The sequence below is a fragment of the Planktotalea sp. genome (assembly GCF_050633725.1).
Lineage (GTDB): Bacteria > Pseudomonadota > Alphaproteobacteria > Rhodobacterales > Rhodobacteraceae > Planktotalea.
In genome coordinates this window covers 16,057-128,991 of record NZ_JBOEHB010000019.1, presented here as the reverse complement: position 1 = coordinate 128,991, position 112,935 = coordinate 16,057, and the positions used below count along the sequence as shown (strand labels likewise).

Here is a 112,935-nt window from a genome sequence, read left to right as displayed (position 1 = left end):
TGAGGTCGCCGTGTCTCAGGAAGCGCTGGCATCCATGATCAACCTGTCACGCCAACGAACCAACATTCTGCTAAAGGAAATGGAACGCGAAGGGCTGGTGCGGCTGGAGTATGGCCGTATCGGTGTGCGCGACGTAGATGCCATGCAGGCGCTGCTCGACAATCCAACCTAGCCGACTTAGGCGGCGCGAGTTCCTGAACGCACTGTCACTTCGGTGACAGTCAAGTCTTTCCCCTTTGCGCAATGCTCGCGTCAAATGACGAGGGAGGATGCCGCTAATGGCCATTACCGACTATGCGATTCCAGCGAGTGCGCTGCATGACGCGTATCGCGCACAAGGGGTGAATGCGGTGACAACCGTGCCTGATTTTGTGCAATTCGCATTGCATGATGCAATGAAATCTGACGAAGACGTGCGCTACATCGAATGCAGCGCGGAGAACCAAGCGCTGACGACGGCGATGGGCCTTTATGTTGGCGGCATGTCACCGATGGTGATGATGCAGAACCAAGGCCTGCTCAATTGTCTCAACACGTTGCGCTCAGTTGGCTTGGACGCAGGTATCCCGCTTGTTCTGTCCGTCGGAGCTTTCGGGCGCGAGTTTGCCAATCTTGGCCAGCCCATCACTGAAAGCCGCCGCGCCTGCGTCAACCTTGTCGAGCCGGTCATGGCCGCGATGGGCATCCCGTTCTTCCACCTCGAAACAACGCAAGATTTGCCGAAAGTTGCCGAAGCCTTTGCCACAGCAAAACAACAACAGCGCGCGGCTGTGGTCCACATCGGCCACTACCCGAGCTGGACTTAAGAGGAGACAGGATATGAGCATTCAAGTTATCGAAGCCTGCTTCATCGTTTCCAAGATGCGCGGCCCTGACACGATTATTGTACACACCATGTCGGCCATGCCAATGATCTCGGCAATTACCCCCAGCCCGCTCAACATTACGAGTGTCCCGCTGATGGGCGGCGCTTCGGGCATCGGGCTTGGCCTCGCTATCGCGCAGCCAGACCGCAAGGTTGTGGTACTCGATGGCGATGCGAGCCTGTTGATGGAAATGGGTGGCATGGCGCAGATCGGCGATCAGGCCCCTGCAAATCTCATCCACATCGTATTCAACAACAACACGCAATTTGGCGGCGTGGCCAATCTGGATCGCCCTGGCGGTTCTGGTTTTGATTTCTGCGCGGTTGCCAAGGCCTCAGGCTATTCGACCGCGAGCAAGTTCTCCACAGTGCCCGAACTGGTTGAAGGCGGACCGGCCCTCATCGGCTCACCCGGACCACATTTCGTGGAACTCGAGATCGCCAAGCCGCCGAAGTTTACCCGCGAAAGCCCCCAGCTTGAGTTCCCAGACATGCAATTTGAGCGCATGGGCGCCGAAGCCAGAGCGATGATGGACGCTCTCGGTGTCAGCAAATGAGCCTTTCGTTCGATTACATCGTTGTCGGAGCTGGCTCGGCGGGATGTGTTCTGGCCAACCGCCTCAGCGAGAACGGTAAATACACTGTCGCGCTGATCGAGGCTGGCGGCAATGACAAGCATTTCTGGGTCAACATGCCGCTCGGTGTCGGTCAGCTTTTGCAAAACCCACGATTTGCATGGGACTATTGGACCAACCCTGAAAGCTCGCTCAAGGGGCAGCAAGTCTATTGGCCCCGTGGCCGTGTGCTGGGCGGATCGTCCTCGATCAATGGCATGATCTTTGTGCGCGGTGAGCCAAAGCGCTATGATGAATGGCGCGATGCGGGCAATGACGGTTGGGGCTACGACGACTTACTGCCCTATTTCAAAAAGCTTGAAGATGCCCCCGAAGGCACAGGCGAAAAGCGGGGCAAAGGCGGGCCTGTGACCTGCTCTTTCGGCACCTATCGCGACCCTGTTTCGCACAGCTTTATCGAGGCGGCGCAGGGTGTCGGTATCCCTTATAACGATGATTACAACGGCGAACGGGCAGATGGTGTTGGCTGGCTGCAGTTCTCAATCCGCAAGGGTCAACGCTGCTCAACTGCCAAGGCCTATCTGCATCCCGTAATGGGACGCCCCAACCTAACTGTGATGACTGGCTCGCCCTGCGAACGCGTGACCTTTGAAGGCAAGCGCGCCACTGGTGTCGTCGTTGGCGGCGATGGTGGGCAACGAACGCTGACTGCCAAACGCGAAGTGATCTTGTCGGCGGGGCCAATTATCAGCCCGAAGATACTGGAACTTTCAGGCGTTGGGTCTCCCGAAGTCCTGAAACAGCATGGCATCGATGTTCTGCACGCACTGCCCGGAGTAGGCGAGAACCTTCTCGATCATTTGCACACACGTTTTAACTACAAGATCAACAAAGCTGTCACCGTCAACGACCTCATGTCGAGCAAACTGCGCGGCGCGTTTGGGTTGCTGAAATACCTTGTGACCCGCAAGGGCCTGATGGCGATCCCATCGGTCACGGCGCATGCGATGACCAAAAGCCACGAAGCTGCGCCCTATGCCGATCTCAAGCTGCAAATTGCGATGTATAGCGCAAAGGATCGCTATCTTGATGATAGCAATGGCCCGCCTACTGATCCCTTCTCGGGTATCGGTCTGGGGCAATTCCATATTTACCCAGAAAGCAGAGGGTCTGTTCACATCAAATCGGCCAACGTAGCCGAGCATCCAGACATGAACGCTAACTATTTCTCAGCTCAGGGTGATGCGGAAACCGCTCTGGCAGGCATGCGCAAGCTGCGCGAAATTGCCAAACATCCTGCTATGGCCAATCATATCATCGAAGAAACCGAGCCGGGTCTAAACTTCGATAGCGACGCTGAAATTATCGAATTCATGAAGGCCACTGGCCAGACTTCATGGCATCCGATCAGCACTTGCCGCATGGGTAACGGGTCGATGGATGTGGTTGACGCACGGCTAAAGGTTCACGGGCTTGAAGGGCTGCGGGTGGTCGATAGCTCGATCATGCCGACCATGCCTGCAACAAATACGAATGTTCCCACGATCGCCATTGGCGAAAAAGGCGCGGATATGATCCTCGCCGACGCGGGATAAGGGAGGACAAAATGGAAAAAACTTGGCTCAAGAAATACGGCGACATCCCACACGAGATCGACGCAAGCGAAACCGGAACGGTCATCGATCTGCTGAAGGAAACGGTCGCAACCTATGGTGACAAACCCGCGTTCCACGCGCTGCACACGAACCTGAGTTTTAACGAGGTTGATCGTCTCAGCACGGCTTTCGCCGCATGGCTGCAAAACAGCCTTGGCATCAAAAAAGGCGATCGCATTGCGCTGATGATGCCGAACCTTCTGGCCTTTCCAGTGGTGAGTTTCGGGATCATCCGCGCAGGAGCCGTTCAGGTGAACGTCAACCCGCTCTACACCGCGCATGAATTGCAACATCAACTCAATGATAGCGGCGCTGAGACGATCGTTCTGTTTTCTATGGCCACGCCGACCTTGGCTGAGATCATCAAAGACACGCCAGTTAAAAACGTGATCACCCTTGGGCTTGATGATTTGTGCGGCTTGCAACAACCCAGCCCCCCCGTGCACGAAGACCTGCGCGCCACATCTGTGCCTTTGCCGCGCGTGCTGGCCGAAGGGTTGCAGATGGAGTTCAAAGAGCCTCAGATCACTCATGACGATCTCATCTTCCTGCAATACACAGGCGGAACCACGGGGCTGTCCAAAGGTGCAATGCTGACCCACGGCAATATGACCGCCAATATTGAGCAGTTCACACTTTGGCTCGGCGACAAGATGGAACCAGGCAATGAGACGGTCGTCACAGCGCTGCCGCTTTATCACATCATGGGCCTGATGGTGAATTTCCTGAGCTACTTCAAAGCAGGTGCGTTCAACGTCTTCATTCCCAACCCACGAGATATGCCGGCCTTTGTTGCTGAATGGTCCAAATGGCAGGTCTCGGCCTTTGTCGGGGTGAATACGCTCTACGTCGGTTTGATGATGACACCGGGCTTTGAGAAATGCGATTTCAGCGCGCTTCGCCTAGCCATGGGCGGCGGCGCTCCAGTGCAAAAGGCGGTCTCGGATCGTTGGAAAGCGCTGACTGGCCTTCACATCACCGAAGGGTACGGCCTGTCCGAAACAGCGCCTGTTTTGACCGCCAACTTGATGAGCGAAACAGATGCTACGGCCACAATTGGCCTGCCGTTGCCATCAACCGACATTTCTCTGCGCGATGACGAAGGGAATGAAGTTGCACCCGGTGAAGCCGGCGAATTGGTGGCGAAAGGTCCGCAAGTCATGAGCGGCTATTGGAACCATGCCAACGAGGACACTTTCACCGAAGATGGCTACTTCCGAACTGGCGACATCGCCACTTATGCAGAGGATGGTTACTTCCGCATTGTGGATCGCAAGAAGGACATGATCCTTGTGTCGGGCTTCAATGTTTATCCAAACGAAATCGAAGATGCCTTGGCGCATTTGGACGGTTTGGTTGAAAGCGCCTGCATCGGTGTGCCGGATGAGAAGACAGGTGAAGCAGTCAAAGTCTTTTGCGTGCGCAAAGACGCGAGCGTCACAGAAGAGGACGTCATTGCCTTCTGCCGCACTGAATTGACCGCATACAAAGTGCCCAAACAGGTGGTGTTCATGGAGGAACTACCGAAATCAACCGTGGGTAAGATCCTGCGCCGAGAATTGCGCGACGTGTAAGTCATTGCGAGCGGCAGATTGTAACGTGGGTGACAGACTCGCGAGGCTGCCGCTCCCTAGCATCAAAGGCAGAAATACAGCCCGAACTGGGCATCTGGGAGGAAAAATGAAATACTTTACAAAACTGACGGGCGTAGCCCTTTCAGCAGCGCTGACGTTCGGCGTTGCGGCTGAAGCAAAAGAATTGCGCCTCGGAACGATCACACCTGACAAAACCATCTGGGCCAAGCAAGCCCGCGGCTTTGTTGCGAAGGTTGAGGAACTTTCAGGCGGTGAGCTAACCGTGTCCTACTTCGGCAATGCTGAATTGGGCACAATGGCCGACACGATGAAAATGACCCTCACAGGGCGTTTGGACATGTGGCTTGGCGCGGTTCCAGCGCTTGGTGCCGTTGCCCCAGAAATGTCCCTGCTCTCGCTCCCATATCTGTTCGACTCCCCCACGCAAGCAGGCTGCGCTGTGGCGAAGATCATGGAGCCTACACGCGCCGCGATTGGTAAGAAGTTCCACCTTCTCGGCTTCTCTGCCGTTGGCACACAAAGTATCGGTGCAAAGGAAGAATTCCGCACACCGTCCGATCTGGCCAATATCAAAATGCGGACGGCGCCATTGAAAACCACCATGACATTTTTCGGCTCGGTCGGCGCAAACCCTGTGCCTTTGGCAGCCGCTGAATCGACTGCTGCGCTGGGAACTGGCCTTGTGGACGCGGTTGATTTCGCACCAACATTCTATGTTGCGACTGGTGTAAACAAAACGGCACCTTACTTCATTCCGACACGCCACACTTACAACCTTGGCGGTCTAGCTGTCTCAACCAAAACATGGGCCAGCCTGACCGAAGGCGAGCAGAAGATTCTCTCTGATGCTTGGGCTGCGGCAATGCCGCTGGCAGAGGTCGTTGCACAAGTAGATGGTTTCGAGGCCAAGATGCTAGGCGCGCACAAAAAGAGTGGCGGTACAGTTGTCGATCTGAGCGATGAAGAAATCGCTTTGTGGAAAGCGGCTGGCCTTGCGAGCTGGGACAAGATCTTGCCAGAGATGCGGGGCGATGCTTCGGGCTATCTGGCGACGCTCCAGAGCGCCAAAGAAGGCTGCGCGCCCTAAACGGGCCATACCCAATTGCGGCCCTGCGATAGTGCTGGGCCGTTTTTGACTGTTCTGGGGAGAACGCTGCTATGAAATCTCTGGCCAAATCTCTGATCGACTGGATTCTTCGGATCGAAAAGTGGATCGCCGTGACAGCCTTCGCGCTCATGCTGGGCGCGCTTGCAGCGGACGTCATCGGGCGTGAATTTTTCGGACATGGCATCTTTGGGGCCGTTAAATTTGCCGTCTACGTCTTGATCTATTGCGCGATGGCAGGATTTGGCATTGCGACAGCGACAGGCAGTCACCTACGCCCTAGGTTTCTCGATAATGCAGTCCCCGAGGCCTTTACTTCAGCAGCATTGCGCTTGGGTCAATTTTTCTCAGCAGCTATTTTATTAGTCCTCGCCTCTGCTGGCCTAACATTCGTTGGCTTCGGCATGATGCTGCAAGAGCGCGACGTGACCCTTGATGTGCTGATTTGGCCAGTCCAACTGGCCATTCCAATTGGCTTCGCGCTCTCAGCGCTGCGTCATATCGTTTACGGAATTTGGCTTGATCTTATGCCAGCAACAGCAGCGGTGGCAGAATAATGGGATATCTTTTGATCGCAGCCGCTCTTGTTTTGCTCGCATTGCGCGTGAACCTTATACTCATTTTGATGTTCGTTGCAGGTTATGCCCATTTGGTCTGGGGCGCTGGGCAACTTGACTACTTTATCCAAGACGTCTGGTCCGCAATGGACCGCGAACTGGTCGTTGCGGTGCCCCTGTTCATTCTTGTCGGCTCTGTGATGAGCCGCGGCTCGATCGCAAAGCGTCTAGTCGATGTTATGATCGCGATTACACGTCCTATTCCCGGTGGTCTTGCCGTGGCAACGATACTGAGCTGCGCTGTGTTCTCGGCCATTTCAGGCTCGTCCATTGTGACCATGTTAGCGGTCGGCTCGGTTCTTCATCCTGCGCTTGTGGCAAACGGGTATTCCTCGCGCTTTGCGATCGGGGCGCTTATGGCTGGCGGTACGCTTGGGATCATCATCCCACCGTCAATCCCTATGATCATCTATGGTATCATCACAGAAACCTCGATTAGCGCTCTGTTCCTTGCGGGTATTGGTCCGGGCCTTTTGTTGACGCTCGTTTTCTCCAGCTATGCGATCGTGATGAATCACCACATCCCGCGCCAACGTTTTTCAATCGCCGAACTCGCCAACGCCATTTACAAAGGCATACCCGCGCTGATGATGCCAATCATCCTGCTTGGTGGGATCTATTCGGGCTATTTTTCACCGACAGAGGCGGCCGCAGTAGCGCTTGTGTATGCCATTACAATTGAAACTCTGTTCTTTCGTGAGCTCAAATTTAGCCAGTATTTCGACATGACAATCGATGCCGCAAAACTGGTGGGCGCTCTTTTTCCGCTTATCGCCATTGCGGTAAGTATGAACCTTTTAATTACCGAGCAGCGCATCCCTCATGAAGTCATTGGCTTCCTCACCGAGCGGATCGATAGTCAGACTGGCTTTATTCTACTGACAAACGTGATCTTGTTGATCATGGGTTGTTTCATGGATACCGCGTCCGCGATCACCATTGCTTCGCCGCTACTTAAACCCATCGCTGAAGCTTATGGCATCGGTTCAACGCACCTTGGGATCATCGTTATCCTCAATCTGGAGATCGGCATACTGACGCCGCCTTTGGGGCTTAACCTGATCGTTGCGATGACTGCGTTCAAAGAGAGCTTTGGCAATGTCTGCCGCGCAGCGCTACCTTGGGTCGCTCTAATGATCCTTTGCTTGTTGCTGGTGTCCTTCCAGCCGTGGATTGCGATGTACTTGGTCGGCGGCTGACAGCGCAGCGGTTTTAGGTTGGTTTAAAAGTAACCGTCGCTTCGCTCGTCTTGCATCCAAGCGCTCGTTTTGGGTGCACCTAAAGATGCGGCCCAAATGTGCTGGACCACTTCAACCACCCTGTCCCCTTATCAAACCGCTCGACAGAGTTTCGCTGGACGCTCCTGAGTGGTGCTTGAAGAAGCAATGGCTGGTACGACTTCGCAATCCAACCCGTTGGCCATCAATGTCTCTAACTCGCGTGAACCGCGCGCAAAACTTGCAGGATCGCCTTCAACAAGGTGTACAACACGCCGACCTCGGTTGACTTCGGCAACGAGTATGCCGGCCAACTTGTTTTCTGCAAACGCATGTGGACCGTCTGCTGCGTTCACCGAAACCCGCTCTGCGTCACGACGCGCGAGATCCAGAATGCCAGCGTCAACCTTGGCGTCAAAATAGATGACATCTGCTTCCTGAAGCCTTTGAATTCCACGCAAAGTCATCAAGTCGATAGCACCGGGTCCAGTGCCGACAAGGCTAACAGATCCAGCGAGTTGCGCGCCAAAGCTCTTATTGTCGATAGCGCTTTTGATCATTTCCGCAGCGGCGCGCTCTGCCCCACGTGCATGTTTCGCACGAACAGGCCCTGCAAAAACCCAGCGCCACAAATCGCGGCGCTCGCGCGGAGCAAGATGCATCGCAGCGCGCGCGCGCAATCGCCCTGCAAGAGCGGCCAGATCACCCAAACGTGGTTCAAGCATTTCTTCTATGCGTGTCTTGATCTGACGGGCTAGCACCGGCGCCGTGCCTTCGGTCCCGATTGCGACGACAACAGGCGAGCGATCAACAATGGACGGCGTTAGCGCATCGCACAAATGGGGCTGATCCACGACGTTCACAATCGCGCCTGCCGATTTGGCCAGAACCTGAAGGCTCGCATCTGCGGCGCGGCTGCCCGTTGCGATGAAGACCAGCGCGGTGTTTGCGAAATCAGGCGCTGTGATCGGGGAGCTGTGCCATTCAATTTTCCCTTGCGCGTGAAGGTCGGCAAGCTCTGGATCAAGCACGGGTGCGAGCATACGAATGGTCGCCTCCGTTTTCAGGATCAGGCGACATTTTTGAGCGGCCTGTTCGCCGCCACCTGCGATAACAACGCGGCGGCCCTGCATTTGCAGAAACATCGGGAAGGCTTTCATCCTGCTCTCCTAGAAATTGGGTTGCGTTGGTTCCAAGCCTCTGTTGCTAAATGCAAAGCTTGCTGGTGCGTTGTGGCCGTACCAAGGGTCCAGAAGGCCAATGCTGCGGTTCCGATGACTGTCGCCTCTGCGAATTCATCGCGTGCAGCGCCGGACCATAGCGCAGCTAAATCAACGTTCATTTCAGGTTCATGCAAGCGGCGTGTCGCGTTGATGAGAGCTGGCGCCTTCTCATCAAGCTCCACGCCATCTCGAAGCCCGAATACTGAGATGTCTTTTGTCGGGTTTCGCTCAAACTCCCCGCCACCACCTTTGATGACAGTTAGGTTTTGATCGCCAAGCAAGGCAGCCGCGCGCGACTGCAATCCACGGTAAGACGGATGAAAAACGCCTTGAACCGTTGCGCGCGCGCCGGACGGGTTCCACATGCGCAGAACCGTATTGATGCAACTGCGAAGGCCAAACGTATCGCGTAGCTGAAGCAGATTAAACGCAGCAGAATTGAGCGTTTCGAGCGGATGATACGTCACGCCATCGCCCTCCAAACTCAAAGTGCTTAACGCGGCCCGCACATCTGCCATCCCGCTTTGATGTGAATTCCATCCGTGCAAGCAAACGTTATAGCCCGCTTGTGCCACCAGTTTCGCGGACAACAAAAAGAGCGGCGCGCCGCGTGTGCGCCCCGCGGAATAACAGGGCCAATCCAGATCAGCCTTAGGCACAGGTTTAGTCGTATCGCGCAAGGCTTGTGTGAAACCCGCAATTTCCGTGTCTGTCTCGCCGCGCAGGCGCAGCACCATCAAGAGCGCGCCGACAGCTTCGGGCGCAGCCTCACCTGACAAGATGAGGGACATCGCTTGTGACGCTTCTTCTTGCGTCAGGGGGCGGGCGCGCCCTTTGCCCTGAGCAACGATACGAACGAAGGTGGCCAGCGTCATTCGGCAGCCATCGGCAATGGAGCAAATTTGAGAAGGTTTTCAAGCTCCGGCTTGCAGGAACCGCAATTTGTACCAGCGCATGTGATCTCACCAAGCGCATCGACGCTATTCGCGCCTGCATCAATCGCCGCGCGTAGGGTGTTCACTCCGACGCTGTGACAGGCGCAGACAATTGCGCCTGGGTCGGGTTGATCCGCGCCGCCGCGACCCGCCAGCGCTTTGAGAGCAGGCGTTGTCGTGCCAACCAATGAAACCAGATGACTGCGCGCCAAAGACAGCGGTTCAGGGCCTGCAAAGAACAGCCCGATCAACTGGTCCCTATCATGGAACGCAACACGCGTTTGCCCGCTGCTGGCGTCATGCATGGTAGAGGCTGTATTTGGCGAAAGCGACAAGAGATGCGCCGCCGTTGCCTCCCAATCGCGTGGCTCAGATTGACCTGCAAACTCGCCCTGCCAGCCCGTCAAAGTGCGCGCAACAGCGGCATATTCACAGTCCGGGTACATCTGATGAAGCGACACGCCATAGCCAAACCAAGCGGCCTCATATTTCTGCGCGCTCACTTGGTTTCGCTTTGAAGCGGGCTGGCCTGAAAACGGATCGACCACAGGCTTTGCGAGCGTGTTGATCCAACCTGCACCGCTTTGTTGGCGGGTCCAATGCATGGGCGCAAAAATTTGGCGCTTTGCTGTGCGCTCGGTCACCAGCGCGCGCAGAATGGAGGTGCCAAAGCTGCTGGAGAGTTCGAGCAAATCGCCCGTGATGACCGCAAGCTGCGTCGCATCGCTCGGATGAATTTCTGCGTAAGGCTCAGCCAAATGCGCACCAAGACGCGGAGCCTTGCCGCTGCGAGACATCGTGTGCCACTGATCGCGGTTGCGCCCGGTGTTGAGGGAAAATTCGTCGCGCTGCATTGGCTTTGGCGCAACAATGGGGAGCATTTTGGCTTTGCCATCTGGGTGATAGAACTGCCCATCCGCGAAGAACCGTTTGCCGTTTTGGGGCCACTGCGTGGGCAGCAAGCCCGCGTAGTCGGCATCGGCAAAAATACTCAGGTCCAGATCGCGCTCAATATCCTGTGTTGCATTTGAAAGCGCCACGTATTCTGCGAAAACCTCTGCGGGAGAATTGAAATCAAAGGCCGCGCCCCAGCCCATGCGCCCCGCGACTTGGCACATGATTTGCCAATCAAGACGTGCTTTGCCCGGCGCTGGTAGAAAGGCACGTTGACGCGAGATGCGGCGCTCTGAGTTGGTGACAGTGCCATCCTTTTCACCCCACCCCGTCGCGGGCAAAAGAACATGTGCAAGATCACCCGTATCGGTGCGCGCGTTGATGTCAGAGACGGCCACAAACGGCACGTTCTGGATCGCTTTCGCGACACCGTCTGCATCTGGCAGGCTAACCGCGGGATTGGTGGAAATCACCCAAAGCGCCTTGATCTGCCCATCAGCGCAAGCCTGAAACAGATCGACCGCCTTTAGTCCTGCTTTGGGGGCAATGGTCGGGCTTTGCCAAAACTCTTGCACGCGCGCGCGGTGCTCTGGGTCTTCGATATTAAGATGATTGGCGAGCATATTGGCCATGCCGCCCACCTCTCTGCCGCCCATCGCATTGGGTTGGCCCGTCACGGAAAATGGACCGCACCCCGGTTTGCCAATGCGGCCCGTCGCAAGGTGGCAGTTGATGATCGCATTAACCTTGTCGGTCCCGCAGCTCGACTGGTTTACGCCTTGCGAGTAAACGGTGACGACCTTCTCTGTCCCCGCCCAAAGCTTGTAGAACTGCTCTAGCTCGCTTCGCGAAAGGCCGCTTTCCAAAGGATCGCCCAAACGCGCTTGCGTAACAGCTGCGCGCCGCCCTTTAACATGCGCATCAAGATATGCGCGATCAAGCGCGTCAGTATCGGCTAAATGCGCCAAGAGACCATTGAACAGCGCAGTATCGCCATCGGGCAGAATGCGAAGGTGCGTGTCCGCAAGCGCAGACGTTGCTGTTTTGCGAGGATCAACGTTGATGATCCGCAACTCTGGCCGCGCTTCTTTTGCTGCCGCAATGCGTTGGTGCAAGACAGGGTGGCACCACGCGAGGTTGGAGCCGACGAGCACGATTAGATCGGCTTCTTCGAGGTCCTCATAAGTGCCAGGAACGGTGTCTGTTCCGAATGCACGTTTGTGCCCCGCGACAGAGGAGGCCATGCAAAGCCTTGAATTCGTGTCGATATTTGCGGTGCCGAAATAGCCCTTCACCAGTTTATTGGCGACGTAGTAATCCTCGGTGAGCATTTGTCCCGAGGCATAGATCGCGACGCTATCAGGGCCATGCTCGCGAATGGCTTCCGAAAACTTGGAGGCCATCAAATCGAGCGCCTCGTCCCATTCGGCATCGCGCCCTTCGATTTGCGGGCTTAAGAGCCGTCCATCCAAGCCAATCGTTTCACCAAGTGCAGAGCCTTTTGAACACAAGCGCCCAAAGTTAGCCGGGTGCTCAGGATCGCCCTTGATTGTGCCATCTGCACCCGCAAGAATGCCGCATCCGACACCGCAATACGGGCAAACAGTGCGGGTCAGGCTCATGCGACGGCCCTTTGCATTAGAAACTCAGCGTCGAGCAAGATGCGCCCCGCTTCGACTTTGGCAGGATAGGTCGCGACTTGGCCCTCATCCGCGCCCTGCGCTTTACCTGTTTCGAGCGAAATGACCCAGTTGTGCAGCGGGCAAGTGACTGCTTTGCCATGCACGATCCCTTCGGCCAATGGTCCCTGTTTATGCGGGCAAGCATTGTCCAGCGCATAGACCTCATCCGCGCCAGTGCGGAATACAGCGACGCAGCCGTGCACGGTTTTCACCAGACGTGCGCCGCGCTGTGGAACGGCATCAAGCGCCGCGATATCAATCCAGTTTGTTGATCGGGTGCTCATTCTGCGGCCTCCAAAGTTAGGTTGGCAAGGGGCTGATAAGTATCGGCTTTTTCAACGTGCTGCGCCCATGGGTCTTTGCGATAGATGGTTTGCGACAGATCGAAACGCGCCACGAGTGCTGCGCGCACCTCAAGGTCGGCCATCTGCTCTTGGATCCATCCAAGGCCAACTTTGCCCATCCATTTGTAGATACGATCAAGGTATTTGGCGTTCTCGCGGTAGGACTGCGTGACTGCTTTTACGACATCCATGACCTCCTCTTCGCTCGCCACTTGGCAAAGCAATTCAGTTTCGCGAACGTCCATCCCAGCCGCGCCGCCGATGCTGATCTGATAGCCGCTATCGACGCAGATGATGCCGATGTCTTTGCACGTCGCTTCGGCGCAATTGCGCGGGCAACCAGATACACCGAGCTTCAATTTATGCGGGGTCCAAGACCCCCAAAGCGCCTTTTCCAGCTTGATGCCGAGGCCAGTGCTGTCTTGCGTACCAAAGCGGCAATGATCGGTGCCAACGCAGGTTTTCACGGTGCGCAGGCCCTTGGAATAAGCGTGACCTGAAACCATGCCAGCCTTGTTCAGATCGTCCCAGATCGCAGGCAAGTCTTCGCCCTTAACACCCAGCAAATCGATACGCTGACCACCTGTGACTTTCACTGTTGGCACCGCGAATTTATCCGCAGCGTCCGCGATTGCGCGCAGCTCGTCAGGCGTGGTGATGCCGCCCCACATACGCGGAACAACGCTGAACGTGCCGTCCTTTTGAATGTTGGCGTGTTTGCGTTCGTTGATGAAACGCGATTGCGGATCGTCTTGGTACTCAAGTGGCCAATCAGCAAGCAGATAGAAGTTCAACGCAGGGCGACACACATGGCACCCGCAGGAGGTCTTCCAACCGCATTCCTGCCAAACCGCAGCCATTGATTTCAGCTCTTGGCTCTTGATCATGCGCCGCACATCTTCGTGGGTCATATCCGTGCAACCGCAAACCGTCGCCGCCGCTGGAATTACAAAATCGTCCCCTAGCGTGACCGCGAGAACCTGCTCGACCAAACCTGTGCATGTGCCGCAAGACCCAGAGGCTTTTGTCGTCGCGCGAATGCCGGCTAAGTCGGTTGAACCGGCTGCAATTGCGTCCTCGATTTCTCCTTTGCAAATGCCGTTACAGCCACAGATTTCCGCATCACGCGGCAACGCTGCAACGGCTGAGAGCGGGTCCGAGGGGGCACCCCCTTGATACGCCGGACCGAAGATCAGCGTTTCGCGCATATCGGCGATATCAGTCTTGTCGCGAATAAGGCCAAAGAACCAATTGCTATCGGCTGTGTCACCATACATGACCGCGCCAACAATGGTGTTGTTTTCCAGAACCAAGCGGCGATAGACGCCGCGCGCAGGATCGCGGAACACGATATCCTCGCGCCCTTCACCCTCGGCAAAGTCACCTGCGCTGAAGAGATCGCAGCCCGTGACTTTCAACTTGGTGGATAGCTCCTTTTGGACAAATGTCGCCTCTTCCCCGAGCAGGGTTTTCGCGACGACTTTCGCTTGATCATAAAGCGGCGCAACGAGGCCAAAGATCGCGCCGTCATGCTCGACGCATTCGCCAACGGCCAAAATGCTTTCATCGGATGTTTGCATCTGGTCATCCACATGGATGCCTTTGCCAACAGCCAAACCAGAGTCTTGTGCAAGCTGGATATTCGGTCGAATGCCGACCGCCATGACAAGCAAGTCACAAGGCAGCTCAGTGCCATCATCAAGCAAGAGCGCTTTTACCTTGCCGTTCTCGCCCAGAATTTCCTTGGAGTTGGCAGAGCATTTTACTGTGATGCCTTTATCAATCAGAGCCTTGCGCAGCAAATAGCCCGCAGCTTCGTCCAACTGACGTTCCATCAAATGGCCCATAATGTGAATGACCGTGACGTCTACACCGCGCGCAGCCATGCCAGCGGCGGCCTCGAGACCGAGCAAGCCACCACCGATAACAACCGCTTTGTTATCTGCGCCAAGGCTCATCATGCGCTCTGTGTCTTCAAGATCGCGGTAGGCGATGACGCCCTCAAGATCGTGACCCGGAAGTGGGATGATGAACGGATTAGAGCCGGTTCCAAAGAGCAGCTTGTCATAAGAAAGCACATCGCCGTTTTCGGCTATGACCGTCTTAGCCGCGCGGTCCACGCTGACAATCTTTTCGCCAAAACGGCAGGTTACGCCATTCTCTTCATACCAATCAGAGGTATGAATCACGATGTCCTCGTAGGTCTTGTCGCCAGACAAAACAGGGGACAGCATGATGCGGTCATAGTTGCCACGTGGCTCTGCGTTAAAAAGTGTGACGTCGAAATCGCCGCCTGCTTTTTTGAGTTGCTCGAGCGCGCGGCCAGAAGCCATGCCAGCGCCGATGATGATCAGTTTCTGGGTCATTATTTTGCTGCCACTGCTGTTTTGGTTGCTGGTTTCGGTTTAGGCTTTGCGCCGTGCTCATATTCCTCAAGGAAATCGAGAACCTCGGCGCGGTATTTGTAGTAATCAGGGTGCTCAAGCAGCGCCTTGCGTGTGCGAGGGCGCGGCAGTTTCACATCGGTGATTTTGCCAATTGTCGCTTGAGGGCCGTTGGTCATCATCACGACGCGATCCGCGAGCAAAATGGCTTCGTCCACATCATGCGTTACGCAGACAGCGGTCACTTTGGTACGGGACCAAACTTCCATCAGAACCTCTTGCAGCTCCCAACGGGTGAGGCTGTCGAGCATGCCGAAAGGCTCATCCAGGAGCAGCAATTTCGGGGACAAAGCAAAGGCGCGCGCGATGCCGACGCGTTGCTTCATACCGTTGGACATGCTGGAGGCTTGCTTGTCCATGCTGTCCGCAAGGCCAACACGTTCGAGGTAATATTCGATCACATCCTGACGCTCAGCCTGGCTGGCTTTGGGATAGACCTTATCCACGCCAATCGCGACGTTTTCTTTGGCCGAAAGCCATGGGAACAGGTTGGGCGATTGGAACACAACTGCGCGTTCAGGATCAGCGCCCTCAACGTTCCAACCATCAAGGCGGATCGCGCCTTTTGAAATCGGGTTAAGGCCGGCAGCCATGGTCAATACAGTGGACTTACCACAGCCAGAGTGGCCGATAAGGCTGATGAATTCGCCCTTGTTCACCTTCAGATCGAAATCTTCAACCACCGTCAAAGGCCCCTTTGGGGTCGGGTAGATTTTGTGGAGCTGCGAGAAAGTGAGATAGCGTTCTTCGATGCCGCCCTCTTGGGCCTTGGCAACTGCGGCTGGCACGGAATGGATCGGCGTCACACTTGGTAGATTGCGTGTTTCTTCAACCTTTGCCGCGATGCCAACGTCCATCAGATAGTTCGTCACCTTGACCCGTAGCGCCTTGAAGCCCGCATCATCATTCATTGCCGCACGGTCGCGAGGGCGCGGAATATTAACTGTGATCGGTTCAGCCAGCGTGCCATCGGGGTTCAAAGGAATGATGCGATCCGCGAGCAGGATCGCTTCGTCCACATCATTGGTGATAAGAATGCAGGTCTTCTTGTCGGTTTCCCAAATATCCAGAATTTCGTCTGCAAGATTGGCCCGCGTTAACGCATCCAGCGCGCTCAGCGGCTCATCAAGCAAGAGCATCTCAGGGTTCATTGCTAGCGCGCGCGCAACCGACACCCTTTGACGCATTCCGCCAGAGAGTTCCGCGGGGCGACGCGTTGTGGCGTGGGATAGACCCACCATACCAACGTAGTGATCGATCTTTTCCTGACGCTCCGCCTTCGACAACTTGGGGAACACTGCATCAATCGCAAGGCCAACATTTCCGCCGACCGTAAGCCAAGGCATGAGCGAGTAGCTTTGAAAGACCAAACCGCGCTCTGGACCCGGCCCAGTGATGGGCGCGCCTTTGAACGTGACGCTGCCAGTATCGGGCATTTCAAGACCGGCGATCAGGTTCATTAGCGTGGATTTCCCTGTGCCGGAAAATCCTAGGATCGCGACGAACTCACCCTCTTTGACGTCCAGATCAATGTTCTTGAGAACATCATTGCGGTTGGTGCCCTGACCGAAGCCTTTAGAGACGTTTTCGAACTTTAGAATGCTCATGATGACCTACCGATTGTCTGTGAAGGTGAACATGGATTGCAGCGCAAACATCACACGATCGAGCAGGAAGCCGATGATGCCGATGGTGAAGACCGCGACCATGATTTTGGCGAGCGATTGTGACGATCCGTTCTGGAATTCATCCCATACGAATTTGCCAAGACCCGGGTTCTGCGCGAGCATTTCAGCGGCGATCAAAACCATCCAGCCCACACCAAGGGAAAGGCGAAGACCTGTGAAAATGAGCGGCAAAGCGGAGGGTAGAACCAGTTTGGTGATCTTGGAATAGGTGTTCATTTTCAGAACCTTGGAAACACTCACAAGGTCTTTGTCGATGGAGGACACACCCAGCGCTGTGTTGATAAGCGTCGGCCAGAGAGAGCAGAGCGTTACAGTGATTGCAGACACGAGGAATGACTTGGAGAACATGCCGTCGTTGGTCACATAGACCGCGGAAACGATCATCGTCACGATAGGCAACCACGCGAGCGGGCTAACAGGTTTGAACACCTGGATCAGCGGGTTGATCGCGGCATTCGCGGTCGGGGAAAGACCCGCCATAATGCCGAGCGGAATGGCGATGAGCGACCCGATCAGAAAGCCAAAAAAGACGGTGGTGATCGAGGTCCAGATTTGCTGGTAATAGGTCGGCTTGCCCGTGTAGGTGCGCTCTTTGACCTTGTCTTCTTTGCCCTCTGCGATCAGCTTTGCGTTACGCTCATCCTGGCGCACATAGAAGGCCGCTTCCTTTTCGCGCTCGCGCACGGCGTCGGCGTTTAGGTTGACGGCCTGTTCCCAAACCTGCGCAGGGCCGGGAATCGCGCCGAGCGATGTTTGGACCTTGGGTGCCAAGGTGCCCCAAGCCACAAGGAACACCAGAATGGCCAGCACCGGAACGCCAAGCAGGCGCCAGATTTCAGACATTTGCGCGCGAGGATTATCCCCTGCTGCGGCTTTCAGAATGGGCGTTATCCAGCCAAGCCCAAGGGCTTGAAACCAACCATCGGCCTTATTGATCCGAGTGAATAAGCGGGCGCGGCGTGCCTCGGCGTTCATTGTTTCTGGGTCGATAGCGGTCATTGGGAGTAGCCTATGATCTGGAGAAAAGGAGTGTTACCCGCCCCGCATCACTTGCGGGGCGAGAGAGTTAAGCGTTAGCCTTGAACTTCGGAGCCGACGATTTTTTGCTGACCTTTGAGGCCGATTGGCAGGCTCTCAAGGTAGGCGTTTGGCATGCGGCCATCGTAGGGAATACCGTCGATGATATCTTCCGCAGGCGTTGGCGCTTTGAAGCCATCAGAGTCCCATGGGAAGTCGGCCTCATTCGCCAATTCCTCATCCACCAGCATACGTGCGGCGTTCAGGTAAATATCTGGGCGGTAAACAGATTTCGCGGTTTCGATGAACCATTCGTCTGTCTTTGGCTCGGCAATCTGGCCCCAGCGGCGCATTTGGCTCAGATACCAGATCGCGTCAGAATAGAACGGATATGTCGCGTTGTAGCGGAAGAAGACGTTGAAGTCTGGGACTTCGCGCACGTCACCTTTTTCGTACTCGAATGTGCCTGTCATGGAGTTGGCAATCACATCCGCATCCGCACCGACATATTCAGAGCGCGCCAGAATTTCGACGGCTGCTTCGCGGTTTGCGTTGTCGTTTTCATCCAGCCAGATCGCCGCGCGAATGAGCGCTTTGGTCAATGCGATGGTCGTGTTTGGGTTCTCTTCTGCAAACTCTGCGGAGATGCCGAAGACTTTCTCTGGGTTGTTTTTCCACAGCTCATAGTCTGTGACGACAGGAACACCGATGCCTTTGAAAACGGCCTGTTGGTTCCATGGCTCGCCGACGCAATAGCCAAAGATTGTGCCCGCTTCCATTGTGGAGGGCATTTGCGGCGGAGGTGTCACAGACAAGAAGATGTCCGCGCCGATCTGGCCTGTCACATCTTCAGGGGAATAATAGCCCGGCTCAAGACCGCCAGCGGCAAGCCAGTAGCGCAATTCGTAGTTATGCGTGGAGACAGGGAAAACCATGCCCATGTTGAATGGAACGCCTTGGTCTTTGTAGTCTTCAACCACAGGCTTGAGCGCTTCGGCGCTGATCGGGTGCTGTGGGCGACCGTCATCCATCAATGGAACATGCGGTTTCATCTGCTCCCAGATGTCGTTGGACACTGTGATGCCGTTGCCGTTCAAATCCATGGAAAATGGCGTGATGATATGCGCTTCAGTGCCGTAACCGATGGTTGCTGCAAGCGGCTGGCCCGCAAGCATATGCGCGCCATCAAGCTGACCGTCGATCACGCCATCAAGCAGAACCTTCCAGTTTGCCTGCGCTTCCAGCGTTACAAACAGACCTTCATCTTCGAAGTAGCCGTTTTCATAAGCAACGGCCAAAGGGGCCATATCTGTCAGTTTAATAAAGCCGAATGTTAGCTCGTCTTTCTCGAGATCAAGCGTCTCAGCCATAAGAGGGCTAGCGCAAAGTGCAGTGGCTGTTAGCAGCCAATTTACTGTTTTCATTTTTGTCGTCCCTGTGGAAACGCAAAAAGCCGCACGACTGAGACATGCGGGAGGAGGTGCATGCACAATCGAGCGGCTTTGCTCTTAAATACTTTGGCTGGCGTCGTTGCTAGCCGAACAGGCATCATTGCCTTGTGATTGATTTTTGCCCGAGAGCATGCCGACCTCCATCGAAAAGCGTGCAGATGCAGCATTTTTTCTGCATTGCGGCGTGATCGCTCATTTTTTAGGCAAGAATTCAGACCCAGTGTCGAAAATTTGGCCGTCGTAATATCGATCTGGCCCGCGAAACATCTCACCTTTGTTCAATGGAATCACTGTCGGAGTGGGCAAGGCCCCTTCGGGTTATTCCAAGTCCCTTGGCAATTCGACTCCGATAGGGGCCAACGCGTCCCGATAGATATCAGCGCGAAAGCATGAGCGGGCAACCTTCTGCGCATAACTTGGATCAAGACCATGCCAACTTGCGAGCTTATCGCCAATGAGAGCCGCTTGGCTGCGCCACGGGAAATTGGTTGCTCTTTGATGGAACTCTAGAAACCCTTCGCTGCGGATCGGTGCCTTTTCACTTGAGGCAACAATGCAATTGTTAAGAGCAGGCTCAATCGCGTGATCAGGCAAGTCCAAATGCTGGTTGCGCGCCAGTATCTCAACGGCAAGAAGCGTGTTTTCCGCCTGCCCCAACCAATTCGCAGCTCGGTAGATCGCGCGAACAAGAGATCGACAGGTGTCAGGGTTCGCTTCGGCCCAATCATGACGAACGCCAAGCACCTTTTCAGGTGCGCATTCCCAAATTCGCGCGCCGGGCAAGACCAATGTCGCCCCGCTCTGTTGAACAGCAACTGTTCCCCAAGGCTCGCCAACACAAAACATGTCGAGAAACCCATCCCGAACTGCAGCGGCCATTTTGGGCGGTGGCACTGTGATGATTTCGACTTGAGAAGGATCGAAGTTTGCGGATTGGAACAGCCACATCTCTAACAGAATTCGGTGCATCGAAAATGGAAATGGAATTCCAATACGCAACGGCCCAGACGCCGCCGCGCTTAATGCTTTAGACGTTTCGTGCGGCGCGTTGAAAGTGTTGACCCAACCGTTGCCTTCGAGTTTTTGGCCAAGCTCGTTGGAAACGCCTATGACTGTCCCGTTGATTGATAGAACCATCAAGGCATCGATGTTTGCCGGCATTCCACCCAAACCCAAAGACATAGCGACCGGCATCGGCGAGAGCATATGCGCCAAATCGATGTGCCCCAAAGCGAGCTTATCGCGAAGTGCCGACCACGAAGGTTGTTTGACCAAGGTGAGATCGAGCCCCTCTTGAGCGGCAAAGGTTAGCTCCTTTGCAATGATCAAGGGCGCACAATCGACAAGCGGCAGAAATCCACATTTGATAGATCGCATCGTCATTGCAACAGCTCTGCCGCGGTGACCAAGGCGTTTGCGACGTCTATCACCTTGCGCCCCTGATCCATCGCCGTTTTACGTAAAAGCGTGTAAGCCTCTTCTTCAGATAAGCCGCGCGCTCGGATCAACAGGCCTTTGGCTCGGTCAATCGTTTTGCGATCCGCAAGCGCTTGCTTGGCCGCATCCAGTTCTAATTGCATCTTTGTGACCATCTCGAAACGCGCGATCGCCGTTTCAAGCACAGGTTTGATACGATCCTTTCGTAGACCGTTGACCACATAGGCACTAAGACCTGCAGAAATCGCAGTTTGCGTCATAGCTTCATCGGATTGATCCACGAACATCGCGACGGGACGATTGTGAGCATTTGATACAAGGCTAAAGTGTTCGAGCGTATCGCGATCAGGGTTTTCAAGATCGATGAGAATAATGTCTGGGTCTTGAAGCGTTAAGATGTGTTGCAACGCAGAAGCCGAGGCAATGACGGTGACATTTTTCCAACCGCCTTCGTGTAGCGCATCAATGATTTCGCTCGCTTTCGCTTCATCGAGTTCAACGACAAGTATGTTCAGATCACTTTGCACGGTTGCTGGGTTTACATACCTAAACCGAAGAGAACATGTTCGCAGAGCAACGATCATATCGCTCAGCGCAAAGTGCTAAAAAATGTGCACACTGAGTAGATTGCGCCTAAATTTTTAGCACAACATCGATCGCAGAGGCCAATCAGCCGTATAAGCGTTAAATTGGCGCAGCAGCCAATGATCCTTAACCCAAGATCGTTGACTGGGACGCAGGCTGTTTTCGAACGAGCGCGAACATCGCAACAAGCCCCAAAAGCGCAAAAGGCAAGCAGGCAGAGTAGATCCACGTCGCGATTTCGGCAGCTTCCGCTGAGCCTTCTATTGAGGCAAACCCAACAGCATTTGCAACGATCCCCACATACGCCGCGCCCAAAGCATATCCCAACCTTTGCACAGTAGGTATCGCACCCGAAATGCGCTGTATTTCGTCTGAATCTGCGAGCGACGTGGTGCGCCGAAGTATGAAAGTCCACGCCAAGCCAAACCCTGCGCCATCCATTGCTGCGAACACGGCAATTAGCCAAACTGGTCCATTGGGAACAGCATAGAGGAACCCTACAATGCTGATCACCACCATCGTAATGCCAGCGGCAATCATCTGCCGGTCAAGTCGCTCGGGCGATCCGCTGACAAGCACCGCAGCAATCGTCCAACCGATGGAGGAGCAGGCAACGATATAGCCCGCAGTCAGAGCAGAAACACCGTGAATTGCAGTTGTCAAAAGTGGGCCGAAAGCCGTCAAAGCGATTGTTGCGATAGACAGCGACAAAATCATCAACAGCGAGGCCCCTGTTGGAGTTCTGAGACTGAACGGAAGCTTTGGCAGCAATCTGTCCATCTCAGCGCGGCCGTCTAGCCGTAGGAACACCGCGAGGCACAGAATGCCAGCCCCTACCAATAACGAGGTTTGCAATGGTTTCACCTCAATGCCGCCCGAGGACACCAACAGTACGGCCAAGCATAACAGGGCAAGCCGTCTAAGGGGGAACTTGCCTGTCACAGCTGTTTGCACCGATGCTTGATCAGGCCGCAAGGCGATCCATAGAGACAATCCAAACGCCTGAAACGCGAAGAAACCAAAACCCCATCGCCATGTCGCATACTCGACAAAGAAGCCGCCGATCAGGGGTCCAAGAAAAGCGGAGATGCCCCAGAATGTTGACACCGCAGCCAAAGCGCGTGCCGTGTAGCGGCGCGGAAAAATAACCCCCACTGCCACAAAGGCCATGGCAACAAGCCCGCCTCCCCCCAGCCCTTGCAACGCGCGGCCAACAAGGATCACTGCCATCGACGGGCTGACTGCGCTCAGCAGACAGCCAAGTCCAAACAATGCAGCAGCAAAGCTCATCGGCGCGCGCAGCCCATGTCGCATCGTAAGCAATGCGCTTGCTGCACCTGCCACAACCGACGCGATTTCATAAAGGGAAACAGACCATCCGACCAGCGCGGCCCCGCCGACATCTGACACGATAGACGGGAGCATTGTCGCTACGATAAGCGAGTCTGCGGCGTGTAGCCAAACAGCCAAACAAACCAAGGCAAGGGAGGGCGCAAACGCACTTGTTAGGAACTCTCTCCATGAAACAAAGCCGTCGGAGTCAGTGTTACGAGCCGGTCCTGTCATCTCTACCTCTATTGTTTTGACACAATCTCTGCTACGACCTCAACATTAGTTTAGGTCAAGGGAAAAAGCAGTGACCGATCATTTTCTTTCAATCGGAGACGTTGCGCGCCGCAGTGGTTTGCCAGTCTCGACACTGCACTTCTACGAACGCAAAGGGCTCATTGCGTCGGAGCGAAACGCAGCCAATCACAGGGTTTATCGACGGGAAATCTTGCGGCGCGTTTCGGTAATCAAGGTCGCCCAACGCGCTGGTATCCCGCTTGCGAAAATCGCCGACGCGCTTTCAAGTCTGCCACTAATGGCCGCGCCAGACATCGACGCATGGGCGGAGATTTCCGAGATTTGGCACGATGATCTCACCCATAGGATCAATCTTCTCACGGCTTTGAGGGACAAGATGGGCAAGTGCATTGGCTGTGGATGTTTGAGCGTTAAAACCTGTCCGCTCTACAATGAAAACGATCATTTGGCAGAAGAGGGACCGGGGGCGAGGCTCTTATAAGCGTTCAAAGCCACTTTCGATTGGTTTCCTTGAGCCAACGGGCATTTTGCACTAGCGTTTTCGTCAGATCACCAAAGGAATTCACGCGATGCTTGGCACCGAAAAGCTTAGTTCTGAAACCGTCATTGAAAGCGTAAACGCACAACTTTTCAATGTCCCCTTGGCCGAGATTTTAAGCGACGCCAAACATGGTGATCATACGCATTTCGAATTGATAACAGTGACCATCCGCCTTTCTGACGGCTTTGAAGGCACTGGCTATACCTACACAGGCGGGAAAGGCGGGCGCTCTATCCTTGCGATGATCGAGCATGATCTAGCGCCTTTCCTCATAGGGCGCGATGGTAACGACGTCGAAGCGACATATGAAGCCATGCAATGGCACGTCCACTACGTTGCGCGCGGGGGCATCGCTTCGTTTGCGATTTCCGCCGTCGATATTGCGCTCTGGGATATACGCGGCAAACGCTTGAACCAGCCACTTTGGAAAATGGCTGGCGGCGCATCCGATAGGTGCCGCGCATATTGTGGGGGGATAGATCTGAATTTTTCACTACCAAAGCTCATCAAACAAACCGAAGGGTATCTCGCGCGGGGGTTTGACGGGGTAAAAATTAAGATTGGGCAGCCTGAATTGACGGATGATGTTGCGCGCATCAAAGCAATCCGCGACGTAATCGGACCAGATATCGCCTTTATGGTTGATGCGAACTATTCGATGAGCGTTCCGCAAGCGATTGACGCGGCGCGCGCGTTTGAACCGTTTGATCTTTTGTGGTTCGAAGAGCCAACGATCCCCGACAATTACAAAGGCTATGGCGAGATCGCGCGGGCGACAGGTATGCCTTTGGCGATGGGCGAGAACCTTCATACTTTGCACGAATTTGAATACGCCTGCGATGATGCAGAGCTTTCCTACATTCAACCCGACGCGTCCAATTGTGGCGGCATTACCGGTTGGCTTCAGGTCGCCGAACTTAGCCGCAAACACAACCTACCGGCCTGTAGTCACGGCATGCAGGAATTACATGTGAGCCTTGTTTCCGCGCAATCCAACGCTGGTTTGATCGAAGTACACAGTTTTCCGATAGACGAATACACGACCCGCCCTCTTGTCGTGAAAGATGCGCTGGCCATAGCGCCAAACGATGCGGGAATTGGTGTCACATTTGATTGGGAAAAACTACGCGCGGCGCATGCCTCAATGAACTAGGCTCAGTTAGGGCATAGATTTCAAAGGCCGGCGAGAGCGACGTTAAGATCTCTCTCGACTCCAAATGATTAGCCCAGCGCCCATGATGACGAGAGCACCGAGTAACGTACCACCATCAGGAACCGTTCCGAAAAACAGATACCCTAGAATGGCAACGTAGATCAGGAACGAATATGTAAACGGCATGAGTTGGTTCGCCGTGCCAAAACGGTGCGCGGTAGTCAGCAATTGATGCCCAGCCCAGCCAAAGACGCCTAAGCTAACAAGCACACCCCCCGCAAAAAGCGAAGCCATGGGCACCCATGCCCAGATCGCAAATGGCAACAGCACGCTTGTGCCGACGAGGCCCATGTAAAACTGCATCGTATCAACCGCAACAATCCCAGAAAGCTTGCGTGTCATGATGGAATAAAACGCAAGAGCGGTGGCATTGTAGACGATCAATAGCATGCTCGGATGAAACACTTCGCCGAAGGGGCGCACGACGATCAAAACACCGACAAAACCCAAGATGATTGCGCCCCAGCGCCATGGGCCTACTTTTTCCTTCAAAACATAGATCGATAGAAAACAAACGATCACAGGGCTAGAGAACATGATTGCGGAGACGACCGTCAGCGGTAAAAACCGAAGCGCATAGAAATTAAGCAATGTCGCGGAAACCAAAAGCAAAGCACGACTGATAACCTGCCAAGCATGGTCGGTTTTAAAACGATCTGCGGAAAACCCGTCTTTTGCAATCACACCAATCGAGATAACAAAATGGCTCGCGTAGCGCATGAAGGCGAGCTGAAAAGCCGACACTCCTGCCACCGCCAACCACTTTGCACCGGTATCAACGATCGCAAAGATGAACCACGCGGCCAGCATCAAAAGGATACCAACGCGCGGTTGATCAATGTTGGATTGGGCAGAAACAGCCAACGTCTAGGCTTTGAAGCGATTGGCGAAAAAATCTACCATTTGGCTGACCATATCGTCGGCTTGCCCATTGTCGCGCGCCTCGGTCAGTGCGGTAAGCGCACCCGAAACCATAATGCTATCGACATTTGCTTCTTCGGCCATGCGGGCATAGTAGCCAACATCCTTGGCTGCGTTCTTGATTGCAAACTCTAGCTGGTTTGGATCGTTGTCCACGCCATATGCTTTGACAAATCCCATCATGCCAGAGTTCAAAGGCCCCGCTGACATAACATCATAAAGCTGGCCGCGCTCAACGCCTGCGACATCAGCCATGGCGAACGCTTCAGCCATTGCATTTGCCATTGTCATGCCAAAGAAATTGTTGATCAGCTTAATTGTATGACCAGAACCGACAGCGCCAAGATGAAAGACGTTTTCACCTAGATCCTTTAGCACTGGCTCTACTTTGTTGAAGGCACCTTTGTCGCCTGATGCCATGATGTTGAGCAGCCCATCTTTCGCATGTGCGGGCGTTCGACCAAGAGGCGCATCAAGGAACTGACCTCCTGCCGCGGCCACTTCCTGTGCCAAGGCGCGGCTACTTGCTGGTAAGGATGTGCCAAAGTCGATGACGGTTGCACCGCTCTGCAAACCAGCAATCACGCCTTCTGCGCCGCGCATGCGTGCTTCTACATGATCTGAGGTTCCCATGCACAGCATGACGATATCGCTGACTTGCGCTACTTCCTTGGCAGAGCTGGCCTCTTGTGCGCCGCGCGCAATGGCGCGATCCAGATAGGTTCTGTCCGTATTCCCGAGCACAGTCAGATCATAGCCCTGATCTTGCAAACGCCCAACCATTGCACCGCCCATTAGGCCAAGGCCAATAAATCCAATTTTAGGTTTGTTCATCTTCGTCCCTCCATAGGACCATTTGAAGTAACTTGTGTGTAAATGCGATCATCCGCAAAGGCTTGGCTGAGCGTCCGATTGCATAAGTTGTCTTTCGATATTCTCTGCCGCCGCGAGTGTGCGCGCACCGTCAGCAACATCAATGAGCGGGCTCGCCCCGTTCATTACATCGATGAAGTGATCAAGTTGCGCTTCTAATGGTGGTTTCTGGTTCTTTTGCGGCTCGAAAGCAACGCGCTGCGCAGGCTCGCTCCACTCGCTCCCCTGCCATAGTGTCAGCGACGGAAAACTGATAGCGCCCTTGGTGCCTGTGATCCACATCATGTCTTGACCGGTGACGCCAATATTTGGGTTCTCGCCTGTGCCGGCCTCAAAGCCCCAAGGGCTAGGCGCGGTATCCGCAAAGCTGATGGTTCCAGTTGCGCCATTTTCGAAACCAATCGCGATAGCGCCGCTTTCGATGCGATCACCGCCACGAATTGAGCGCCCCCGCAAAGCGACCGAGCTAGAAATCTCACCAATTGCAAAGCGAAGCAGATCAATGTCATGCACCAGATTGATCATCACGGGGCTACCGCCAGCTGTGCGCCAATTCCCTTCAAAATATGTGTCTGGCTTGCGCATCGCCCACATCAGAGAAACGTTGATAACATCGCCGATCAAGCCTTGCTCCAACTCACGTTTTAACTGTTGAACAGGCGCGTGATAGCGGCGGTGGTGCCCGACAAGAGAGCGAACAGTGCTTTGCACTAACGCCGCCTCCAATGCTTGTGCATCGGGCATTGTTCCAGCGACAGGCTTTTCGATAAGCATGTGCCACCCGCGCGCCGCCGCCTTGATCCCTTGTTGCGCATGAAGATGTGTCGGCGTCGCGACAATCACGCCATCAACGGGCACATCTACCTCATCCATCGCTGCAAAGCGGCGCAGCTCGGGGGCAATGTTCATGTCGGGGTCCACCAATCCAGCAAGTGTGCAGCCATCATGTGCCTCCACCGCGCGCACATGGCGAATGCCGATTAAGCCACCCCCGAGAACGAGTATGCGCTTCACATCACTGCTCCGATTTGCCAAGGCACGAACTCATAGTCACCAAGACCCAGCGCTTCTGATTTTGTCTGCTCACCTGATGCGACGCGCAGGAACATTTCGTATATTTCTTGGCCCTTTTCTTCAACGCTGACGCCTTTGGAAAGGATTTCGCCTGCGTCCACATCCATGTCTTCATCCATCCGCAACGCCATTTCGGAGTTGGTTGCAACTTTCACTGTCGGTGCAGGTTTAGAACCAAAAGCCGATCCCCGCCCTGTTGTAAAGCAGACCAAATTGCAGCCCCCTGCAATCTGGCCAGTGACAGATGCGGGGTCATACCCGGGGCTATCCATAAAGGTGAAACCGCGCGCGGTGACCGGTTCTGCGTATTTGAACACGCCGTTCAACGGCGTCGTGCCACCTTTCGCAGCTGCGCCGAGTGACTTCTCGAGAATGGTTGTAAGGCCCCCCTTCTTATTGCCAGGGCTTGGGTTGTTATCCATAGAGCCTTTGTTGCGATCGGTGTAATCTTCCCACCATTTGATCAACTTGATGAGCTTATCCCCAGTGGCCCGGTCAATTGCACGCCGTGTTAGCAGATGCTCTGCGCCATAGATTTCAGGCGTTTCAGCGAGAACACCCGTCGCGCCTTGGGCCGCTAGCAAATCACACGCATATCCCAATGCTGGGTTCGCAGTAACACCTGACCATGCATCAGAGCCGCCGCATTGCAGCGCAACCATTAACTCGGAGGCGGGACATTCCGTTCGCTGGGATTGGTTTGCAATTGGCAACATCGCTTTGATCTTGGCGATGCCAAGTTCAACTGTGCGGCGCAAACCAGCGACATTTTGGATATTCATCGTTTGAAACGTCGGGCTTTGCTTCAGACCGTAGGCGTCAAGGAGCCAGTCAATTTGGTTCATTTCACAACCAAGGCCCACCATCAAAACGCCCCCATGATTGGGGTGCTTTGCATATCCCCACATGACGCGCTGAAGTGCTTCGAACCCATCCCCGCTATCCGCCATGCCACACCCCGTCCCATGCACAAATGCGCAAACTCCATCGACATTGGGAAACTCGACCAACACCTCAGGTGTAAAGTGATCCGCGATCATCCGCGCGGCGGTCGCGGAACAATTTACCGACGTCACAATGGCGATATAATTGCGCGTCCCAACGCGGCCATTCGCGCGTTTGTACCCAAAAAAGGTATCTACTGACTTTGACGGCGCTACTGGGCGAAGATCGGTTGAGAACTCGTATTCGAACTCAGTATTGCGAAACTCCACATTATGCGTGTGGACGTGATCCCCAGCCTCAATGTCGCAAGATGCATAGCCTATCAGCTGGGCATATTTGCGGACCGGCGCGCCCTTTTCCATCGCCTGCGTTGCAACCTTATGACCCGATGGAATTGTCGCGCGTGTTTTTATGCCCTCGACGGGAATGCCCACTGCCAACGTGCGCGTTGCCGTCACGATTGTATCTGTGCGATCCAATCTAACGAAGTCCATTAGTCTGTTCCTTTCCGCAGGATCCTTCTTTGCAGGCGACCTTGGGCGTCAACATCGCGCGAAACCGCTACAGCAACAGAGTAATTATGCTTGGCCAGATCGTCAGCACGGACAGCGCAAGCACTTGAATGCCGATGAAGGGCAGGAAGCCTTTGAAGATATCAGTAAGGCTAATGTGCGGCGGAGCCACTGACTTCAGGTAAAAGGCCGCTGGTCCAAACGGGGGTGAAAGAAAACTGACCTGCATGTTCATACAGAACACCACTCCGAACCAGATTGCTACATGCTGAGGTTCTAGCTGGCCGATGAAACCGATTTCTTCGATAGGAAGACGCAACACAATCGGCAAGAAGACTGGAATAATCAACAGAACGATTCCAACCCAATCCATGAACGCTCCCATGAACAACAGGATCAGCATCATCATTAAAATCACGGCCATCGTCGGAAGGTCTTTGCCGACAATTAGGTCAGCCACATACTGCGGGCCACCTGCGATTGTGTAGGCCCCCGCAAGAGCCGCGGCTCCTATGGTCACCCAAATAATCGTACCTGTTGATTTCAGCGTGCGCATCAAACTGTCCCAAACCAACTCGAACGATCCTTCGCCGCGCAATATTGCAATGATGAGAACCGCAAAGGCCCCCATGCCAGCGGCTTCTGTAATGCCCGTGATGCCACCGTAAATTGAGCCCAAGACAACACCAATTACGACCATTGGGGCAACAAGGCCCTTGCCCATATCCCAGCCGATCTTCGAGCGCTCTTTGCCAAACACAAAAAAGATTAAGAGCAAGGAAACCACGGTAATTCCTCCAAGCCATGGCAAATGCGCCATCGTGCCTAGTCGCGCAACATCCCCTCCACTTTCAATCGCTGCGGCATTTGAACCTGACAGCTCAAAGAACGCTGCGCGAATGAACAGCACCGCGGAAAAGCCCCCAACAACAATACTCATGAACGCCCCGAAAAGCTTGCGCTTTTCAGAAGGTTCGGGATCATTTGGATCAGGCTCTGGCAGCGGCGCATCTTCGGGGCGCAACTGCGTGCGCACAATGATGTAAAGAATAATCATTGACGCAAGCATGAAACCGGGGATGAACGCAGCGGTAAACAGCGCCTTGATCGATGTTTCCGTAATCAGCCCATAGATAATCAAAACGATTGACGGCGGGATCATCGTACCCAGCGAGCCGGACGCACAAATCACACCAATCGCGAGGTTCTGATTATAACCGAGCCGCAGCATCTGCGGCAGGGCAATCAGGCCAAGCAGAACGACTTCGCCGCCAATAATGCCGGACATAGCCGCCATGATGACCGCCATGATCGACGTAACGATCGCAATTCCGCCGCGTGTGCGCGACAGCCAGACATTAAGCGAGGAATACATATCCTTCGCAATGCCTGAGCGCTCAAGCAGCGACGCCATAAAGATGAACAGCGGCACTGATATGAGCACGTAATCGGTTAACAGCCCGTATATTTTCTGAGCTAAGATATAGAGCGCCCCGGTCCCCGACCTCCCCGTGAGCATACCGTCGCCAAATGTCATCGGATTTAGCAACAGCGCTGGTTCGAATTTCATCACAAGAACCAATACTGCGAGCGCGGCTGAGGCCAAACCAAGTGGCATGCCGATAGCAAGTAAGGCGATCAGCGCAAGCATCAACACCAGTGAAATTGTTCCAATGTCCATTAGTCTTGCCCCACTGCTTTTTTCAGCATTTCGATTTCTTCTTCATCCGGCTCATCCGTGTGAATAATCGGTTCTTTGTTCCAATCCGCGATCAGGTTCAGCACCGCTTGAACTGCGACCAAGGTGATCACGATCAACACCATCGGTTGCAGGGTCGCTGGAATAGGCGGATTAAAGGCGGAGCCATAAAGCTCCCATTTGTAGAGCTTGTTAACGAAGACCTGCTTGTAGCTGCCAAAAACCAGAAAGAAGGCAAACAGCACGATCAACAAAGTTGAAATCGTATCGAACACCTTTTGAAGCCACCGCGGCACCGCATCATACAATAGAAAAATTCTTATGTGGCTACGCTGCTGCATTGCGTAAAAGCCAGAGGTCAGAAAGACGAAGCTGGCGAACCAAAGCGTCATCTCGTTGGCCCATTCCGTTGGTTTTTCGATGACGTATCGCAGGAACACTTCGTAGAGCATCACAACCGTCATAATCGCGATCATCATCATTGTGGCGCGACCAACAAAAAGAGCGGCGCGGTCAATGCCGCTAGCGCCTACGTACTCAATACCCGCCGCTCGCACTGTGCGCGCGCCAATCACTGCCAAGATCGGGGCCAGAAGAAGCGCCAAGAGATCGACAATATCGATGTGGCCTCCAAATACCCCACCCAAATTTGGCGTGATGTCCGCTTTTAAGTAGATCGCAGTAACCTGCGCTTTTAGAGATTCAGATGTGTAAGGAACCCAGTCGAGCATAAACGCGGGCAAGTGCCAGACCAGCCAACTCATCACCCCGACAAAAGCCAGAGGGATAAGCCACTCGATTAGTCCGCCTGTTCGTTGCTGCATCACGGTCCCTTTCGTCGCTAAGCGTCGATTGTATAGTGTTTGATGAATTCCAGATCTGGTTCGACACCGATCCCTGCTCCTGTTGGAACCGCAACGCGCCCAGCGTTGGCTTTGACTTGCCCTTGGATATCCAAGGGCTCGGCCAATAGGTTATCGCGGAACTTGTTGTCTGTAGTGTCAAATTCCAGCATCGGTTCCCATGGGTGCAGCCCCCCCGGCAAAGGTGGCATAGCCGCGAGCAATTGTAGGTTCGTCGCAACTGCGATTGCGCTGCCCCACACATGATTGATCACAGGGGTAAAATGGGCATGGCACAGCGCGAGCACTCTTAGGTATTCCGAAACGCCGCCAAGCGCGCAGACTTCTGGCTGCGCTATGTCTAAGCCTCGGTTTTCAAGGATGCTGCGCCAACCCCAACGGTTAAATTCCGCTTCGCCGCCTGAAATATTCACCCTCAGGCCAGCACGCAGTTCTTTATATCCATCCAGATCCTCGGGCGCGATTGGCTCTTCGAACCAATACGCGTCCAGCTCTTCCAAAGCGCGTCCAACATAGAATGCATCAGACGTAGTATAGGCATGATTGGCATCGACCATGAACTTGAAGTCTTCGCCCACGCCGCGGCGCACAGCCTCGCACAGCTTCACGTCCGGCTTTGGACCAAAGCCTGTCTTCATCTTGGTCGCGACGAAACCCATCGCTTTGATTGCCTGCGCTTCATCTTCAAATCGCGCCGCTAGTGCGTCAATCGGTTCATCGCGCAGCATCATGCCGTAGCCGTAACACGGCACGCTATCGCGATGCGCTCCGCCGATCAGTTTATGAAGCGGCAAGCCCGCAACTTTGCCTGCGATATCCCAAAGCGCGATATCCACGCCGGACAGGGACTGCATTGGCATTCCCTTCTGCCCATGATCTCGCAAAAGGTTGTAAACCTTATGCCAAATCACGTCCCGATCTATCGGGTCCATGCCCAACACCAAAGGCTGGATGACCTTCTCTACAATTCCTTTGTTGGCAATCGCCACATTGCCGGGACCAAAGCACTCCCCCCACCCCGTGATGCCTTCGTCCGTGCGCACCTCGACCAAATGGGCGGAACGCTTGTCATAGTATTGCTGCGAATATCCCAAAACCTCGGGCATATCATATTGCAATACATGAGACTTGATGCGTGTGATTTTCATTGCGAACCGAGGATAAGAGGTGAAAACGGCAAGGCCATTGGAAACAGCCTTGCCGCGCCGAACTAAGTCAACAAGAGACGATGATTATTTCATCGCGCCCATGTTCTTCAGGAACGAAATGTGGCTCTCCAAAAGCGCCTTTGCTTCTGGTGTCGTCGCAAATTCATTCCAGCCGATCTGAACAGCATCACGGTATGCCTGAAGGTCCTCGGGAGCCCACTCATACAGGTTGATGCCTTTCGCGCGCAGATCTTTAGCGGTTTGCGCGTTTTGAACTTCGTTGATCGTTGCGTTGTGAAGCGCAAGGCTGTCCATCGCAACTTCCATAATTTTGCGGTGATGCGCTGGCATCGCATCCCACACGTCCTTGCGGCACGCGAGGTGGTCAGCTGGCATCGAGTGGAAACCGGGGAAGTTTGTGTGCTCTGCAATGTCGTATAGACCGAGACCAACGTTGTTCGTCAGGTTCGCCGCGTCAGCGCCGTCGATGATACCTGTCTCAAGCGCGGTGAAGATTTCGTTGAAATCCATCACAATCGGAGACGCACCAAGTGCCGCGAAAACTTTTGTCGCAAGGCCGGGGGGGGAGCGGAATTTCCAGTCTTTGAAATCTGCCGCAGTGCGGATCGGCTTTGTAGAAGCAAGGGACTCAGGGCCCGGAATCCACCAACCGACAAATTCCATGTCATACCCGTTATAAAGGCCGTTCAAAGCATCGCGGCCGTCACCATGCAAAAGCCAAGCCATTTGCTGATATGGGTTCTGATAGCCACCAAGCAGATCGCCCGCGAATTGGAACGCTGGGTTCTTACCCGTTTGATAGGCACCGCCAGTCATATCGCAATCCAAGATACCTGTAGCAGCAGCGTCAAACGTCTCAACGGACTTAACAACAGACGAAGAATAGAACATCTCAACCTGAATTTCGCCATTTGACATCGTTTGAATGTCGTCGATGTATTTCGCTGCCATTTTACCAGAAAGTGTTTCAGGCGAGAAATGTGTTTGAATGCGCAACTTGGTTGTTGCGTGACCATCTGCAACTGCTGAAGTTGCCGCCATTGCAGCGACAACAGCAACCGAGGCGGCTGTTTTCAATAAATTCATGGTGTCCTCCCAGACGTTGAGCGTTCGTTAGCGGCAAGCTCGCAAGCTTCCCAAATGTATGACGCAGAAGAATGTTAGGGCGGCGAATCTCTTTCAGCAAGAAAAAAGTGAAATTCATGGTTATTTTGAGATTTTTCTATAATTTTGAGATTTTAATGATATCTAAGACCCTAGCGAATTTCGATGAAACCGCGTAAGGCACGCCGCATGACCAATGACACAGACATTTTTGCTCAATTACAGCGTCGGCTTATTTCAAATGGATTTGAGCATGGCGCAAAACTACGCGCGGAAGTTTTGCGCAAAGAATTTGCCTGCTCAGCGAGCACAGTGCGTGAAGCACTATTTCGACTTTCAACGCTTGGCCTTGTCGATTTTCAAGAACAACGCGGTTTCCGCGTACCGGTGATGTCGCCCGAAAAGTTGATCGAGTTGACCCACTTGAGAATCCTGCTTGAGAGCGAAGGAACAGTTCTTTCCATCCGAAAAGGCGGCGTTGCATGGGAAGCCCGGCTTGCTGCGGCACATTACAAGCTTAGCCATATCGAAAAACGCATTCATGGGGCTGACGATCTGACCGATTTGGTCGACATCTGGTTTAGCGCTGAAAAAGAGTTTCATGAAACTCTTATCTCGGCGTGTGGTTCAGCTACGCTCAAGCAGATACATGGCCAAATTTACGCTCAGTTTCGCCAACAGTTGATGAAAGTGGATCGCAAGTTCGACTTCATCTCAGAGAACATTCAGCACCACGCAGATATTCTTGATGCGGCCCTTGCTGGCGACGAAGCGCTCACGCACACTCGCATACACGATCACTTGGCTCGCCACCTCACAGGCACAACCTTAGACGCATATTTAGCGGTCTAGATCATCTTCGATATAGGCTTTGATTATCTCGTCGAAACTGTTCTCGGACGTGAAGCCCAGAGCGATTGCCCTTTGCGGATCGAAATTACGCGGCCAGCTGGCGACCATGGACTCAATCGCGTCATCTGGCTGATGCTTAATCAAATCAACGGCCCCCTGCCCTGCCGCACGGCGTAGCGCCTCAATTTGCTCCGCCACGGTGCAACTATACCCTGGCAAGTTCAATGCACGTCGCCCTTCTAGCCGCGCCAAATCCATCGTTGCCGCATGCGTTAGAAAGCCAGCGGCAGAACGCGGACTGGCGTGCCAGTGGCGCACCGTGTCCTGAACCGGCAATATCGCTTCATGACCATTTAGAGGCTCGCGAATGATGCCCGAAAAAAACGAAGATGCCGCCGCGTTGGCTTTGCCGGGCCGCACACAGATCGTCGGCAAACGTAGCGAAATACCATCGACAAAGCCCTTTCGGCTGTAATCTGACAGCATCAGCTCGCAAGCTGCTTTTTGCGCGCCGTAGCTGGTTAGCGGCGCAGAAAGAAATTCATCACCGATCTTGTCGGGGTATGGCCCGCCAAAGACCGCGATGGAGGACGTGAACACAACCCGAGGGCAATATCGCCCATTGGTGGCGTCATGTTGATCTTTTAACGCATTCAGCAGATGCCACATCGACATCATATTCACATCCCAGCCCAGCTCGAACTCTTGCTCTGCCTGACCAGAAACAATCGACGCCAGTTGAAAAACAATATCGGGCTGAGCCGCAGCAAGTTTTTGTGAAATCGCGGGGTCGGCGATGTTTCCCTTGATTGCGGGTAAGCCCAGATCGCCGACAGGAAATGCGCGATCGAACAACGTAATGTCCGCTTCTTCAAACGTCTGTTCGCGGACGATTTTCTGAGCCAATTTTTGGCCAATCATACCGCCGCCGCCTAAGATGAGTATCTTTTTCATAGCAATAACCCTCAGGTTCTGAGTTTCAGTTCGGGCTCGTAAAGAACCGCAGCGAGCAACCGCTGTTTGGGTGGCTTTGGCACTTCGACTTGAGCTGTTTTTTTCGAAGCAAATCTACCTAGCGTGATCATCGTCCCAGACCTTTCTTGCGCCCAGCATAAATCGGGGAATGGTCAAACCAAAAACTCTGCCATACGCTAACGGTCAAGCATAAAACCACTTGGCCGCGTGGTTTGAAAGGGACAAAACTTAGCGTTTCAACCCACTCTGAACGGAGTGAAAAACGAATGGAAGAAAGATTTTATCGCCATGGGACAAAGACTTAAGGGAAAGCGCGCGCTTATCACTGCCGCTGCACAAGGGATCGGTAGAGCCAGCGCAATTGCCATGGCAAACGAAGGCGCAAAGGTGTTTGCGACCGATGTAAACATGGATGCGCTATCCACGATTCGGAGCGAGAATCTCGAAAATATCGAAATTTTCGAACTCAACGCTCTAGACAAAAAGAGCGTAGATGAAGGCGTTTCCCGCGCCGATCCTGACATCCTTTTTAACTGCGCCGGCTTTGTTCACAGCGGCAATGTTTTGGACGCGGATGAGGAAGAATTCGAATTCGCAATGAACCTCAATGTCCGCTCGATGATGCGCACGATCAAAGCTGCGCTGCCCGGAATGCTAAAGCGCGGATCAGGTTCGATCATCAACATGTCCTCTGCCGCTGGATCTATCATCGGCGCACCTAATCGCTTCATCTATGGAACAAGCAAAGCGGCCGTTGTTGGGCTTACGAAATCTGTGGCGAGCGACTTCGTTTCGCAAGGCATTCGATGCAATTGTATCTGCCCCGGCACCGTAGAAAGCCCTAGCTGGCATGATCGCGTTACTGCGCTTGGGCAAGAGCTGGGCAGCCGCGATGAAGCGCTCGCACAGTTCGTCGCCCGCCAACCCATGGGCAGGGTAGCAACGGCAGAAGAGATCGCTGCTTTGGTCGTCTATCTTGCCAGCGATGAAAGCGCATTCACCACAGGGCATCCGCATGTCATCGACGGCGGATGGTCAGGCCAATAACTCACACCTTTTCAATTATCTAAGACAGGACCCCTCATGAAACTTCTACGTTATGGCGCCGTTGGCGCCGAAAAACCTGGACTTCTTCACTCAGACGATACGCTCCGCGATCTTTCGGCGCATATTGATGACATCACAGGCGATACAATCGATGATGCAACGCTTGCCAAATTGCGCACAGTTGATCCCGCCAGCCTTCCAATTGTGGACGGCGAACAGCGCATCGGGGCCTGCGTCGGCAATATCGGCAAATTCCTATGCATCGGCTTGAATTACTCCGATCACGCAGCCGAAACTGGTGCGGAAATCCCCAAGCATCCGATTTTGTTCTTTAAAGCGAACTCTGCAATCGTCGGCCCAAATGACGACGTTGTTATGCCACGCGGCTCAACGCAGACCGATTGGGAAGTAGAGCTCGGCGTCGTTATCGGCAAAGAAGCAAAATATGTCAGCAAAGAGAATGCGCTTGATCATGTAGCGGGATATTGCATTGTGAATGACGTCTCCGAGCGGCATTTTCAGGCCAATTTGACGGGTCAATGGACCAAGGGGAAATCCTGCGACACCTTTGGCCCAACTGGCCCTTGGCTGGTCACGCGCGATGAAATTGAAGACCCGCAAAATCTCGACATGAGCTGTGATGTGAACGGCAAGCGCATGCAGACAGGAAACACTGCGACAATGATCTTTACGGTCGCAGAAATCATTGAGCACTTGAGCCAGCTTTTCACTCTGCATCCCGGCGATGTGATCACCACTGGCACGCCTCCGGGTGTTGGGCTGGGGATCAAGCCTGAACCGATCTTCCTCAAAAAAGGCGACGTGATGGAATTGAGCATTCAAGGTCTTGGACATCAACGCCAGAAAGTAGATCAAGATGCCTGATTTATTGCAGATTGGCGGCATCACCGACACGATGAAAGAGCGTTTGGAAGCCGCCTTTACGATTCACCAATTGGATGAGTTCGAGCCAGAAAAGATCACTCATGTGATTACCAACGGTCATGACGGGGTGTCGCCAGAATTGATGGCATCCCTCACCAACTTGGAAGTGATTAGCGGTTATGGCGTTGGCTATGATGCTGTTGACGCCGAAGAGGCCGCGCGGCGCGGAATTTATGTAACCCACACACCAAACGTGTTGAACGAAGAGGTCGCGACAACTGCGGTTTTACTCTTGCTCGCATGCTATCGCGAGTTGCTGCGTGACGATGCCTATGTGCGTACAGGTGAGTGGAAAACAAAGGGAAATGCGCCGCTCACGCGATCGGCGGACAACCAAACCGTTGGAATTCTGGGCCTTGGGCGCATTGGTCAGGCTATCGCTGATAAGCTGGCCCCTTGGAATGCCAAAATTCTCTATCATTCCCGCAACAAAAAGGACGTATCCTATACATACTATGATGATCTTACAGAAATGGCCCGCGATAGTGATGTGCTAATCTGCATCACACCGGGCGGTGCATCGACAAACAAGATCGTCAACAAAGATGTCTTGCACGCGCTAGGTCCCAACGGAACCCTCATCAACGTAAGCCGTGGTTCAGTTGTCGACGAAGCCGCGCTGATAGAGGCTTTGCAAAGCGGGGCGCTGGGTTGGGCAGGACTTGATGTGTTTGAAGCTGAGCCCGCAGTACCGCAAGCGCTGCGCGATCTTCCGAACACTGTTTTGCTCCCACATGTGGGCAGCGCGACGGTTGAAACGCGCGCAGCAATGGGCGCTTTGACGGTTGATAATCTGCTCAAGCATATCAAGGATGGCTCTGTGATGAGTGCCGTTCCAGAATGCGCCCACCTCTAGAGGGTTTTCGGCTAACGCATGATTGAATTTCTCGTCGCCGTCCTCTTTTTGCTGATCACACCTGGACCAGGCGTTTTAACGACCGCGGGGATTGGCGCGGCATACGGATTTCGTGCCGGGCTCGGGTTTATCTGGGGCCTGATGCTCGGTGGTTTCATCAATATGATGATCATCATCTCGGGCCTAGCTGCGCTCGTGCTGGCAATCCCGTCTTTGCGCGCGGTGTTGTTGATCGCATCGCTCTGCTATTTGCTCTATCTCGCGTGGCGCATCGCAAGCGCTGGAGCAAAGATCGGCTTTGCTCCGGCCAACACACCACTCGGGTTCAAAAATGGCTTGATGTTGCAGTTCATCAATCCCAAAGCTTACGTTGTTGGAACCACCTTGTTTTCCGGTTTTGTCTTTTTGCCAGACAATCCCGTTTTGGAAATTGTGCTAAAGCTCGTCTTTTTCAATCTCATCTGGATGCCTGTCCATCTCGTCTGGCTCGCGTTTGGTGCAAAAATCGGAAGCTTGAACCTATCGCATCGCCGCCAACGCGCGATAAATGTCGCTATGGCGTTCGCTTTGATTGTGGTCGTATGCATCGCGCTTTGGACGTCTCTTTAAAGCGATGCAGTAATGCCCCCATCGACATAGAGCGTATGCCCGTTGACAAAACTCGCGCCCTTTGACGACAAGAATATCGCAGCTCCAACCAGCTCTTCTACATTGCCCCAACGCCCCGCCGGTGTGCGTTTGGCAAGCCATGCACTAAACTCGTCATCCGCGACCAAAGCCGCATTAAGCGGCGTGTCGAAATAACCAGGAGCAATCGCGTTGCAGTTCAATCCATACTGCGCCCAGTCGGTTGCCATTCCCTTGGTCAAATTCGCCACTGCGCCTTTGGTCGCCGTATAAGGCGCGATGCCAGGGCGTGCGAGCGACGTTTGAACCGAGGCGATATTGATGATTTTGCCCGTGCCGCGCGCGATCATATGCCGAGCAACGGCTTGGCCAACGTGAAATACCGAGGCAACATTCGTCTGCAGCAAACGCTCAAAGGCGTCTGCTGGAAAATTCTCCAACTCGGTTCGATGCTGCATGCCGGCATTGTTGATCAATATATCAATGCGACCGTGCTCTGTTTCAAATTCATCAACCGCCGCCCGAACACCGTTGTGATCCGTGGCATCAAAGGCAAGCTGATACACTTTCGCGCCTTCGCTCTCTAGCGTCCTTGCCGCACTCGCGAGTTTGCCTTCGTCTCGACCATTAAGCACGATTTCAGCCCCAACGCCCGCGAGGCCCCGTGCAAGCGCAAACCCGATTCCCTGACTGGAACCCGTGATCAGCGCACGCTGCCCCGTTAGATCAAACATGTTGAGCGACATTGAAAATATCCTTTGGTTATTGGCGGTAAGTAAACGTAACTTGAGCGGAGTTGTACAGGGAAACCACCTATGAATACCTCCAACGTTTCAATCGTAATTCATGCTGCGCGCGATCTACGCGTAGAAGAGAGTGGCGAAATATCTAAGATCGGCTCAGGGCAAGTTCTGATAGAAATTCAGTCAGGCGGCATTTGCGGTTCTGATTTGCACTACTACAACCACGGTGGTTTTGGTCCGATCCAACTGCGTGAACCGATGATTTTGGGGCATGAGGTTTCTGGAAAAATCGTTTCAACAGCAAGCGACGTCAGTGCCCTCAGTGTCGGTCAATTGGTGGCCGTGTCGCCATCTCGCCCTTGTCAGTCATGTGAATACTGCTTGAAGGGGCAGCAAAACCATTGCCTCAACATGCAATTTTACGGCAGCGCCATGCCCTTTCCCCATATCCAAGGGGCCTTTCAAAAGCATCTAGTCGCGGAAGCCGCGCAATGTGTTCCAGCTGATGGGTTGAGCTCTGGGCAAGCCGCAATGGCTGAACCTTTAGCCGTTTGTTTGCACGCCCTGAAACGAGCTGGCGATGTGATGGCAAAGAACGTTTTGATTACGGGATGTGGCCCGATTGGCTGCTTGAGCATCCTCGCCGCTCGACGCGCTGGCGCGGGCCAAATCATCGCGACAGATCTATCCGACTTCGCGCTAGAAAAGGCGCGCGAATGTGGTGCTGATCTGACGTTTAATACGAAAGAAACACCCTATGCCTTGGCCCGATTTCAGCGCGATAAGGGGCAAATTGACGTTCATCTGGAATGCTCGGGCGCAGCTGGGGCGCTTGCCGCGGGGGTCGCTTGCCTAAAGCCCAAAGGCACGTTGGTGCAGCTTGGCCTTGGCGGTGATATGAGCGTGCCGATGCAAGCGATGACTGCCAAAGAAATCACGCTTCGCGGCTCCTTTCGCTTCCATGAAGAATTCGCATCCGCAGTGCGCATGATGCAGAGCGGCTTGATAAAGGTCGATGCCTTGCTCACGCACCGCTTTGACGCGACAGACGCTCAGCGTGCGTTCGAAACCGCTAACGATCGAAGCCAAGCAATGAAAGTACAGCTTGCGTTTTAGAGCAGGAGGAACAGCGTGAAGGACTTGATCAGCAGATATGACCGCAATGGATTTGTCGCACCACTAGATATCTTAAGCGCACCTGAAGCCGAAACACTTCGCAATGAATTTGAATCCGCCGAAGCGGAGTTGAAACACGATCCCGACAAGCTCAAACTGCTCTACGCATATCCAGATCGCTTGCTTCCGGGCTTTGACGCGCTCGTCCGCCATCCAAAACTGATAGCGGCCGCTTCAACTGTTCTTGGCCCTAACCTGATGGTGTGGAGCGGTGCTGTGTTCATCAAAGAAGCCCGCTCGAACAAGATCATTTCTTGGCATCAAGACCTTACACATTGGGGGTTGGACGACGCTGAAGAGGTCACTTTGTGGGTTGCGATTTCAGAAGCATCTATCGCCAGCGGCTGTATGAAGTTCGTACCGGGAAGCCATAAGCAACGCATTGTGCCGCACATCGATACATTCAGCGAAAACAACCTTCTTTCGCGTGGTCAGGAAATCGCAGTGGATGTGAACGAAGCAGAAGCAGTTTATGCGCCGCTCACAGCGGGCCAAGCTTCGATGCACCATGGGCATCTGTTCCACGCCTCTGAACCCAATACGACAAATGATCGCCGCATCGGCGCTGCAATTCGTTTTATCAAACCTGCAATGCGTCAGGAAAACGGGACCAAATCTTTGGTCGCGCTGGTGGCTGGTGAAGACAGATATGATCACTTTGAGATCGCAGGCGCGCCACTTGCTCGTTTGCACTCCGATGACTTTGCCCGCTGCCATGCGGATGCAGAACGCAAACACGCGATCCTGTTTAAAGGCGCTGACCCGAGCAAGACTTAGCTCTAGGCTTAGAGCTATGCCTATCCGTATCTTGTCTAAACCAAGCTCAAACGTACACGCTTAGGCGACCCTAGCTGAGCAGCCTAAGCGCAGAAAACTATCACGCGGTGCCGCGTTCTGGCCTGTTGTTTTCAATGTTGAACTTCATCCCGTCGAGCAGCTCTTCAAGATCGGGGCGCGCAGCAGGGCCGTTAGAGATGTCTACAAGCATGAGCGTGCCATCTGGGCGTATGCCAAAAGCCCCCGGCTCGGCGAACAGACCTGTGGTTTCAGCCTCCGACAAAGGCGACGACACATAAAGTCCAAGCGCGCGCATCTGCGCTTCGTTCATTCCATAGCAAAGATCAAAATCCCAACCGAACTCGGCTTTGTCGGCCTTGGCTTTTTCTTCGGTATCTGCGGATACGACAACCACATCAAGCACGTCTTCCCAAGCAGAAAGCACTGCGTTCAACTTGTTGAGGAACCGTTTGCAGCGCGGGCAATGCTTGCCGCGATACACAAAGAGCATGGTCCAACGCTCTTTTGGTTGTCCGATTGTGACGGTGCTTGAGCTACCAATACATGGAAAACTCATTTCGTCGATTTTTGCACCTACGTTTGGTTTAGCTGAACTCATTGGATTTCCTTATTTGTGATTACTCTGCCGCCGGCTAGGCTTCTGAAGCAGAAAGATATTTGGCTGCTTACTGCATCCAGCCCAGCGTCCCATCTGTTGCGCCATTGGGTTTATACTCTGCCCCCAGGGGGGATCGCCAGCCCAGAGCGTCTATCTGGCGAAAGACCTCGGTGAAATCAACCTCGCCGTGATCGGGTGTGCCCCTGTCTGGCACGGACGCGAATTGGATATGTCCGATTAGCGGATACATATAGTTCAACTGAGCAATGACGTCGCCTTCGGTTCTGCCAACATGGTAACAGTCAAACATTAGCTTTAGATTTGGAGCCCCGACTTCTTCGATAATGTCGCGTGCTTGCTGCAAGGTTTTCAGAAAATATCCTGGCGCATCATGCTCGTTCAGCGGCTCGATCAAAATGGTAATGCCTCGATTGGCGGCGAGGTTCGTCGCGACGTAGAGATTTTGAATGAACGTCTGATGTGCGTCACTTCCGTCAGCAAAGCCAGCCATAACATGAACAGCTTTTGCACCTACATCTTCGGCATATTCGATTGCTTCGCCTATCGCATCTAATGCCTCGTCCGTGCGGTCGGGCAAGGCGCAAAGGCCATTGTCGCCCGCAGCAACATTTCCGCGACGGGTATTAAGACCAAGCATGGGAAGGCCCGTTTCAAGCAGCGCCGCTTTCACCTGCTCGGGGGGAAAATCGTAGGGCCAATGGCATTCAACCGCAGCGAACCCCGCAGCCTTTGCGGCGCGGATCGCATCTGGCAGTGGACGGTCAGTCCACAAAAACCCCAAGTTGGCAGAAAACCGCGTCATGCGTCCCATTCCACATCAAATTTCGTCACAACCGCCTGCACTTGTTCCTGCGTCAAAGCGGTCACGTTTGCGGCACGCGTCATCATCGCAAGGCGCGCTGTGTCTTCCAGCTCCTCGATGGCATTACAGGCTGCTTCGATATCCTTGCCTGCAACAACAGGCCCATGATTAGCGAGCATCACCGCAGAGCGTTTGCCAGCCAATCCGCGAACAGCTTCGCCCATTGCGGGATCGCCCGGGAGAAAGAACGGCAAGAGCTTCACACGGCCAAGTTTCATCAAGCCATAAGGCGTCAACGGTGGCAGAAAATCGTCTGGATTTGCATCTGGCATCATCGACAATGCGACCGAGTGGCAAGAATGCAAGTGAACGACCGCACCCGCAGAGCTTCGCGTGTCATAAAACGCGGTGTGCAGCGGCATTTCTTTTGTTGGCGGATCGCCACCAATGAGCGTTCCAGAAGCATCAAACCGACTAAGATGATCGGGATCGAGCCGCCCAAAACTGGTTCCCGTTGGCGAAACGAGCAATCCACCATCTTCCGTACGAGCGGAAATATTGCCTGTGCTGCCGTGGGTTAACCCTCGGTCAAATAACGACTTAGCAAGAAGGCACATTTGCTCTCTTAAGCGGCTTTCACTCATACCTCACCTTTTAGAACCATATCGGCTTTCTCAAAAAAGTCATCCGCGCCGAAGTTACCCGATTTCAGCGCAACAACCAAACTTGGTCTTGGCCGTAAGGCAGGGACGCCCGGATCGATTTCGGGTCCGAGTTCTAGGGTCTTTAGCCCCAAGCCCTCAACAACTGCCCCCGATGTTTCACCACCTGCGGTTATGAGCCTTGTCACTCCATAGTCCACTACAATCTGGGCTGTTCGTGCAAAGAAAGCTTCAAGCGCTTCAGAAGACCTTTCCAACCCGAATTCGGCTTGCACCTGTTTGATCGTCTTGGGGTCCGCTGAGCTATAGGCAAGCGGAATGCCATCAGCTTCGATCAACCATTGCGCGATGTTTTCTGGAGCTAACCGTCCTTCAATAACATCGCTCGCAAGAATTTCTCGCGTTGGATGGCTTGCCGCATGATGTGCCACCTGTGCACGCGTCGCAATCGAACATGACCCCGAAAGCGCGACGGATTTGCCCGGCTGGCCAACCCAAGGGACGTCGCCCGGTGAGCACCCAAAATTCGCGGGCAATCCAAGCGCAACGCCCGAGCCGCCAGTAATCAGCGGCAGGTCTTTTGAGGCTTTGCCGATCGCGATTAGATCTGCATCACGAATGGCATCCACGACAATGTGGCGCTTACCTGCGGTCTGCTGATCGTTCAGCCCCTGCTCGATCGCGCTAGCCCCTTCAAACACGGTTTCTGCGGCAACATGGCCGACTTGGTACTTTGATTGAAGCGCGAGCCAACGACGGATGTCTGCGTCGGTCATCGGTGTAAGTGGATGGTTTTGCATCCCAGATTCATTCAGCAAACTATCTTTTACGAAAAGATGCCCCTGATACAAAGAACGACCCGCGCCGGGAAAGGCAGGGCATACCACGACCTTGTGTGCTTCCAGAGCCTCGGCCAAGGCGTCCATCACGGGGCCAATGTTCCCCTCAGCAGTTGAATCAAAGGTGGAGCAATATTTGAAAAAGAATTGCCGACAGCCTTGGCTTTGCAACCATTTCAATGCGGCCAAGGATTGCTTGATGGCGTCGCTTGGATCAATAGAGCGGGTCTTTAGTGCGACGACACCAGCCTGCACATCTGCGGCCGCATCGCTTTCGGGAACCCCGGCATATTGAACAGTTCGCATGCCGCCCTTTGCCAAAGTGTTCGCCAAATCGCTGGAACCTGTGAAATCATCACCAATACATCCCAATAACATTACGCATCTCCAGGCAAAGTGAGACCTGCATTGCGAGCATAGACTTTAGCCACCGCTGCGTCGTCCTCGCTGCCCAGCCCCATTCCTGCGGCCGCAAGATACTGCTGCATTGCCGCGGCAGTGATAGGGGCGCTGAATTGAGACGACTTTGCAATATCAAGGACGATACCAAGATCTTTTGGCCATATATTTATTTGGCTGTGTGGCGTGTAATCACCCTCGACAATATGAGGTGCTCGGTTCTCAAGCATCCAGCTCGTGCCTGCGCACTTGCTAATGACCTCAGTAAATTTTTTTGGCGTTACGCCCTGCGTCATCCCGAATGTCATTGCCTCGGCCATCACAGCAATATGAACGCCAGCGAGCAATTGATTAACCGCCTTCATCGCTGATCCTGCGCCCGCAGCATCCCCAAGCTCGAAAACAGTTTCGGCAGCAGAGTCCAAAACTGCGCTTGCTTGGCAAAAGGCTTCACTCGAGCCTGATGCCATAACTGAAAGTTGGCCATGTGCGGCCTTCAATGATCCGCCCGAAATTGGCGCATCTAGATAATGCACACCCAAGGCATTGCATCGCGCTTCCATATCTTTTGCGAACTCAGGCGGCACAGTCGCGCATCCAAGGACAACTGCCCCTGCCCGCATTAAGGGCACCACGCCAGTTTCGCCGAACAACACGTCTTCGGTCTGCGCCGCATTCAGCACGACGACAACCACCGCATCGAGCGAGCCTGCAACATCAAGCAGGTTCCCTTTCGCGCCGCCTTCTGAAGCGAATTTCTCAACTTGAGACGGAACGACGTCAAAGCCATGCGTGACGAGGCCAGCGTGCAGGCAAGACTGTGCAATACCATATCCCATCGCACCCAAACCAAAGACTGCAGTTCTGAACGTATCGGGCAATTTGTTGACCTCGCAGATGTGTTGTCAAACTTCTGGTATCGATACCAGTTTCGCTTTCCCCAGTCAACGAACGCATGAAACCCGCGCTAAAGATTGCCAGATCTATCGCAATTCTATAGGCCAAACAGCATAGATCGCAGCCAAGGGGATGAGATTTGGACAATAAATCACGCGCCACTTTGGCCGATGTCGCAGCGGCGGCGGGTGTGAGCAAGATGACCGCCTCGCGCGCATTGCGCGGCGCTCGGGATGTGTCCAAGAACAATTTTGAAAAAGTGCAAAAAGCCGCTAGGGAAATCGGCTATGTCGGCAACCATCTAGCCTCTGCACTTTCAGGAAAACGGTCTGATCTCATTGGCGTCGTTATCCCAAGTATCGCAAATATTGTGTTTGCCGAAGTCCTTGCGGGTATCGCAGAAGCAATTGAGGGCACTGGGCTTCAAACCGTTTTTGGCGTTACGGATTATGATCTGAACACCGAAAACGATGTTATTCGCAACATGCTCTCGTGGAACCCGGCTGGTCTGATTGTTACCGGATTGGATCAATCAAATGATGCCAAGCGATTGTTGGAAAATACCGATATACCAGTTGTTCAAATCATGGACCTAGATGGCGACCCTATTGATACATGCGTCGGGTTCTCTCACCGCGCGGCTGGCGCAGAGATGGCTGCATCCCTGTTAGAAATGGGTCGCAAGCGCATTGGCTATATAGGACGCGGCGTAGATGTGGATGTTCGAGCCAAGAAACGTCTGAACGGATTTCGCGAGCACCTTTCGCACGCAAACATAGACCTTATGGCGACGAAAATCGGCGCAGGCCCTTCGGGCACAAATATCGGCCGCGAGATGACTTCTGAACTGCTCAGCCAGCATCCAGATTTAGACTGCATTTATTATTCCAATGATGATCTTGCGGCAGGCGGTGCGCTTCATTGCATCGCGTCCGGAATCGCTGTTCCTGACACTCTGACGCTTGCGGGTTTCAACGGGCTTGAGATCATCACAAGCTTGCCTGTCAGCGTCTTAACCTCTCGCACCCCGCGCAGGGATGTAGGACGGACCGCAGCGCAGCTTATTGTTGATGTGCAAAAAGGCTCCAACAACTGGAAGAAACAAACGCTGGAATTTCCACCTGTTATTGCTTTCGGCACGTAAAGCCTGCTCGGTGTGAGCAAAACCGCGGCGACGTGAGACCCCTGCCACCTTTCCTGTGCTAGCTGAGCAAAGCGCGCACTTCTTCGTTTGCAAGGCCAAACAAAAAAACGCTTCGTAGAACAAGCCTCATCATTTGGTGCCTCAAGCGCGCTAAATAGTCCCCTAAGCCGTGTATTTGGCAGCACATTTATCCCCATCGGACAAACGACCTATCCCTTTGGGACCTCTTCTATCTCTTTGACCATTCGCAAAAAGTGCCCCGATCTGTGACCTAAGGATCAGCAAATTGATAATTAGTAAATGATCGGAACTCTGATGCCTGTAACTGCAAACTCTACCGCCTCCAACTTCCTTGGAACCGAGCACAATGACACTATCACGGATGGTTTTGAGGGAAGTGATGGCACTGTTTATTCCAGCGACACCGACCAAACGTTAGAAGTAAACGGTCGCGAAGGTGATGACGCGATTGGAACAGGCCGTGGCAACGACCTTGCTGCAGGCGATATGGTCGGCGCGGAATGGCAGTACGTAGATGGCAAGTGGGTTTACACTCACAGCGCGGTTGTGGTCAGCAACTACGGTCTCGACACCTCTTACAACGACTTGATCCAAACAGGTCGCGGCGATGACGTTTTGCTCGGCAATGGTGGCGATGACAGCCTCTATGCTGGCTCTGGCGAAGACATCATTAACGCAGGTCGCGGTGACGATATTGCGTTTGGAGATAACGGTGACGACATCCTGAACCTAGAAGCAGGGAACGATTACGCTGAAGGCGGCAATGGCGCTGACATTGTAAACGGCGGCAACGGCAATGATGTGATCTGGGGCGATCTTCAAAGCGAGAACATGCTCGCTACTGCAGAACCGAACGCCTCGACATTCAGTCAATTGTCCCATTCCTCTGCTTGGACTATGACAGACTCCAACGGTAGTTCCTCGATCTCTCAATCAGCTGAAACTGTTGAAGGCGAAACTTACACAATCTCGTTCGATTTGGCTGCCAACCTCGCAGGCGGCCATTCTTCGGGCCGTGTCGAAGTCGTTTGGAACGGTGAAGTCGTAAACACGGTCGAAGTCACATCTGGTGCATACGAAACTTTTGCCATCGACGTTGTCAGCGACGGAAACCAAGGCGAGCTCAGCTTCAACGCACTCGCCCCCGAAGACAGCATTTCCTATAACTTTGATGGCCCAATCATCAACTACGACAAGGAAATCATAATCGGTGGCGAAGAGGTCAGCGTAAAGGGATTTGCCGCAGGTCAAGCCAAGCTTTATCAAGTCATCGACGGCCAACTGAACGTCTTTGACGTAGAAGCAAAGAGCTACGTTGCGGTTGGAGATATGCCGAACTTTCGCATCAACTCTGTTGGTTTCAACATCGAAGACAATCTGATTTACGGTGTCGCTAAGTCATCTGGCACAGACTCGCTTGGCAACGCAGTAAATTCATCCGACATCGTCATGATCGACGCAGCGGGAGCGACATATCGCATTGGTGAAGGCTTCTATGCTGACTACGTCGGTGATTTTGACGACAGCGGCAACCTTTGGACTTTCCACTCTGCCCTGAACCGTATCAGCGTTGTTGACGTGGATCAGTTCGACGCAGACGGGAACCCCGTTATCGAGCATTACAGCTTCCCAGCAAATATGTTCACCGACAGAACCTTTGATCTAGCGTTCAACACACAAGACGGAAACTTTTATGCGGTGATTTCACCAAGTGCGAACGGCCAAGCTGGTAAAGTCATCAAAATTGATCTTAGCGGAGTTCAAAATGGAGGAATGCCAACCTTCTCAGAAATTTCGATCACCGGAACGTTGTATGGCGACGAAATGTCCAACGGTATGGCGAAAGGTGCCTTCGGCGCGGTCTTCATGGATGGCGAGAGCAACCTTTACTACGGCCTGAACCGCGGCGATCACGACCTCGATTCCTCCACAGGTGTTCAAGGCGCGATCTTTAAGGTGAATATGGATTGGGAAACAGGCCAAGCTTATTCGGAGTTTATGTCCGAAGCGCCTTCAACTGGTTCAAACGATGGCGCTGTTGATCCGCGCTCTAGTGATCCATTCACCGAGATTGATGCAGACGCAGCGGTCCTATTGCGTGAGCCGTCACTGACACTCGTAGATGGCGGTAACGACACGCTACGCGGCGGCGCTGGTGAAGATGAAATTCACGGCAATGATGGAGATGACAAATTGAATGGTGGCCGCGATGACGACATTCTGTTTGGCGATCAAGGAAACGACAACGTGTCTGGTGATGCTGGCAACGATTGGATTTCAGGCGGCAACGGCGAAGACAAGCTGATGGGTAAATCTGGCAACGACGAAATTTCTGGTGATAACGGCGCGGATTACCTCAATGGAGGTGCCGACAATGACACACTGAACGGTGGCAACGGCATCGATAAGGTTGTTGGCGGTTCGGGTTCTGACGAAATCAACGGCGGGGCTGGAAACGATCATCTTTGGGGCGGCAACTGGACAGCCGATGCCGCTTCAGACACGTTCATCTTCAACAGTGGCACGGGCAAAGACTATGTTCACGATTTCGAAGCTGATCTAGACCTCATCGACCTGACGTCCTTTGCGACTGATATGAATGCGGTTCAAGACGCTATGGTAGATCTCGGCTGGGCAACGGTCGTCGATCTTCAGCTATTGGACGGCGGTCAAAGCGGAGACAAGATCGTACTTCACTCCGTCGATGCGCAAGACATTACGGCGGACGTCTTCATCTTTTGATGCGTAGAATCAGACACAAACCAGCTTTCCGAGGCCGTGAAAGGCCTCGGAACTTAGCCACTGCCTGAGCAACAGTTTGGGGTTTACCCATGGGCTTGGCATGTTACGGCTGGCACCTACGTCGCAATTTCGGGCATCTCATCCAAATTAGACTTTTGATCATAGATTTGACGTGTTTTTGGATCAAATCGAATAAAGTAAGGTAGAATGATCGCTCCTGCGAGGGATTTCAGGAAAGTAAGAGTAATGTCGCGGTTCAACTCGATCAAACGAATGCTGGTGCCAGCCCTCGGGCTAACGCTAAGCCTGTCACCGATCGAAGCCCGCGCGCAAACTTTGCTACCTTTTGACCTCGAACAAGCCATGCCCAGCCCCGCGAGCCAGCAGATTGATACCTCAAAACTCTTGGTTCCGAATGCGTCCGAGGTCGTCTTTGATTTCAAGAATGCTTCTGGCTCATCCAGATATCAAAGCGGGGTTGTGGGCGATTGGAAATACGTTCTGTATCCAGACGGCACCACGCTCGTGAGCCACAAAAACGCTCAAACGTCTTCTACGCTAACAATAGAATGTGAAATGGCCGTCTCTTGCGATGTGACGGCGGGCGACAAAGATGTGCTTTCGGTCAACGCGATTGCCGCGCCGCGCCCTGACATTCCCGTCGATACGGATGCGGAAGGTGTGGCTAGGTTTCTAGCGCAATCCATTCTGGCAGAGACAGGAACGCCCCTGCCCGCGCCCGTAACCCAAGAATTGCCTTTGAGCGAGGACGCTGAAGCGAGTAAGCAGCGCGACGCTATTGTCGATGTACCCCAACTTTCACCAGAGAGTACGACAGCAGAGGCAGAACCAGCGCCTGTCACAGCAAAGCCTAACAGGGTAAAGCCCTCCACGCGTGCGGCAAGCCCTCGTAAACACCAAACGCCCAAGGTCAAGCGACGCACCTCACCGACACCGAAGATCAAACTCCAAAAGGCCGAGATCCCCGTCAGCGCCAAAGTGGAAAAGCCGGAATTGTCCTTTGTTAAGCGTTACAAACTGGCCTGTTCTGTGTCAGCCACAGCCAGCCTACACAGCCTCAATCAGGACGAAGACGAAAATCGCACAAGCAAACCCCGGGTTAATTTTGCTTGCTATGCGCGGCTTTCAAACAAGCTCTCTGGCAGGGTTTCTTTGGTCCGTTATCTAAATCCGAGCGAACAACAGCCCTGGGATCCAGACATAACCTATGCATTCGACTACAAAGTCACAGACAAGATTAAGCTGGGTTATTCTAACTATTCTGGCCGCATTGGTGGGTCGGGAAACACCTTTGGCAAGCTTCTAACATCTGGAACATTGCGCGCCTCCGTTAAGCTTCCTCAAATCAATCTACCCTTCGACAAAAAGGCCAATTGCTCCGCGAGCATTCGACTGCCCGATCCAAAGCAAAGCAGCGCTAGATTGTTTTGCGGTGTTCGTCTTAGTGACAAATTGAGTGTTGCGGGCACTGTTCATGCGTATTTCCCGGGCCGTCAAGAAAGCTATCAACCGGACTTCACATACACTGCAACGTATAAGATTTCAGACCTTTGGAGCCTGACCTATTCCAATTATGGGAACAACCGTTTCCCGTGGAATCAGGCCTCTTCACCCGGTCGCGGCATATTGGGTGGCTCGCTCAACCTAAGCTACAAAATCAAGTTTTAGGGCACAAAACCAAATGTGCTTTATTCGCGTGCACACAGGAAAATGCGCAGATCTTCGAGCGCGGCATCAAGATCGCGTCCCGAGGTCGATCCGCCTAAAACGGATTGCAGAGCATTCAAAGTGCTCGGACCAATAAGACCATCGACAGGTCCTGGATCAGCGCCCGCCACCAACAGCAATCTTTGCAGCGTTATTATGGTATCGCCCTCAGGGACCGCACTTGCAGCACATTCGCCCGGATTTACGTCGGCCCCTTCAACGCGCGCATTGACGGCTTCAGGTTCGGGAATTGCCGCGGTCTCCGGCACTGGCGCATCCTCGATTCCAAGCAGACATTGACCGATTTTGTGTGCGGCATCGCTCGCGTCGGCTGGCACATCCCCTATTGAGGAATAGCTGCATTCTGCTTCTTTGCTCGTGCAATCCAGCTCGATTTTCCAATCAGGGCGCTTGATATCGGACGTGACCAGCGCGTCCCCGTTTGAGAACAGTTTATAGGCAAACCCACGAAAATTTCCTGTTTGCCAGAAACTTGGAAACCGGGCCGCGGGCACATCCGAGACCCGCAGTTCAACGCCTGTCGCCCCCGGGAGCGGGTTATTATACGCAACGCCTACGCAGGGTTCGGCCCAAAGCATCGTCGGGGCCAAAACGAGCCCAACCAAACTAGACAGCCAAACCGCCCTCATGGCGCAGCGTGGAGCAATGGGCCTGCCACACGAAACGCGAGAGAAGCCAGCACCACAGCATTGGTATTTGCTGTGATTGATTCATTCGTAGACTTGTCGATTTCATATAACCCTTCTGGAAAGCCTTGCTCGGGATCGCCAAGCGGCGTCACTGCATCAAGCAGTGTTTGAGTGTATTCCGTCCCAAATAGAGCGTCCCAGCCAAAAGCTGCTTTGGTGCTGATCGTTCGGCGACTGTCCATGCGTTCGCCTTTGAACGATAAAACGGACCAAGCTGCGCCTCCTCCCCAGATTGATGAATATGCAAAATAGGGAGCTTCATCCAAATGGGTTTCGCTTACGGCAGTCAAAACTCCGTTGTTTTGAAAGCGCGCTTCTTGTGCCTTGTAGATAGCGGTCGCGAATTTGCGCGACCGCGAGTCAAAGCCAAATTCAAGACCATCGAACAAGTAAGGTTCACTTACCGTAAACGCAGGAATTGTGTTGCGGTGCATGCGCGTGTCTACAGGTACAGGCTGGCCCTCAACGTCTTTGATCATAATGTTGTCGCTTACGTCATACGCATCGAACATATCAAAACCGAACAGCATCATCGCCTTAGCTGCGTATTGCTCATACCCAACGCGACCCTCTTGGTCCTCGCGCAGCTTGCCATTGCTTATGTTGCCGCCAATCAATTGGCCATCTTTCACCATTCGGGCCAAATCCCAGCGATCCAATATGATCGCGACCTTCGGCGTCAGCGCGGGATGATGTCGCTCGATCAATCCAAACGTCGCGGTGATCCGTGCGATATCAAGCGCAGACCATCCAAGCCCAATGTCTGACGGCTTGTTCGAATAATCAACCAAGGCACCAGATTGCACATTGTAAGCCTTGTTCGGCAAGATGCCATCATACAGCTTGATCGTGGCGAGCGTTTCCAAAGCCTTGGATAAACGCGCTTCTGCTTCGTTCGCATCAATCACTTCAAGCAATTGGGCAGAGATCACGGCGACAAAGTAAGACCCTGTCTCCCACATAGTTGTAGACGGGTATTTGTTCGCCGAATTGACGAGGCCAGTATTCGCATCGGTGTTGTTTTCGAAGTATCGCCATGCGGTCTTGGCATGGGCCACGTCTGTCGGCGTCGCCGAACGGCGCGGCGCAATCGGCAAGGGCTCGATCGCCTCCAGCGTCGACATCGCATTTTGATCAATGATCTGCCCTGCGTGCGCAAATGTTTCGCTTTTTGTAACGGTTTTTTCCATTTCCGTATCCGCTTCCAAATACGTAACCAGCGCTAAACCGCACGCGATTGCCGTCAGAAAAATCAGATGGCTTCTAGCATGGATAAGGTTTTGACGAAAACTCATGACGTAATGTCCTCTTGAGAAACAGGCGGCTTCCACATTGCGGCGGCAATCATGCCTGCCATGGCCAAACAATTGTTAAAACCCCAAAGAAGATTGGTAACAACGCCGGTCGCAGAGTGAGACGTTTGACCACTCCAAAGCGCGATACTGGCCCAGACGCCCGCAACAACAGTCAGTCCGACAACAGCAAGCTGCGGTCGCACCAATCTCAGGAAGTTGCCCGTTTGGCGCACCTTGGGCGTAACAGGAAAAGATATCTTTTCCCCCCGCAAAACCGCCCAAATCGCACGAAATCCTATCGGGAAAAACGAAAGATAACTCGCCTTAGCAGCGTAGCCAGAGATGCCCCAGGTTCCCACCATAATTGCCAACTCAAGCGTTATGAGAAAGGGAATCAAATGCAGGAAAAAGTCGTCAGAGAAAGCAGAGACCGGCGCAACGGCGGTGAAAAGATAGATGATTGGTGCGAACAAGAAGATCATATTCCAGATAGGTGCGAGATATGAATAGAAAGTCGTCGCGTACATCATACGCTGCCCAAACGATAAACCGCGCTTGAAAAGGGGGTTATCGTTCACCATGATATCAAGGCTGCCACCCGCATATTTATATCGTTGAATCGTCCACGTTAGCAGATCTTGCGGAGACAGCATCTTGCTCTCAATCATCGGATGAAGCATCGATTTCCAGCCGCGTTCTTTGTCTGCGTGCAATACGATGGACGTGTAGATGTCCTCGGACACATGGAACTTGTAGGGCGTCAGCACCTCGGTTGTGACCGCTTCGGTGCGGATAGCCTCCATCAGCTCAGGCGAAACAGAACGCTCCTTGCTTGAAACGGTGATTTGCTCCTCTGCCGCAAACATCCGCTCTTCAACCTTTGCTCCAAAGCCGCGCAAAGCTGCTTCCATTACTGCTTCGCGGCGGTGAATCGAACCAGCACCACAGCAGAATGATGCATTTACCCAATTTCGACGTCTCTGAATAATGTCGTAGAACATCTTTGGATCGTTCACGAAGGGGTCTTCACCCAGCTTGACTGGGCCGATTACGCGCTCAATCACGCCACCAAACATACCAGCAATTCCACCGAAGCGACGGTTCATCGAATACCTTAGGTTTTCACCTTCAGGCAAATCGTAGAACCATTGCGGGGTTTGGACCCATGCCATTTTGGGATCGCGAAAATACCCTAACGTGCGTTCAAGTAAAGTCGGGAATGGTCGCGTGTCGGCGTCGCAAATCACCAGAAAATCACCTGATGTCACCTCTAGAGCGTTGCGTAGATTGCCAGCTTTGAAACCTTCATTGCCGATGCGCGTGATGTAGTTGACCTGCTCGTCTTCGCAGACAGCCTTCATGTCAGGCCGCTTACCATCGTCTAGAATGTGAATCTTGATATCAATGGGGTGCGGATAGCGCATCTTTTTCGCGTCAATTATACCAAGCCGCACAAGCTCGGGATCTTCGTCATAGGTCGCGAACATCACATCAACAGTTAACACGCGCCCCTTCTCGGGGTTTCGTGGATCAACATCATCAATCACACTTGGTGCGGGCGCGATTTCTATTGGCTGATCTTTCCACAAATTGAACACGAAAAGGATCAAACCGAAGTAGGCAAAACTCTCGGCAAGGACCAAAGGAATAGCAAACCACATTGCGTCCGGGTTCAATGAATGCGCCCAGCGCCACCAAATATACCAGCCCCCCAAGACCAACGCGAGCGTCGCAAGAAACTGCCAAAGGCTTTCTCTAAGCGCCGAATAGGGCAATGGCTCTGGCGGAGTTCGATCTTCAAAAGCGAGGAAATAATCGTCCATTTCAGCTCCCTGCCTTTGCTGCGCCGCTCCGCCATTCCCATGGGTTTGGTCCGAGGCCAATTGTCCATGCAAAAAGCTTGATATGCGACAGCCCGATCGTCAGTGCGAAAGAACAAGGTAGCGCAATTGCATAGCGCGAGACCACGATCATCCAAGGGTCCATAAGCGCCGAAACCCCGCTTTTGTAAGCTGCAATATCATAAAGATCGATCATCATCGGGTGTATCAAGTAAACACCAAAGGTGTACTTGGCGAGCTTGGACCAGTTTTGCGACCACGGCATGTGTTGCCCGCCAACGAATAGACAGAACATGAATATCGGCATGAGGAAGTGGCCATAAAAATCCCATCCTGCCCGCACAGGCCACGCCCCTGTTTGGACGGCCGCTCCATAGAAAGGAAGCGTTGCGAGATAAGCCATACCTGCGAAATAAATACCCCCGCGGCGGATCAGCCGCGATTCACCGCGCGGTATGCCATCGTTCCAAAGACCGTACAGTGCGAAGGCCGCGAACCCGTAACCGACATAGCCCCAAATCTTAAACAAACGCACAAAATAGTCCCGGAACATCGGGTCAAGATCAAGGCTCCAAAGAAACGCCTGCGCGGTGTTCATCGCGCCAAGCGTCGCAAAGACCGCAAGGCCCAAAATCGGGTAGCGCGTTGCGATACGCATGATTGGATAGAACAAGAACAGCGCAAAAAGCGTCGGAAGGAAGTGCATATGATATTGCGACTTTCCAAGAATGAAATACCCGACCCAATTCTGCCAGTGGCTCAATTGCTCCCAAATATAGGGGCCATATCCAAAGGTCTCTGCTTTCAGCAGTCGAAAGAACGCATAAAACACAACCCAAAACGCAAAAGGCACCAGCAGGCGCGTAGCTTGTTGACCAATTGCGACTTTGTATTCTGGCATCTTTTTGTCGACGCGCATCGCCATCAAAAACAGCGAAAACAGAAAGAACATTTCCGAACCGGAAAATTCTCCGATCGAGCGCAGGAAAACAGGCACGATCCGCTCGCCGACCTCAGCGGTTGCAAAGGGCTTACCGGCAAAGTCCGTTGACGAGTGAATAAGAACGACGCCAAGTGCAGCACAGACACGATTGGCATCAAACCATACCATTCTTGGCTTGCTAGAACCTGCCATGTCTTAGTTCCCCGGCTTGCGGCAACTTTTCGGCAAAACCTTGAGCGGCTTTGGCGGTGCCAGATTATGTGCTTCAGTCGAGCATTCGGTAGCCGCGATGCCATCTTCGGTTAAGATCGGCTTGCAATAGGTGAATTCTGAAGCGGGAATGACCGGCTCGATTTCATCCAAATCCGCACAATTGCAGCATGAGATTTCTTCCTGCATTTGATTGGGGTGGCATTTGTTGTCGCGCAAATCAGTTCCCGCAAACTTGACATGCCACTGCTGTGTATTTGTGTTTACCTGTTGCAAGATTGGTCCCTGCACCTTGTACAACAGCGAGGCCAAGATCACGCCGTTATTGTTAGCGGTTTGCAGTGGGATAAAGCCGTTTCCGTTCTCGTAAAGGCCTTCATAGAACCCGCTATCTGGATCGGACAGATCAGCAACGGCTTCGAACAAAAGATCGGTGTAAGGCGTATCCCAAAGGGCCCAAAGCCCCACGGCGGCTTTTGCAGCTATGGCCGCGCGATCTGGCTGATATTCGCCGCTTGGATCGAGCGTGTTCCACGCATATCCATCAGCGAAAATTGAATCGTAAACGAAGTAAGGACGCCCATCGACTTGGTGCTCCGAGCGCGCAGTTATTATACCTGTCTGCTCAAAACGGCGCTGCTGAACCAAATAGATACGATTGGCAAATTCCGCGCGCCAGCCATGGCTTGCAACAAACCCATCGTTGGATTTATCGGTGGGAAGATCCCACCCCATTTCCAATCCATCCAAAAGATACCCTTCGGTCAGAACGTAATTCTGGTTCTTAAAGACACGTGGATCGCGCCCATCATAGGGCACTTTAACATCGTAAATTGTTGTATAAGCCAGCGGTTGTGGTGCCAGCGCGCGCGGCACATCAAAGCCCCAGAGCGCAAACCCTTTTGCTGCATATTCCTCATAGCCCAAACGACCTTCTTGCACGTAGCGTGTCGTCCCTTCACCGCGCACGAGCGAGCCAAACATACGGCCATCGTCATTTACGATGTTGCAAAAGTTCCAGCGCATCGGGATGTTGTCGACACCATTTGCGAGATAAGGGTTCTTCTCTTTCAGGATTTTGAGCCAAACGAGCAAACGGCCAAGGTCCAATGCGGAGACGCCAATATCCGCAGGCTTATTGGCATAGTCCACTTTCTGAGCCGTTTTGGTGTGGTAAACCTTGTTCGGGGCTTCGCCCTGGAACAGCGGCAAATTGCGAAGGGTCTTGATCAATGTGTTTGCACGTTTGTCAAACTCGCGTTTGTCGATGATGCAAAGCTCATAGGCTGCGACTAAACCACTGATGTATGACGCAGTGTCCCACATGGTTGTTGATGGGTATGATCCAACCGCATTCACCAAGCCTGTTTCAGGCTGCGTGCGCTCGACAAAATAGGCCCAAGCTGTCTTCGCCATCGCGAATTCACGTTCGCTGAGTACACCATTACGCCCCGCATGCGGTGTTCTCCCTGCCGCTTTTTTCGCCTGACATTGCTGAACGGTTTCCAACGTTAGCTTATGCGCTTTCCCGCCATCAACATTGCTAAAGGAGCGTGTCACGGTGAGGGGTGTTTGCGATGTGATCGTGATGCTTTCCCCTGCCGGAATGTCGATTATCTCCACAGACGTTACATCTTTCGCCTCTTGTGCCTCCAACGTGGCTGGCTGCAAGAAAACCAACAGCGCCGCGAGCGCAGCAAAAAGGGGCGGTTTGAAGCTGAAATCTGTCATACTGTGTGTCCTAAGGTTCATACCTTTTTGGGTAACGGGGAAGTTTCTAAGAGACATTGTCAAAACTCATGTATAGCCGATTACGATTGCTCAAAGCGCCATACTCAACGGTATCAGCGCATTGCAAAATAAGCCCAAGCCCGCGTCCGCCTTCTGCCATTTCGTCAACCAAAGAGAGGTCTGTAACATGATCTCGCAAATCGAACGGCGCAGTGCCCTCTAGATCAAAGATTTCAATGACCACGCCTGCATCTGTGTTCTGCAAGTGGATTTCAACTGACGCTTCTTTTGATGACGGGGTGGCATGCTCGACCACATTGGTAAGTGCTTCGATCACGCAAATTTCAAATCGCAACAATGCCTCTTTCACTAAGCTGTCTTCAACACGCGCCTTCAGGCCCAGAACCATAGGGTCCACAGCCTCAATGCGATTGTCCATATTGAAGACAGCTTTTGTCATAGGCGTTCGCTCAACTTCGAAACTGCGGATTTTGCATCCGGAAACGACGTAAAGACCCGATCCATACGCGAAATCTTGAACATGATTTTGAGTTCTTCATCCAAGCTGCAAACAGATATGTCGCCGCGATGCCCCATCTTTTTCATGATCCCGACAAGAGCGCCAAGACCGGAGGAATCCAGAAAGGTAACCTCTTCAAAATCGATGACCAATTGTGAAGAACCGGCATCAATAAGCTCAGCGACCTCGCTTTTGAACGCACCAGCATTCACAGCAGTAAGTCGCTCGACACCCGGTCGAACAACGACAAGCCCCTTTTCATGTTTGGTTGTCTGGATCATTCGATAGTCCTTTCAATAGATACGACGGTAAGATCGTCTTCGAGCGGCACACCGCCACGCCAAGCGGTTAGCGCTGATACGATCGTCTTGGGCATTGAACACGCAGGGGAATCCGCATTGCTTTCAACGAGCTCTTGTAAGCGCCTTAAGCCAAATGGTCTTTCAGTTTCATTGGTCGCTTCAATGGCGGCATCGGAGCACATTATGAACAGACCCCCTTCATCAAATTGAAAACTTTCATTCTCGAATTCAGCGCTATTCAGAATACCTACGGGAAACCCGCCGTCACCGATGACCTGAACCGTCCCTTTTGGGCCTAGAAAGAGCGGAGAAGGATGGCCCGCTTGACAGAAGTCCAACTTGCCAGTGGTTTTATCTATGACGCCGCAAAACATCGTAAAATACTCATCGCTTTCAAAACTGAAAAACCGTTTGTTCAACGCGGACACCATCGCTGCGAGATCATTGCCTCCATCCTCGGAAGTAATGGCATTGCGAAAGTAATCGGGTGTGATCAGATGACCAATCGCGACAGAAAGCAAAGATGCGCGAACACCGTGCCCCGACACATCTACAGCGTAGAACCCAAGTCTTTCGTCAGACAAGGCAAAGCAGCCGAACATATCGCCCGACACGATTGCCGACGGCACGAAGGCCGATGAGACACGAAAGCCCAAGATTTGGTCTTCAAGTTGGGGCAGCAAACTACGCTGCGCAGAGGCCGCTGCACGCAGATCGTCCTCTATCCTATCTTTGGCCTCTTTCAGAATTCTGTTTCGATCCGCCAACTCCATTTCATGGTGAATGAGCCGAGTCGCAGCGCGAATTCGCGCTGTTAACATTGTCGGATTGTGCCCCTTAGACATGAAGTCATCGACACCCGCCTCCAGCGCTTTGCTGCGATCTTCCTCGTCGTCGCGACCCGTTATCATAATGATATGGATGTAGTGATCCAGATTCAGCTTGCGCACTTCCTGAGTCAATTCGATCCCATTCAGGCCAGGCATGTGAAGATCACTAATAAGAATTTGGGCATCCGTGCTTTGAACAAGATCAAGGGCCTGTTCGCCATCTTCAGCCGGAATCGCTTCATAGCCGAGCTTGCCAATCAACAGGCACATAAGCGTGCGCTGCATTTCGTGGTCTTCGGCGACAATTATTTTCAAAGGTTGCGAAGTCACTTCGAAAGTATCCTAAAGTCCTGAAGTCGCTCTTCAGAAATGTTCACTCGTAATATTCAAAAATCGGCCATTACTAAGGTCGATCATCCGTTTGTTCGGGAGGCATAGCTCAAAAAAATAAGCCGTTGTCTATTGTTTCGCTTCTGGTTGTATTTTGAGAATATGGCAACAACAAGACGGCATTTGGAAACAGTTTCATCCGCCGTCTTTTATTACACTCTCATAAGAAGGCGAGTTTGCTTCCAAACCTCAGGTAATCCACTGGCCACATCTTTGACACTAGCTAGATCGCCCTGTTTCGCAGCATTCTCGATGTTAACCAAGACAGCTCGCAGCTCGATCGCACCGAGCGCCGCAGCGCTGCCTGCGATTTTGTGCGCGTGCTTGGCCACATCTTCCAGAGGGTGTTTGTCGCAAGCCTGCAACAATTCGATTGTTTCGCCGACCTCCTGGTCAAAACGATCAAGCAAAGGCTGCAATGCCTCAGCACCAAGCGTGTCCAATAGTTCTTGAAGATGCTGTTTCTCGACTAAATCCTGCATGACGCTTGCTTGACCTTCGCCGCTCGGGGCTTCGCCTATGTACTGAGACAAGACATCCAGCAAACTCTCTCGCGAGAGTGGTTTGGTCAGGATATCGTTCATACCATCGGACAAGAATGCTTTCTGCTCTTCCGCCATCGCGTTGGCAGTCAGTGCTACAATTGGGGTCTTGGCAGATGCTCCTTTCGATGCGCGGATCGCACGTGTTGCGGTTCGCCCGTCCATGATCGGCATACTAATGTCCATCAAAATCAGATCGAATGCTTGGTCCTCGATCATCTCTAGGGCGATCTTGCCATTATGTGCTTCGCTGACTTGATGCCCTGCGGCCGCAAGCATTTCGCGCGCAACGATCCGGTTAATTTCGTTATCCTCCACGAGAAGGACATGGCCACCGCGCGTTGCACTTAGGGGTTTTGCGCGTTCTGTGGGCTTTTTCGGAGCGCTCGTTGGTTCAATAGGGAAACGCACATCAAATGTGCTACCGACGCCTTCTTCGCTTTCTACTTCTATCGAGCCACCCATCGCAGTTACAAATCGCTTCGCAATGCCGAGCCCAAGACCCGTTCCGCCAACGTCGCGATCATAAGAGGCATCGCCAGTCATGAAATCATCAAAGATTTGCGCCTTGAGTTCCTCGCTCATACCGACGCCAGTATCCTCGATCGAGACGTGAAGTTGCAGTCCTTTGTCATCATCCTCTGAAACCTGCGCCGTTACCGTAACTTGGCCATTTCTTGTAAATTTCACGGCATTTCCGATGACATTCATAAGCACATGTTGGATGCGCTCTTCGTCGGCAAAGATCCATTCCGTGATATCGCCAGACCAATGCCAATCCAAATTGGTGTCATTCGCGGTAGCTGCACCGCTTTGATTGTCGACGATATCTTGCAGCAGCGCGCTGATATTCATTGTAACCGGGCGCAGTTGCAACTTGCCCGCATCATATTTGGTGATGTCCAAAACGTCGGAAATATGGCTCATCAAAAGCTTGCCAGACGTTTCCATATTCATGATGTAGCGGCTTTGCTTCGCGCTCAAATCTGTATCAGACAAAAGCGTGAGGTTCCCAAGCAAGCCATTCAAAGGCGTGCGAATTTCGTGGCTCATTGTCGCCAGAAAATCGGTTTTTGATTTTTCACCTGCAAGCGCTCGATCACGCGCCTCGACAAGTTCTTGCTCCGCCTGAACGCGGCGCGAAATGTCTCTCAAAAAGGAGACAAAAATTTCGCCTTCTTGGGTTTGAGCCGATTGGATTGCAAACTCCATTGGAAACAAAGTCCCGTTCGCGTGCTTTGCCTCAAGCTGAATACGTCCCTTTCCGACAACGCGCTTCTCACCGCTATCTCGCATTCTCTTCATACCTGCATCATGCGCAGCCCGGTGCTTGTCCGGAACGATCAAAGCACCGAGATCTTGATTGATTGCATCGCTGGCGGAAAAGCCAAATATTTGCTCCGCAGCAGCGTTGAAATCCAGTATTTTTCCGTAAGTGTCGCAAACTATCACTGCATCCAGCGCGGTGCTCGTGACGATATTCATCCGCGAGCTTGCTTGTATTGCTTCTTTGCGCCTGCGAATATTTAGCTGGTTCAAACGGAACAAATAGAACGCGAACAGTAAGAGCGCCAACAATAGCACCGTCACCCCAACCGCCATTTGGCTCAGCGTGAAAGAAATCTGATTGCGGCGGTTGTCCGATTCTGTTGCGAAAAAATTCAAACCCGAGTTAGACAATTTGCGAACATTACTTCGCACTCCCTTTGTCGTTTTTGACAGCGAAGTGAGCGCTAGTTTCATGGTCTCGTCATCTGCATCAATGGTGACGACCGCTTGCTTCAAGAAGGCCTTTAGAGCCGCGAGATTGTTTGAGAACTGCTCAAGTTCCCGAACAGATCCGAAGATTGAGGCTTCGTTGAGAGTATTGATCCTGCTGTAAAAAATATCGAAACTGCGCCGTAGCCCTGCAAGGTCGGGCTCGGCTTCTTGCTTTGCGTTGTCGAGGCGGACTGCGAATTCCAGAAACTCGACTTCGGTCTGCGATAAAGTCCACTGAACATTATCCGAACTCGCCGAGCTTAAACGCCTTAGGTCACTCGAAATATTGAAATAAAGGATTGCAATAGCGATGAAACCAATCACACCCAGAGCAACCGGAAAGACCATCTGGGCGCGACGTCGGTTCGCTTTTGAAAGCTTCATGGCGAGAACCTATCTGTGATCACGCCAAAAGTTTCGACGCAGTATTTTATTTGGGTTAATCCAACACCTCAATGCGATCGAGTTGCCAGATGCTACGAGAGTAAGTCACCTCTGAGCGATAAGTGTCGTTGGAATCGTATGGATATACAATCCAAAGAGGGCCTTTTTCACGCACTGACATCGTTTTATCGTTCAACCGATAAGCTACGATTGCACCGCCTTCAACGGCATCGCTCATTGGGATTTCCACAGTGTAGTCATTGATAGCTGAGGCATTCAACTTCGTGCCTTCAAGTCCCAGCGCCTCAACCAAGAGCTTTAGGGAAACGCCTTGAAACACCTGCTTGCCCTTTGTCCAGATCGTCGTGGTCTCGAACGTTGTCGCGTCCATCCCTTCGAGCAAAGCTAGGTCAAACTGAGCGGTTTTATCAACATTCACGGTCTCGACATTTCCCGAGATCGTTAAAATGACGTCGCCTTGCGGCACGGGTAAGTCCTCAGCGCTGGCAAGAGTTGCTGTCAGTGTTGCGAATGTGATCGCTTTTAGAAGTGTGCGGAACATTGGATTATCCTTTTCTAAGTTAGCGATGCGTATCGCATAAAAGGGATGCCCTCCCCAAACGGTCAGAGGGATAGAGACCTATCCTTTCGGATAGGTTTTCCCAAAATTATGCGACCATACGCAAAGGTGCCGTGCGCTCACGTAAAAACGTTCTAAGCTCACCTTCCAACTCTGGGCGGTCCAATGCAAAGGCTGCGGTCGCTTGAACAAATCCAAGGATCGAGCCACAATCAAAGCGCTCGCCCTCAAAACGATATCCCGTGACACCAGCCTTCTTAACGTCTGCGTTGATTGCATCTGTCAACTGAAGCTCACCGCCTGCCCCCGGGCCAAGATTTGCGAGTTGCTCAAAAATGGACGGCTCTAGAATATAGCGCCCAATGACCGCTCGGGTCGACGGAGCCAAATCGGGACGAGGCTTTTCAACCATCCCGCGCGCATGAGCAATGCGGCCGTTTTCCGCCTCAACATCGAGCACCCCGTAAGATGCTGTCTGCGCCAAGGTAACATCCATGCTTGCAACCATATGCCCGCGATAAGAAGCGTGTGCATCAACCATTTGGCTTAACGCTCCGCGGGGCGCGCGGATGACATCATCAGGCAGGATCACCGCAAAAGCCTCGTCTCCGACAAGCTTCTGCGCAAGTCTCACCGCGTGCCCAAGACCCAAAGGGTTGTTCTGTCGCACAAAGGACAAAGCACCCTCAGGCATCCGTGTGCGTTCTAATGCGTTCAGCGCATCTTTCTTTCCGCTCTGCTCAAGGCGTTGCTCCAGCGCAGCAGCAGTGTCGAAATAGTCTTCCAATGCGCCCTTTCCTGCGGCGGTAACAAAGATGAATTCTTCAATGCCAGCTTCGCGGGCTTCATCCACTGCGTATTGGATCAACGGGCGATCAACGAGCGGTAACATTTCTTTTGGGATCGACTTCGTTGCAGGAAGAAAACGGGTACCCATTCCCGCGACGGGGAAAACTGCTTTACGAATATGTGACACAACCTTGATCCTTTATACTAAACTTATCAACCTGCCACGAACATGAAGAAACAGACCGCGGCTCTCAACTGAACACACGGAGAGCCGGGTGGCACTTTCGTACAAACGCTTCGCCAAATGCCCCAGAACTACCCCCTTTGGCCCAAGACCTATCCTTTTGTCCTCGCCAAACTCCTTTGACGCGAAAAAATAATTGGCGTGCAACATCCGCATCCTAAGTTTATTGTTAGACAACGGAGAAGAATTAAATATGCGTGTACTGATTGCTGACGACCATGATTTGCTGCGTGATACGCTGGTTCTTTACCTTGAGGCTCAGGGAGACATAAAGACCAGCTCCGCGCCCGATCTCGCGATTGCACATAAACTTATCGCCGAAGAACAACGGTTTGATCTGATTCTTTTGGATCTCAATATGCCCGGCATGAACGGACTTAGCGGTTTAAAGCAAACGCTCGATATGAACGGCGGTCAGCGCGTTGCATTGCTCTCTGGAGAAGCCACCAAAGACATCGCCGAGCAAGCCCTAGAAGCAGGCGCCGCAGGTTTTGTGCCAAAGACCCTACCCGCCAAGTCGATGATAAATGCGGTCAAGTTCATGGCTATGGGAGAGCAATACGCCCCGATCGACTTTATGACAGCGGCAGAAGAAGAAACAGCGCATCCCCTCGCTGACAAGCTAACCGCGCGCGAATTACAGGTGCTTAAGGGGTTAACCGAGGGCAAATCTAACAAAGAAATCGCCCGCGATCTGGATATCACGGAACCAACGGTCAAACTTCATATGAAGACGCTTTATCGCAAGCTTGGCACAGCAAATCGAACACAAGCCGCCCTCACTGCGCGGGAAGCGGGCTTGTTCTAAGGCCAAGGTCCATTGATCTCAACGCACAAGCGTTGTTCTCGGCCCAATGATGCTAAAGCAATCGCAATCAGGCTTTGTCCAATATGCCGATCAACAATTAACTGCGCGGCTTTGACCTTACACGGATGAAAGCCCTCAATCCTATTGCGTCCAGACAAATCAAAGAAAGAGCATCAGAGTTGCTATACGAAAGCCGGTGCACTTCGAGATTTCCGAAGGTACCCGCGCTTCGGCGGCGAAGTGGATTGAAAACCCGTTGGTGGTCGGATTCAAATTTCTCTGACCTGAGCGTAGTCACAACTAGCATCACATCTCGACACATCAAAATGCTCAAGTCGTCCGAGGGCGGGTTTCATCCATCGGATTGGTGTCTTCGTCACAGCATCACGACAGGTTGGGCTGAGCAACGCGCATTGATCGCGCCTCCTCAAGCCCCCACCTCAACCTCGTATCGCGGAAATGGCTACCTCAGACCGATGGCATATCTGCGCCCAGTTCAACGCCACACTCCAGCCTGCTTTACAAACCCAACGGCGTAACCCTCGGGTAAGTCGGAGCAATCGCGCGCCACACTCGTATCGGACATTTCAGAGGAAGGTACTGGCTGGGATGGTAGGATTCGAACCTACGGTACACTGTACCAAAAACAGTTGCCTTACCACTTGGCTACATCCCATCAGTGTTGCGCTATTTACGCGGGAGGCGCGCGGCGTTCAAGAGGGTTTTTGCAAAAAAACAAGTTATTCTTCGGGGGCTTCGCGGCGCAGCAAATCGCCCGCTTCGGTCTCCTTGCGCTCTTCCTCAACGATCTGCTCTAACGCAGCATCGCTGCTGGCCTGAACATCCATAGAAACCTGGCTTTCCTCTTGAATATCAGCGTCGCGTGCCAAATCTTCTTGATGCGTCAACGCCGTGGTTTCCTCGCTCGAAGCAAGTTTTGCCAAAGATGGTGAAAGCACGCGATACGTCGGTTCAGGCATTTGAATGTCTGCGTGTTCCAGCGCGAGCTTCACCAATCGAATCGCCTCACCGCGCGCGGCTGCGAGTGATGATTTATGCTGCTCGATCCACCCAGTCAGCGTTATGGAAATTGTGCTGTCACCGATTTCGTCAATCCAAACTGCCGGCGCAGGCACATCCAAAACAAACGGCAAATCCTTCAACTTTTCCAATGCGATCCGCTGCGCATCAACGAAATCTGTATCCGGTGCCAAACCGAGCGAGAATTTGAAGCGACGTTCGTCATTTCTAGAGAAATTCACAATGCGGCTTTTGAAGACCGTCGCGTTGGGGATGCGTATGTGATTGCCGTCAAAGCTAAGCAAGATCGTTGCGCGACTGGTGAGACGGATGACTTTGCCCGTGTCACCACCAATTTCAATCGTATCGTTCGGGCGAAAGGGTTGGCGTATCGAGAGCATGATGGAAGCGATGAAGTTCTCAACGGTGTCTTTTACCGCAAAACCAATTGCCAAGCCAATGATACCCGCAGCGCCCAGAATCGTCGACAAAAGCGCGCTCGCGCCCATGATGTCGAGGGCGACAACCAAACCACCGATGATAAATCCCAACCGCAAAATTTGACGGTAAATATCGGCGATAAACGCGTTTGGTGCCAGGCGGTTCCAAGGTTGGCGCATGCGCGCAACAAAGAAGCCAAACAGCACGATGAGAGCAAAGGCCAGCGCTGCGACCGAAGCCAAAGGCAAAAAGGCGATGACTTGCGCCATGCGCGCTCGGAACCGCTCAACCGCGGGGTTCAATCGTTTGACCACATCCGTGGTTTCGGTGACGCTGTTTTCAATCGCAACAACGCCTTCGACGCGGCCAGTAAGATCATTCAGGCGCGCAATTTTTTCGCCATCCAGCGTTGTTCCGCGGAGCGTCACGATGCCAGAGGTCACAGAAACCGTGACGTCATCATAGCCATCTAATTCGGCCAGAATATCGCGTATGCGCACGGCCATTGCGGCATCTTGTGTCGCACTGTCTTCGACGGCGATCGAGCCTGCGGGTTGATTTGTAGCTTGGGCCTGAAGGTTAACAGGAAACACGAGGCACAATAGAAGGAAGAGTAAGCGCATTCGAAATCTCTTTATCATTTGAAAATTAATAGCCCATCGTAACCTTGTTGTTAGCATTTGCAAAACCCCCTATCGCACCGGTTCGCTGCGCGTTATGAGACGGCAATACCAGATTCCAAAGGAAAGCTGCCCATGTCCTTCGACCGCTCCGTCAAAATCGCCCCTTCTATTCTGTCCGCCGACTTCGCCAACTTCGGTGCCGAGATCGAAGCAGTCGAAGCTCAAGGGGCTGACTGGATTCATGTAGATGTGATGGACGGGCATTTCGTTCCGAACCTCAGCTTTGGCGCAACGACCTGCGCAGCTATTCGCCCTCACATCAAAACGGTCATGGATGTTCATCTCATGATCTCGCCTGTTGACGCCTACATCGACGGCTTTGCCCAAGCTGGCGCAGACTTTATCACGGCTCATGTCGAAGCTGGCCCCCATATTCACCGCACGCTTCAAGCTATTCGCGGCGCAGGAGCGAAAGCAGGTGTGGCTTTGAATCCCGGCACCCCAGCGAGCGCGGTAAAGCATCTTTTGGACATCTGCGATCTTGTCTGCGTGATGACTGTGAACCCAGGTTTTGGTGGCCAAAAGTTCATCCCTTTGCATTCGAAAATCTCGGACCTTCGCGCAATGATCGGTGATCGCCCCATCCACATTGAAATTGACGGCGGCGTGACGCCAGACACCGCCAAAGGATGCGTTGACGCAGGCGCGGATGTGCTTGTCGCTGGTTCTGCTGTATTCAAAGGTGGCTCTGTTACAAACCCTGCACCTTATGGCGACAACATCCGCGCGATCCGCAAGGCTGTCGCGTGAAGCGATTCATTGCGATAAGTGCGCTCCTTGTTGCGTCAGCCTGCAACGGTGACGAAAGCCTCGCTAAATATGGCGCAGCTGGTAAGGTCTGGACGCTGACTGAAGTTGACGGCGCAGCTTTCGACGCGCGCGCAACGATCGAGTTCGGTGACAACGGTCAAATTTCAGGCCAAGCACCATGCAATCGCTATTCAGCCAAACAAACCGCGCCCTACCCTTGGTTCAAAATCGGCCCAACGATGGCGACGAAAATGGCCTGCCCCGAACTGCAAAGCGAAAGCGCGTTTTTCGCGTCGCTCGAGGCCATGACGCTCTCTGAAGTTTCAGGATCAACTCTGATTCTGAGCAATGACAAGGGCAGAACAATGATCTTCAGCGCTCAGTAATCTGGCGCAGAAACAAATCAACATAGCGCGCTCGCGCCTCTGGCAAAGGTCGATTCCCGAGTTCGGGCGCAAGCTTTTCACCGAGAAAATACCCCGTCGTTTGAAGCGCCTGCGCAATTTCGGCATCCCCGCCTTGCCCTTCGCCCTTTAAAATAGGCGGTAGGGGCAGCAGTCTATTCACCCATGGTCCAGCCGCTTGCTCGCTCACAGCGCGCCCAGTACGCGGAGAAATGTAGCACAGGTTTTCATTTGTGCCCGTGACCGCACACGCACTTAGGTCAAACCCCATACCAGAGGCGTCAAGTAGCGCCATTTCAAAACGCAGATACGCCAAAGGCCAAACACTGTGCTGGCCAAGCAGGTCCAACAATTGCTCGCACTGCTTATAGAGCGCAGGATTGGCTTCTCGCTCGGGAAGCGCAAAGCTCAAAAGCGCGGTTACCGCATTCAGGCCCGCAAGTGACAGGCGATCTGCAAGGGCCGCGGCAGCGCGTGAGCGCAGAGGCTCAACCGTGTAACTGCCAAGATGATCTTCGAGCCGTGCGCGCCAGCTTACGTCGATCTGGGCACCGGGTTGCAAAATGGGGGCGATTTTACGAGAGGTTCCGCCCCTCACGATGCCTGCATGGCGGCCATGTTCTATAGTGAACACATCAATAATCGCGCTGGTTTCACCGTGGCCGCGCACAGAGAGCAGAATTCCCTGATCTCGCCATTCCATCTATGAAAGCCCCGGCTCGCCCAGCAAGGTACGCCCTTGGCGGTCTTCCACTTCAATGACCCACAGATCACTGTCAAATTGTCGTTGCTTAGCGATGCTGGCATCAACTTCTGCTTCGTCTCCTTCACTGAGAACATCCCATTTTCGGGTGTCTTCGAGAAGGTCATACGTACGCTGAAAAACCCGCGCTTTGCCATCCAATGTCGATGACTTCACCAAAATCGCGCCGGCCGTATCATCGCCATGCGCGACTACGAATGCTGGAATGTAGCTAAAACGCAGCCGTGCCAAATAGGCATCCACCCAAAACCGTGAGGTTAATCGGGTCATGCGTTCCCGTCTTTGAAGTTCAGGCCCATTTCATCGTACCGCTCGCTTTCTTCGAGCCAGTTCGGGCGGACCTTAACCTGCAAGAACAAGTGTACTTTGCGTCCTAAAAACTCGACCAGCTCTTCGCGCGCGGCTTTGCCGACGGCCTTGATCGTTTCGCCTTTGTTGCCCAATACAATGCCCTTATGACCATCGCGCATAACGTAGATCTTCTGATCTATCTTGCACGATCCATCTTTGCGTTCTTCCCAATTCTCTGTCTCAACAGTGAGCTGGTAAGGCAATTCTTGATGCAAACGAAGGGTCAGCTTTTCACGGGTCATTTCAGCAGCAATCATACGCAAAGGAAGATCTGCGATCTGATCCTCGGGATAGAGCCACGGACCTGTCGGCACTTCGCCCGCAAGCCACTCACGCAGCGCATCGACGCCATGACCGCGCTCCGCTGAAATCATGAAGGTCGCGATGAAGGGGTAAGCTTCGTTCATCTTTTCGGACAAGGTGAGTAGCGCTTCTGACTTAATCCGGTCAATCTTGTTGATCGCCAGCGCAACTTTGCGCCCCTCTCCGATGTCTTGAAGGCCTTCCAAAATGCGTTCCACGCCTTCGGTCACGCCGCGATGTGCCTCGATCATCAACACAACGACGTCTGCGTCAGCAGCGCCGCCCCATGCGGCGGCAACCATCGCGCGGTCCAAACGGCGGGATGGTTTGAACAATCCCGGCGTATCCACAAATACGAGTTGTGCAGAGCCTTCAATCGCAACGCCTCGAATACGTGCGCGCGTGGTTTGCACCTTATGGGTCACGATCGACACTTTCGCGCCGACCATACGATTGGTCAGCGTCGATTTGCCAGCATTCGGCTCGCCAATAAGGGCAACAAAGCCGGCGCGCGTTTGAGTGTCAGTCATGGGCTGTCATCCTTGCCAGCAGGGCCTTTGCCGCTGCTTGTTCGGCGAGCCGCTTGGAGCCAGCTTCTGCCGTTTCTGTCTCACCGTTGTCGAGACGTGCTTCTATAGTAAACATGGGCGCATGATCCGGTCCAGTGCGAGCGGTTTCCACATAAGCCGGCGGCGTAAAGCCGCGTGATTGCGCCCATTCTTGCAAACTCGTTTTGGGGTCACGCGCGTCATCTTCAACTTTGTTGATCCGCTCTCCCCAAAGGCGCAAGATCATCGCTTGGACCGCGTCAAAACCACCATCGACATAGACTGCCGCAATCAGCGCTTCCATCGCATCGCCCAGCAGCGCAAGTTTGCGCCGCCCACCGCTTTTCATTTCGGATCGGCCAAGTCGTAACACATCGCCGAGCGCGATCTCGCGCGCCACATCAGCGCAAGCTTCTTTGCGAACCAGTGCATTGTAGCGTGGCGCAAGTTGCCCTTCGGACGCCTTTACATCCGCGCCCAGCAAAGCTTCGGCCATCACCAGCCCAAGCACCCGATCACCGAGAAATTCGAGCCTCTGATTGTCGCCACGCGACGGCGTGGACATTGAAGAATGCGTCACCGCTTCGGTCAGCAATTCGCCTTGTTCAAAACGATATCCGATGCGCTTTTGAAGGGCGACAAGATCAGCCGAAAGTTTCATTCGCTTAATCTATCGCCTTTAGGAAACGATCCGAGCGCCACGTCCAGAAAAACAACATAGACCGCCCTGCTGATGAAAACATCACACGATCCGCGCGACCGATTAGGTTTTCATACGGAACAAAGCCCACACCACCCGCCGCATTCGGAACGCGGCTATCTGAAGAATTGTCACGGTTGTCACCCAAGAAGAAATAGTTGCCCTCTGGCACAGTGTATACGGGCGTGTCATCAGAGCGCTGGGTGCCGATATTCAGGATGTCATGTTTCACACCATTGGGCAGCGTTTCAATAAAGCGTTCCTTGTTACAGGTACCACCTTCACCGACCGGACCATTCGCGCAGCGTGGACGCAAGCGATGCGGCCCTTGAGCAGCGGCGACTTCTTCGAAGACCCCTGCATGTTCTTGAGGCGCGGCTTCACCATTGATGAACACAACGCCGTTCTTGACCTGCACTTTGTCACCGGGAAGGCCGATCAAACGTTTGACAAAATCGCGACCAGACACCGGGTGACGGAACACAACGACGTCGCCGCGTTCAGGCTCGGATCCAAATAGACGGGTGTTATCACCGTCCGCAAAACCGCAGAATTTCTTGGCATCCAAGTTCACGCCGAAACGCGGGATAATAATGGATGGGCAAGACGAATAGGAATAGCCGTAAGCCATTTTATTAACGAAGAGAAAGTCGCCGATGAGCAACGTGTTCTTCATCGATCCCGAAGGAATCCAAAATGGCTGGAAGAACAGCGTTCTAAACACGCCAGCAATCAAGAGGGCGTAGACGACTGTTTTGATCGTCTCGATGACTGGATTGCCTTTTTTGGTGGCCTCGGCCATATGCTATTCTCCATTTCGCGATTGCTGCTACATGAGGGCCGAGTGCCTTCATGTCAACCGCGCGCACCCCTATCTTCAAGGCTTTTCGCCGCATCGTTTGCTCTTGCTTCGATTACGACAAATGCCTGTGCCCAAGGATGATCATCCGTCAGCGTTACGTGAATGATCGCTTCGTGGCCATCTGGCGTCATTTCTCGCAAGCGTTTCTCTGCCCAACCGGTCACATGCATCACTGGCTGCCCCGTGCGCAGGTTCGTCACAGACATGTCTTTCCAAGCGATCCCCATCGCCAAACCAGTCCCCAAAGCTTTGGAGCAGGCTTCTTTTGCAGCCCAACGTTTTGCGTAGGTGCCTGCGACGTCTTTTCTACGTTCCGCTTTGGCTTGTTCGATCTCGGTAAACACACGATTTTTAAAGCGATCGCCGAACCGCTCAAGCGTACCTGAAATGCGATCTATGTTCGCAAGATCTGTGCCAATACCTAGTATCATCCCTTAGACCATCCGGCTCTCAGGCGCGTGTTTCATCAAGAATCCGCCGCATTTCCTGAATAGCCGGACCGAGCCCGCGGAAGACGGCTTCACCAATGATAAAGTGACCGATGTTCACCTCTTGCACTTGCGGCAGAGCGGCGACAGGCCGGACATCATCATAGGTCAGACCGTGCCCTGCATGCACCTCTAGCCCTAGATCATGCGCATAAGCGGCCATTTCAGTCATAGCTGCCAATTCGCGATCTCTTAGGTCAAAATCGCCCTCCGCGTGGGCATCACAATAGGCACCCGTATGGAGTTCAATGACATCTGCGCCGATGCGATGCGCCGCTTCGATCTGACGTTTGTCTGCAGCGATAAAAATCGAAACGCGTGACCCCGCCTCCGCCAAGGGTGCAATGAAATGGGCTAGTTTGTTTTCGTCTTGTGCGACATTCAACCCCCCTTCGGTCGTGCGTTCTTCACGTTTTTCGGGCACGAGGCACACCGCGTGCGGAACGTGACGCAAGGCTATTTTTTGCATCTCATCCGTTGCGGCCATTTCGAAGTTCAGCGGGATACTCAAAGCCTCCATCAATGCATCAATGTCTGCATCTCGGATATGCCTGCGGTCTTCGCGCAGGTGCGCGGTAATACCATCTGCTCCTGCCTCTTGCGCGACCATCGCAGCGCGCACCGGATCAGGCAACACGCCGCCCCGCGCATTTCGCAAGGTTGCGACATGATCAATGTTTACGCCAAGACGCAAAGGTAACTGCTTTGACATATGCCGGGTACTCCGCTTGCAATGTTAGTGTAGATTAGTGGGCTGGCGCGCCAAAGCCAGCCTGAACTAGCTCTTCTCGGCCGCTTTTTGATCCGTATTCTCTGAGGACTTTTCTTTTAAGCGTGCCAGACGCGCTTTCAGCACGCCTTTGTTGCGTCGTTTTTGATACGCACGAATGACGGGCACTGAAAGGTAATAGCACACCAGCCCCGTCACGATGCCCGGTATAATCCCCCCAATCATATAGGGAAAAAACACATCATCGTAAAAATCACGAAGCCCGTGCCACTCGGCTGGTTGGCCCGTAAAAAGTGCTTTCAGGTTAAACAGAAGGTCTCTTGATGCGCCGTAAAACATCTCGCCAAAACCATGACGTACATGCTCTGCATCGGCGGTCATTCCCGTAATCCAGAAACCCGTTTTTAGCGAAGCATAGGCGATCGGAACATACGTCAGCGGGTTCCCGAAGAACGTCGCGAGTAACGCCGCCAGCATATTGGCGTTCATCACACGAGCAAGCACAAAAGAAATCAGAAAATGCAGACCGTAAAACGGCGTGAACGAGGTAAAGACCCCGACAAAAATGCCGCGCGCTATGCGTTCTGGCGAATCTGGCAGACGGCGCACGCGGTGTTTCACGTAGTGGAACGCACGCGCCCACCCACCCTTAGGGTAGATGACTTCCCAGATTACTCTAGGCCAACTGCGTTTATTTCGGCGCTTGAATACCAAGGCGCGGTCCTATCTCGGCGACGCTAACATCTGCATCGCTTGGGTTTTGGTGGCGCGAAACTTCCGCAACATCATCATCTGCGGATAGCGCCGAGATAATCGAGTGCAAATGTTCCGCGTCACGTAGTTCGACGCTTAGGACCAATCGGTAGAAATCCGGTTTACGATCCAAGAACGCCATATCTGAGATATTGGCTCCTTGCTCGCCGATCAATGTGCAAATCCGTCCCATCACGCCAGCGTCGTTGCCGATCGTAAGGTCCAGACGCGCGGCATGAATTGCGGGATGCTTGCCAGATTGCCAATGCAGATCAATCCAGTGCTGCGATTCATCTTCAAACTCTATCAGGGCTTCGCAATCAATCGCGTGTACAACGACACCTCGACCACGCTTCGGGATGCCGATAATGCGCTCACCCGGCAAGGGCTGGCAACACAGTGCGCGTTCATGTGCTTGTCCATGGGCAAGTCCAATAACCGCACGTTTGCTATCAATGCTTGCGTCCGAGGCTTGCACCAAGTCTGGATAGACCGCATGCACAACATCGCTTGCGCGAATAACGCTCGCACCGAGTTCAGCAAGAACCGTGTTACTGTCTTCCAAACGCAAGTTCTTTGCGGCAGTCGCGAGCGCCTTGTCGGTCGCCTTGCGCCCAACGTGCTCGAACGCTGCGCGCGCCAATTCACTGCCTAGCCGAATAAACCGTTCGCGATCCTGCTCCCGAAGGGCGCGACGGATTGCGCTTTTGGCTTTTCCTGTGGCTGCAATATCAAGCCAAGTTGATTGGGGTTGTTGGCCTTCCGCCGTAACAATCTCAACCGATTGCCCGTTCTTCAACCGCGTCCACAAAGGGACACGCATACCGTCAACTTTTGCTCCGACACAGGCGCTCCCGATCCGTGTGTGGATCGCGTAGGCGAAATCAAGTGGCGTCGCGCCACGCGGCAATTTCACAACTTCGCCTTTGGGCGTAAAGCAAAAGACCTGATCCGAGAACATTTCAAGCTTAACAGCCTCAAGAAAATCCTGATGATCGTCTTCGGGGCCGAATTGTTCATTCAATGTGGCAACCCACTTCACCGGATCGACGGCAAACGGGTTCTGAGAACGCGCGCCGTCGCGATAGGACCAATGCGCGGCAACACCCGTTTCAGCGACATCATGCATTTGCAGCGTGCGAATTTGCACCTCAACACGTTTGCCATCGCGCCCGGAAACGGTCGTATGGATAGAACGGTACCCGTTGGTCTTGGGTTGGCTAATGTAATCTTTGAAACGCCCCGGAACCGCACGCCAACGTTGGTGAATAACGCCCAACGCGCGGTAGCAATCTTCTTCAGATGTCGTGATCGCGCGGAAACCGTAGATATCTGAAAGACGCGAGAAGCCTTGCCCCTTTTCTTCCATTTTCCGCCAGATCGAATATGGTCTTTTTGCCCGCCCATAGACCTGAGCGCTTATGTTATTCTTTTCAAGCTCGGAGCGCATGTCACCGGTAATCTGGTGGATAACGTCACCCGTTTCTTTTTGCAGGCGGATAAAACGGCGCATGATTGATGCGCGCCCGTCCGGATTTAGAACGCTAAACGCCAAGTCTTCGAGTTCTTCCCGCATCCATTGCATACCCATGCGACCTGCGAGCGGGGCGTAGATATCCATGGTTTCTCGAGCTTTTTGCACCTGTTTGTCAGGGCGCATAGCTTTGATCGTGCGCATATTGTGCAAACGGTCCGCCAGTTTGACCAGAATGACCCTCAGGTCTTTCGCCATTGCCATGAACAGTTTGCGAAAGTTCTCAGCCTGTTTGGTGGCTGTAGAGCTCAATTGCAGATTGGTGAGCTTGGTCACGCCATCAACGAGCATCGCGATTTCGTCATCAAATATTTCTGCGACTTCACTATAAGTCGATTTTGTATCTTCGATGGTGTCGTGCAGCAGCGCGGTTATCAGCGTGGCATCATCTAGCTTTTGCTCGGCAAGAATGCCAGCAACTGCTATCGGGTGCGTAAAATAAGGCTCGCCCGAATGGCGAAATTGCCCATCGTGCATACGCTCGCCATAGGCAAACGCGGCACGAATAAGGGCTTCGTTGGTCTTCGGGTTGTAAGTGCGGACTGTGGCGAGCAGCGCATCTGGCGACATTAATTCAGTGGTTTCGTCATCCATTAGCTGCCTATCACGCCGCTAAAAAGCAGAGCTTAGCCCTGACCTTGTGCTTCCATAAGCGCGCGAAGCAGCTTCTCTTCAGACATATCGTCATCCGCAGGCTTGTCCGCTTCTGCACCCATCAAAAGCGCCATTGCGTCTTCTTCTGGCTCATCGACTTCGATTTGCGTCTGGTTAGACTCGATCAAACGCTCACGCAGATCGTCAGCAAGCTGCGTTTCTTCTGCGATCTCACGCAGTGATACGACTGGGTTCTTGTCGTTGTCACGGTCTACCGTGATCGCGCCGCCTGCAGAAATCTCGCGAGCGCGGTGCGCAGCAAGCATCACCAGATCAAAACGGTTTGGAACCTTGTCGACACAATCTTCAACTGTAACGCGGGCCATATTGATCTCCGATTTAGGTAGCGGGCTCTGAGCCATGTCTTCTAGTGCTGAAAACTTTTCTTGACAAGCAGATACTCACGTCAACGGCTGCGTCAGATCGGCGTAACCTTATCGACTTCGCTCTTAGGAAGCTGCGCAAGCATTTGGCCTATTGTTTCACCAAGCACAGGGTGACGCCAGCACAGTGCGATATCGGCGAGCGGCACCAAGACAAACGCACGATCTTGCAAGCGAGGATGTGGCAGTACCAGCTCGTTTGGGGCCGCTTTTGCCTGCAATTCAGGGTCTAAGCCATGCCATTCATCAAAACCGGCGCGATCAGGCAATACAACACCGCCCATTCCAATGAGGTCCAGATCAAGCGTACGTTGCCCCCAACGTTGCTTACGCTCGCGGCCAAACTCGGCTTCGATGTCATGCAGACGATGCAAGGCTTGCTTGGCATCAAAGCGACTTTGCACCGCAATTGCCGCGTTCACATAGTCAGGCCCGGCGCCTTCAGGAAAGCAAGGTGTGCGGAAAAAACGGCTGATCGCGCGAATCACAAAACCCCGTTTTGCAATGGTTGCGATGGCATCCTCCAGCACTTGCTCCAAAGTACAACTGGATGATGACAAGTTTGCCCCTAGCGCAACCAATTGCAAAGTCCCAATATTCACGAATTATTGCCCATATCACTGTGTAAGCACCCTTGCCTCACCTATTGGTTTTCTCTTATCGTGGAAATCGGGAACGTCGCAATTTTATTTTTATACACTCACTCACGGCGCGGCGGGACTATTTGAAAGGACATTTAATGTTTTATAAAGACGAACGGCTCGCGCTGTTCATCGATGGCTCGAACCTGTACGCTGCCGCTAAGGCACTAGGGTTCGACATTGATTACAAGCTTTTGCGGACGGAATTCATGCGTCGCGGCAAAATGTTGCGCGCTTTCTACTACACAGCCCTGTTGGAAAACGACGAGTATTCCCCAATCCGCCCCTTGGTGGACTGGCTCAACTACAATGGCTTCACCATGGTGACTAAGCAGGCCAAGGAATACACAGACAGCCAAGGTCGGCGTAAGGTCAAAGGCAATATGGACATCGAACTTGCAGTCGATGCTATGGAGCTGGCACCGCATGTTGATCACATTGTGTTGTTTTCCGGCGATGGCGACTTCCGTCCGCTTATCGAAAGCTTGCAACGTCAAGGCGTTCGCGTCTCAGTGGTTTCCACGATCCGCAGTCAGCCACCCATGATTGCAGATGAACTCCGCCGCCAAGCCGATAACTTCATCGAACTCAACGAGCTCAAAGATGTCATTGGACGCCCACCACGCGACCCAATGCCAGAGCGCGAACAATCGTTCGAAGCAGCAGACTAACCAACTTGAAAAGCCGGTGCCTTAGCTCCGGCTTTTCTCTTTTGGCGAAACACGCCCTCTGGACCACAAGCCTTCGCCACGTTACCTCTAGGCAACAAAAGCCCGATTGCTTTTAGAGGGAAATTACAATGACCAAACCGCCCCTTACGCTCTTTCTCGCTGCCCCGCGCGGGTTCTGCGCTGGCGTAGATCGCGCCATAAAGATCGTTGAAATGGCGTTGGAAAAATGGGGCGCGCCCGTCTTTGTGCGCCATGAGATCGTTCACAATAAATTCGTTGTTGATGCGCTGCGCGAACAAGGCGCTGTTTTCGTAGAAGAGCTCGACGAATGCCCGGATGATCGCCCTGTCATTTTTTCAGCACATGGCGTGCCGAAATCTGTTCCCGCCTCTGCGGCTAAACGCGAAATGGTTTACGTGGACGCGACCTGTCCTTTGGTGAGCAAAGTTCACATCGAAGCCGAGCGCCATTCTGCAAACGGGTTGCAATTGGTTATGATCGGGCATGAAGGACACCCTGAAACCGTCGGCACAATGGGGCAATTGCCCGAGGGTGAAGTCTTGCTCGTCGAAGAAGCGAAGGATGTCGCGACCCTGAACGTGCGCGATCCAGAAAAGCTGGCATTTGTTACGCAAACGACCTTGTCAGTTGATGATACCGCCGACGTCGTCGCCGCTTTGAATGCTCGTTTCCCGTCCATTCAAGGCCCGCATAAAGAGGACATTTGCTACGCGACCACCAATCGGCAAGAATCTGTGAAAGCGATGGCTGCGAGAACCGATGCTATGCTGGTTGTTGGCGCACCCAATTCTTCTAATTCCAAACGTCTGGTCGAGGTTGGCGCCAAAGCTGGCTGCTCCTACGCGCAATTGGTTCAACGCGCTACCGATATCGATTGGCGTGCCTTAGATGGCATCAAAAGCATTGGCATCACTGCCGGGGCCTCTGCACCAGACGTGTTGATCACCGAAGTCATCGATGCCTTCAAAGCACGCTTCGAAGTGACTGTGGATGTCATAGAAACAGCAAAAGAGAACGTTGAATTCAAGGTTCCCCGCATATTGAGAGAAACAACATGAGCGACAAAGAAACTCTCGAAATCTATGACGGCAAGGCAGAAGAGTATGCAAAGCTGACGGAAAACGAAACGAAAAACACAGACCTTCTCGCTTTTATTGACATGGTAAAAGACGGCGGGCGTGTGTTGGATCTTGGTTGTGGGCCTGGCCATTCGGCTGGGCGCATGGCGCAAAGCGGCTTGATCGTAGACGCCAGTGACGCATCCGCCGAAATGATCAAAATCGCATCCCAACAGGCTGGCGTTAACGCGCGGCGCGAAACCTTTGATGCCTTAAACGTGCTAGATCACTATGATGGAATTTACGCCAATTTCAGCCTCTTGCACGCAGAGCGCGCTAAGGTTCCCGATCATATTTCGTCCATCGCAAAGGCGCTAAAGACAGGCGGTATCTTCCACATTGGCATGAAGACTGGCACCAGCGAAGCGCGCGATAGTTTGGGGCGACACTACAGCTACTTCACCGAAAACGAGCTAGAGAAAATGATGAACGACAATGGATTATCCGTGCGGCGGCGTAACCATGGTGAGGACATGGGCCTTAACGGCGAACTTGCCGAGTGGGTGTCTTTGCAAAGCGAGAAGGTCTAAACATGCCCAAACTCATTGCCTACACAGACGGCGCGTGCAGCGGAAATCCCGGACCGGGTGGTTGGGGCGTTCTCATGCGCGCCATGAATGGCACCGAGATTATTAAACAGCGCGAACTCTCTGGAGGCGCGGAACTTACGACAAACAACCAAATGGAGCTCATGGCTGCAATTTCCGCTCTGGAAACCCTAGATCGCGCGGCAGAATTGACCATCGTGACCGACAGCACCTATGTTAAAAATGGTGTCACAAGCTGGATACATGGCTGGAAGAAAAACGGCTGGAAAACCGCTGCGAAGAAACCCGTCAAAAACGTCGAGCTTTGGCAAAGGTTAGACAGCGCACAGGCCCGACATCAAGTTAAATGGGAATGGGTCAAAGGACACGCAGGCCATCCCGAGAACGAACGCGCAGACGAACTCGCCCGCGCAGGTATGGCGCCGTTCAAGAAATCCGCATGAGCCTGCTTGGGTTTCTCGATTATGCCGCGGTGGTGATTTTCGCGCTTACGGGTGCACTTACCGCAAGTCGGGCTCAGCTTGATTTGGTGGGTTTTGCATTCCTCGCGGCGCTCACGGGCATTGGGGGCGGCACGGTGAGAGATGTACTACTGGACCGCAATTCAGTTTTCTGGATCGAAAACCCCTCATATTTAGCGCTCACCAGCGCTGCTGCTCTGCTTGTTTTCTTCACCGCCCATTTTCTCGAAAGTCGCTATCGCGTGCTGCTTTGGGTTGATGCTCTCGCTCTGGGCGTTGCAGTCGCGGCAGGCTCTGGCATCGCCCTTACGCTGGAACACCCCGCAATCATCGTTGTTTTGATGGGGATCGTGACAGGTTGCATGGGAGGTCTGATGCGCGATGTCGTATGCAACGAAGTCCCGCTTGTTCTCAAACAAGGCGAGCTCTATGTCAGTGCGGCCTTCGCTGGCGCTGGGGCAAGCGTTGTTGCTGATGCGTTTGCGCTGCCTGACCTCGCTGTGCTTGGCACAGCGATTTTCGTGACCCTTTTTCTGCGCGCAGGATCGCTCGCTTATGGTTGGCGCTTACCGATCTACAAAAACGCGCCTCCTAAAACGTAGGGTGCGTGATTGCACGCACCTTACCTGCGCCAGTGTGTGGGAACGATGATAAGCGCCCCGATTGACGCCACGATCGCATCCACACCGGGCGAGCCAAAACCAACACGAAACATGATCGTTATGAAATAAAACAAAAAAGCTCCGCCGACACAGATGATGATCGACGGGAGATACCCGTTGTGGGTAAATTCGCTTTTCTCGGAAATATAGCCGACGATCCCCGCGATCACGACCGTGCCAAACAGTGCCAAAAACATCGCCCTATCCCTCCCCGAACCGAGAACCTTTAGGTACAGGCGTACCTCGCAAAAACTCTTGCGCATCCTGCGCGCCTTTACCAGCCTTCTGCGCGCGAGAAATGCGAACCGCACCTGCTCCGCACGCGATAGTTAGCGCATCGTCAAGCGAGCGCCCTGAAACGCCTTCGCCCTCGGCCAAACCACTTGCCAAAAACTTGATCCGCGCGCCGTCCAGCGTCGTCCATGCACCAGGAAAGGGCGACAGCCCTCTTATCTGACGATCTACCTCCAGAGCTGGACGCGACCAATCAATCCGTGCTTCAGCTTTGTCGATTTTTGCCGCGTAAGTTACGCCTTCATCGGGCTGCTCAACGGGATTCAAATCAGCAATCTGATCCAAGGCTTTGCAGATCATCCGCGCACCCATCTCACTCAAACGGTCGTGCAAGCCACCGGTCGTGTCCTGCGCTGCGATTTCAGTTACTTCGCGAAGCAGAACCGGACCCGTATCTAAACCGGCATCCATTTGCATAATGCAAATCCCTGTTTCTACGTCTCCGGACATAATTGCGCGATGAATAGGTGCCGCGCCGCGCCAACGTGGCAAAAGCGATGCGTGAATGTTAAGGCATCCTTTCGTGGGCGCATCCAAAATCGCCTGCGGAAGAATGAGACCGTATGCGACGACAACTGCGACTTCAGCATTTAACTGCGCAAAGAGCTCTTGCTCATCCGAACCCTTTAAAGAAACTGGATGGCGCACATCCAATCCCAGCTCGAGCGCGCGTTCATGAACAGGCGTCAGGCGGTCTTTCTTGCCGCGCCCTGCGGGTCTTGGGGGCTGGCAATACACAGCAACAACATCATGACCAGCCTCCACCAATGCCTCAAGAACAGGTACCGAAAAATCCGGCGTTCCCATGAAGATAACTCTCATATTTTGCGCGCCTTTTTGATCAGCATGTCACGTTTTACTCGGCTGAGATGGTCGAAATACATCTTGCCGTTCAAGTGATCTATCTGGTGCTGCACGGATGTTGCCTCCAGACCGATAAAGTCACGCCGATCGATAATGCCTTGCTCGTTCAAGAAGCGAACCGTCACTGCGCGAGGACGTTTTATCAGGGCGGAAACACCCGGCAGATTTGGGCTTGCTTCATCGTGTTCGCGCAATTCAACAGAGGAGTGCAAAATTTCAGGGTTCGCCAAACGAATGACCTTGCCCCGTTCCTTGGATGCATCCACCACGGCCAAGCGCAACATCACGCCAATCTGGTTGGCCCCCATGCCAACGCCGGGCATTGCCTCCATCGTATCGACCAGATCATCCCAAACTGCGCGCACGTCATCGTTGATTTCCTCAACATCCATCGCTTTGCTGCGAAGCCTTTTATCTGGCCAAGAAATACACTTTCGCACTGCCATTATGCCACCGCCCTATATTCGGTTTCGAGCGCCTTGCGCGCGGTTTCGTCCAAGTGATCAAAGATGACACGGCCGTTTAAGTGATCCATCTCATGTTGCGCGCAAATTGCGGCAAAACCCTCAAGGATCATCGATGCGCGCTTGCCGTCAACGTCTGTAAAGGTCAATTCGATCTGATTAGGCCGCGTGACGTCACAAGAGACACCTTTGATCGAAAGGCACGCTTCTTCGTTGGTGCTCATCACGTCGCCAAGCGGCTTAATCTCGGGATTTATGCAAACCAACGGCGACTTCGCGCCCTCTTTCCAGGTTGCATCCATAACAAACAAGCGCTGCGTGACCCCAACTTGCGGCGCAGCTAAACCGCGACCGGGTGCATCATACATCGTCTCGAACATATCACCAATCAGGCGGCGCACGGCGTCATCAAATGCGTCAACAGAATCGCAAACCCGTTTCAAACGCGGATCTGGCCAAGCCACGATTGGCAAGATGCTCATGCGCGCGCCATCTCTCGTTTTAGCTTTTGCATTTTTCGGGTGATCATCTGGCGCTTGAGCGGCTTAAGATAGTCAATGAACAGCTTCCCTTCGAGATGGTCGATCTCGTGCTGCACACAGGTAGCCCAAAGCCCGTCCATATCGCGCTCTTGCAAATTGCCATCTAGATCGAGCCATTCTACTCTCACCTCTGCTGGGCGCGTGACCTCGGCATATTGATCAGGGATCGAAAGGCACCCCTCATCGTACACATTCGTTTCATCCGATGAGGCAATGATACGTGGGTTGACCATAACCAGCGGCGCTGGCTCGCTGTCGTCCTCTTTCTCGCAATCAAGCACGACAAGACGTTCCAGAATACCAATCTGCGGCGCGGCGAGGCCAATGCCGGGCGCTGCATACATCGTTTCCAACATATCTTTCGCAAGCACACGAAGCTCGTCCGAAATATCGGGCACCGCTGCGCAAACTTTCTTAAGGCGGGGATCGGGGTGGATCAGGATCTTGCGTTTCATACCGCAGCATTTATGCCACCAAGGCGCGCGCTGCAACGGGCCTTGCAGATTTGGCTCAATTCGATAGCGTCCCCGTAAGCATTCAGGAGATACCCACATGAGTTTTGACGAGATCATCGACCGCTTTGGCACCCATTCGGTTAAATGGGACGCGATGGAGTCAATTTATGGCGTCCCAGCAAGCGATGGTATCTCAATGTGGGTTGCGGATATGGATTTTCGCCCACCGAAATGTGTTTCCGATGCCGTTGCGAAAATGCATGAACATGGCATCTATGGTTACTACGGCGACGATGCTCCCTATCGCGAGTCGATCCGCTGGTGGATGAAAACGCGCCACGGTTGGGATGTTGATACCAATGGCATTTTTACAACCCATGGCCTCGTGAATGGAACTGCCATGTGTGTTGACGCGTTCACCAACCCAGGCGAAGGCGTTGTCCTGTTCACACCAGTGTATCATGCCTTTGCCAAAGTGATTTCCGCCGCTGGCCGCAACGTCGTGGAATGCGAAATGAGTAACGTCAATGGGCGCTATGAACTCGATTTCGATGCCTATGACGCCCAAATGACGGGCAACGAGAGCATGCTTGTTTTTTGCTCCCCGCATAACCCTTCGGGCCGCGTTTGGAGCAAAGGTGAACTCCAAGCCGTCGCAGCCTTTGCCAAACGTCACGATCTAATATTGGTGTCCGATGAAATTCATCACGATTTGGTTTTCGATGGCAGCACACATATCCCGATGGCCAATATCGCAGGCATCGAAGATCGCCTCGTGATGATGACCGCGACGACCAAAACCTTCAACATCGCTGGCTCGCATTCGGGCAATGTGATCATCGCCGATCCAGATTTGCGCGCCCGCTTTGGCGCACGCATGATGGCGATGGGTCTTAGCCCCAACTCTTTCGGTCTGTTTATGGCCGAAGCCGCCTATTCACCCGAGGGGGCCGCTTGGGTTGATGATCTAGTGCAATATCTCGACGGCAATCGCAAAGTCTTTGATGCTGGCGTAAACGCGATACCCGGCCTGAAATCCATGTCTATGCAATCGACCTATCTCGCGTGGGTGGATTTTGACGGCACGGGTATGTCACGCGAAGATTTCACCCGCCGCGTCGAGCAAGACGCCCGCATCGCTGCCAACCATGGCCCGACCTTTGGCAAGGGCGGCGAGACCTTCCTGCGCTTCAACTTCGCCACCCCACGCGCGAGGATTGTTGAGGCGGTTGCGCGGTTGCAAGCCGCGTTTGGGGATTTGCAATAAGCGGGCCTTGCGCCAATCCTAATCTCTTGTTCCCGTCTATCTGAAAGTAACAAATGTTCCGCAAAATTTGCTCTCTCGTAGCGCTTGCAACACTCGCGATCCCCGCGGCTGTTGAGGCGCAAAACCTCATCTCTAACAAACGCATGGATTCGGTATTTTTCGGCCTCGTCAAACCCGGAATCGCGAAGCCTCGTAGCACAAATGATTATATCCAGGGTGCAAACTGCGCGGCACGTAGCGAAATTTTTTCCAAAGATTTCAACGGATCGGGACATCTTAAGATTCCGGCAGCTACACGAAAACTTCGACCGATGACGATCACCTGCGCATACAACGGAAAAACCCGCAAGTTCACAATTCAAAGCGAACCTGTCTTTCTAGCCAACCCAGCCCACCGCGCGATCATCCTTAGAGGAAGCCGCATGAAGGATGAGGCCAAACGCAGTGCATTCATCGCAAACGCACAATCTAAGCTAAAGTACTGGGGTTACGGCAACTCGATCATTGTAAATTTTTGACAGCGGCGTTTAGGCACAACAACGTAATACTCTTTCTTTTCGCAGCACGCTGGTAACTAAATTTTCTGTAAGGCCATCCAACATGAAAACACTTCTTAAAACGGCCTTGCTGGCAAGCTGCCTTGTCACTTCGACGATGCTTGCGGCTGAGGAAAAAGCGCTACGCAATTCTGTGCTCAAAAAGGTAAAGATTGAAACCTTGTCTCACAAAGCCCGTTATCGGCACGCCTATGTAAGGCAACCAACGCGCCGTGGTCAAAAAGCACAACGTTTTGAGATACGGCACGGCGATTGCGGACGCGCGTCAGGATGGAACGATTGCGAGACCGATCGCGGCCGCGTAGAAATGAAGGAAAGGCCAAAGAATGCGATGTCTAAACCGGGCCGAGGTGTCTGGTACGGCTATTCCATTTTGATCCCGCCAGATTTCGTAAGTCTCGGCAAAGGCAATACCATGCTTGGCCAAGTTAAGGCCGAGGGTTGGAATATGCCAATGTGGTCGCTGACGTTTAATGATCGACCCTACCTTAATTTCGCAGACAACCAGAAATGTAATCTAGGCTCTTTGCCCTCGTGGAAAGGCCGCTGGATCGACGTTTCGATCTACGCAAACTATAGCCGTTCCGGGCAAAACACATACTTTCAGCTCTTCAAGAACGACAAACTGATCTGTCAGCGAAAAACCCCGTTTTTGCCTGCCGAGTTTGCTTCGAAGAAACCCGTCCTGGGCCTGAAATACGGCATCTACAATAGTTTTGTCAGCCGCTACCTCGCCCAGAAGGGACGCGCACCCGCAGCGGCAAAGGCCTATGCTCAAACGCATGAAGGCGGAAAATCCAAGAGCCCCTCGCCAACACCCTTCAAATTTGATTGGGGTGTAAAGCTCCCGACGCATGTCATCTACTACGATGAAATGCGCTACGGGCTGCGTCGAGAAGATGTAGACGTCAGAATGCTTGAAAAACGAGGCGTTCCACCTGTCGACTAGCAGGCCACAATGTGCGAAATGCATCGCAGCGTTCCAGAGATTCTTTGAGATCGCTCCGCGCCACATAAGGACCAACTTCGACATTGGATTGACCCTATGACTGCCAACAAACGCATCATCATCTCAAGTGACCACGCCGATATTGCGATGCGTCAAGCCATTGCCAGCCATGTTGAAACGCGTGGATATACGGTTCTCGACATTGGTCCAACAACCAACGAGAGCACCCATTACCCCAAGCACGGCAAAGCTGCTGCCGAACGTGTGGCCTCAGGCGAATTTGATCTCGGCATTCTTTTGTGTGGCACAGGTCAAGGCATCATGATGGCTGCGAGTAAGGTCAAAGGCATCCGCTGCGGCGTTTGCTCTGACACATTTTCCGCGCGCATGATCCGCCAGCATAACAATGCAAACATGATCTCAATGGGCGCGCGCGTGATCGGCGAAGGCCTCGCGCTCGACATCGTCGACGCATTCCTGGATGCCGAGTTTGAAGGCGGCCGCCATGCCACGCGCGTGGATATGATCGAGGGCTAAAGCCCTCGCCTCACATCAATCAATCGGCTCTTCCAGAATTGCGCCTTCAACAGGGCGCAAGACATGCGGCATCGCAGGATCATAAAGCGCGGAGTCCTTGAAATCGCGAATGTTGCCCAGAACAGGCCCGACAAGCGTCAAAGCCGTGCGCGTAATCTTTTCCGCGCGCACCTTCTTGTGGATGTCTTTCAGAGTGCCGCGGATGAACATCTCATCAGGCCAACCTACGCGATAAGCGACGACAACAGGGCAATCCTCGCCGTAATGTGGCGAGAGGACACGCACGATTTCTCGCAGGTTCCGCACACCTAAATGGATCGCCAAAGTTGCGCCAGTAGCCGCAAAATTCTCTAGCGTCTCTTTGGGGGGCATCGACGTGCTCTTCATAGAAACACGGGTCAAAACAATAGATTGCGCCACCTCGGGCACAGTCAACTCCTGCCCCAAGGCAGCCGCAGCCGCCGCGTAAGCTGGCACGCCGGGGATAATCTGATACTCAATCCCATCCGCGCGCAAACGGCGGATCTGTTCAGCAATCGCGCCGTATAATGACGGATCACCCGAATGCACCCGCGCTACATCCTCGCCTCGACCATGCGCTGCGACAATCTCTGCGTGGGTGTCATCCAATGTCATCGGCGCTGTGTCTTTCACAATCGCACCAGCAGGCGCGCCCGCGACGACCTCTTCGGGCACCAAAGACCCCGCATAGAGACAAACAGGGCAAGACGCGATCAAGCGCTGCGCTTTCAAAGTCAAAAGCTCAGGGTCGCCCGGACCCGCGCCAATAAAGTAAACGGTCATGTCTTCATTTTCCTAAATAAACTCAATTCACGACGCCTGCTGAGACAGATCACCGTCAATTTTGCGCGCATAGCCACGCGGCGTGTACATGCGGGGGCCTTCCCCGAGCTGCGCTAGTTTGGAATTGGACGAGCCGATAAGAACGACAGTCAACATATCCACTTCATCCACCTCCAGCTCATCCAAACGGCGATACCGCACGTTTTCCTCAGGGCGCCCCAAGGAAGAGGCCAGCATTACAGGCGTATCCGCAGGGCGATGCTTCAACAAAATGTCGCGCGCTTCGGCAAGCAGTGTGCGGCGCGTTTTGGAAACTGGGTTGTAAAAGGCGATTACGAAATCGCCCTCAGCAGCCGCCTTCAAACGGCGCAAAATGTCATCGCGCGGTGTTAACAAATCTGACAGAGAAATCGCGCAGAAGTCATGCCCCAATGGCGCGCCCGCACGTGCTGCCGCGCCTTGCAACGCAGACACACCCGGCGAACAGACAACCTCGACGCGGTGCGCGGCATCACTGACGCCCAGTTCATCTGGGCCACGATCCATCAATTCAAACACAAGCGCGCCCATTGCATAAATGCCAGCGTCACCAGAACACACCAAAGCGACATTCTTACCGAGCGCTGCTTGCTCTAGAGCATAGCGACAGCGTGCTTCTTCGCCGCCCAATGGGAAATCAGAGCGGACCTTGCCAATCGCCAAAGGTCCAAGCAAATCAATGTAAAGACCGTAGCCAACCAATTCTTCCGCATCCGCCACGAGGCGCGAGACCTCTGGTGTGCGCCAGCTCGCTTGACCTGGGCCGATGCCAACGATTGACAAGCGTCCGCGCGAGCGGCCCTGCAATTCAACAATTGGCGAAACCGCCTCACCCAAGGCAACGGTAACATTTGCTGTTTTACGTTTCGCAACGCGAAGCGATCCAGTCGCGCCGACAGACGCCAAGGCCGCCGCTTCGCTCACTCCGTGGCAGCCTACTTCTGCAAAAACCACATCCGATGGATTTTCCAAACGCGCGGTCTCGGCTTCCAGCTCTTCGGCCGTGAACAAACGCAGTGGAACGCCAAGCCGCTTGGCGGTTTCGATCATCGCAGGTTCATCGCCTTTAAGATCAATCGAGGCGATAGCAGCGACTGCGCCTTGCGCGATGCCCGCTTCTGCAAGAACGGTTTCAACCTGCGCCCACATCTCAACCGGATCAGCGTTGCGTGCGCAGCCAAGGCCAAGAACGTATTTTTGTGGATGGTAAACGAGCGCGGTTTCAGAACCCGTAGAAGGCGCATCCGTGACGCGCAACTCAACACCGCCATCTGTGCTTTCGATGTCAAAAATGTTCTCGCCTTGCACCGATACCCCAGCGCCGCCAAGCATCGCAGCCATTGCGCCCTTGGCGTCTTCAGAGTTCGCCAAGGCATAGCCCGCAGGCGGCTCGTCCAGCGCTACGCCCATTGCCACATCGCCGGCAGTTGTCACCGCAGCAACGGTGCCAAGCGCTTTAGAAATGTCGCGCGCCAAGCGGTTGGCTCCGCGATGACCGCCAAGCAGCGGCACAACAACGCCGCCGTCGTCAGAGACAGAAATCACAGGCGGCTCTGCGCGTTTATCATTGAGCAATGGCGCTACGCCGCGGATCAAAATACCGCTCGCACAAACGCCAATGATTGGCGTGCCCGCCGCGAAGAGTTCGCGCGCATGATCCAGCGCATTGGCAAAGAATGTGTCGGCCACATCAACGCGCCCTTCGCGGCCATGCACCTGCGCGCCAATGGCTTGGGCCACGGCATGCGCGGTTGCTTCACCTGAGCGCGACAGCGCGATTACAACGGGTCTCACAGCCATGGATCGGCTCCTTTCGTGAGCAAAATCATCGAAAAATAGGGGGCCTTTTCAGGCGCATCTTTGAGGGGGAGCACGACCTCTTCGGGCAGGCTTGCGCGCTCGATATAAACAGCGCGATCCGTCAGCCCCAGCCCATCAATCACGCCGCGAATTTTCGCAAGGTGGCGACCAACCTTCATGATCGCAACGCTTTCCGCGCCTTCAATGCGCGCGCGCAACTCTGCTTCGGGCAAGGGGCCGGGTAGAACTGTCAGCCGTTCATTGCGCGCGGCCAGCGGCATGCCTGCACGCGCCGCGCAGGTGGTGATCGAAGTCACGCCGGGCACCACTTCGACGTCGAAACGATCCGAGAGCCGCGCAAAGAGATACATGAAGGAGCCATAGAAAAACGGATCGCCCTCACAGAGGCAAATGACGTCATCGCCAGCCTGCAGAGCGCTTGCGATATCCGCTGCACCCTTGTCGTAGGCTTCTTGCGCCGGCGCGCGCTCGACGCTCATGGGAACATCCATGACGATCTCGCGCGCAGTTTTAGGGATCACATCCGCGGCTATCGAGCGCGCGAAACTGTCCGCACCTGCGAGCGCAGGATAGGCGATGACCTGAGCGCTCGAAATCAATCGATGCGCACGCAGCGTCATAAGGTCAGGATCACCCGGACCCAGACCAACACCATAAAGTTTACCGCTCATCGTTTGATCAAGCTCCACTGCGTCACAGGCATCAAAGGACGCCAGCCTGTCAAAGGCCCGATAGGTTCAGCACGGTTCACTTGCAGTTTCACCAACTGCCCGCCATGCTTCTTGTGCAAAGCGATCAAGACCGCTTCGCTTTCCAAGGTCACCGCATTGGCAACCAAACGACCCAAAGGGCGCAGGGCTGTCCATGCAGCGTCAAACACCTCTTCCGATAGGCCACCACCGATGAAAACTGCATCGGGCGCATCTAGACCGCTCAAAGCTTCTGGCACTTTAGCGTCGATCAATTCCAATTTGGGTGCGCCCAAAGCCAGCGCATTCGCCGCTGCCATTGCACGGCGATCCGCGCGCGGTTCGATCCCGATTGCACGAGCATACCGCGCGCCGCGCATCCATTCGACAGCGACAGAGCCGCAGCCCGTGCCAATATCCCAGAGCAAAGCGCCGCGCATGGGCATCAATTTGGCCAAAGTCGCGGCGCGCACTTCCTGCTTGGTCATCGTGCCGTCGCTTTGGAACAACTCATCCGCGAGACCCGGCACGCGCGGCAAAAGCGCTGCATCAGGCGCGGCGATACACTCAACAGCCATTGTGTTAAATGCAGGCACCTCATGCGCCCAATCGGAAGCGGTGCCGTCAAAGCGTTGCTCGTTCTCGCCGCCCATCGCGGCAAGCACCGTGATCTTGCTCTGTCCGAAGCCACGTTCATTCAGGAACGCAGCGATCTGTGCAGGTGTTTCGGCGCCGGTTGTCAGGATCAGCAGACGAATATCAGGCTGAATATAGGCGATCATCTGCTCGACAGGACGGCCATGCACCGTCAGCGTTTCCACATCCGGCATCGACCAGCCCATACGCGCAGCGGCGAGTTGGAAGGCGCTGAGTTGCGGATGATAGGTAATCTCACTCGGATCAATCGCGCGGCCAATGCGGGCACCGACGGAGAACCACAAGGGATCACCCGTCGCGAGCACGACAACACGTTTGCCGCGATAGCTGGTGAGCACATCAATCAGCGCATCAAAGGGCGACGGCCACGCAACACGAGTCGCGCTAACGTTTTCGCTAAGGCGGTGATGGCGGTCGCCACCGATGATGACGTCCGCCGCTTCCACAACGGCGCGCGTGGCGGGGACAAGACCGTCCATGCCGTCCTCGCCAATGCCAACAATATGCAGCCAAGGATCAGACATTTTTCGGCTCCTCAGGAAGGCCCGCTGACAACGCGTTGACCGCTGCGGAGGCTATGGCAGAGCCACCACGGCGCCCGCGCAGCGCCACGAACTCGCAGCCTCGTGGACGCGCGGCGAGTTCTGCTTTGCTTTCCGCAGCGCCGACAAATCCGACTGGGAAGCCAAGGATCACAGCAGGCTTCGGCGCGCCTGCATCGAGCATTTCAAGCAGATGGAACAGGGCAGTCGGTGCATTACCAACGGCAACAACTGCGCCTTCAAGATGAGGCTCCCACAACTCAACAGCGGCGGCAGAACGCGTGTTGCCAATCGCCTTGGCGTGATCTGGTACGCGTGGATCGTTGAGCGTGACAATCACCTCGTTCTCGTTTGGCAGATAGCGGCGAATGATGCCTGCACCGACCATTTCGCAATCGCACAGAACAGGCGCGCCAGCCTTCAGGGCGCGATGCCCTGCAAGATACGCGCCTTGTGAAAATGCGATGCGATCGGCCACTTCGACCATGCCGCAAGCATGGATCAAACGCACAGCAAGGCTCTGCATTCCGACGTCAAAGCGATCGAGGTTCGCTTCTTCGCGTACGGTCGCAAAGCTTTGCGCGTAGATCGCGGATGGGTCGCGCTCGTAAGGTCTCATGCGTTTTTCCGTGCGCTTTCAGGGCCATGCGGATGTTTCGCATGGGGATATTCAGCGTGGTGATGGTGGTCGTGATCATGATCGTGATGATGATCATGTCCGTGGTGATGATGGTGGTGATGCGCATCTGCCAATTCCAAACGGCACATGCCCGAACAGAACGTATCGCAGAGCGTGCAATCGGCAACGTTAGAGCCCGGCGCGGAAGCACCCTGCCCTTCTACATGGTGGTGGTGGCTCTCTTGCACTGCGCCAACCTCGGCCTCAAAGCCAAGAACTTGCGTACGGTATTTGCACATCACACAAGTCGCAGGCGGCACAGCGCCAAAGGCAGGATGATTGCGATCTTCGGGCTTGATGTGGCGATGCTCGCCATTATCAAAGGCCAGAACTTGTTCGCGATAGCCGCAATCGCCGCAGCTTGGTGGGGGTGTTGTCCCGAGCTGTTCTTTCACGCGCTCAGCAAAGGTTTCGAGCACTTTGGGGTGATCGCCCAGATAGCCCGCTTTGACAAATTCAATGTCAGGATGCGCGGCTGCGACTTGATCGGTGAACCCATAGATACGGTCGATCAGAATGCCGCTGAACAGGAAATACGGGAAGACGATGACACGTTTGTAACCCAGCTTGCTCGCGTGCTCGAGGCAAGGTTCAACCAGCGGGAAGGTCACGCCGGAATAGCCAACTTCTAGCCAGCCAAAACCCATGCCCTCTTGCAGAAGACGCGCAATTTTAGAGACGTTGCCGTTCGCATCAGGATCAGACGCCCCGCGCCCGATCACGACGAGGCAAGTGTCTTCCAAAGCGACTTCGCCCTGCTCTGCGTTGGCCTTCTCAACCGCTTCAGAAATGCGCGCACCAGCAGCGGCGACCATCTTGGGATCAACGCCAAGCTCGCGCCCGTAGGACACCTCGATACCATGCTTGGCCGCATAGGTATTCAGCACCGTCGGGATGTCATTCTTGGAATGCATCGCCGCAAACAGCATGCCCGGCACGGCCAAAATCTGATCGCAACCCGCTTCGCGCAACTTGTCCAGACCATCGCGGATCACTGGATTGGCGAACTCGAGGTAGCCGTATTCCATCTGCCAATCATCGGGCAGAAATGGGGGCAATTTCTCAGCCAAGGTCGAAAATTCATCCACTGCGGATTGGCTGCGAGATCCATGCCCGCAAATCATGACGCCGATCTTGGTCATTGGGCCTAGGCCTCCTGCAATTCTTCTTCGTCAAGCTCGGCATCATCGGCCTCGCTTGCTTCATTCTTCTTCCCATTGTGCGCCGCCCAAGCACCAAGCGCGATAGCCGCACCTAGTGCTGCTGCACCTAGCCAATGGCCATGCCCCGCCACCTCGGCCAAATGTCCCACATGCGCCAAAGCCGCATCGGTCCAAAGCAGAAAAAAGCTAGCTGTTATAAGATTTTTCATTTCGCGATCTCCTTATATTCAGCGAGCCGAACAGGAGAGCTGGCGCGCCTCGCACGCCCTTAACCACTGACGCTTTGGCTCCCTATTTGGGTCAGCCGTCACGTCACACCTATCCGGCCCCTTAGGGCGTTGTTGCTTGGGGTATAAGCCCGCGAGCCGCTAGGAGCAAACGGATTCGCGGCCAATCACAGCCTAGTTGCGGCGCCGCTCGAACCAGCGCTCTGGCGTTTCGACGCCGTCGATCAAATCGTTGGTGTCGTGGGTATGTTCAAACGGGCTGCGCGCCAACAAGGCAAGCGCACGTGTGTTCTGCGCATGACTGATTGCAACAATCCTGTTGATCTCGGTTTGCTCAAACAGCCACGCGCACACCATTTCGACGGCTTCGAACCCGATACTTCGACCTTGTGCCGCGCGCGCCAACGTTATGCCTAACTCAGCTTCACTCCCGTCCAGCGCAATGTGAACGCCCAAATCTCCAAGCAAGTGCTGATCACTCGTTCGCGCCAGTCCCAGTTGCGTCCACGAATCTGGCTTTAGCAAAGGCGCGTTTTCCATATGAGAGAGAAAGCCTGCCGCACGCGCTCTATCCATCGCCTCCCAGCCCTGAAACTTCGCCACCTCAGGATCGCTGCGATAGGCAATAAATTCTTCGATATCTGTAGCCGCCAAGCGACGCAAACAAAGCCGTTCCGAACGTGCTAAAATCATAGTCCAAACCTTGTGCAGCCTTGCACTGTGTCTGCGCGCACAGATGCGTATCTTTGAGGATAGGCACAGGGTATGAGGCTTTTCAACATAGTTTGGAAAGGAACGACGATGGGTTTGCTTGTTGATGGGGTCTGGCAGGATCAATGGTATGACACCACGTCTTCTGGCGGAGCGTTTGAGCGAACCACAGCCAAATTCCGCAACTGGATCACAGCAGATGGAAACGCAGGCCCGTCTGGTGAGGCAGGGTTTCCCGCCGCTTCTGGGCGTTATCATCTCTACGTTAGCCATGCTTGTCCTTGGGCGCATCGCACGTTGATTTTTCGCGCCCTAAAGGGACTTACTGAACATATCTCAGTATCGGTTGTGCATCCCGACATGCTCTCTGACGGGTGGACCTTTGAAACCGACGACGATGGAGCGACAGGCGATACGCTCTACGGCCTCGCCTATGCACGCGAGATTTATCTAAAGGCGGATCCATCAATCTCAGGCCGCGTCACCGTTCCAATTTTGTGGGATAAGATCCGCGAAACTGTTGTTTCGAATGAATCCTCAGAGATCATTCGCATGTTCAACAGCGCTTTCAACGAAATCACTGGCAATCAAGATGACTATTGGCCGAGTGAAATGCGCGGCGACATCGAGCAGGTAAATGAACGCATTTACGATACGGTTAACAATGGCGTTTACAAAGCTGGGTTCGCCACCACGCAACAAGCCTATGATCAGGCCGTTTGGCCGCTTTTTGACACGCTTGAATGGCTGGACGCGCGTCTTTCAAACAACAAATACCTGATGGGAGACACCCTCACGGAAGCGGACTGGCGTCTGTTCACCACTTTGGTGCGGTTTGATACGGTGTATCACTTGCACTTCAAATGCAATCGCAAGCGCATTACCGATTTTCCGAACCTTTGGGACTACACGCGCGCATTGTATCAGATGGATGGGATTGCCGAGACTGTGAACCTAAACCACATCGTGCGCCACTACCATTATAGCCACGACACCATCAATCCAAACAGGATCATCCCGATCAATCCTGTGATTGACTTCATGGCACCGCATAGTCGCAGTTAGCTCGCGCTGGCATAATGTTGAACCATCGCGGCAAGGTCCTCTGGCGGCGTTGCGCTTTGAACAAAGGCGCAGGCGTTCGAACTTAATTCAAAAATCGACCCGTCCGAGAAGAACGAGGTGTTGGTCACAAAGATAATCCGCGCATCGGGGCGTCGATAGCTGGCATAATCCGCAATTGCCAAAGCTTGGCCATCCGCAAGGATCAAATCCAAGATGATCATATCAAAAGAGCGCATGCGGAGGGCTTCGAACGCGCTGTCTTGATCACTCGCCAAACGCACCTTCATGCCCTGACGTTCCAAACAGGATTGCCAGAGCTTACCTAGCTCTGGCTGACTTTCTACAATGAGCACGTCCATATTCGACTACCGCTTACTTTTGTTTTTGGTTTTTATCGGGTGTCGCTCGCAAGACTTAACAAAGCGTTAACAAGGTTGCGAGTTGACGTTAATTATTCTCAAATTTGATCACAAACACTTGCGAACTTGTTATGTTTCCGTTTGAAACCCTGAGAACACGTGAATTGAGCGGGGACGCTAACATTATGACCACTTGGATAACTGTTTGCGACACTTGCAAACGCGACGATTGGGACGCGGAGAAAGATCAGATCACCGATGGTGAAAAGCTTGCCGACGCGATCGAGGCCGCAGCAGCGGCATCTGATGGCGCAGAAGTCAAAACCCGCCGTGTGGCCTGCCTCATGGGATGTGCGCATAGCTGCAACATTGCGATCCAAGCACCTGGAAAACTTGCCTATACTTTAGGAAAGTTTGATGCGAGCGCCGAGGCGGCAGAGGGCATCGTAGACTACGCCAAGATGCATGCCGCATCTGAAACGGGCCAAGTCCCGTTTCGTGAGTGGCCAAAGGCGATTAAAGGTCACTTCATTACGCGCCATCCTCCATTGCCTGACGCCGAATGAACGTGACAAAACGCGATCATGGTGGCGGCATTGATGATGCTTGCGCACGCTTTGGCGGCGCGCGCGCTGATTGGATTGACCTATCGACAGGAATAAATCCTATTCCTTACCCGATTGGCACCCTTCAGTCGTCAGATTGGACCGCATTGCCAGATGCTGGCGCGTTTGAAGCATTGAACGGGGCCGCGCGTGAGTTTTGGAATGTACCAAAAGGCGCGGCAATCCTGCCCGCGCCCGGTGCCTCAGCTTTGATCGCGCGCCTTCCAGCACTTTTCAACGCATCGCGCGTAGATATTCCCACGCCAACCTACAATGAACACGCCGCTGCATTTCGCGCACAAGGTTGGTCGTTCTCTGATGCGCAGCCACATACGCGCGTTCTGGTACATCCCAACAATCCCGATGGCCGCATGTGGGGCTTTGAGGATGCGAGCGCCCCAATTACAATCATCGACGAAAGCTTTTGCGACATTGCGCCCGATGCCAGCTTAATGAGCCTTGCCGAACGCAAGGGCGTTATCATTCTGAAAAGTTTCGGAAAATTCTGGGGTCTTGCGGGATTGCGTTTAGGCTTTGCTATTGGTGATCCTGAGTTGATCGCGCGGCTTAATGATTTCATCGGCCCTTGGGCGGTGAGCGGTCCAGCATTGCGCATCGGCGCTCGGGCCTTGCGGGACGAAGACTGGGCCAAGCAAACGCGCCTTAGCTTAGAAAGCGGCGCGGACAAGCTGGATTCCTTAATGACGGGGCATGGCGCTAAAATCGTTGGCGGCACCAGCCTGTTTAGGCTCTACAATGTCGACGACGCTCAGGCGTGGCAAGACAGGTTGGCAAAGGCGCATATCTGGTCGCGCATTTTTCCATATTCTGAAAACTGGATTCGGCTTGGTTTGCCTGCGCCCGATCAATGGGATCGACTGACAGCAGCGCTCAGCGAACGATCATGAGCTTCGTGACCATTCTGCTCTGCGCTTTGTTTTTGGACGCCGCATTAGGCGAACCGAAATGGCTTTGGTCGCGCGTCACCCATCCGGCAATTGTGATGGGCCATACGATTGCTTGGATGGACAAACGGTTCAATCGAGGCGCAACGCGACGCCTAAAAGGGGTTGCGAGCGTGTTCGCTCTTGGCGTGAGCGCAGTTCTGATAGGGGCTTTCTTCGCTCAATTCGGTGCCTTAGTTCAGATCATCATTGCGGCGATGCTGCTGGCCCAAAAATCCCTGACCCAACATGTTGCAAAGGTTGCTACAGCGCTGCGCCAGTCAACTGAACAAGGCCGATCGGAAGTTGCAATGATCGTCGGGCGCGATACCGCGGAAATGGACGACCCTGCAATTGCGCGAAGCGCCATTGAAAGCGCGGCGGAAAACCTCTCTGACGGAGTGATCGCGCCTGCGTTCTGGTTTCTTATCGGCGGCCTACCCGCTTTGCTGCTCTATAAGGTCACAAACACGGCAGATAGCATGATCGGCTATCGCACCCCGCGCTACGAAGCCTTTGGCTGGGCGGCTGCGCGTTTTGATGATCTGCTGAACCTGATTCCGGCCCGCTTAACTGCGTTGATCATCATGCTGGCCTACGCCCAAGCGCCAAAGTGGCGATCCATTGTCAGCGAAGCGCGCATGCACCGCTCGCCCAATGCAGGATGGCCAGAGGCCGCAATGGCGCGCGCCCTTGGCGTCGCTCTTTCGGGTCCGCGCAGCTATGACGGCGTTATGCGCGACTTTCCGTTTGTTAACGAAACAGGGCGCAAATCCCTAAGCGCAACCGACATTGACGCCGCCGTGCGTGCACTCTGGGTCACATGGGGGATTTTTACATCTTTGGTGTTTGCCCTCGCCCTTTTCGGTTTCTAAGCTGCCCCAAATTGTTTTGAAGGATCGTTCCCAATGCTCACCCGCATTTCCGCCCTCGCATGTGTCGCAGCGCTCAGCGCGGCCCCTTTGCTTGCCCAAACTTGCGGCGGCTCTTTTTCCAACTTTGTTGGCGAATTGAAACAAGAAGCCGTTGCGCGCGGTCATGCCAAATCAAATGTAGACCGCTTTTTCGCCTCTGCTCGTAAAGATCCAGCCGTGCTAAAATCGGATCGCTCGCAAGGCGTATTTCAAATGCCCTTCGTCGATTTCTCGCGGCGTTTGATCAGCCAAGGTCGGATCAACAAAGGGCGCTCGATGGGGGATCGCTATGATGCAATTTTCGACAAAATCGAACGTGACTACGGGGTCTCACGCGGTGTCTTGCTCGCGTTTTGGGCATTTGAAACCGACTACGGTGCAGTTCAGGGCAACTTTAACACCGCGAATGCATTGATCACGCTCGCACATGATTGCCGCCGCCCCGAGCTTTTCCGCCCACAGATATTCGCGGCGCTCGAACTCTTTGAAAAGGGGGATTTTGACCCTGCGCGAACCACTGGTGCTTGGGCAGGTGAAATTGGCATGGTGCAAATGCTTCCTGCAGATATTCTGGAAAACGGTATCGACGGCGATGGAGATGGCCGCGTTAGCCTGAAAACCTCCGCGCCCGATGCACTGCTCTCTGGCGGGAAAATGCTAAGCAGCTTGGGATGGCGCAAAGGCGAACCTTGGTTGCAAGAAGTCACCCTACCCAAGAATTTCGACTGGTCCAAAACTGGGCTTAATCACTCTGGTCAAGCGAGCGATTGGCAAGCCATGGGCGTCAAAGCACGCGCTGGAAACCTGACGGCGGGCTTGCCCAGCTCAATCATCTTGCCTCAAGGGCGAAAAGGCCCAGCATTCATCGCTTATCCAAACTTTCGCGTTTATTTTGAATGGAACCAGAGCTTTACCTATGTCCTCACCGCCGCCTACTTTGCCACGCGCTTGGAAGGTGGTCAGGTTTACAATGCGGGAAGCCCAGACGTAGGCTTAAACGGGGCGCAAATGAAACAGCTTCAGAACAAGCTTACATCGCGTGGATATGACGTTGGAAAATCGGACGGAATTTTAGGCGCTAAAACCCGCGCTGCGGTTCAAGATATTCAAAAGAAACTCGGCCTACCCGCAGACGCCTGGCCGACGCCAGCCTTACTTGGCAAGCTCTAAGCTCTTAGCTCTTAGCACATCGAAAACTCTCGGCCCCATTACGGGGCCGAAATTCTATCAGAATGTTTGTGGCTTATAGTTCTGCGCAGCTTTAAATGCCGTCGCTTTGTCGCCAGCATCATTCTCAAAAATCTTGTCTGTTTTAACGCCGGGCAGTTTGCCAAACGCGGTCATCAGTTTTTTCGGGAAAAGATGACTGCCAACAGATTCAAATCCGGGCAATTGAGACAAAATGCGGGATGTGGACGCTGAGCACTGAGCTTGCGCCGCAGGACCGTTTGCGCGCGCAAGGGCAAAGGCTTTTTCCGCCACTTCTGGCGCCACCTCAATTTCCTGCATCACAACATGATATGTCTCGCGCGCGTGTGCGCTTTTGTAGACGTTGTACGCCTCAGGATTTACACCATAGATCACATCATTGCGCTCAGGGATGCGGGCGTGTTTGAACGTTCCTGCTGGATCCCAAATGACACGCTGAGAGGCGTTAATCACCAACCCGGTATGTGCGCCAGATCCAGAACGATTGTTGATCATCGTCACCAAAGTCAGCGTTGCTGGGCCCGGCTCGCGATATGCCATGCGCGCGACGTGTTCGTCACTAGCCCATTCAGATTTCGCACCGCACCCCATCAAGGCTATCGGCAACAAACACCATAAAACAACTTTGCGCATAAAATCGCCCCTAAAAGGAACAAGCGCGCCAACAGATGAATGGCGCGCTAGAAAAGGCTTAACCGTTTACGAGGCCAGCGAATACCAAGATGCCGATTGAAACAACCGCACCCCAAGTTACGTATTTCATAAAGCCGTTGAATGTTTTTTCCTGAACAGAAATGTCCATTTCGCCGTGCTTGTGCTCTGCCATCGTTCTTCTCCGTAAAATAGTGTTCGGGGCTGATTATCTGATTCCAGCGTGTCTGTCACCTAGGACGTAGCAACGCACCCAAATTGTTCAGCAATCTTAGCTTACATCTCGTGCAAGTTTGAAACCAATGCGTTTGGGGGCCTCTGCTTCCACTTCTTTGGGCAGCGCGCGCAGCATCACGCTCAGCTGGCTCACATGCTGAACAAGTTGCGTTTTGCCACCAGAGGGATCGGAGCCATAAAACGTGACCATGTCAGGGTCAAAGTACCCCATCCCTTCGATTTTCAAAACGCCGGCATCCCCACCTGTAAACCCCATGGCGACTTCGTGCTCATTATCGAGCTGCTCTTCGAAATTCTGGATATAAAGGATCAAACGATCATAGGCCCATTCAGCAGGGCTCTTGGGCTTGTTTGGCGTATCACTTGCGCCCTCTTTGACCACCTCATCAAGACATTTGCCATCGTCGGTGTGTTTTTCAAAACGACGCGGCAAGGCATCGGCTTCCACGGCTTCCGCGGAAGTTTTGATCAAATCGTCCATGTAGCTCTCCGTTCAAACAGCGCGAGAATAGACCCACGCACCATCGTCGCGTTTTTCACGCGTCGCGCGACCTTCGAAATAAAGGTGCTGCACATGCGCAATAGATTCAACCAGCGCAAGGCCGTATTCTGCGGGTCCGATCTTGCGTTTGAACAACGGAGCAAAGCACTCGCCCGCCGTCGAGGGTGTTTCAAGATGCTGCTCAAGGCGCTTTAGCGCACCGTGATGATTGTCGATCAGTTGGCGCATGCGCGTAGGCAATCCTGTGAAAGGCAGCTTATGTCCGCCTAAAACAAGGTGGTCTGCACGCGCGAGGGTGTTCAAGCGCTCGCATGCTTCCAGCCAATCGGCTACCGGATCGGCATCAGGTTCCGTCGCATAAACACCGATGTTAGAGCTGATGGATGACAGGATTTGATCCCCTGCAATCACCAAATTGTCATCACGCGACCAGAGCGTAGCATGCTCTGGCGCGTGGCCATTACCCATATGAACGTCCCAATCACGCCCACCGACGCGAATCGTATCGCCCTGCTTTATGCGCCGATATCCAAGCGGCAGAGGCGCGACAACGTCAGAGAAATTGAATGGGCGCTCATTTGAACGTTCTGCGAGAATGTCAGGATCCATTCCAGCACTTCGCCAGAACTCTATCGACTCTGGTGTGGGCGCGTCTTGCGTATCAAGTTGCAACATGCGCCCCATCAACCAAGCTGTGCGTGTGGTCCAAAGCTGCGCGCCATGCTCGGACTGAAACCAGCCAGCGAGACCAATATGATCGGGGTGGTGATGTGTCACCAATACCCGCGAAATTGGCTTGCCTCCTAGCGGACCTGCAATCAAGTCCGCCCAAATCGCCCGCGTTTTGCGGCTGTCAAAGCCAGTATCAACAATCGTCCAACTTTCGCCCTCATCGAGCGCATAAACGTTCACGTGGTCCAGCTTCATCGGCAATGGCAAGCGCATCCAAAGAACGCCTTGCGCGACTTCTATTGCCTCAATGCCGCTTGGCGGCGTTTCCCAAGGATAGCGAAGCGTCGGACCTAGATCCTTCATGCGCTTGCCAGTTCATCGGCGCTAAGAGCATATAAATCATCATCACCCAAACGCGCCTCTGCCAGCAAACCCAGATGCTCTGGCAAAAGTCGCATCATATAAAGACGCGCGAGCTTGGTACGTGGTCCTGTTCCGCCCTCGGCAAGTGCCGATTTCAAGTGGACATACCCACCGAGCACACGGGCAAAAGCCATCAAGTAAGGGACAGCGCCCGCGAAACGTGCGTTCAAGTCATCTTGTGACAGCATCCATTCCGTGGCTTCACGAAGGCTTTCTGTCGCCTCCCAAAGCGGCCCACCCAAAGTCGGGCATGTTTTACGCGCCGTTTCAGTAAACGCTTCGATTTCATCAAGCAGGGCATAAGCGGCCTCGCCGCCATCCATCAACTTGCGCGCAACCAAATCCATCGCCTGAATACCATTCGTGCCTTCATAGATCGGTGTTACGCGCACATCGCGGTAAAACTGCGCCGCGCCGGTTTCTTCGATAAAGCCCATGCCGCCGTGAACCTGCACGCCTGTTTGCGCAACGCGCATGCCTGTTTCAGTCCCGAAAGCCTTTGCAATGGGTGTCAAAAACGCCGCGCGGGCAGCCCACTCTTTGCTGCCAGTCGCCGTATCCATATCAATCGCGGCCGCGCACATCAGCGCGATCGCGCGCGAAGCGAACACATCCGCCTTCATCGTGCCAAGCATGCGGCGCACGTCTGCGTGATCGATGATCGTGCCCGTGCCATCCGGTTTCGGACCTTTGCCCTGTTTGCGTTCGCCAGCGTATTCCATCGCCTTTTGCAAAGCGCCTTCCGCGATCCCGATCCCTTGTCCACCAACACCAAGGCGAGCATTGTTCATCATTGTGAACATCGCGCGCATTCCGCCTGCTTCCTTGCCAACAAGCCAACCTTTTGCGCCGTCAAATTGCATAACAGCCGTCGGGCTTCCGTGTAGGCCCATCTTGTGCTCAAGGCTCACCACTTTCAGCGAATTGGCAACGCCCGGATTGCCCGCATCGTCGGGCAGATATTTCGGCACGAGGAACAAGCTAATGCCTTTGGTCCCAGGAACGCCGTCAGGCAAACGCGCAAGCACCAGGTGGCACACGTTTTCTGCGACATCATGATCACCCCAAGTGATAAATATCTTCTGCCCGGTGACAGAGTAAGTTCCATCATCGTTTTGCGTTGCTTTAGAGCTAAGCGCGCCGACATCGCTGCCCGCTTGCGGCTCTGTCAGGTTCATCGTTCCGGTCCACTCACCCGAAATCAGCTTGGGCAAATATAGCTCTTTCATCGCATCAGATGCATGATGCTCTAACGCTTCGATCTGGCCCTGCGACATCAACGGGGCAAGTTGCAAAGCAAGACAGGAGCTTGCCATCATCTCGTTGACGGCCATTGTCACAGTCATTGGCAGTCCCATGCCGCCAAACTCTGGGCTTGCTGACATACCGATCCAACCACCTTCGGCGATCGCTTGAAACGCCTTGGCAAAACCTGGGGAGGTTCGCACCACACCATTTTCCAATCGAGACGGCGTCAAATCACCATCGCGGTTAACAGGAGCGATCACATCTTCGCACAAGCGTCCGGCTTCACTTAAGATAGCTGACGTTACATCAGGCGTCGCATCTTCGAATTTTTCTTGTGCAACGACGGCATCTAAACCAACGATATGATCGAAGAGGAATTGATAGTCAGGAAGGGGAGCGCGATAGGACATCGATTTTGTCTCTCTTTATTAGACCGCTTTTCAGCAGGCTGTGCTGACACGGCGCTTGGCAGCCGACGCGTTGCCGCGTATGCCTTCAAAAACTCGTAGCACCCTATTGAAGGGTATATGCACCTCGCAACCCAAACGCAGCGTCAAAGCAAGGACGTCCATCCATGAGTGAACGGTTAACCTCATCCCCGAAAGACGTCGCGCACGCAGGCGATCTGATCGGTGCGGGCGCGCTTGTCGCATTTCCTACAGAAACTGTCTACGGGCTAGGCGCAGACGCGCGCAATGGCCGCGCTGTGGCGCAAATCTACCAAGCAAAAGGACGTCCAAGCTTCAATCCTTTGATCGTCCATGTGGCACATGCCAATGTCGCGCGTGAGTTTGGAAAGTGGTCTGAAACCGCCCAAACGCTTGCCGATGCATTTTGGCCCGGTCCTTTGTCTTTGGTCCTGCCCCTGCGCAAAAACACAGGGCTATCTGAACTCGTCACCGCAGGTTTAGAGAGCGTCGCGATCCGTGTCCCCGCAGGGGATTTGGCGCAAGATCTGTTAGCCGCTTTCAATGGCCCCATAGCCGCGCCTTCAGCGAACCCGTCGGGACGCATCAGCCCAACCACTGCCGAGCATGTTCTTGCTGGCCTTGATAACAAAATTGCAGCGGTTTTGGATGGTGGGCCCTGCGCGGTCGGCCTTGAATCAACAATTGTTGGGTTAACCGGGGCACCGACTTTGCTACGCGCAGGCGGTGTCCCGCGCGAAGCGATCGAAGCTGTTCTAGGACATCCTCTAAAAGACCCTGAAGGCAGCGCAATCTCGGCTCCCGGTCAGCTTGAGTCCCACTACGCCCCCGAAGCGCGCGTACGGCTCAATGCCGAGACTTGGGCGCACGACGAACGCACGCTTGGGTTTGGGCAAATGGAATGCGATTTGAACCTGTCAGAAACCGCGGATCTCATTGAAGCGGCTGCAAATCTGTTCGGACATTTGCACAGACTGGACGCGATGGGTGGCGCCAAGATCGCCGTTGCGCCGATCCCGCAAACTGGCCTGGGCGCTGCGATCAATGACCGCCTAAAACGTGCGGCAGCGCCGCGTTAGCACGCAAATAATCGCGCAGCGAATTCACCTTGAACATATGTCATGCGCCCCGCTGCGAAAGTTGCAGCAATGCGTCCAGTTGCAATATCTTCGATCAAGAGATCCGCGCGCAAGCCAGCTTTAAGTTCTCCGCGATCTTTTAGCCCCAAAAGCGTCGCAGGGCCGCCAGAGAGCAATCGCCAAGCCGTTTCAAAATCGCATGCGGCCTGTTCAACCAGCTTGCCAACTGATTGCCGCATCGCTGGGTAGTGATAGTCGGACGCGAGCGCATCACACAGCCCATCGGCGATTAATTCTACTGCTGAGACATTGCCTGCATGACTGCCCCCGCGCATTACGTTTGGCGCGCCCAGAATGATTTTTCCACCTGTTGCGCGCGCAGCCTCCGCCGCTTCACGGGTTTCGGGAAACTCGGAAATTTGCGCTCCCATGCCCAAGAAAAGCGCGCGGTCTTCGGCGCTGGCATCATCATGGCTACCAAGCAGACACCCAATGTCACGGAGCTGCTTAGAAAAGGCACCAAGCGCCTGAGGCACCAGATCGCTCTTTGCATGAAGCTGCTTCATGAGCTCCAAATGCGCTTCCGGACTTCGACCACTTTTAAGAGCGGTTCCAGTCAAGCGAGCAGGCTTGCGCCCCGCCTCCAGTCTTTTGTGCGGAATGTGATCGTTGAACACAACATAGCCAATCCCGTATTCGGCGATCAACGCAAGCATATCCGCGTAATCTTCGATCATATGTGTTTCAATACGCAGCTGCGCTTGCATATCAGTAAGCTGCTCCGCGCGCGTCACACTCAACGCGTTCAGGAACTTACGCGCAAACTCGGGCGCGCGAAGTCCGCCTTCCCAGCTATAGAACTGGGCCATAATTGCGGTGGTAATACCATTGCTCGCCAGATCAGCTTCGGCGGAGGCGATCCCTTTGCGCATGTCCGTCATAGCCCCACGACGCGGGGCGAGATGACGTTCAAAACCGTCGCCATGAATATCTACGATACCCGGCAAAATTCGAAACCCGCGTGCATCCACGCGGCGGCCAGTTGGGCCGTCCTCAATCGTGCCATTTGCGATAGAAATCGTGTCTTCGACTACCCCGCCATTGCGCAGGACTTGGCCACCTTCGAAACTGGCCTCAATCGCCTTGATCATCATCTACTAGCTCGTTGATTGCGGTATTTACGACGTCTCGCCAATCTAGTTCAGGATCAAACCTACCATTTTCCAGAAACAGGATCGTTTCGCCAATAACGCGAAAATTGTTCATCATGAAGGTATGCGTAACAGGTAACGTTATGTGCGCCTTCATTCCTTCAAGTTTGGTTGAAGCAACCGACACTTTGCCATCATCCGGCCCTTCGATGAGCGATGAGAAAAACGGGTTTAGCGACTGATCCCCTGCAATGATGCCAAGTTCGAAATCAGCAGGTGGCAACGTTTTTGGCAAACTATCTTCATCCGTACTTAGCTGCATGCCCGCAGGCCCATTGAACCAACCAAATGCCTCGAATTCGCTAAGGACATCGACAATTTCACTGCCTTTATTGGGCGGTGCAAGCATTACAACACGCCCCAGATTATCTGGACGATTATCCCGCAGCCATTCACGCAGCAATATGCCGCCCATAGAATGCGTTACGAAATGAACGGTTTCGGCGCCACAGTCGCTCACCGCATTGGGCAACGTGATATCAACCAATGTCTGAACGGTAGCCTTCGTCGAGGGATAGCCCGGACGCACGACTTCAAATCCACGTAGACGCAGTGCTTCTTCCATCAAGGCGAACGAGGTTTCAGTGCGCGCAAGGCCGTGCAACAGCACAACGCAATCTGCGGCGGCAGAAATCGGTAACAATGCAAAGGCAAGCGCGTATCGGATCATGAATCCCAGATAGGGGCTTTAAAGCCCAGACTAAAGAGGTTTGTGAAATTGCGCGGCAGTTTGCCTATTTTCGCATCGCTTGCCCGACGATGGATAAGCCAACGCCGCAAAGAACCATAACCGTGGCTATCGCAAAGCGCGACGTGAGTCCCTCGCCCAAAAACACTGCTCCGCCAAGCGCTGCAATTACGGGTACAGTAAGCTGTGCTACGGCAGCAATTGGCATGCTCAAGTGGGGCAAAACACGATACCACAGCGCATAGCCCATCCCGGACGTAACTGCGCCTGATAGGATGGCGAACAGCACGCCGCGCAGGCTCGCGACATCGGGCATGATCAACCACGCAAGCATGCCGACGGGCGCGGCCAAAATGAATGCAAGTGTTGTCGCGCCAAGCGGATCACGCGATTGCGCTCCTGCAAGGGTGTAAAGCGTCCAGCCAAGCGCCGCGATAAGCATAAGGCCAGCGCCCAAACGATCAATCGCTGCGCCTTCATCTGGCCAAAGAAGATAACAGAGCCCCGCGAAAGCCAATCCAGCGCCAATCCAGTTAAACATGCTGATCCGCTGCCCTTTCGCGAGCGTGATCGCAAAAGACATGACTTGAACACCCCCGAACAAGATCAATGCACCTGCCCCAGTCGGCAGCGTGATATATGCAAACGAAAAGCCAAGCGCATAGAGTGCAAGCATTGCTGCGCTCCAATACGCGTGGCGACTGAGCTTTGGTTTTTTCTGACTTCGCAACGCAACCAACACAGCCAGCATGATCGCGCCAGAAACGAGGCGGATCGCGGCGTAGCTCGCCGGCCCCGTATCTCCCGGCGACAGCGCCAATCGGTTCAAGACAGAGTTTGAGGCAAACGCTGTCATAGTGAGCGCGATCAGCCAGAAAAGCTTCATATCAACGAAAGCCCCAATGCAAGACCTGCCGAGACCGCAAGCACGCTCATGATCCCGAAATGTAGCCTTAACAGCAAAACACCTGCAACCATGCTGAGAACCAAAGCCTGCCAATCTAACGTCGACAGATCAGGAAGCCAGCCGAGCGGAGTACGCTCAACGCTCGCAAACAGAACATTAAGACCGAACCAAATCGACAGGTTCGCAATGACGCCGACAACCGCAGCGGTGATCGCAGAAAGCGCTCCGCTCAATCGGGCCTGTGAAGAAATCCAATCGATGTAGGGCGCGCCAGCGAAAATCCATAAAAAGCACGGCACAAATGTCGCCCAGAGCGTCACAAGCGATGCCAAGATCGCGAGGCCCATACCAGAGTCATTGAAGCCCGCCAAAAAGCCGACGAATTGCGTCACCAGTATCAACGGCCCCGGCGTAGTCTCGGCAAGGCCCAAACCGTCAATCATTTCAGCGGCGCTAATCCAGCCAAGGCTTTGCACGACCTCTTGCCCCATATAGGCAAGCACCGCATAGGCACCGCCGAACGTCACTGTCGCCAGCTTTGAGAAGAAGATCGACAATTGAAACAGAAAATCATGGCCGATGAGAAAGCCAAGCCCAAGGATCGGCAGCCACCAAATCGCGAGCCAAATAAGGACGGTTAGTGCTGTCTGAGCCAGTGGAACACTCGGCGTTGGCACATGCGCCGCAGCTGGCGTTGTCAGATACCCAATCAAAGCCGCAACGCCGATGACTGCTGGAAACGGCAAGGCAAAGACAAATATCGCAATAAAACTGGCAAGCGCCAAGGCCCAGTGCAAAGGCTGGTTGAACGCGCGTTTCGCCACTTTGATCAATGCCTCCAAGACGATCGCAAGAACCGCCGCTTTCACCCCCAAGAAAAGGGTCTGAACCAGTGGAACGTCGCCATAGGTTACATAGATCGCGCCAAGCGCTAAGATCACCGCAGCGCCCGGCAAAACAAAGAGCAAACCTGCAATCAAGCCCCCTAAAGTGCCGCGAAGACGCCATCCCGAATAGGTGGCCAATTGCATCGCCTCTGGCCCAGGCAGCAACATGCAAAACGAAAGTCCCGATAGGAACTCCTGCTCGGAAAGCCACTTGCGCGTGTCCACAAGTTCTTTGTGCATCAACGCAATTTGGGCAGCAGGGCCTCCGAAGGACAGACATCCGATTTTTCCGAAGGTTCTGAATAATTCAGAGAGCGACGTCATGCCTTACCTCCATGCGCGGTCCAATCGTGGGTTTCAGTCTTAGCATCACGCGCCCAGCGAAAAAGGGCATCATACATTGGTAATGCGGCCTCAAGCTGCTCTAGATCATCTTTGTACATGCGAGACAGGCCAAGTGAAATCGCCAGCAAGCCAGCGGCTTCCGCAGATATGGCACTTGGTGTTCCGTCAGCCGCTCGAATGATCTGTGCCATCTCGTCAAGCGTTGGTAAATTCAACTCGAACCGCGCGAGCAACGCATCAAAACTACAACTGTTTTCACCATGGCTCAGATCCGCCCCGTCCACGTCAAACGGAATCGCGTTGAACTTTTCAGCAACAGCCAGAACCTCCGACGGGGCGACGTACAAAAAGCGCGCATCTGGATCAATGAAACGACGGATCAGCCATGGGCAAGCGATACGGTCTATCTTTGGTCGATGACGCGTTACCCAAAGCGCGCCGCGCGCTGGCAATACATCGGCCTTTATCATCGCGCCGCCAAAGTCGCACCAACTCACAACCCCGCCTTCTAGGACCTCGGCATCCACGCCAGAGCAGCGCAGCAATGCCATTGCCCCTTGCGAGAGCTTTTTCCCTTTATGGCAAATGACGACGACTTTTCGCCCGACTAAAGAAGGGGCGAGTTCTGCGATCTGAGTGAATGGATGTCTGAACGAAGTGGGGATTAAGCGAGGGTCTTCGGCAAAATCCTCGTCAATGCGTATGTCTACCAAGACAGGCACATCTGGTGTTCCAATCAAGCGCGAAAGCTGCGCTGGCAGTATTGTATTTGGAGCGGTCATGTCGCGTCCTCCCGTAAGCTGGGGGTGAATCAAGGACGCGAAACTTGGACCGAAGCCTCACAGGGCGTTCGCGGGCCCCTTACGGCAGAAAATGTGTGATAAACGCGAAAGTGTCAATCCAAAGCCTAAACAGCTTGGATCACGCTTTCGCTTCCTTGAACGACACAAGCTTGTTCTGCTTAACATCCCACAAATCAAGGCTCGCGCATTTGAAGCTTTGCATTAACGTCATACGGCCACAATCTACGAGTTCTTCATGGTCGCGCAGTACATCGTTCAAGCGATAGAACGGGATGCGGCTATAAAGGTGATGCACATGATGAATGCCAATGTTGGCAGTGAACCAGCGCAGAACAACCGGCAAATCATAATGCGAACTGCCATGCAGCGCAGCTTCGTGCAATTGCCAATCTTTATGCTCTTTCCAGTGAGTATCCTCAAACTGGTGCTGCACGTAAAACAGCCAAACACCGACAGAGGCAGCCAGAATAATCGTTGGCAACGTCACAAGAACCAGCGCCTGCCAGCCGATAAAGTAAACGATAAGAAAACCAATAACCGCCATCGCGATATTGGTGCCCATCGCTGAGACCCAATATTTTGCGCCCTGCGTCATCAGCCCCAAGGGAAGACGATTCTGGAAAATAAACAGGTAAGTTGGGCCAAGGCCGAACAGAACCGCAGGATGACGATAAAGGCGATACATAAAGCGGCCAAAAGGCGTGCGAGCGTTGTATTCGTCAATCGTCAGCGTCATCACATCGCCAATCCCGCGATGCCCAAGATCGCCAGCGTGGCTGTGGTGGATCGAATGTGTGCGGCGCCAAACGTCATAAGGCGTCAGGGTGAAGACACCAATTGCGCGGCCAATCCAGTCGCTCACATTGCGGTTGTCAAAGAAGGAACCATGCCCGCAGTCATGTTGAATGCAGAAAAGGCGCAGCAAGAAACCCGCATTCAAAAGCGCAATCGCAAATGCAGCGGTGTAGCTAAAAGACGCCATCCAGCAGGCCATCGCCCATAGTGCGATGAAGGGAATAACACTCACGCCAAGCTCAAAGCTACTGCGTATTGTATCAGGTTCACGGTACTTCGCCAAAACAGTGACCCACTCACGTGCGGCTTTGTGATTGTGCATTCTAGGGTCTGGGGACATTGGCTGCTCGTTTTTATGCGTTTGCACTGCGATAAGGGGATTAGAGCAAATTAGCAAACAAGCAATTACCGCAGCAGCCAAAATTCCAGTTTTTTCCGATGTAATCCTGCTATTTTGCGGCACACTTTGATCGGCTATTGTGGTCAGCACACAAACAACAGTTCGGGTTTAATGTTCAAGTTTTTCAAACGCCGCAGAAAAAAGCCTGTCCTGAATACCCGCGGTGTGCCTGCGGATCCAGTTGAGTTCGCGCAGTGGTCGATCAGACGTCATGCTGACAGCAACGCACGTCGAAAAATAATCAGCGGGGATACCCCCGATCACCTGGTCCCAGAGATCGCAGAGCTGGCGGATGATCTGAAAACGCTCGAAATTCGCCATTCAAACATCGCGGATATCTCGAACATTGGAGCGTTGAAAGAGCTAGAAGAGCTGACATTAAACGCCTCGCCGATCGCGAACCTAGGCCCTCTGAAATCGCTCAAGTGTTTGAAATCACTTCGCCTTGCCAACTTATCAGAGCAATGCATTGCCACTTTGCCAGACATTCCAAGCCTTGTAGAATTGAACATCATGGGATGCACGGTGTCCCAGCTTGGCGGACCGACATCGTTTCCCAACCTGCGCAAGCTGGACTTGTCGCTAAGCACGCTGACTACTCCAACTGCACTGGTAGGCAAAGACTGCTTAACTGTCCTGCGCATCGGAGAATTGCCGTCTGGCGATCTGCAGTGGCTAAGAGGCAAGTCAGCGTTAGAGGAGTTTTCCCTGAAATCGTCCGAGGTAGATGACATCGCGCCGCTTGCCGCCTTGGCGCGATTAACAACGGCAAATCTCTATCTGCCCAAAGTGCGTGACCTTGCCCCGATTGCCGCCCTTACAAACCTGCGTGATCTCACAATATCGGTGCATGATTTAGCCGATAGCAGCGCTTTGTCAGCATTACACAAATTGGAAAAGTTCCGATCAGGCCGAGACAGCCGTCTGGCATCGCTGGCTTGGGTCAGCGCATGTAAAGAGCTGAATTCGCTTTCGGCTAGCCTACAAAGCAAGGTTTCATTGACGCCGCTCAAGCCTCTTCAAAAACTCGCCTTCCTGCACTTTGATCTTATAGGTTCGATAGACTTAACGCCGCTTGGAAATTTGAAATCACTAAAACGGGTGTCCTTTTCGAGCCCCGATCCCGATGCGACTATTTCCAGTTTTCCTGATCTCAGCGCGCTGGAACGTCTCATGCTTTCTGGTGTTGGTTTCAAATCTCTCAACGGATTGGAAGAGGCAAAATCGCTAGAGTTCCTGAGCATTCGCAACACAATGATCTCAGACTTATCAGCTGTGGCGCGGCACTCGAAGCTCGCTCAGCTGGACTTGGTGGGAAGCAAGGTTGATGATCTAGCCGTACTCAAAACCCTTCCGGTATTTCTATCGAGGGCGTTGGAAGCGCAGCTGCATCTAGCAGATACACCGATCCTTTTGCGCCACCCAGAGCTTGCGCCTCTTGCTGCGTCGACAAGCATGCGGGATGGCCAAATTTTCGCGAATGAATTGGCGATAAAAGCTGTCTCGCTTTAAAACCCATCACTCCAACGAAAAGGGGCCGCCCGAAGGCGACCCCTAATTAGTCTCCGGTATGGAGGCTGATTTCGCAATTCAACAAAGTTGAATTTGCTTACATCATGCCGCCCATGCCGCCCATTCCGCCCATGTCAGGCATGCCGCCACCTGCTGCGCCACCCTTCTCAGGCTGGTCTGCAACCATAGCTTCTGTTGTGATCAACAGGGATGCAACGGATGCTGCGTCCTGAAGCGCTGTACGGCAAACTTTTGCAGGGTCGATAACGCCGAAGGAGAACATGTCGCCATACTCTTCTGTCTGTGCGTTGAAGCCGAATGTGACGTCGTCGCTCTCGCGGATTTTGCCCGCAACAACCGCACCGTCAACACCCGCGTTCTCAGCGATCTGACGCAGAGGCGCTTCGATTGCTTTACGAACGATGTTGATACCAACAGTCTGGTCGTTGTTTTCGCCTTCGAGGCCTTCAAGCGCTTTTGCACCCTGAACCAGAGCAACACCGCCGCCAACAACAACACCTTCTTGAACCGCAGCGCGGGTCGCGTTCAGTGCATCGTCAACACGATCTTTACGCTCTTTGACTTCGATTTCTGTCATGCCGCCAACGCGGATAACAGCAACACCGCCTGCCAGTTTGGCAACGCGCTCTTGCAGCTTTTCACGATCGTAGTCAGATGTTGTTTCTTCGATCTGAGTGCGGATCTGAGCAACACGTGCT

113 protein-coding genes and 1 tRNA gene (1 of these 114 only partly in view) are annotated in these 112,935 nt (G+C 53.7%); 38 read left to right on the top strand and 76 right to left on the bottom strand.

Annotation, left to right across the window (positions count from 1 at the left end; translation table 11 throughout):
- The 8 genes from ACRBCU_RS15450 to ACRBCU_RS15415 all read left to right on the top strand — a co-directional run.
- Window positions 1-172, top strand: partial view of a Crp/Fnr family transcriptional regulator gene (locus tag ACRBCU_RS15450; RefSeq protein WP_431366290.1) — the end only. Its footprint begins 536 nt before the window's first position; 172 of the gene's 708 nt are visible here — the last part of the coding sequence; its start codon lies beyond the left edge, outside the window; the stop codon is at window positions 170-172.
- A 106-nt stretch (window positions 173-278) separates the two neighbouring features.
- Window positions 279-806 (top strand): thiamine pyrophosphate-binding protein, encoded by a 528-nt coding sequence (locus ACRBCU_RS15445; RefSeq protein WP_431366289.1) that lies wholly within the window; start codon window positions 279-281, stop codon window positions 804-806.
- 13 nt (window positions 807-819) lie between these two features.
- On the top strand, window positions 820-1,422 hold the full coding sequence (locus ACRBCU_RS15440) for a thiamine pyrophosphate-dependent enzyme (RefSeq protein WP_431366288.1): 603 nt from the start codon (window positions 820-822) through the stop codon (window positions 1,420-1,422).
- Window positions 1,419-3,035, top strand: coding sequence for a GMC family oxidoreductase (locus ACRBCU_RS15435; protein WP_431366287.1), 1,617 nt, complete (start codon window positions 1,419-1,421; stop codon window positions 3,033-3,035). The genes ACRBCU_RS15440 and ACRBCU_RS15435 overlap by 4 nt, the downstream gene beginning before the upstream one ends.
- Before the next feature lie 11 nt (window positions 3,036-3,046).
- Window positions 3,047-4,669, top strand: a complete 1,623-nt coding sequence (locus tag ACRBCU_RS15430) for an AMP-binding protein (protein ID WP_431366286.1) — start codon at window positions 3,047-3,049, stop codon at window positions 4,667-4,669.
- Between the two features lie 106 nt (window positions 4,670-4,775).
- Complete coding sequence (locus ACRBCU_RS15425) at window positions 4,776-5,777, top strand: TRAP transporter substrate-binding protein (protein WP_431366285.1); 1,002 nt, start codon at window positions 4,776-4,778, stop codon at window positions 5,775-5,777.
- 71 nt (window positions 5,778-5,848) lie between these two features.
- Window positions 5,849-6,352 carry a TRAP transporter small permease gene (locus tag ACRBCU_RS15420; protein WP_431366284.1) on the top strand — a complete coding sequence of 168 codons (504 nt, stop codon included), beginning with the start codon at window positions 5,849-5,851 and terminating at the stop codon, window positions 6,350-6,352.
- Window positions 6,352-7,611, top strand: a complete 1,260-nt coding sequence (locus ACRBCU_RS15415; protein WP_431366283.1) for a TRAP transporter large permease — start codon at window positions 6,352-6,354, stop codon at window positions 7,609-7,611. Before ACRBCU_RS15420 ends, ACRBCU_RS15415 begins: the two co-directional genes overlap by 1 nt.
- Before the next feature lie 131 nt (window positions 7,612-7,742).
- On the opposite strand, the gene ACRBCU_RS15410 is transcribed toward ACRBCU_RS15415, so the two are convergent.
- The 11 genes from ACRBCU_RS15410 to ACRBCU_RS15360 all read right to left on the bottom strand — a co-directional run bounded on the left by ACRBCU_RS15410 (window position 7,743) and on the right by ACRBCU_RS15360 (window position 22,895).
- Window positions 7,743-8,789, bottom strand: coding sequence for a siroheme synthase (locus ACRBCU_RS15410; protein ID WP_431366282.1), 1,047 nt, complete (start codon window positions 8,787-8,789; stop codon window positions 7,743-7,745).
- Window positions 8,786-9,727: a glycosyl transferase family protein gene (locus ACRBCU_RS15405; protein ID WP_431366281.1), complete on the bottom strand. Its 942-nt coding sequence runs from the start codon at window positions 9,725-9,727 to the stop codon at window positions 8,786-8,788. The genes ACRBCU_RS15410 and ACRBCU_RS15405 overlap by 4 nt, the downstream gene beginning before the upstream one ends.
- A complete protein-coding gene (locus ACRBCU_RS15400; RefSeq protein WP_431366280.1) occupies window positions 9,724-12,303 on the bottom strand; it encodes a molybdopterin-dependent oxidoreductase in 2,580 nt (859 codons plus the stop codon). The genes ACRBCU_RS15405 and ACRBCU_RS15400 overlap by 4 nt, the downstream gene beginning before the upstream one ends.
- A complete protein-coding gene (gene nirD, locus ACRBCU_RS15395) occupies window positions 12,300-12,647 on the bottom strand; it encodes a nitrite reductase small subunit NirD (protein ID WP_431366279.1) in 348 nt (115 codons plus the stop codon). The genes ACRBCU_RS15400 and nirD overlap by 4 nt, the downstream gene beginning before the upstream one ends.
- Window positions 12,644-15,073: a nitrite reductase large subunit NirB gene (gene nirB / locus ACRBCU_RS15390; protein ID WP_431366278.1), complete on the bottom strand. Its 2,430-nt coding sequence runs from the start codon at window positions 15,071-15,073 to the stop codon at window positions 12,644-12,646. The genes nirD and nirB overlap by 4 nt, the downstream gene beginning before the upstream one ends.
- Window positions 15,073-16,758, bottom strand: coding sequence for an ABC transporter ATP-binding protein (locus ACRBCU_RS15385; protein WP_431366277.1), 1,686 nt, complete (start codon window positions 16,756-16,758; stop codon window positions 15,073-15,075). Before ACRBCU_RS15385 ends, nirB begins: the two co-directional genes overlap by 1 nt.
- Window positions 16,759-16,764: 6 nt before the next feature.
- On the bottom strand, window positions 16,765-17,838 hold the full coding sequence (locus ACRBCU_RS15380; protein ID WP_431366276.1) for an ABC transporter permease: 1,074 nt from the start codon (window positions 17,836-17,838) through the stop codon (window positions 16,765-16,767).
- 74 nt (window positions 17,839-17,912) lie between these two features.
- The gene (locus ACRBCU_RS15375; protein WP_431366275.1) at window positions 17,913-19,280 is read right to left on the bottom strand and encodes a CmpA/NrtA family ABC transporter substrate-binding protein; all 1,368 of its coding nucleotides are present in this window, start codon (window positions 19,278-19,280) and stop codon (window positions 17,913-17,915) included.
- Between the two features lie 345 nt (window positions 19,281-19,625).
- On the bottom strand, window positions 19,626-20,690 hold the full coding sequence (locus ACRBCU_RS15370) for a CmpA/NrtA family ABC transporter substrate-binding protein (RefSeq protein WP_431366274.1): 1,065 nt from the start codon (window positions 20,688-20,690) through the stop codon (window positions 19,626-19,628).
- The gene (locus ACRBCU_RS15365) at window positions 20,687-21,271 is read right to left on the bottom strand and encodes an ANTAR domain-containing response regulator (protein ID WP_431366273.1); all 585 of its coding nucleotides are present in this window, start codon (window positions 21,269-21,271) and stop codon (window positions 20,687-20,689) included. Before ACRBCU_RS15365 ends, ACRBCU_RS15370 begins: the two co-directional genes overlap by 4 nt.
- Window positions 21,272-21,455: 184 nt before the next feature.
- Window positions 21,456-22,895: an MFS transporter gene (locus ACRBCU_RS15360; protein WP_431366272.1), complete on the bottom strand. Its 1,440-nt coding sequence runs from the start codon at window positions 22,893-22,895 to the stop codon at window positions 21,456-21,458.
- A 70-nt stretch (window positions 22,896-22,965) separates the two neighbouring features.
- Here ACRBCU_RS15360 and soxR point away from each other — a divergent pair, with 70 nt between their 5' ends.
- Window positions 22,966-23,397 carry a redox-sensitive transcriptional activator SoxR gene (gene soxR / locus ACRBCU_RS15355; protein WP_431366271.1) on the top strand — a complete coding sequence of 144 codons (432 nt, stop codon included), beginning with the start codon at window positions 22,966-22,968 and terminating at the stop codon, window positions 23,395-23,397.
- 88 nt (window positions 23,398-23,485) lie between these two features.
- Window positions 23,486-24,610, top strand: coding sequence for a mandelate racemase/muconate lactonizing enzyme family protein (locus ACRBCU_RS15350; protein ID WP_431366270.1), 1,125 nt, complete (start codon window positions 23,486-23,488; stop codon window positions 24,608-24,610).
- A gap of 42 nt (window positions 24,611-24,652) precedes the next feature.
- Here ACRBCU_RS15350 and ACRBCU_RS15345 read toward each other — a convergent pair whose 3' ends face one another.
- The 8 genes from ACRBCU_RS15345 to ACRBCU_RS15310 form a co-directional block, all read right to left on the bottom strand.
- Window positions 24,653-25,534, bottom strand: a complete 882-nt coding sequence (locus tag ACRBCU_RS15345; RefSeq protein WP_431366269.1) for a DMT family transporter — start codon at window positions 25,532-25,534, stop codon at window positions 24,653-24,655.
- A 3-nt stretch (window positions 25,535-25,537) separates the two neighbouring features.
- Window positions 25,538-26,425: an NAD(P)-dependent oxidoreductase gene (locus ACRBCU_RS15340; RefSeq protein ID WP_431366268.1), complete on the bottom strand. Its 888-nt coding sequence runs from the start codon at window positions 26,423-26,425 to the stop codon at window positions 25,538-25,540.
- 48 nt (window positions 26,426-26,473) lie between these two features.
- Entirely contained in the window at window positions 26,474-27,478 is a 1,005-nt protein-coding gene (locus ACRBCU_RS15335; protein ID WP_431366267.1) for a Gfo/Idh/MocA family protein, read from the bottom strand.
- Complete coding sequence (locus ACRBCU_RS15330) at window positions 27,475-28,977, bottom strand: UxaA family hydrolase (protein ID WP_431366266.1); 1,503 nt, start codon at window positions 28,975-28,977, stop codon at window positions 27,475-27,477. The genes ACRBCU_RS15335 and ACRBCU_RS15330 overlap by 4 nt, the downstream gene beginning before the upstream one ends.
- Before the next feature lie 67 nt (window positions 28,978-29,044).
- Window positions 29,045-30,676, bottom strand: a complete 1,632-nt coding sequence (locus ACRBCU_RS15325) for a TRAP transporter large permease (RefSeq protein ID WP_431366265.1) — start codon at window positions 30,674-30,676, stop codon at window positions 29,045-29,047.
- Window positions 30,676-31,518, bottom strand: coding sequence for a TRAP transporter small permease subunit (locus ACRBCU_RS15320; RefSeq protein ID WP_431366264.1), 843 nt, complete (start codon window positions 31,516-31,518; stop codon window positions 30,676-30,678). Before ACRBCU_RS15320 ends, ACRBCU_RS15325 begins: the two co-directional genes overlap by 1 nt.
- 17 nt (window positions 31,519-31,535) lie before the next feature.
- Complete coding sequence (locus tag ACRBCU_RS15315) at window positions 31,536-32,705, bottom strand: mandelate racemase/muconate lactonizing enzyme family protein (protein WP_431366263.1); 1,170 nt, start codon at window positions 32,703-32,705, stop codon at window positions 31,536-31,538.
- Between the two features lie 84 nt (window positions 32,706-32,789).
- Complete coding sequence (locus ACRBCU_RS15310) at window positions 32,790-33,812, bottom strand: TRAP transporter substrate-binding protein (RefSeq protein ID WP_431366262.1); 1,023 nt, start codon at window positions 33,810-33,812, stop codon at window positions 32,790-32,792.
- Between the two features lie 207 nt (window positions 33,813-34,019).
- On the opposite strand from ACRBCU_RS15310, the gene ACRBCU_RS15305 reads away from it, so the two are divergent.
- Window positions 34,020-34,682: a GntR family transcriptional regulator gene (locus tag ACRBCU_RS15305; RefSeq protein ID WP_431366261.1), complete on the top strand. Its 663-nt coding sequence runs from the start codon at window positions 34,020-34,022 to the stop codon at window positions 34,680-34,682.
- Here the strand turns inward: ACRBCU_RS15305 and denD are convergent.
- Window positions 34,671-35,636, bottom strand: coding sequence for a D-erythronate dehydrogenase (gene denD, locus ACRBCU_RS15300; RefSeq protein ID WP_431366260.1), 966 nt, complete (start codon window positions 35,634-35,636; stop codon window positions 34,671-34,673). The genes ACRBCU_RS15305 and denD overlap by 12 nt on opposite strands.
- A gap of 309 nt (window positions 35,637-35,945) precedes the next feature.
- On the opposite strand from denD, the gene ACRBCU_RS15295 reads away from it, so the two are divergent.
- Genes ACRBCU_RS15295 through ACRBCU_RS15280 form a run of 4 tightly spaced genes read left to right on the top strand, consistent with a single transcriptional unit; the run spans window position 35,946 to window position 39,114 of the window.
- Window positions 35,946-36,704, top strand: coding sequence for an SDR family oxidoreductase (locus ACRBCU_RS15295; RefSeq protein ID WP_431366259.1), 759 nt, complete (start codon window positions 35,946-35,948; stop codon window positions 36,702-36,704).
- A gap of 36 nt (window positions 36,705-36,740) precedes the next feature.
- A complete protein-coding gene (locus tag ACRBCU_RS15290) occupies window positions 36,741-37,589 on the top strand; it encodes a fumarylacetoacetate hydrolase family protein (RefSeq protein ID WP_431366258.1) in 849 nt (282 codons plus the stop codon).
- The gene (locus ACRBCU_RS15285; RefSeq protein WP_431366257.1) at window positions 37,582-38,505 is read left to right on the top strand and encodes a 2-hydroxyacid dehydrogenase; all 924 of its coding nucleotides are present in this window, start codon (window positions 37,582-37,584) and stop codon (window positions 38,503-38,505) included. Before ACRBCU_RS15290 ends, ACRBCU_RS15285 begins: the two co-directional genes overlap by 8 nt.
- An 18-nt stretch (window positions 38,506-38,523) precedes the next feature.
- Window positions 38,524-39,114, top strand: coding sequence for a LysE family translocator (locus ACRBCU_RS15280; protein ID WP_431366256.1), 591 nt, complete (start codon window positions 38,524-38,526; stop codon window positions 39,112-39,114).
- Here the strand turns inward: ACRBCU_RS15280 and ACRBCU_RS15275 are convergent.
- Window positions 39,111-39,878, bottom strand: coding sequence for an SDR family oxidoreductase (locus ACRBCU_RS15275; RefSeq protein ID WP_431366255.1), 768 nt, complete (start codon window positions 39,876-39,878; stop codon window positions 39,111-39,113). The two genes, ACRBCU_RS15280 and ACRBCU_RS15275, sit on opposite strands and share 4 nt — an antisense overlap.
- 69 nt (window positions 39,879-39,947) lie before the next feature.
- Between ACRBCU_RS15275 and ACRBCU_RS15270 the strand changes: the two genes are divergently transcribed.
- Together ACRBCU_RS15270 and ACRBCU_RS15265 are read left to right on the top strand one after the other, a co-directional pair.
- Window positions 39,948-40,991: an L-idonate 5-dehydrogenase gene (locus ACRBCU_RS15270; protein WP_431366254.1), complete on the top strand. Its 1,044-nt coding sequence runs from the start codon at window positions 39,948-39,950 to the stop codon at window positions 40,989-40,991.
- Window positions 40,992-41,006: 15 nt separating this feature from the next.
- The gene (locus ACRBCU_RS15265) at window positions 41,007-41,828 is read left to right on the top strand and encodes a phytanoyl-CoA dioxygenase family protein (protein WP_431366253.1); all 822 of its coding nucleotides are present in this window, start codon (window positions 41,007-41,009) and stop codon (window positions 41,826-41,828) included.
- A gap of 100 nt (window positions 41,829-41,928) precedes the next feature.
- Here ACRBCU_RS15265 and ACRBCU_RS15260 read toward each other — a convergent pair whose 3' ends face one another.
- From ACRBCU_RS15260 to ltnD, 5 genes are all read right to left on the bottom strand, one after another.
- Window positions 41,929-42,447, bottom strand: coding sequence for a redoxin domain-containing protein (locus tag ACRBCU_RS15260; protein ID WP_431366252.1), 519 nt, complete (start codon window positions 42,445-42,447; stop codon window positions 41,929-41,931).
- Between the two features lie 67 nt (window positions 42,448-42,514).
- Window positions 42,515-43,270: a hydroxypyruvate isomerase family protein gene (locus ACRBCU_RS15255; protein WP_431366251.1), complete on the bottom strand. Its 756-nt coding sequence runs from the start codon at window positions 43,268-43,270 to the stop codon at window positions 42,515-42,517.
- A complete protein-coding gene (locus tag ACRBCU_RS15250) occupies window positions 43,267-43,914 on the bottom strand; it encodes an aldolase (RefSeq protein ID WP_431366250.1) in 648 nt (215 codons plus the stop codon). Before ACRBCU_RS15250 ends, ACRBCU_RS15255 begins: the two co-directional genes overlap by 4 nt.
- Entirely contained in the window at window positions 43,911-45,149 is a 1,239-nt protein-coding gene (gene otnK, locus ACRBCU_RS15245) for a 3-oxo-tetronate kinase (RefSeq protein WP_431366249.1), read from the bottom strand. Before otnK ends, ACRBCU_RS15250 begins: the two co-directional genes overlap by 4 nt.
- The gene (ltnD, locus tag ACRBCU_RS15240) at window positions 45,149-46,051 is read right to left on the bottom strand and encodes an L-threonate dehydrogenase (RefSeq protein ID WP_431366248.1); all 903 of its coding nucleotides are present in this window, start codon (window positions 46,049-46,051) and stop codon (window positions 45,149-45,151) included. Before ltnD ends, otnK begins: the two co-directional genes overlap by 1 nt.
- Before the next feature lie 155 nt (window positions 46,052-46,206).
- On the opposite strand from ltnD, the gene ACRBCU_RS15235 reads away from it, so the two are divergent.
- The 3 genes from ACRBCU_RS15235 (at window position 46,207) to ACRBCU_RS15225 (ending at window position 51,663) form a co-directional block, all read left to right on the top strand.
- Complete coding sequence (locus ACRBCU_RS15235; protein ID WP_431366247.1) at window positions 46,207-47,211, top strand: LacI family DNA-binding transcriptional regulator; 1,005 nt, start codon at window positions 46,207-46,209, stop codon at window positions 47,209-47,211.
- Window positions 47,212-47,526: 315 nt separating this feature from the next.
- Window positions 47,527-49,974, top strand: coding sequence for a calcium-binding protein (locus ACRBCU_RS15230; RefSeq protein WP_431366246.1), 2,448 nt, complete (start codon window positions 47,527-47,529; stop codon window positions 49,972-49,974).
- Window positions 49,975-50,220: 246 nt separating this feature from the next.
- Window positions 50,221-51,663: a hypothetical protein gene (locus ACRBCU_RS15225; protein WP_431366245.1), complete on the top strand. Its 1,443-nt coding sequence runs from the start codon at window positions 50,221-50,223 to the stop codon at window positions 51,661-51,663.
- Window positions 51,664-51,683: 20 nt separating this feature from the next.
- Here the strand turns inward: ACRBCU_RS15225 and ACRBCU_RS15220 are convergent, their stop codons facing one another.
- The 11 genes from ACRBCU_RS15220 to ACRBCU_RS15170 form a co-directional block, all read right to left on the bottom strand.
- A complete protein-coding gene (locus tag ACRBCU_RS15220; RefSeq protein ID WP_431366244.1) occupies window positions 51,684-52,301 on the bottom strand; it encodes a peptidoglycan-binding domain-containing protein in 618 nt (205 codons plus the stop codon).
- Between the two features lie 47 nt (window positions 52,302-52,348).
- Window positions 52,349-53,707, bottom strand: a complete 1,359-nt coding sequence (locus ACRBCU_RS15215; RefSeq protein ID WP_431366243.1) for a DUF3131 domain-containing protein — start codon at window positions 53,705-53,707, stop codon at window positions 52,349-52,351.
- Window positions 53,704-55,530 (bottom strand): glycosyltransferase family 2 protein, encoded by a 1,827-nt coding sequence (locus ACRBCU_RS15210; protein WP_431366242.1) that lies wholly within the window; start codon window positions 55,528-55,530, stop codon window positions 53,704-53,706. The genes ACRBCU_RS15215 and ACRBCU_RS15210 overlap by 4 nt, the downstream gene beginning before the upstream one ends.
- 1 nt (window position 55,531) lies before the next feature.
- Complete coding sequence (locus tag ACRBCU_RS15205) at window positions 55,532-56,659, bottom strand: acyltransferase (RefSeq protein WP_431366241.1); 1,128 nt, start codon at window positions 56,657-56,659, stop codon at window positions 55,532-55,534.
- Between the two features lie 27 nt (window positions 56,660-56,686).
- The gene (locus tag ACRBCU_RS15200) at window positions 56,687-58,432 is read right to left on the bottom strand and encodes a DUF3131 domain-containing protein (RefSeq protein WP_431366240.1); all 1,746 of its coding nucleotides are present in this window, start codon (window positions 58,430-58,432) and stop codon (window positions 56,687-56,689) included.
- A gap of 46 nt (window positions 58,433-58,478) precedes the next feature.
- On the bottom strand, window positions 58,479-58,892 hold the full coding sequence (locus ACRBCU_RS15195; protein WP_431366239.1) for an ATP-binding protein: 414 nt from the start codon (window positions 58,890-58,892) through the stop codon (window positions 58,479-58,481).
- On the bottom strand, window positions 58,889-59,233 hold the full coding sequence (locus tag ACRBCU_RS15190) for an STAS domain-containing protein (protein ID WP_431366238.1): 345 nt from the start codon (window positions 59,231-59,233) through the stop codon (window positions 58,889-58,891). The genes ACRBCU_RS15195 and ACRBCU_RS15190 overlap by 4 nt, the downstream gene beginning before the upstream one ends.
- Entirely contained in the window at window positions 59,230-60,369 is a 1,140-nt protein-coding gene (locus ACRBCU_RS15185; RefSeq protein ID WP_431366237.1) for a PP2C family protein-serine/threonine phosphatase, read from the bottom strand. The genes ACRBCU_RS15190 and ACRBCU_RS15185 overlap by 4 nt, the downstream gene beginning before the upstream one ends.
- Window positions 60,370-60,626: 257 nt before the next feature.
- On the bottom strand, window positions 60,627-63,161 hold the full coding sequence (locus tag ACRBCU_RS15180) for an ATP-binding protein (protein WP_431366236.1): 2,535 nt from the start codon (window positions 63,159-63,161) through the stop codon (window positions 60,627-60,629).
- Between the two features lie 55 nt (window positions 63,162-63,216).
- Window positions 63,217-63,723: a molybdopterin-dependent oxidoreductase gene (locus ACRBCU_RS15175; RefSeq protein WP_431366235.1), complete on the bottom strand. Its 507-nt coding sequence runs from the start codon at window positions 63,721-63,723 to the stop codon at window positions 63,217-63,219.
- A 106-nt stretch (window positions 63,724-63,829) separates the two neighbouring features.
- The gene (locus tag ACRBCU_RS15170) at window positions 63,830-64,717 is read right to left on the bottom strand and encodes a UTP--glucose-1-phosphate uridylyltransferase (RefSeq protein WP_431366234.1); all 888 of its coding nucleotides are present in this window, start codon (window positions 64,715-64,717) and stop codon (window positions 63,830-63,832) included.
- Window positions 64,718-64,967: 250 nt separating this feature from the next.
- Here ACRBCU_RS15170 and ACRBCU_RS15165 point away from each other — a divergent pair, with 250 nt between their 5' ends.
- Complete coding sequence (locus tag ACRBCU_RS15165; RefSeq protein ID WP_431366233.1) at window positions 64,968-65,582, top strand: LuxR C-terminal-related transcriptional regulator; 615 nt, start codon at window positions 64,968-64,970, stop codon at window positions 65,580-65,582.
- Window positions 65,583-66,183: 601 nt separating this feature from the next.
- Here ACRBCU_RS15165 and ACRBCU_RS15160 read toward each other — a convergent pair.
- Together ACRBCU_RS15160 and ACRBCU_RS15155 are read right to left on the bottom strand one after the other, a co-directional pair.
- Window positions 66,184-66,258, bottom strand: a tRNA-Gln gene (locus ACRBCU_RS15160).
- Between the two features lie 64 nt (window positions 66,259-66,322).
- On the bottom strand, window positions 66,323-67,666 hold the full coding sequence (locus ACRBCU_RS15155) for a mechanosensitive ion channel domain-containing protein (RefSeq protein WP_431366232.1): 1,344 nt from the start codon (window positions 67,664-67,666) through the stop codon (window positions 66,323-66,325).
- A 132-nt stretch (window positions 67,667-67,798) separates the two neighbouring features.
- On the opposite strand from ACRBCU_RS15155, the gene rpe reads away from it, so the two are divergent.
- Complete coding sequence (rpe, locus tag ACRBCU_RS15150; protein WP_431366231.1) at window positions 67,799-68,476, top strand: ribulose-phosphate 3-epimerase; 678 nt, start codon at window positions 67,799-67,801, stop codon at window positions 68,474-68,476.
- Window positions 68,473-68,862 carry an META domain-containing protein gene (locus ACRBCU_RS15145; RefSeq protein WP_431366230.1) on the top strand — a complete coding sequence of 130 codons (390 nt, stop codon included), beginning with the start codon at window positions 68,473-68,475 and terminating at the stop codon, window positions 68,860-68,862. The genes rpe and ACRBCU_RS15145 overlap by 4 nt, the downstream gene beginning before the upstream one ends.
- Here the strand turns inward: ACRBCU_RS15145 and recO are convergent.
- The 11 genes from recO to folK form a co-directional block, all read right to left on the bottom strand.
- A complete protein-coding gene (recO, locus tag ACRBCU_RS15140) occupies window positions 68,849-69,583 on the bottom strand; it encodes a DNA repair protein RecO (RefSeq protein WP_431366229.1) in 735 nt (244 codons plus the stop codon). The genes ACRBCU_RS15145 and recO overlap by 14 nt on opposite strands.
- Window positions 69,584-69,913, bottom strand: a complete 330-nt coding sequence (locus ACRBCU_RS15135) for a DUF1491 family protein (protein ID WP_431366228.1) — start codon at window positions 69,911-69,913, stop codon at window positions 69,584-69,586.
- Window positions 69,910-70,827, bottom strand: a complete 918-nt coding sequence (era, locus tag ACRBCU_RS15130) for a GTPase Era (protein ID WP_431366227.1) — start codon at window positions 70,825-70,827, stop codon at window positions 69,910-69,912. Before era ends, ACRBCU_RS15135 begins: the two co-directional genes overlap by 4 nt.
- Complete coding sequence (gene rnc, locus ACRBCU_RS15125) at window positions 70,820-71,506, bottom strand: ribonuclease III (RefSeq protein ID WP_431366226.1); 687 nt, start codon at window positions 71,504-71,506, stop codon at window positions 70,820-70,822. The genes era and rnc overlap by 8 nt, the downstream gene beginning before the upstream one ends.
- Window positions 71,507-71,510: 4 nt before the next feature.
- Window positions 71,511-72,347 carry a signal peptidase I gene (lepB, locus tag ACRBCU_RS15120; protein WP_431366225.1) on the bottom strand — a complete coding sequence of 279 codons (837 nt, stop codon included), beginning with the start codon at window positions 72,345-72,347 and terminating at the stop codon, window positions 71,511-71,513.
- Window positions 72,348-72,400: 53 nt separating this feature from the next.
- Complete coding sequence (gene acpS / locus ACRBCU_RS15115; protein WP_431366224.1) at window positions 72,401-72,838, bottom strand: holo-ACP synthase; 438 nt, start codon at window positions 72,836-72,838, stop codon at window positions 72,401-72,403.
- 19 nt (window positions 72,839-72,857) lie between these two features.
- Window positions 72,858-73,607, bottom strand: a complete 750-nt coding sequence (locus tag ACRBCU_RS15110) for a pyridoxine 5'-phosphate synthase (protein ID WP_431366223.1) — start codon at window positions 73,605-73,607, stop codon at window positions 72,858-72,860.
- Between the two features lie 66 nt (window positions 73,608-73,673).
- On the bottom strand, window positions 73,674-74,339 hold the full coding sequence (locus tag ACRBCU_RS15105) for a DUF2062 domain-containing protein (RefSeq protein ID WP_431366222.1): 666 nt from the start codon (window positions 74,337-74,339) through the stop codon (window positions 73,674-73,676).
- Window positions 74,317-76,506 carry a RelA/SpoT family protein gene (locus tag ACRBCU_RS15100; RefSeq protein ID WP_431366221.1) on the bottom strand — a complete coding sequence of 730 codons (2,190 nt, stop codon included), beginning with the start codon at window positions 76,504-76,506 and terminating at the stop codon, window positions 74,317-74,319. The genes ACRBCU_RS15105 and ACRBCU_RS15100 overlap by 23 nt, the downstream gene beginning before the upstream one ends.
- 32 nt (window positions 76,507-76,538) lie before the next feature.
- Entirely contained in the window at window positions 76,539-76,892 is a 354-nt protein-coding gene (gene rpoZ / locus ACRBCU_RS15095) for a DNA-directed RNA polymerase subunit omega (protein ID WP_348495115.1), read from the bottom strand.
- Window positions 76,893-76,984: 92 nt separating this feature from the next.
- Window positions 76,985-77,551, bottom strand: coding sequence for a 2-amino-4-hydroxy-6-hydroxymethyldihydropteridine diphosphokinase (gene folK / locus ACRBCU_RS15090; RefSeq protein WP_431366220.1), 567 nt, complete (start codon window positions 77,549-77,551; stop codon window positions 76,985-76,987).
- 137 nt (window positions 77,552-77,688) lie between these two features.
- Here folK and ACRBCU_RS15085 point away from each other — a divergent pair, with 137 nt between their 5' ends.
- The 5 genes from ACRBCU_RS15085 to ACRBCU_RS15065 all read left to right on the top strand — a co-directional run bounded on the left by ACRBCU_RS15085 (window position 77,689) and on the right by ACRBCU_RS15065 (window position 81,011).
- The gene (locus ACRBCU_RS15085) at window positions 77,689-78,261 is read left to right on the top strand and encodes an NYN domain-containing protein (RefSeq protein WP_431366219.1); all 573 of its coding nucleotides are present in this window, start codon (window positions 77,689-77,691) and stop codon (window positions 78,259-78,261) included.
- A gap of 128 nt (window positions 78,262-78,389) precedes the next feature.
- Window positions 78,390-79,340 (top strand): 4-hydroxy-3-methylbut-2-enyl diphosphate reductase, encoded by a 951-nt coding sequence (gene ispH / locus ACRBCU_RS15080; protein ID WP_431366218.1) that lies wholly within the window; start codon window positions 78,390-78,392, stop codon window positions 79,338-79,340.
- Window positions 79,337-79,930 (top strand): class I SAM-dependent methyltransferase, encoded by a 594-nt coding sequence (locus ACRBCU_RS15075; protein ID WP_431366217.1) that lies wholly within the window; start codon window positions 79,337-79,339, stop codon window positions 79,928-79,930. Before ispH ends, ACRBCU_RS15075 begins: the two co-directional genes overlap by 4 nt.
- A gap of 2 nt (window positions 79,931-79,932) precedes the next feature.
- A complete protein-coding gene (rnhA, locus tag ACRBCU_RS15070) occupies window positions 79,933-80,391 on the top strand; it encodes a ribonuclease HI (RefSeq protein WP_431366216.1) in 459 nt (152 codons plus the stop codon).
- On the top strand, window positions 80,388-81,011 hold the full coding sequence (locus tag ACRBCU_RS15065) for a trimeric intracellular cation channel family protein (RefSeq protein WP_431366215.1): 624 nt from the start codon (window positions 80,388-80,390) through the stop codon (window positions 81,009-81,011). Before rnhA ends, ACRBCU_RS15065 begins: the two co-directional genes overlap by 4 nt.
- A 20-nt stretch (window positions 81,012-81,031) precedes the next feature.
- Here ACRBCU_RS15065 and ACRBCU_RS15060 read toward each other — a convergent pair whose 3' ends face one another.
- From ACRBCU_RS15060 to def (ACRBCU_RS15040), 5 genes are read right to left on the bottom strand one after another with little or no spacing between them, the layout of a single operon-like run.
- The gene (locus tag ACRBCU_RS15060) at window positions 81,032-81,268 is read right to left on the bottom strand and encodes a hypothetical protein (protein ID WP_431366214.1); all 237 of its coding nucleotides are present in this window, start codon (window positions 81,266-81,268) and stop codon (window positions 81,032-81,034) included.
- Window positions 81,269-81,272: 4 nt separating this feature from the next.
- On the bottom strand, window positions 81,273-82,187 hold the full coding sequence (gene fmt / locus ACRBCU_RS15055; protein WP_431366213.1) for a methionyl-tRNA formyltransferase: 915 nt from the start codon (window positions 82,185-82,187) through the stop codon (window positions 81,273-81,275).
- A complete protein-coding gene (def, locus tag ACRBCU_RS15050; protein ID WP_431366212.1) occupies window positions 82,184-82,675 on the bottom strand; it encodes a peptide deformylase in 492 nt (163 codons plus the stop codon). The genes fmt and def (ACRBCU_RS15050) overlap by 4 nt, the downstream gene beginning before the upstream one ends.
- Window positions 82,675-83,175 (bottom strand): peptide deformylase, encoded by a 501-nt coding sequence (gene def / locus ACRBCU_RS15045; RefSeq protein ID WP_431366211.1) that lies wholly within the window; start codon window positions 83,173-83,175, stop codon window positions 82,675-82,677. Before def (ACRBCU_RS15045) ends, def (ACRBCU_RS15050) begins: the two co-directional genes overlap by 1 nt.
- On the bottom strand, window positions 83,172-83,690 hold the full coding sequence (gene def / locus ACRBCU_RS15040) for a peptide deformylase (RefSeq protein WP_431366210.1): 519 nt from the start codon (window positions 83,688-83,690) through the stop codon (window positions 83,172-83,174). Before def (ACRBCU_RS15040) ends, def (ACRBCU_RS15045) begins: the two co-directional genes overlap by 4 nt.
- A gap of 97 nt (window positions 83,691-83,787) precedes the next feature.
- On the opposite strand from def (ACRBCU_RS15040), the gene ACRBCU_RS15035 reads away from it, so the two are divergent.
- From ACRBCU_RS15035 to rpiB, 3 genes are all read left to right on the top strand, one after another.
- Window positions 83,788-84,957: a MalY/PatB family protein gene (locus ACRBCU_RS15035; protein ID WP_431366209.1), complete on the top strand. Its 1,170-nt coding sequence runs from the start codon at window positions 83,788-83,790 to the stop codon at window positions 84,955-84,957.
- 600 nt (window positions 84,958-85,557) lie between these two features.
- Entirely contained in the window at window positions 85,558-86,463 is a 906-nt protein-coding gene (locus ACRBCU_RS15030; protein ID WP_431366208.1) for a heparin lyase I family protein, read from the top strand.
- 96 nt (window positions 86,464-86,559) lie between these two features.
- Complete coding sequence (gene rpiB, locus ACRBCU_RS15025; RefSeq protein ID WP_431366207.1) at window positions 86,560-87,000, top strand: ribose 5-phosphate isomerase B; 441 nt, start codon at window positions 86,560-86,562, stop codon at window positions 86,998-87,000.
- 15 nt (window positions 87,001-87,015) lie between these two features.
- On the opposite strand, the gene cobM is transcribed toward rpiB, so the two are convergent.
- From cobM to ACRBCU_RS14985, 8 genes are all read right to left on the bottom strand, one after another.
- On the bottom strand, window positions 87,016-87,804 hold the full coding sequence (cobM, locus tag ACRBCU_RS15020; RefSeq protein WP_431366206.1) for a precorrin-4 C(11)-methyltransferase: 789 nt from the start codon (window positions 87,802-87,804) through the stop codon (window positions 87,016-87,018).
- A gap of 27 nt (window positions 87,805-87,831) precedes the next feature.
- Window positions 87,832-89,643 (bottom strand): precorrin-3B C(17)-methyltransferase, encoded by a 1,812-nt coding sequence (cobJ, locus tag ACRBCU_RS15015; RefSeq protein ID WP_431366205.1) that lies wholly within the window; start codon window positions 89,641-89,643, stop codon window positions 87,832-87,834.
- The gene (cobI, locus tag ACRBCU_RS15010; RefSeq protein WP_431366204.1) at window positions 89,634-90,335 is read right to left on the bottom strand and encodes a precorrin-2 C(20)-methyltransferase; all 702 of its coding nucleotides are present in this window, start codon (window positions 90,333-90,335) and stop codon (window positions 89,634-89,636) included. The genes cobJ and cobI overlap by 10 nt, the downstream gene beginning before the upstream one ends.
- On the bottom strand, window positions 90,332-91,534 hold the full coding sequence (cbiE, locus tag ACRBCU_RS15005) for a precorrin-6y C5,15-methyltransferase (decarboxylating) subunit CbiE (protein WP_431366203.1): 1,203 nt from the start codon (window positions 91,532-91,534) through the stop codon (window positions 90,332-90,334). The genes cobI and cbiE overlap by 4 nt, the downstream gene beginning before the upstream one ends.
- Entirely contained in the window at window positions 91,527-92,171 is a 645-nt protein-coding gene (locus tag ACRBCU_RS15000; protein ID WP_431366202.1) for a precorrin-8X methylmutase, read from the bottom strand. The genes cbiE and ACRBCU_RS15000 overlap by 8 nt, the downstream gene beginning before the upstream one ends.
- Window positions 92,168-93,373 carry a sirohydrochlorin chelatase gene (locus ACRBCU_RS14995; protein WP_431366201.1) on the bottom strand — a complete coding sequence of 402 codons (1,206 nt, stop codon included), beginning with the start codon at window positions 93,371-93,373 and terminating at the stop codon, window positions 92,168-92,170. The genes ACRBCU_RS15000 and ACRBCU_RS14995 overlap by 4 nt, the downstream gene beginning before the upstream one ends.
- Window positions 93,374-93,378: 5 nt before the next feature.
- Complete coding sequence (locus ACRBCU_RS14990) at window positions 93,379-93,603, bottom strand: DUF6732 family protein (protein ID WP_431366200.1); 225 nt, start codon at window positions 93,601-93,603, stop codon at window positions 93,379-93,381.
- Window positions 93,604-93,795: 192 nt separating this feature from the next.
- Entirely contained in the window at window positions 93,796-94,314 is a 519-nt protein-coding gene (locus ACRBCU_RS14985; RefSeq protein ID WP_431366199.1) for a GNAT family N-acetyltransferase, read from the bottom strand.
- A 108-nt stretch (window positions 94,315-94,422) separates the two neighbouring features.
- Here ACRBCU_RS14985 and ACRBCU_RS14980 point away from each other — a divergent pair, with 108 nt between their 5' ends.
- Window positions 94,423-95,397 carry a glutathione S-transferase family protein gene (locus ACRBCU_RS14980; RefSeq protein ID WP_431366198.1) on the top strand — a complete coding sequence of 325 codons (975 nt, stop codon included), beginning with the start codon at window positions 94,423-94,425 and terminating at the stop codon, window positions 95,395-95,397.
- Here the strand turns inward: ACRBCU_RS14980 and ACRBCU_RS14975 are convergent.
- A complete protein-coding gene (locus ACRBCU_RS14975) occupies window positions 95,394-95,756 on the bottom strand; it encodes a response regulator (RefSeq protein ID WP_431366197.1) in 363 nt (120 codons plus the stop codon). The genes ACRBCU_RS14980 and ACRBCU_RS14975 overlap by 4 nt on opposite strands.
- A gap of 185 nt (window positions 95,757-95,941) precedes the next feature.
- On the opposite strand from ACRBCU_RS14975, the gene ACRBCU_RS14970 reads away from it, so the two are divergent.
- Genes ACRBCU_RS14970 through ACRBCU_RS14955 form a run of 4 tightly spaced genes read left to right on the top strand, consistent with a single transcriptional unit; the run spans window position 95,942 to window position 99,389 of the window.
- Entirely contained in the window at window positions 95,942-96,322 is a 381-nt protein-coding gene (locus ACRBCU_RS14970) for a DUF1636 family protein (protein ID WP_431366196.1), read from the top strand.
- Window positions 96,319-97,269, top strand: coding sequence for a threonine-phosphate decarboxylase (locus tag ACRBCU_RS14965; RefSeq protein WP_431366195.1), 951 nt, complete (start codon window positions 96,319-96,321; stop codon window positions 97,267-97,269). The genes ACRBCU_RS14970 and ACRBCU_RS14965 overlap by 4 nt, the downstream gene beginning before the upstream one ends.
- Entirely contained in the window at window positions 97,266-98,180 is a 915-nt protein-coding gene (gene cbiB / locus ACRBCU_RS14960) for an adenosylcobinamide-phosphate synthase CbiB (protein ID WP_431366194.1), read from the top strand. The genes ACRBCU_RS14965 and cbiB overlap by 4 nt, the downstream gene beginning before the upstream one ends.
- A gap of 33 nt (window positions 98,181-98,213) precedes the next feature.
- A complete protein-coding gene (locus ACRBCU_RS14955) occupies window positions 98,214-99,389 on the top strand; it encodes a lytic murein transglycosylase (RefSeq protein WP_431366193.1) in 1,176 nt (391 codons plus the stop codon).
- 57 nt (window positions 99,390-99,446) lie between these two features.
- Here the strand turns inward: ACRBCU_RS14955 and ACRBCU_RS14950 are convergent, their stop codons facing one another.
- The 5 genes from ACRBCU_RS14950 to ACRBCU_RS14930 all read right to left on the bottom strand — a co-directional run bounded on the left by ACRBCU_RS14950 (window position 99,447) and on the right by ACRBCU_RS14930 (window position 103,571).
- The gene (locus tag ACRBCU_RS14950; protein WP_431366192.1) at window positions 99,447-100,061 is read right to left on the bottom strand and encodes a hypothetical protein; all 615 of its coding nucleotides are present in this window, start codon (window positions 100,059-100,061) and stop codon (window positions 99,447-99,449) included.
- Between the two features lie 58 nt (window positions 100,062-100,119).
- Window positions 100,120-100,254 carry an aa3-type cytochrome c oxidase subunit IV gene (locus ACRBCU_RS14945; protein ID WP_431366191.1) on the bottom strand — a complete coding sequence of 45 codons (135 nt, stop codon included), beginning with the start codon at window positions 100,252-100,254 and terminating at the stop codon, window positions 100,120-100,122.
- 96 nt (window positions 100,255-100,350) lie between these two features.
- On the bottom strand, window positions 100,351-100,797 hold the full coding sequence (locus ACRBCU_RS14940) for a DUF6173 family protein (RefSeq protein WP_431366190.1): 447 nt from the start codon (window positions 100,795-100,797) through the stop codon (window positions 100,351-100,353).
- 12 nt (window positions 100,798-100,809) lie between these two features.
- Window positions 100,810-101,853: an MBL fold metallo-hydrolase gene (locus tag ACRBCU_RS14935; protein ID WP_431366189.1), complete on the bottom strand. Its 1,044-nt coding sequence runs from the start codon at window positions 101,851-101,853 to the stop codon at window positions 100,810-100,812.
- On the bottom strand, window positions 101,850-103,571 hold the full coding sequence (locus tag ACRBCU_RS14930) for an acyl-CoA dehydrogenase (RefSeq protein ID WP_431366188.1): 1,722 nt from the start codon (window positions 103,569-103,571) through the stop codon (window positions 101,850-101,852). Before ACRBCU_RS14930 ends, ACRBCU_RS14935 begins: the two co-directional genes overlap by 4 nt.
- A gap of 164 nt (window positions 103,572-103,735) precedes the next feature.
- Between ACRBCU_RS14930 and ACRBCU_RS14925 the strand changes: the two genes are divergently transcribed.
- On the top strand, window positions 103,736-104,668 hold the full coding sequence (locus tag ACRBCU_RS14925) for an L-threonylcarbamoyladenylate synthase (RefSeq protein ID WP_431366187.1): 933 nt from the start codon (window positions 103,736-103,738) through the stop codon (window positions 104,666-104,668).
- Here the strand turns inward: ACRBCU_RS14925 and ACRBCU_RS14920 are convergent.
- The 6 genes from ACRBCU_RS14920 to ACRBCU_RS14895 form a co-directional block, all read right to left on the bottom strand.
- Window positions 104,665-105,822, bottom strand: coding sequence for an alpha-D-ribose 1-methylphosphonate 5-triphosphate diphosphatase (locus tag ACRBCU_RS14920; protein WP_431366186.1), 1,158 nt, complete (start codon window positions 105,820-105,822; stop codon window positions 104,665-104,667). The two genes, ACRBCU_RS14925 and ACRBCU_RS14920, sit on opposite strands and share 4 nt — an antisense overlap.
- A complete protein-coding gene (locus ACRBCU_RS14915) occupies window positions 105,803-106,549 on the bottom strand; it encodes an esterase/lipase family protein (protein ID WP_431366185.1) in 747 nt (248 codons plus the stop codon). The genes ACRBCU_RS14920 and ACRBCU_RS14915 overlap by 20 nt, the downstream gene beginning before the upstream one ends.
- Window positions 106,550-106,613: 64 nt before the next feature.
- Complete coding sequence (locus tag ACRBCU_RS14910; protein WP_431366184.1) at window positions 106,614-107,453, bottom strand: DMT family transporter; 840 nt, start codon at window positions 107,451-107,453, stop codon at window positions 106,614-106,616.
- Window positions 107,450-108,685 carry a chromate efflux transporter gene (gene chrA / locus ACRBCU_RS14905; RefSeq protein WP_431366183.1) on the bottom strand — a complete coding sequence of 412 codons (1,236 nt, stop codon included), beginning with the start codon at window positions 108,683-108,685 and terminating at the stop codon, window positions 107,450-107,452. Before chrA ends, ACRBCU_RS14910 begins: the two co-directional genes overlap by 4 nt.
- A complete protein-coding gene (locus tag ACRBCU_RS14900; protein ID WP_431366182.1) occupies window positions 108,682-109,488 on the bottom strand; it encodes a chromate resistance protein ChrB domain-containing protein in 807 nt (268 codons plus the stop codon). The genes chrA and ACRBCU_RS14900 overlap by 4 nt, the downstream gene beginning before the upstream one ends.
- Window positions 109,489-109,627: 139 nt before the next feature.
- The gene (locus tag ACRBCU_RS14895) at window positions 109,628-110,644 is read right to left on the bottom strand and encodes a fatty acid desaturase (RefSeq protein ID WP_431366181.1); all 1,017 of its coding nucleotides are present in this window, start codon (window positions 110,642-110,644) and stop codon (window positions 109,628-109,630) included.
- A 171-nt stretch (window positions 110,645-110,815) separates the two neighbouring features.
- Between ACRBCU_RS14895 and ACRBCU_RS14890 the strand changes: the two genes are divergently transcribed.
- Window positions 110,816-112,216: a hypothetical protein gene (locus tag ACRBCU_RS14890; protein ID WP_431366180.1), complete on the top strand. Its 1,401-nt coding sequence runs from the start codon at window positions 110,816-110,818 to the stop codon at window positions 112,214-112,216.
- Between the two features lie 97 nt (window positions 112,217-112,313).
- On the opposite strand, the gene ACRBCU_RS14885 is transcribed toward ACRBCU_RS14890, so the two are convergent.
- A partial coding sequence (locus tag ACRBCU_RS14885) for a TCP-1/cpn60 chaperonin family protein (protein WP_431366179.1) occupies window positions 112,314-112,935 on the bottom strand: 622 nt, incomplete at its 5' end.

What these genes read in the sequence shown, in the direction of transcription:
- ACRBCU_RS15445 (WP_431366289.1), top strand. Translation starts at nt 279, where the DNA reads ATGGCCATTACCGACTATGCGATTCCAGCGAGTGCGCTGCATGACGCG.
- ACRBCU_RS15440 (WP_431366288.1), top strand. Translation starts at nt 820, where the DNA reads ATGAGCATTCAAGTTATCGAAGCCTGCTTCATCGTTTCCAAGATGCGC.
- ACRBCU_RS15435 (WP_431366287.1), top strand. Translation starts at nt 1,419, where the DNA reads ATGAGCCTTTCGTTCGATTACATCGTTGTCGGAGCTGGCTCGGCGGGA.
- ACRBCU_RS15430 (WP_431366286.1), top strand. Translation starts at nt 3,047, where the DNA reads ATGGAAAAAACTTGGCTCAAGAAATACGGCGACATCCCACACGAGATC.
- ACRBCU_RS15425 (WP_431366285.1), top strand. Translation starts at nt 4,776, where the DNA reads ATGAAATACTTTACAAAACTGACGGGCGTAGCCCTTTCAGCAGCGCTG.
- ACRBCU_RS15420 (WP_431366284.1), top strand. Translation starts at nt 5,849, where the DNA reads ATGAAATCTCTGGCCAAATCTCTGATCGACTGGATTCTTCGGATCGAA.
- ACRBCU_RS15415 (WP_431366283.1), top strand. Translation starts at nt 6,352, where the DNA reads ATGGGATATCTTTTGATCGCAGCCGCTCTTGTTTTGCTCGCATTGCGC.
- ACRBCU_RS15410 (WP_431366282.1), bottom strand. Translation starts at nt 8,789, where the DNA reads ATGAAAGCCTTCCCGATGTTTCTGCAAATGCAGGGCCGCCGCGTTGTT.
- ACRBCU_RS15405 (WP_431366281.1), bottom strand. Translation starts at nt 9,727, where the DNA reads ATGACGCTGGCCACCTTCGTTCGTATCGTTGCTCAGGGCAAAGGGCGC.
- ACRBCU_RS15400 (WP_431366280.1), bottom strand. Translation starts at nt 12,303, where the DNA reads ATGAGCCTGACCCGCACTGTTTGCCCGTATTGCGGTGTCGGATGCGGC.
- nirD (WP_431366279.1), bottom strand. Translation starts at nt 12,647, where the DNA reads ATGAGCACCCGATCAACAAACTGGATTGATATCGCGGCGCTTGATGCC.
- nirB (WP_431366278.1), bottom strand. Translation starts at nt 15,073, where the DNA reads ATGACCCAGAAACTGATCATCATCGGCGCTGGCATGGCTTCTGGCCGC.
- ACRBCU_RS15385 (WP_431366277.1), bottom strand. Translation starts at nt 16,758, where the DNA reads ATGAGCATTCTAAAGTTCGAAAACGTCTCTAAAGGCTTCGGTCAGGGC.
- ACRBCU_RS15380 (WP_431366276.1), bottom strand. Translation starts at nt 17,838, where the DNA reads ATGACCGCTATCGACCCAGAAACAATGAACGCCGAGGCACGCCGCGCC.
- ACRBCU_RS15375 (WP_431366275.1), bottom strand. Translation starts at nt 19,280, where the DNA reads ATGAAAACAGTAAATTGGCTGCTAACAGCCACTGCACTTTGCGCTAGC.
- ACRBCU_RS15370 (WP_431366274.1), bottom strand. Translation starts at nt 20,690, where the DNA reads ATGACGATGCGATCTATCAAATGTGGATTTCTGCCGCTTGTCGATTGT.
- ACRBCU_RS15360 (WP_431366272.1), bottom strand. Translation starts at nt 22,895, where the DNA reads ATGACAGGACCGGCTCGTAACACTGACTCCGACGGCTTTGTTTCATGG.
- ACRBCU_RS15350 (WP_431366270.1), top strand. Translation starts at nt 23,486, where the DNA reads ATGCTTGGCACCGAAAAGCTTAGTTCTGAAACCGTCATTGAAAGCGTA.
- ACRBCU_RS15340 (WP_431366268.1), bottom strand. Translation starts at nt 26,425, where the DNA reads ATGAACAAACCTAAAATTGGATTTATTGGCCTTGGCCTAATGGGCGGT.
- ACRBCU_RS15330 (WP_431366266.1), bottom strand. Translation starts at nt 28,977, where the DNA reads ATGGACTTCGTTAGATTGGATCGCACAGATACAATCGTGACGGCAACG.
- ACRBCU_RS15325 (WP_431366265.1), bottom strand. Translation starts at nt 30,676, where the DNA reads ATGGACATTGGAACAATTTCACTGGTGTTGATGCTTGCGCTGATCGCC.
- ACRBCU_RS15320 (WP_431366264.1), bottom strand. Translation starts at nt 31,518, where the DNA reads ATGCAGCAACGAACAGGCGGACTAATCGAGTGGCTTATCCCTCTGGCT.
- ACRBCU_RS15315 (WP_431366263.1), bottom strand. Translation starts at nt 32,705, where the DNA reads ATGAAAATCACACGCATCAAGTCTCATGTATTGCAATATGATATGCCC.
- ACRBCU_RS15310 (WP_431366262.1), bottom strand. Translation starts at nt 33,812, where the DNA reads ATGAATTTATTGAAAACAGCCGCCTCGGTTGCTGTTGTCGCTGCAATG.
- ACRBCU_RS15305 (WP_431366261.1), top strand. Translation starts at nt 34,020, where the DNA reads ATGACCAATGACACAGACATTTTTGCTCAATTACAGCGTCGGCTTATT.
- denD (WP_431366260.1), bottom strand. Translation starts at nt 35,636, where the DNA reads ATGAAAAAGATACTCATCTTAGGCGGCGGCGGTATGATTGGCCAAAAA.
- ACRBCU_RS15295 (WP_431366259.1), top strand. Translation starts at nt 35,946, where the DNA reads ATGGGACAAAGACTTAAGGGAAAGCGCGCGCTTATCACTGCCGCTGCA.
- ACRBCU_RS15290 (WP_431366258.1), top strand. Translation starts at nt 36,741, where the DNA reads ATGAAACTTCTACGTTATGGCGCCGTTGGCGCCGAAAAACCTGGACTT.
- ACRBCU_RS15285 (WP_431366257.1), top strand. Translation starts at nt 37,582, where the DNA reads ATGCCTGATTTATTGCAGATTGGCGGCATCACCGACACGATGAAAGAG.
- ACRBCU_RS15280 (WP_431366256.1), top strand. Translation starts at nt 38,524, where the DNA reads ATGATTGAATTTCTCGTCGCCGTCCTCTTTTTGCTGATCACACCTGGA.
- ACRBCU_RS15275 (WP_431366255.1), bottom strand. Translation starts at nt 39,878, where the DNA reads ATGTCGCTCAACATGTTTGATCTAACGGGGCAGCGTGCGCTGATCACG.
- ACRBCU_RS15270 (WP_431366254.1), top strand. Translation starts at nt 39,948, where the DNA reads ATGAATACCTCCAACGTTTCAATCGTAATTCATGCTGCGCGCGATCTA.
- ACRBCU_RS15260 (WP_431366252.1), bottom strand. Translation starts at nt 42,447, where the DNA reads ATGAGTTCAGCTAAACCAAACGTAGGTGCAAAAATCGACGAAATGAGT.
- ACRBCU_RS15255 (WP_431366251.1), bottom strand. Translation starts at nt 43,270, where the DNA reads ATGACGCGGTTTTCTGCCAACTTGGGGTTTTTGTGGACTGACCGTCCA.
- ACRBCU_RS15250 (WP_431366250.1), bottom strand. Translation starts at nt 43,914, where the DNA reads ATGAGTGAAAGCCGCTTAAGAGAGCAAATGTGCCTTCTTGCTAAGTCG.
- otnK (WP_431366249.1), bottom strand. Translation starts at nt 45,149, where the DNA reads ATGTTATTGGGATGTATTGGTGATGATTTCACAGGTTCCAGCGATTTG.
- ACRBCU_RS15230 (WP_431366246.1), top strand. Translation starts at nt 47,527, where the DNA reads ATGCCTGTAACTGCAAACTCTACCGCCTCCAACTTCCTTGGAACCGAG.
- ACRBCU_RS15225 (WP_431366245.1), top strand. Translation starts at nt 50,221, where the DNA reads ATGTCGCGGTTCAACTCGATCAAACGAATGCTGGTGCCAGCCCTCGGG.
- ACRBCU_RS15220 (WP_431366244.1), bottom strand. Translation starts at nt 52,301, where the DNA reads ATGCTTTGGGCCGAACCCTGCGTAGGCGTTGCGTATAATAACCCGCTC.
- ACRBCU_RS15215 (WP_431366243.1), bottom strand. Translation starts at nt 53,707, where the DNA reads ATGAGTTTTCGTCAAAACCTTATCCATGCTAGAAGCCATCTGATTTTT.
- ACRBCU_RS15210 (WP_431366242.1), bottom strand. Translation starts at nt 55,530, where the DNA reads ATGGACGATTATTTCCTCGCTTTTGAAGATCGAACTCCGCCAGAGCCA.
- ACRBCU_RS15205 (WP_431366241.1), bottom strand. Translation starts at nt 56,659, where the DNA reads ATGGTATGGTTTGATGCCAATCGTGTCTGTGCTGCACTTGGCGTCGTT.
- ACRBCU_RS15200 (WP_431366240.1), bottom strand. Translation starts at nt 58,432, where the DNA reads ATGACAGATTTCAGCTTCAAACCGCCCCTTTTTGCTGCGCTCGCGGCG.
- ACRBCU_RS15195 (WP_431366239.1), bottom strand. Translation starts at nt 58,892, where the DNA reads ATGACAAAAGCTGTCTTCAATATGGACAATCGCATTGAGGCTGTGGAC.
- ACRBCU_RS15190 (WP_431366238.1), bottom strand. Translation starts at nt 59,233, where the DNA reads ATGATCCAGACAACCAAACATGAAAAGGGGCTTGTCGTTGTTCGACCG.
- ACRBCU_RS15185 (WP_431366237.1), bottom strand. Translation starts at nt 60,369, where the DNA reads ATGCAGCGCACGCTTATGTGCCTGTTGATTGGCAAGCTCGGCTATGAA.
- ACRBCU_RS15180 (WP_431366236.1), bottom strand. Translation starts at nt 63,161, where the DNA reads ATGAAGCTTTCAAAAGCGAACCGACGTCGCGCCCAGATGGTCTTTCCG.
- ACRBCU_RS15175 (WP_431366235.1), bottom strand. Translation starts at nt 63,723, where the DNA reads ATGTTCCGCACACTTCTAAAAGCGATCACATTCGCAACACTGACAGCA.
- ACRBCU_RS15165 (WP_431366233.1), top strand. Translation starts at nt 64,968, where the DNA reads ATGCGTGTACTGATTGCTGACGACCATGATTTGCTGCGTGATACGCTG.
- ACRBCU_RS15155 (WP_431366232.1), bottom strand. Translation starts at nt 67,666, where the DNA reads ATGCGCTTACTCTTCCTTCTATTGTGCCTCGTGTTTCCTGTTAACCTT.
- rpe (WP_431366231.1), top strand. Translation starts at nt 67,799, where the DNA reads ATGTCCTTCGACCGCTCCGTCAAAATCGCCCCTTCTATTCTGTCCGCC.
- recO (WP_431366229.1), bottom strand. Translation starts at nt 69,583, where the DNA reads ATGGAATGGCGAGATCAGGGAATTCTGCTCTCTGTGCGCGGCCACGGT.
- ACRBCU_RS15135 (WP_431366228.1), bottom strand. Translation starts at nt 69,913, where the DNA reads ATGACCCGATTAACCTCACGGTTTTGGGTGGATGCCTATTTGGCACGG.
- era (WP_431366227.1), bottom strand. Translation starts at nt 70,827, where the DNA reads ATGACTGACACTCAAACGCGCGCCGGCTTTGTTGCCCTTATTGGCGAG.
- rnc (WP_431366226.1), bottom strand. Translation starts at nt 71,506, where the DNA reads ATGAAACTTTCGGCTGATCTTGTCGCCCTTCAAAAGCGCATCGGATAT.
- lepB (WP_431366225.1), bottom strand. Translation starts at nt 72,347, where the DNA reads ATGGCCGAGGCCACCAAAAAAGGCAATCCAGTCATCGAGACGATCAAA.
- acpS (WP_431366224.1), bottom strand. Translation starts at nt 72,838, where the DNA reads ATGATACTAGGTATTGGCACAGATCTTGCGAACATAGATCGCATTTCA.
- ACRBCU_RS15110 (WP_431366223.1), bottom strand. Translation starts at nt 73,607, where the DNA reads ATGTCAAAGCAGTTACCTTTGCGTCTTGGCGTAAACATTGATCATGTC.
- ACRBCU_RS15100 (WP_431366221.1), bottom strand. Translation starts at nt 76,506, where the DNA reads ATGGATGACGAAACCACTGAATTAATGTCGCCAGATGCGCTGCTCGCC.
- rpoZ (WP_348495115.1), bottom strand. Translation starts at nt 76,892, where the DNA reads ATGGCCCGCGTTACAGTTGAAGATTGTGTCGACAAGGTTCCAAACCGT.
- ACRBCU_RS15085 (WP_431366219.1), top strand. Translation starts at nt 77,689, where the DNA reads ATGTTTTATAAAGACGAACGGCTCGCGCTGTTCATCGATGGCTCGAAC.
- ispH (WP_431366218.1), top strand. Translation starts at nt 78,390, where the DNA reads ATGACCAAACCGCCCCTTACGCTCTTTCTCGCTGCCCCGCGCGGGTTC.
- ACRBCU_RS15075 (WP_431366217.1), top strand. Translation starts at nt 79,337, where the DNA reads ATGAGCGACAAAGAAACTCTCGAAATCTATGACGGCAAGGCAGAAGAG.
- rnhA (WP_431366216.1), top strand. Translation starts at nt 79,933, where the DNA reads ATGCCCAAACTCATTGCCTACACAGACGGCGCGTGCAGCGGAAATCCC.
- ACRBCU_RS15065 (WP_431366215.1), top strand. Translation starts at nt 80,388, where the DNA reads ATGAGCCTGCTTGGGTTTCTCGATTATGCCGCGGTGGTGATTTTCGCG.
- ACRBCU_RS15060 (WP_431366214.1), bottom strand. Translation starts at nt 81,268, where the DNA reads ATGTTTTTGGCACTGTTTGGCACGGTCGTGATCGCGGGGATCGTCGGC.
- fmt (WP_431366213.1), bottom strand. Translation starts at nt 82,187, where the DNA reads ATGAGAGTTATCTTCATGGGAACGCCGGATTTTTCGGTACCTGTTCTT.
- def (WP_431366212.1), bottom strand. Translation starts at nt 82,675, where the DNA reads ATGGCAGTGCGAAAGTGTATTTCTTGGCCAGATAAAAGGCTTCGCAGC.
- def (WP_431366211.1), bottom strand. Translation starts at nt 83,175, where the DNA reads ATGAGCATCTTGCCAATCGTGGCTTGGCCAGATCCGCGTTTGAAACGG.
- def (WP_431366210.1), bottom strand. Translation starts at nt 83,690, where the DNA reads ATGAAACGCAAGATCCTGATCCACCCCGATCCCCGCCTTAAGAAAGTT.
- ACRBCU_RS15035 (WP_431366209.1), top strand. Translation starts at nt 83,788, where the DNA reads ATGAGTTTTGACGAGATCATCGACCGCTTTGGCACCCATTCGGTTAAA.
- ACRBCU_RS15030 (WP_431366208.1), top strand. Translation starts at nt 85,558, where the DNA reads ATGAAAACACTTCTTAAAACGGCCTTGCTGGCAAGCTGCCTTGTCACT.
- rpiB (WP_431366207.1), top strand. Translation starts at nt 86,560, where the DNA reads ATGACTGCCAACAAACGCATCATCATCTCAAGTGACCACGCCGATATT.
- cobM (WP_431366206.1), bottom strand. Translation starts at nt 87,804, where the DNA reads ATGACCGTTTACTTTATTGGCGCGGGTCCGGGCGACCCTGAGCTTTTG.
- cobJ (WP_431366205.1), bottom strand. Translation starts at nt 89,643, where the DNA reads ATGGCTGTGAGACCCGTTGTAATCGCGCTGTCGCGCTCAGGTGAAGCA.
- cobI (WP_431366204.1), bottom strand. Translation starts at nt 90,335, where the DNA reads ATGAGCGGTAAACTTTATGGTGTTGGTCTGGGTCCGGGTGATCCTGAC.
- cbiE (WP_431366203.1), bottom strand. Translation starts at nt 91,534, where the DNA reads ATGTCTGATCCTTGGCTGCATATTGTTGGCATTGGCGAGGACGGCATG.
- ACRBCU_RS15000 (WP_431366202.1), bottom strand. Translation starts at nt 92,171, where the DNA reads ATGAGACCTTACGAGCGCGACCCATCCGCGATCTACGCGCAAAGCTTT.
- ACRBCU_RS14995 (WP_431366201.1), bottom strand. Translation starts at nt 93,373, where the DNA reads ATGACCAAGATCGGCGTCATGATTTGCGGGCATGGATCTCGCAGCCAA.
- ACRBCU_RS14990 (WP_431366200.1), bottom strand. Translation starts at nt 93,603, where the DNA reads ATGAAAAATCTTATAACAGCTAGCTTTTTTCTGCTTTGGACCGATGCG.
- ACRBCU_RS14985 (WP_431366199.1), bottom strand. Translation starts at nt 94,314, where the DNA reads ATGATTTTAGCACGTTCGGAACGGCTTTGTTTGCGTCGCTTGGCGGCT.
- ACRBCU_RS14980 (WP_431366198.1), top strand. Translation starts at nt 94,423, where the DNA reads ATGGGTTTGCTTGTTGATGGGGTCTGGCAGGATCAATGGTATGACACC.
- ACRBCU_RS14975 (WP_431366197.1), bottom strand. Translation starts at nt 95,756, where the DNA reads ATGGACGTGCTCATTGTAGAAAGTCAGCCAGAGCTAGGTAAGCTCTGG.
- ACRBCU_RS14970 (WP_431366196.1), top strand. Translation starts at nt 95,942, where the DNA reads ATGACCACTTGGATAACTGTTTGCGACACTTGCAAACGCGACGATTGG.
- ACRBCU_RS14965 (WP_431366195.1), top strand. Translation starts at nt 96,319, where the DNA reads ATGAACGTGACAAAACGCGATCATGGTGGCGGCATTGATGATGCTTGC.
- cbiB (WP_431366194.1), top strand. Translation starts at nt 97,266, where the DNA reads ATGAGCTTCGTGACCATTCTGCTCTGCGCTTTGTTTTTGGACGCCGCA.
- ACRBCU_RS14955 (WP_431366193.1), top strand. Translation starts at nt 98,214, where the DNA reads ATGCTCACCCGCATTTCCGCCCTCGCATGTGTCGCAGCGCTCAGCGCG.
- ACRBCU_RS14950 (WP_431366192.1), bottom strand. Translation starts at nt 100,061, where the DNA reads ATGCGCAAAGTTGTTTTATGGTGTTTGTTGCCGATAGCCTTGATGGGG.
- ACRBCU_RS14945 (WP_431366191.1), bottom strand. Translation starts at nt 100,254, where the DNA reads ATGGCAGAGCACAAGCACGGCGAAATGGACATTTCTGTTCAGGAAAAA.
- ACRBCU_RS14940 (WP_431366190.1), bottom strand. Translation starts at nt 100,797, where the DNA reads ATGGACGATTTGATCAAAACTTCCGCGGAAGCCGTGGAAGCCGATGCC.
- ACRBCU_RS14935 (WP_431366189.1), bottom strand. Translation starts at nt 101,853, where the DNA reads ATGAAGGATCTAGGTCCGACGCTTCGCTATCCTTGGGAAACGCCGCCA.
- ACRBCU_RS14930 (WP_431366188.1), bottom strand. Translation starts at nt 103,571, where the DNA reads ATGTCCTATCGCGCTCCCCTTCCTGACTATCAATTCCTCTTCGATCAT.
- ACRBCU_RS14925 (WP_431366187.1), top strand. Translation starts at nt 103,736, where the DNA reads ATGAGTGAACGGTTAACCTCATCCCCGAAAGACGTCGCGCACGCAGGC.
- ACRBCU_RS14920 (WP_431366186.1), bottom strand. Translation starts at nt 105,822, where the DNA reads ATGATGATCAAGGCGATTGAGGCCAGTTTCGAAGGTGGCCAAGTCCTG.
- ACRBCU_RS14915 (WP_431366185.1), bottom strand. Translation starts at nt 106,549, where the DNA reads ATGATCCGATACGCGCTTGCCTTTGCATTGTTACCGATTTCTGCCGCC.
- ACRBCU_RS14910 (WP_431366184.1), bottom strand. Translation starts at nt 107,453, where the DNA reads ATGAAGCTTTTCTGGCTGATCGCGCTCACTATGACAGCGTTTGCCTCA.
- chrA (WP_431366183.1), bottom strand. Translation starts at nt 108,685, where the DNA reads ATGACGTCGCTCTCTGAATTATTCAGAACCTTCGGAAAAATCGGATGT.
- ACRBCU_RS14900 (WP_431366182.1), bottom strand. Translation starts at nt 109,488, where the DNA reads ATGACCGCTCCAAATACAATACTGCCAGCGCAGCTTTCGCGCTTGATT.
- ACRBCU_RS14895 (WP_431366181.1), bottom strand. Translation starts at nt 110,644, where the DNA reads ATGTCCCCAGACCCTAGAATGCACAATCACAAAGCCGCACGTGAGTGG.
- ACRBCU_RS14890 (WP_431366180.1), top strand. Translation starts at nt 110,816, where the DNA reads ATGTTCAAGTTTTTCAAACGCCGCAGAAAAAAGCCTGTCCTGAATACC.